At 34.6% G+C, this 115,343-nt stretch carries 92 protein-coding genes and 4 tRNA genes (2 of these 96 cut by a window edge); 56 read left to right on the plus strand and 40 right to left on the minus strand.

Going from position 1 to position 115,343, the window contains the following annotated elements; all coding sequences use genetic code 11:
• On the minus strand, window positions 1–106 hold the 5' end (the start) of the coding sequence (locus LXH21_RS12765; protein ID WP_239866463.1) for an SDR family oxidoreductase. The gene continues 701 nt to the left of window position 1, outside the view; the window shows 106 of its 807 coding nt (coding positions 1–106); it begins with the start codon at window positions 104–106; its stop codon lies beyond the left edge, outside the window.
• Between the two features lie 269 nt (window positions 107–375).
• Here LXH21_RS12765 and LXH21_RS12770 point away from each other — a divergent pair, with 269 nt between their 5' ends.
• From LXH21_RS12770 to LXH21_RS12780, 3 genes are all read left to right on the plus strand, one after another.
• Window positions 376–2,592 carry a B12-binding domain-containing radical SAM protein gene (locus LXH21_RS12770; protein WP_239866465.1) on the plus strand — a complete coding sequence of 739 codons (2,217 nt, stop codon included), beginning with the start codon at window positions 376–378 and terminating at the stop codon, window positions 2,590–2,592.
• A gap of 9 nt (window positions 2,593–2,601) precedes the next feature.
• Window positions 2,602–3,567, plus strand: coding sequence for an aldo/keto reductase (locus LXH21_RS12775; protein WP_239866467.1), 966 nt, complete (start codon window positions 2,602–2,604; stop codon window positions 3,565–3,567).
• A 520-nt stretch (window positions 3,568–4,087) separates the two neighbouring features.
• Complete coding sequence (locus tag LXH21_RS12780; protein ID WP_239866468.1) at window positions 4,088–5,122, plus strand: outer membrane beta-barrel protein; 1,035 nt, start codon at window positions 4,088–4,090, stop codon at window positions 5,120–5,122.
• A gap of 554 nt (window positions 5,123–5,676) precedes the next feature.
• Here LXH21_RS12780 and LXH21_RS12785 read toward each other — a convergent pair.
• The 5 genes from LXH21_RS12785 to LXH21_RS12805 form a co-directional block, all read right to left on the minus strand.
• The gene (locus tag LXH21_RS12785) at window positions 5,677–6,582 is read right to left on the minus strand and encodes an N-acetylmuramoyl-L-alanine amidase (protein ID WP_239866471.1); all 906 of its coding nucleotides are present in this window, start codon (window positions 6,580–6,582) and stop codon (window positions 5,677–5,679) included.
• Between the two features lie 33 nt (window positions 6,583–6,615).
• Window positions 6,616–7,083: a hypothetical protein gene (locus tag LXH21_RS12790; RefSeq protein WP_239866472.1), complete on the minus strand. Its 468-nt coding sequence runs from the start codon at window positions 7,081–7,083 to the stop codon at window positions 6,616–6,618.
• 38 nt (window positions 7,084–7,121) lie between these two features.
• On the minus strand, window positions 7,122–8,435 hold the full coding sequence (gene rimO, locus LXH21_RS12795) for a 30S ribosomal protein S12 methylthiotransferase RimO (RefSeq protein ID WP_239866474.1): 1,314 nt from the start codon (window positions 8,433–8,435) through the stop codon (window positions 7,122–7,124).
• Window positions 8,436–8,668: 233 nt separating this feature from the next.
• Window positions 8,669–10,180 (minus strand): OmpP1/FadL family transporter, encoded by a 1,512-nt coding sequence (locus LXH21_RS12800; protein WP_239866476.1) that lies wholly within the window; start codon window positions 10,178–10,180, stop codon window positions 8,669–8,671.
• A 42-nt stretch (window positions 10,181–10,222) separates the two neighbouring features.
• The gene (locus LXH21_RS12805; protein ID WP_239866478.1) at window positions 10,223–11,185 is read right to left on the minus strand and encodes a hypothetical protein; all 963 of its coding nucleotides are present in this window, start codon (window positions 11,183–11,185) and stop codon (window positions 10,223–10,225) included.
• A gap of 100 nt (window positions 11,186–11,285) precedes the next feature.
• On the opposite strand from LXH21_RS12805, the gene proS reads away from it, so the two are divergent.
• From proS to rpsT, 5 genes are all read left to right on the plus strand, one after another.
• A complete protein-coding gene (gene proS / locus LXH21_RS12810) occupies window positions 11,286–12,764 on the plus strand; it encodes a proline--tRNA ligase (protein WP_239866480.1) in 1,479 nt (492 codons plus the stop codon).
• 77 nt (window positions 12,765–12,841) lie between these two features.
• A tRNA-Glu gene (locus LXH21_RS12815) sits at window positions 12,842–12,913 on the plus strand.
• Between the two features lie 46 nt (window positions 12,914–12,959).
• A tRNA-Glu gene (locus LXH21_RS12820) sits at window positions 12,960–13,031 on the plus strand.
• A 45-nt stretch (window positions 13,032–13,076) separates the two neighbouring features.
• Window positions 13,077–13,148 (plus strand) — tRNA-Glu (locus LXH21_RS12825).
• Between the two features lie 35 nt (window positions 13,149–13,183).
• Window positions 13,184–13,435: a 30S ribosomal protein S20 gene (gene rpsT / locus LXH21_RS12830; RefSeq protein ID WP_239866482.1), complete on the plus strand. Its 252-nt coding sequence runs from the start codon at window positions 13,184–13,186 to the stop codon at window positions 13,433–13,435.
• 115 nt (window positions 13,436–13,550) lie between these two features.
• On the opposite strand, the gene LXH21_RS12835 is transcribed toward rpsT, so the two are convergent.
• The 8 genes from LXH21_RS12835 to rsfS form a co-directional block, all read right to left on the minus strand.
• Window positions 13,551–15,341, minus strand: coding sequence for a cytochrome-c peroxidase (locus LXH21_RS12835; protein WP_239866484.1), 1,791 nt, complete (start codon window positions 15,339–15,341; stop codon window positions 13,551–13,553).
• 73 nt (window positions 15,342–15,414) lie between these two features.
• Window positions 15,415–16,896 (minus strand): PhoX family protein, encoded by a 1,482-nt coding sequence (locus LXH21_RS12840; protein ID WP_239866486.1) that lies wholly within the window; start codon window positions 16,894–16,896, stop codon window positions 15,415–15,417.
• Window positions 16,897–17,092: 196 nt separating this feature from the next.
• On the minus strand, window positions 17,093–17,866 hold the full coding sequence (locus LXH21_RS12845) for a TerC family protein (protein WP_239866488.1): 774 nt from the start codon (window positions 17,864–17,866) through the stop codon (window positions 17,093–17,095).
• 33 nt (window positions 17,867–17,899) lie between these two features.
• Window positions 17,900–18,268, minus strand: coding sequence for a DNA topoisomerase IV (locus tag LXH21_RS12850; protein ID WP_239866490.1), 369 nt, complete (start codon window positions 18,266–18,268; stop codon window positions 17,900–17,902).
• Window positions 18,269–18,695: 427 nt separating this feature from the next.
• Window positions 18,696–19,541: a phosphatidate cytidylyltransferase gene (locus tag LXH21_RS12855; RefSeq protein ID WP_239866492.1), complete on the minus strand. Its 846-nt coding sequence runs from the start codon at window positions 19,539–19,541 to the stop codon at window positions 18,696–18,698.
• Between the two features lies 1 nt (window position 19,542).
• Complete coding sequence (locus tag LXH21_RS12860; RefSeq protein ID WP_239866494.1) at window positions 19,543–20,145, minus strand: lactate utilization protein B/C; 603 nt, start codon at window positions 20,143–20,145, stop codon at window positions 19,543–19,545.
• 303 nt (window positions 20,146–20,448) lie between these two features.
• Window positions 20,449–22,377, minus strand: coding sequence for an ATP-dependent zinc metalloprotease FtsH (ftsH, locus tag LXH21_RS12865; protein WP_239866496.1), 1,929 nt, complete (start codon window positions 22,375–22,377; stop codon window positions 20,449–20,451).
• A gap of 16 nt (window positions 22,378–22,393) precedes the next feature.
• Complete coding sequence (gene rsfS, locus LXH21_RS12870; RefSeq protein ID WP_239866498.1) at window positions 22,394–22,765, minus strand: ribosome silencing factor; 372 nt, start codon at window positions 22,763–22,765, stop codon at window positions 22,394–22,396.
• 100 nt (window positions 22,766–22,865) lie between these two features.
• Here rsfS and LXH21_RS12875 point away from each other — a divergent pair, with 100 nt between their 5' ends.
• Window positions 22,866–23,597 (plus strand): biotin--[acetyl-CoA-carboxylase] ligase, encoded by a 732-nt coding sequence (locus LXH21_RS12875; protein WP_239866500.1) that lies wholly within the window; start codon window positions 22,866–22,868, stop codon window positions 23,595–23,597.
• Between the two features lie 137 nt (window positions 23,598–23,734).
• Here LXH21_RS12875 and LXH21_RS12880 read toward each other — a convergent pair whose 3' ends face one another.
• On the minus strand, window positions 23,735–24,127 hold the full coding sequence (locus LXH21_RS12880) for an SRPBCC family protein (protein ID WP_239866502.1): 393 nt from the start codon (window positions 24,125–24,127) through the stop codon (window positions 23,735–23,737).
• 6 nt (window positions 24,128–24,133) lie between these two features.
• Complete coding sequence (gene pyrE / locus LXH21_RS12885; protein ID WP_239866503.1) at window positions 24,134–24,787, minus strand: orotate phosphoribosyltransferase; 654 nt, start codon at window positions 24,785–24,787, stop codon at window positions 24,134–24,136.
• A gap of 7 nt (window positions 24,788–24,794) precedes the next feature.
• Between pyrE and LXH21_RS12890 the strand changes: the two genes are divergently transcribed.
• Window positions 24,795–25,391: an NUDIX hydrolase gene (locus LXH21_RS12890; RefSeq protein WP_239866504.1), complete on the plus strand. Its 597-nt coding sequence runs from the start codon at window positions 24,795–24,797 to the stop codon at window positions 25,389–25,391.
• 344 nt (window positions 25,392–25,735) lie between these two features.
• A complete protein-coding gene (gene pafA / locus LXH21_RS12895; RefSeq protein ID WP_239866505.1) occupies window positions 25,736–27,346 on the plus strand; it encodes an alkaline phosphatase PafA in 1,611 nt (536 codons plus the stop codon).
• Window positions 27,347–27,410: 64 nt separating this feature from the next.
• Here pafA and lysA read toward each other — a convergent pair whose 3' ends face one another.
• The 5 genes from lysA to LXH21_RS12920 all read right to left on the minus strand — a co-directional run bounded on the left by lysA (window position 27,411) and on the right by LXH21_RS12920 (window position 31,228).
• Window positions 27,411–28,628 carry a diaminopimelate decarboxylase gene (lysA, locus tag LXH21_RS12900; protein WP_239866506.1) on the minus strand — a complete coding sequence of 406 codons (1,218 nt, stop codon included), beginning with the start codon at window positions 28,626–28,628 and terminating at the stop codon, window positions 27,411–27,413.
• Between the two features lie 221 nt (window positions 28,629–28,849).
• The gene (locus LXH21_RS12905; protein WP_239866507.1) at window positions 28,850–29,422 is read right to left on the minus strand and encodes a pentapeptide repeat-containing protein; all 573 of its coding nucleotides are present in this window, start codon (window positions 29,420–29,422) and stop codon (window positions 28,850–28,852) included.
• Window positions 29,422–29,643: a DUF6095 family protein gene (locus tag LXH21_RS12910; protein WP_239866509.1), complete on the minus strand. Its 222-nt coding sequence runs from the start codon at window positions 29,641–29,643 to the stop codon at window positions 29,422–29,424. The genes LXH21_RS12905 and LXH21_RS12910 overlap by 1 nt, the downstream gene beginning before the upstream one ends.
• A gap of 22 nt (window positions 29,644–29,665) precedes the next feature.
• The gene (gene murQ / locus LXH21_RS12915) at window positions 29,666–30,478 is read right to left on the minus strand and encodes an N-acetylmuramic acid 6-phosphate etherase (protein ID WP_239866511.1); all 813 of its coding nucleotides are present in this window, start codon (window positions 30,476–30,478) and stop codon (window positions 29,666–29,668) included.
• Window positions 30,479–30,640: 162 nt separating this feature from the next.
• Window positions 30,641–31,228 carry a hypothetical protein gene (locus LXH21_RS12920; RefSeq protein WP_239866515.1) on the minus strand — a complete coding sequence of 196 codons (588 nt, stop codon included), beginning with the start codon at window positions 31,226–31,228 and terminating at the stop codon, window positions 30,641–30,643.
• 295 nt (window positions 31,229–31,523) lie between these two features.
• On the opposite strand from LXH21_RS12920, the gene LXH21_RS12925 reads away from it, so the two are divergent.
• The 3 genes from LXH21_RS12925 to LXH21_RS12935 all read left to right on the plus strand — a co-directional run bounded on the left by LXH21_RS12925 (window position 31,524) and on the right by LXH21_RS12935 (window position 36,979).
• Complete coding sequence (locus LXH21_RS12925; RefSeq protein ID WP_239866517.1) at window positions 31,524–32,345, plus strand: SDR family oxidoreductase; 822 nt, start codon at window positions 31,524–31,526, stop codon at window positions 32,343–32,345.
• A 360-nt stretch (window positions 32,346–32,705) separates the two neighbouring features.
• On the plus strand, window positions 32,706–33,929 hold the full coding sequence (locus LXH21_RS12930) for a metallophosphoesterase family protein (RefSeq protein WP_239866519.1): 1,224 nt from the start codon (window positions 32,706–32,708) through the stop codon (window positions 33,927–33,929).
• Window positions 33,930–33,940: 11 nt separating this feature from the next.
• The gene (locus tag LXH21_RS12935; protein ID WP_239866521.1) at window positions 33,941–36,979 is read left to right on the plus strand and encodes an AAA family ATPase; all 3,039 of its coding nucleotides are present in this window, start codon (window positions 33,941–33,943) and stop codon (window positions 36,977–36,979) included.
• A gap of 7 nt (window positions 36,980–36,986) precedes the next feature.
• On the opposite strand, the gene LXH21_RS12940 is transcribed toward LXH21_RS12935, so the two are convergent.
• Together LXH21_RS12940 and LXH21_RS12945 are read right to left on the minus strand one after the other, a co-directional pair.
• A complete protein-coding gene (locus tag LXH21_RS12940; RefSeq protein ID WP_239866523.1) occupies window positions 36,987–37,967 on the minus strand; it encodes an alpha/beta hydrolase in 981 nt (326 codons plus the stop codon).
• Window positions 37,968–38,003: 36 nt separating this feature from the next.
• Window positions 38,004–38,516, minus strand: coding sequence for a DUF421 domain-containing protein (locus LXH21_RS12945; protein ID WP_239866525.1), 513 nt, complete (start codon window positions 38,514–38,516; stop codon window positions 38,004–38,006).
• A gap of 342 nt (window positions 38,517–38,858) precedes the next feature.
• Here LXH21_RS12945 and LXH21_RS12950 point away from each other — a divergent pair, with 342 nt between their 5' ends.
• The 4 genes from LXH21_RS12950 to LXH21_RS12965 all read left to right on the plus strand — a co-directional run bounded on the left by LXH21_RS12950 (window position 38,859) and on the right by LXH21_RS12965 (window position 40,927).
• Window positions 38,859–39,707 carry an SDR family oxidoreductase gene (locus LXH21_RS12950; RefSeq protein ID WP_239866527.1) on the plus strand — a complete coding sequence of 283 codons (849 nt, stop codon included), beginning with the start codon at window positions 38,859–38,861 and terminating at the stop codon, window positions 39,705–39,707.
• Between the two features lie 13 nt (window positions 39,708–39,720).
• Window positions 39,721–39,906, plus strand: a complete 186-nt coding sequence (locus LXH21_RS12955; protein WP_239866529.1) for a SemiSWEET family sugar transporter — start codon at window positions 39,721–39,723, stop codon at window positions 39,904–39,906.
• A gap of 223 nt (window positions 39,907–40,129) precedes the next feature.
• Window positions 40,130–40,336, plus strand: a complete 207-nt coding sequence (locus tag LXH21_RS12960) for a hypothetical protein (RefSeq protein WP_239866531.1) — start codon at window positions 40,130–40,132, stop codon at window positions 40,334–40,336.
• Between the two features lie 72 nt (window positions 40,337–40,408).
• Window positions 40,409–40,927, plus strand: coding sequence for a peroxiredoxin-like family protein (locus LXH21_RS12965; protein WP_239866534.1), 519 nt, complete (start codon window positions 40,409–40,411; stop codon window positions 40,925–40,927).
• An 82-nt stretch (window positions 40,928–41,009) separates the two neighbouring features.
• Here the strand turns inward: LXH21_RS12965 and LXH21_RS12970 are convergent, their stop codons facing one another.
• From LXH21_RS12970 to LXH21_RS12985, 4 genes are all read right to left on the minus strand, one after another.
• Window positions 41,010–42,221 (minus strand): hypothetical protein, encoded by a 1,212-nt coding sequence (locus tag LXH21_RS12970; protein ID WP_239866537.1) that lies wholly within the window; start codon window positions 42,219–42,221, stop codon window positions 41,010–41,012.
• Window positions 42,222–42,245: 24 nt separating this feature from the next.
• Window positions 42,246–42,848, minus strand: coding sequence for a type 1 periplasmic binding fold superfamily protein (locus tag LXH21_RS12975; RefSeq protein ID WP_239866539.1), 603 nt, complete (start codon window positions 42,846–42,848; stop codon window positions 42,246–42,248).
• A gap of 37 nt (window positions 42,849–42,885) precedes the next feature.
• Window positions 42,886–45,270: a TonB-dependent receptor gene (locus LXH21_RS12980; RefSeq protein ID WP_239866541.1), complete on the minus strand. Its 2,385-nt coding sequence runs from the start codon at window positions 45,268–45,270 to the stop codon at window positions 42,886–42,888.
• Window positions 45,271–45,335: 65 nt separating this feature from the next.
• Window positions 45,336–45,683, minus strand: a complete 348-nt coding sequence (locus LXH21_RS12985; RefSeq protein WP_239866543.1) for a hypothetical protein — start codon at window positions 45,681–45,683, stop codon at window positions 45,336–45,338.
• A 107-nt stretch (window positions 45,684–45,790) separates the two neighbouring features.
• On the opposite strand from LXH21_RS12985, the gene LXH21_RS12990 reads away from it, so the two are divergent.
• Window positions 45,791–46,174 carry a Fur family transcriptional regulator gene (locus LXH21_RS12990; RefSeq protein WP_239866545.1) on the plus strand — a complete coding sequence of 128 codons (384 nt, stop codon included), beginning with the start codon at window positions 45,791–45,793 and terminating at the stop codon, window positions 46,172–46,174.
• A 178-nt stretch (window positions 46,175–46,352) separates the two neighbouring features.
• Here LXH21_RS12990 and LXH21_RS12995 read toward each other — a convergent pair whose 3' ends face one another.
• The 6 genes from LXH21_RS12995 to LXH21_RS13020 all read right to left on the minus strand — a co-directional run bounded on the left by LXH21_RS12995 (window position 46,353) and on the right by LXH21_RS13020 (window position 57,089).
• Window positions 46,353–46,922: a hypothetical protein gene (locus LXH21_RS12995; RefSeq protein WP_239866547.1), complete on the minus strand. Its 570-nt coding sequence runs from the start codon at window positions 46,920–46,922 to the stop codon at window positions 46,353–46,355.
• Between the two features lie 145 nt (window positions 46,923–47,067).
• The gene (locus LXH21_RS13000) at window positions 47,068–47,271 is read right to left on the minus strand and encodes a hypothetical protein (RefSeq protein WP_239866549.1); all 204 of its coding nucleotides are present in this window, start codon (window positions 47,269–47,271) and stop codon (window positions 47,068–47,070) included.
• Window positions 47,272–47,436: 165 nt separating this feature from the next.
• The gene (locus LXH21_RS13005) at window positions 47,437–47,922 is read right to left on the minus strand and encodes an FtsZ/tubulin family protein (RefSeq protein WP_239866552.1); all 486 of its coding nucleotides are present in this window, start codon (window positions 47,920–47,922) and stop codon (window positions 47,437–47,439) included.
• 56 nt (window positions 47,923–47,978) lie between these two features.
• Window positions 47,979–48,782, minus strand: coding sequence for a helix-turn-helix transcriptional regulator (locus LXH21_RS13010; RefSeq protein WP_239866554.1), 804 nt, complete (start codon window positions 48,780–48,782; stop codon window positions 47,979–47,981).
• 290 nt (window positions 48,783–49,072) lie between these two features.
• The gene (locus tag LXH21_RS13015) at window positions 49,073–50,098 is read right to left on the minus strand and encodes a PorP/SprF family type IX secretion system membrane protein (protein WP_239866555.1); all 1,026 of its coding nucleotides are present in this window, start codon (window positions 50,096–50,098) and stop codon (window positions 49,073–49,075) included.
• A 10-nt stretch (window positions 50,099–50,108) separates the two neighbouring features.
• Window positions 50,109–57,089: a PKD domain-containing protein gene (locus LXH21_RS13020; protein WP_239866557.1), complete on the minus strand. Its 6,981-nt coding sequence runs from the start codon at window positions 57,087–57,089 to the stop codon at window positions 50,109–50,111.
• Between the two features lie 556 nt (window positions 57,090–57,645).
• On the opposite strand from LXH21_RS13020, the gene LXH21_RS13025 reads away from it, so the two are divergent.
• The 9 genes from LXH21_RS13025 to LXH21_RS13065 all read left to right on the plus strand — a co-directional run bounded on the left by LXH21_RS13025 (window position 57,646) and on the right by LXH21_RS13065 (window position 68,250).
• Complete coding sequence (locus LXH21_RS13025; RefSeq protein ID WP_239866559.1) at window positions 57,646–58,707, plus strand: DUF2652 domain-containing protein; 1,062 nt, start codon at window positions 57,646–57,648, stop codon at window positions 58,705–58,707.
• A 14-nt stretch (window positions 58,708–58,721) separates the two neighbouring features.
• A complete protein-coding gene (locus LXH21_RS13030) occupies window positions 58,722–59,912 on the plus strand; it encodes a Pycsar system effector family protein (protein WP_239866561.1) in 1,191 nt (396 codons plus the stop codon).
• Window positions 59,909–60,667, plus strand: coding sequence for an alpha/beta hydrolase family protein (locus LXH21_RS13035; RefSeq protein WP_239866563.1), 759 nt, complete (start codon window positions 59,909–59,911; stop codon window positions 60,665–60,667). Before LXH21_RS13030 ends, LXH21_RS13035 begins: the two co-directional genes overlap by 4 nt.
• A 505-nt stretch (window positions 60,668–61,172) precedes the next feature.
• The gene (locus tag LXH21_RS13040; protein WP_239866565.1) at window positions 61,173–62,381 is read left to right on the plus strand and encodes an aspartyl protease family protein; all 1,209 of its coding nucleotides are present in this window, start codon (window positions 61,173–61,175) and stop codon (window positions 62,379–62,381) included.
• A 351-nt stretch (window positions 62,382–62,732) separates the two neighbouring features.
• On the plus strand, window positions 62,733–63,422 hold the full coding sequence (locus tag LXH21_RS13045) for an NAD(P)H-binding protein (protein ID WP_239866567.1): 690 nt from the start codon (window positions 62,733–62,735) through the stop codon (window positions 63,420–63,422).
• A 544-nt stretch (window positions 63,423–63,966) separates the two neighbouring features.
• Complete coding sequence (locus tag LXH21_RS13050; protein ID WP_317208812.1) at window positions 63,967–64,251, plus strand: rhodanese-like domain-containing protein; 285 nt, start codon at window positions 63,967–63,969, stop codon at window positions 64,249–64,251.
• The gene (locus LXH21_RS13055) at window positions 64,251–64,568 is read left to right on the plus strand and encodes a rhodanese-like domain-containing protein (RefSeq protein ID WP_239866571.1); all 318 of its coding nucleotides are present in this window, start codon (window positions 64,251–64,253) and stop codon (window positions 64,566–64,568) included. The genes LXH21_RS13050 and LXH21_RS13055 overlap by 1 nt, the downstream gene beginning before the upstream one ends.
• 327 nt (window positions 64,569–64,895) lie before the next feature.
• A complete protein-coding gene (locus LXH21_RS13060) occupies window positions 64,896–66,830 on the plus strand; it encodes a heavy metal translocating P-type ATPase (protein WP_239866574.1) in 1,935 nt (644 codons plus the stop codon).
• 52 nt (window positions 66,831–66,882) lie between these two features.
• Window positions 66,883–68,250, plus strand: a complete 1,368-nt coding sequence (locus tag LXH21_RS13065) for an NAD-dependent succinate-semialdehyde dehydrogenase (protein ID WP_239866575.1) — start codon at window positions 66,883–66,885, stop codon at window positions 68,248–68,250.
• A gap of 68 nt (window positions 68,251–68,318) precedes the next feature.
• On the opposite strand, the gene LXH21_RS13070 is transcribed toward LXH21_RS13065, so the two are convergent.
• The gene (locus tag LXH21_RS13070) at window positions 68,319–69,341 is read right to left on the minus strand and encodes a LacI family DNA-binding transcriptional regulator (protein WP_239866577.1); all 1,023 of its coding nucleotides are present in this window, start codon (window positions 69,339–69,341) and stop codon (window positions 68,319–68,321) included.
• Window positions 69,342–69,953: 612 nt separating this feature from the next.
• Here LXH21_RS13070 and LXH21_RS13075 point away from each other — a divergent pair.
• From LXH21_RS13075 to LXH21_RS13180, 22 genes are all read left to right on the plus strand, one after another.
• Window positions 69,954–71,435 (plus strand): xylulokinase, encoded by a 1,482-nt coding sequence (locus tag LXH21_RS13075; RefSeq protein ID WP_239866579.1) that lies wholly within the window; start codon window positions 69,954–69,956, stop codon window positions 71,433–71,435.
• Window positions 71,436–71,446: 11 nt separating this feature from the next.
• Complete coding sequence (gene xylA / locus LXH21_RS13080; protein ID WP_239866581.1) at window positions 71,447–72,772, plus strand: xylose isomerase; 1,326 nt, start codon at window positions 71,447–71,449, stop codon at window positions 72,770–72,772.
• A gap of 125 nt (window positions 72,773–72,897) precedes the next feature.
• Complete coding sequence (fsa, locus tag LXH21_RS13085) at window positions 72,898–73,551, plus strand: fructose-6-phosphate aldolase (protein ID WP_239866583.1); 654 nt, start codon at window positions 72,898–72,900, stop codon at window positions 73,549–73,551.
• A 2-nt stretch (window positions 73,552–73,553) separates the two neighbouring features.
• Window positions 73,554–74,396, plus strand: coding sequence for a transketolase (locus LXH21_RS13090; protein WP_239866585.1), 843 nt, complete (start codon window positions 73,554–73,556; stop codon window positions 74,394–74,396).
• 99 nt (window positions 74,397–74,495) lie between these two features.
• On the plus strand, window positions 74,496–75,449 hold the full coding sequence (locus LXH21_RS13095) for a transketolase family protein (RefSeq protein ID WP_239866586.1): 954 nt from the start codon (window positions 74,496–74,498) through the stop codon (window positions 75,447–75,449).
• A gap of 175 nt (window positions 75,450–75,624) precedes the next feature.
• Complete coding sequence (locus tag LXH21_RS13100) at window positions 75,625–76,608, plus strand: Gfo/Idh/MocA family protein (protein ID WP_239866588.1); 984 nt, start codon at window positions 75,625–75,627, stop codon at window positions 76,606–76,608.
• A 379-nt stretch (window positions 76,609–76,987) separates the two neighbouring features.
• The gene (locus LXH21_RS13105; protein WP_239866598.1) at window positions 76,988–81,142 is read left to right on the plus strand and encodes a hybrid sensor histidine kinase/response regulator transcription factor; all 4,155 of its coding nucleotides are present in this window, start codon (window positions 76,988–76,990) and stop codon (window positions 81,140–81,142) included.
• 631 nt (window positions 81,143–81,773) lie between these two features.
• The gene (locus tag LXH21_RS13110) at window positions 81,774–84,899 is read left to right on the plus strand and encodes a SusC/RagA family TonB-linked outer membrane protein (RefSeq protein ID WP_239866607.1); all 3,126 of its coding nucleotides are present in this window, start codon (window positions 81,774–81,776) and stop codon (window positions 84,897–84,899) included.
• Window positions 84,900–84,910: 11 nt separating this feature from the next.
• The gene (locus tag LXH21_RS13115) at window positions 84,911–86,443 is read left to right on the plus strand and encodes a RagB/SusD family nutrient uptake outer membrane protein (RefSeq protein ID WP_239866609.1); all 1,533 of its coding nucleotides are present in this window, start codon (window positions 84,911–84,913) and stop codon (window positions 86,441–86,443) included.
• 17 nt (window positions 86,444–86,460) lie between these two features.
• Window positions 86,461–87,627: an IPT/TIG domain-containing protein gene (locus LXH21_RS13120; protein WP_239866611.1), complete on the plus strand. Its 1,167-nt coding sequence runs from the start codon at window positions 86,461–86,463 to the stop codon at window positions 87,625–87,627.
• An 80-nt stretch (window positions 87,628–87,707) separates the two neighbouring features.
• Window positions 87,708–89,057 carry an endo-1,4-beta-xylanase gene (locus tag LXH21_RS13125; RefSeq protein WP_239866613.1) on the plus strand — a complete coding sequence of 450 codons (1,350 nt, stop codon included), beginning with the start codon at window positions 87,708–87,710 and terminating at the stop codon, window positions 89,055–89,057.
• Between the two features lie 561 nt (window positions 89,058–89,618).
• A complete protein-coding gene (locus tag LXH21_RS13130) occupies window positions 89,619–92,252 on the plus strand; it encodes a glycoside hydrolase family 3 C-terminal domain-containing protein (protein WP_239866616.1) in 2,634 nt (877 codons plus the stop codon).
• 6 nt (window positions 92,253–92,258) lie between these two features.
• Window positions 92,259–93,374 (plus strand): hypothetical protein, encoded by a 1,116-nt coding sequence (locus LXH21_RS13135; protein ID WP_239866618.1) that lies wholly within the window; start codon window positions 92,259–92,261, stop codon window positions 93,372–93,374.
• 40 nt (window positions 93,375–93,414) lie between these two features.
• Window positions 93,415–94,548, plus strand: a complete 1,134-nt coding sequence (locus LXH21_RS13140) for an endo-1,4-beta-xylanase (RefSeq protein ID WP_239866620.1) — start codon at window positions 93,415–93,417, stop codon at window positions 94,546–94,548.
• Between the two features lie 12 nt (window positions 94,549–94,560).
• A complete protein-coding gene (locus tag LXH21_RS13145; protein WP_239866622.1) occupies window positions 94,561–96,036 on the plus strand; it encodes an MFS transporter in 1,476 nt (491 codons plus the stop codon).
• 6 nt (window positions 96,037–96,042) lie between these two features.
• Window positions 96,043–97,062: a glycoside hydrolase family 43 protein gene (locus tag LXH21_RS13150; RefSeq protein WP_239866623.1), complete on the plus strand. Its 1,020-nt coding sequence runs from the start codon at window positions 96,043–96,045 to the stop codon at window positions 97,060–97,062.
• A gap of 219 nt (window positions 97,063–97,281) precedes the next feature.
• Entirely contained in the window at window positions 97,282–98,562 is a 1,281-nt protein-coding gene (locus tag LXH21_RS13155) for a sugar phosphate isomerase/epimerase family protein (RefSeq protein ID WP_239866625.1), read from the plus strand.
• A 234-nt stretch (window positions 98,563–98,796) separates the two neighbouring features.
• Window positions 98,797–99,534 carry a ThuA domain-containing protein gene (locus LXH21_RS13160; RefSeq protein WP_239866628.1) on the plus strand — a complete coding sequence of 246 codons (738 nt, stop codon included), beginning with the start codon at window positions 98,797–98,799 and terminating at the stop codon, window positions 99,532–99,534.
• Window positions 99,535–99,563: 29 nt separating this feature from the next.
• A complete protein-coding gene (locus LXH21_RS13165) occupies window positions 99,564–100,502 on the plus strand; it encodes an SMP-30/gluconolactonase/LRE family protein (protein ID WP_239866630.1) in 939 nt (312 codons plus the stop codon).
• Between the two features lie 127 nt (window positions 100,503–100,629).
• The gene (locus LXH21_RS13170; protein WP_239866632.1) at window positions 100,630–101,826 is read left to right on the plus strand and encodes an endo-1,4-beta-xylanase; all 1,197 of its coding nucleotides are present in this window, start codon (window positions 100,630–100,632) and stop codon (window positions 101,824–101,826) included.
• Window positions 101,827–102,501: 675 nt separating this feature from the next.
• The gene (locus LXH21_RS13175) at window positions 102,502–103,722 is read left to right on the plus strand and encodes an SIR2 family protein (protein WP_239866634.1); all 1,221 of its coding nucleotides are present in this window, start codon (window positions 102,502–102,504) and stop codon (window positions 103,720–103,722) included.
• Window positions 103,719–105,632, plus strand: coding sequence for an ATP-binding protein (locus LXH21_RS13180; RefSeq protein WP_239866636.1), 1,914 nt, complete (start codon window positions 103,719–103,721; stop codon window positions 105,630–105,632). Before LXH21_RS13175 ends, LXH21_RS13180 begins: the two co-directional genes overlap by 4 nt.
• 1,317 nt (window positions 105,633–106,949) lie before the next feature.
• On the opposite strand, the gene LXH21_RS13185 is transcribed toward LXH21_RS13180, so the two are convergent.
• The 3 genes from LXH21_RS13185 to LXH21_RS13195 all read right to left on the minus strand — a co-directional run bounded on the left by LXH21_RS13185 (window position 106,950) and on the right by LXH21_RS13195 (window position 108,160).
• Complete coding sequence (locus LXH21_RS13185) at window positions 106,950–107,354, minus strand: hypothetical protein (protein ID WP_239866639.1); 405 nt, start codon at window positions 107,352–107,354, stop codon at window positions 106,950–106,952.
• Window positions 107,355–107,629: 275 nt separating this feature from the next.
• Window positions 107,630–107,703: transfer RNA gene (locus LXH21_RS13190), tRNA-Arg, on the minus strand.
• Between the two features lie 313 nt (window positions 107,704–108,016).
• Window positions 108,017–108,160: an SsrA-binding protein gene (locus LXH21_RS13195; protein WP_239866641.1), complete on the minus strand. Its 144-nt coding sequence runs from the start codon at window positions 108,158–108,160 to the stop codon at window positions 108,017–108,019.
• 115 nt (window positions 108,161–108,275) lie between these two features.
• Between LXH21_RS13195 and LXH21_RS13200 the strand changes: the two genes are divergently transcribed.
• The 6 genes from LXH21_RS13200 (at window position 108,276) to cobA (ending at window position 113,002) form a co-directional block, all read left to right on the plus strand.
• Window positions 108,276–108,878, plus strand: a complete 603-nt coding sequence (locus tag LXH21_RS13200) for a DUF1684 domain-containing protein (protein ID WP_239866644.1) — start codon at window positions 108,276–108,278, stop codon at window positions 108,876–108,878.
• Complete coding sequence (locus tag LXH21_RS13205) at window positions 108,878–109,540, plus strand: TatD family hydrolase (protein ID WP_239866646.1); 663 nt, start codon at window positions 108,878–108,880, stop codon at window positions 109,538–109,540. Before LXH21_RS13200 ends, LXH21_RS13205 begins: the two co-directional genes overlap by 1 nt.
• Before the next feature lie 57 nt (window positions 109,541–109,597).
• Window positions 109,598–110,311 (plus strand): tRNA threonylcarbamoyladenosine dehydratase, encoded by a 714-nt coding sequence (locus tag LXH21_RS13210; protein WP_239866648.1) that lies wholly within the window; start codon window positions 109,598–109,600, stop codon window positions 110,309–110,311.
• Window positions 110,312–110,446: 135 nt separating this feature from the next.
• Entirely contained in the window at window positions 110,447–111,103 is a 657-nt protein-coding gene (locus LXH21_RS13215) for an HAD family hydrolase (protein ID WP_239866650.1), read from the plus strand.
• Between the two features lie 72 nt (window positions 111,104–111,175).
• Window positions 111,176–112,018 (plus strand): DUF2911 domain-containing protein, encoded by an 843-nt coding sequence (locus LXH21_RS13220; protein WP_239866652.1) that lies wholly within the window; start codon window positions 111,176–111,178, stop codon window positions 112,016–112,018.
• A gap of 192 nt (window positions 112,019–112,210) precedes the next feature.
• Window positions 112,211–113,002 carry a uroporphyrinogen-III C-methyltransferase gene (cobA, locus tag LXH21_RS13225; RefSeq protein WP_239866654.1) on the plus strand — a complete coding sequence of 264 codons (792 nt, stop codon included), beginning with the start codon at window positions 112,211–112,213 and terminating at the stop codon, window positions 113,000–113,002.
• Between the two features lie 110 nt (window positions 113,003–113,112).
• On the opposite strand, the gene LXH21_RS13230 is transcribed toward cobA, so the two are convergent.
• From LXH21_RS13230 to LXH21_RS13240, 3 genes are all read right to left on the minus strand, one after another.
• Window positions 113,113–113,661, minus strand: a complete 549-nt coding sequence (locus tag LXH21_RS13230; RefSeq protein WP_239866655.1) for an acyl-CoA thioesterase — start codon at window positions 113,659–113,661, stop codon at window positions 113,113–113,115.
• 18 nt (window positions 113,662–113,679) lie between these two features.
• Window positions 113,680–115,122, minus strand: coding sequence for a rubredoxin (locus LXH21_RS13235; protein ID WP_239866658.1), 1,443 nt, complete (start codon window positions 115,120–115,122; stop codon window positions 113,680–113,682).
• A 112-nt stretch (window positions 115,123–115,234) separates the two neighbouring features.
• Window positions 115,235–115,343, minus strand: the end of a protein-coding gene (locus LXH21_RS13240) for a nitrate reductase (protein ID WP_239866660.1). It continues 3,407 nt past the right edge of the window; only the last 109 of its 3,516 coding nucleotides appear in the window; the start codon falls outside the window, past its right edge; the stop codon is at window positions 115,235–115,237.

Consider the following 115,343-nt stretch of genomic DNA (forward strand, 5'->3'; position numbering starts at 1 on the left):
TTACATTTGCTCCCGCTTTACCCAAAGCAAGGGCAACTCCCATACCAATTCCAGAGCTTCCTCCTGTTACCAAGGCTGTTTGTCCTTCTAGTTTTTTATCTGCCATAATTTATCTTTTTAATTTTATTCCTAAATTAATTTATTTATCAAGGAAAAATAAGAAGATTAACATTACTTTAATTGACTCAAAAAGAATTGAATTCAATAATATATGCATTCGATATAGATATATGAAGGAGTTAGCTGCCGTAAAAGTAATTAATTATTCACAAAATAAAATAAATAATTATGTGTCTGCTATGCTTTTTAAGTCTTTGGTATCTTTTGCCGGAAACAAAGTAATTATCCCTTATTTTTGCATAAAAATAAATTACTTTGAAACAGAAACTCCTCATTATAACCCCACCTTTTACACAATTGAATACGCCGTATCCAGCCACGGCTTATATTAAAGGTTTCTTGAATACTATAAATGTGGAGTCTGTGCAAGCCGATTTTGGTATCGAAGTCATCTTGAAATTATTTTCGAAAAAAGGGTTACAAGATATCTTTCAAGCAGGAGCTTTAAAGTATAAGGTGCATGAGTTATCAGATAATTCGAAAAGGATAACAGCCTTACAAAACGAGTATATAAAAACTATTGACTCGGTGATTGCCTTTTTGCAAGGAAAAAATCCAACATTGGCACTTCAAATTTGCCAAGAAGATTATTTGCCGGAAGCTTCTCGTTTTGCGCAGCTAGAAGAATTGGACTGGGCATTTGGTACGATGGGGACGCAAGACAAGGCAAAACACCTAGCAACTTTATACCTCGAAGACATATCCGACTATATCGTAGAATGTGTGGACGCTAATTTTGGTTTCAGCAGGTATGCCGAGCGTTTGGGACGTTCTGCTAATTCATTTGATGAATTGTATGATGCGTTGCACCAACCCTATACATACATTGATAAAGTTTTATTTTCGATTCTAAAAGAAAGAATTGAGACTGTTCAACCTACTTTTTTTTTAATTTCTGTGCCTTTTCCGGGTAATCTATACAGTGCTTTTCGATCGGCTCAATGGGTAAAGGCAAATTATCCCGAAATTAAGATCTCAATGGGAGGTGGTTTCCCAAATACCGAATTACGTTCGCTTTCAGACGCGCGCGTTTTTGAATTTATTGACTTTATTACTTTAGATGACGGAGAAGCACCAATTGAAGAATTGATTAGTGCTGTCACTTCGAGCGCAGTCGAGAAGCTTTACAAGCGAACTTTTTTATTAGAAAACGGTCAGGTCGTTTATAAAAATAATTCTACCAAACCTGATTATAAGCAAGCGCAAGTAGGAACTCCTGATTACTCAGATTTGCTATTGGAAAGTTATATTTCGGTTATCGAAATCGTAAATCCAATGCACCGTATGTGGAGTGACGGACGCTGGAACAAACTAACCATGGCGCACGGATGTTATTGGGGAAAATGTACCTTCTGCGATATTTCTTTAGATTATATAAAAATTTACGAACCTGTGGCTGCCAATTTACTCTGTGATCGAATGGAGGAAATGATGGAGAAAACAGGTCAAAATGGTTTTCATTATGTTGATGAGGCTGCACCGCCTGCTTTGATGCGCTCATTGGCTCTTGAAATTTTACGACGCAACTTATCAGTAACGTGGTGGACGAACATTCGTTTCGAAAAAAGTTTTACGGCCGATTTGTGTTTATTACTAAAAGCTTCGGGCTGTATTGCGGTTTCGGGAGGTTTGGAAGTTGCTTCAGATCGATTATTAAAATTGATAGACAAAGGCGTTACAGTCGAGCAAGTGGCTAATGTTACGAAAAATTTTACCGAAGCAGGGATTATGGTACATTCCTACTTAATGTATGGTTATCCTACACAAACTATTCAAGAAACGGTAGATAGTCTAGAAATGGTTCGTCAATTGTTTGAGGTAGGGGTGTTGCAATCTGGTTTTTGGCACCAATTTGCTATGACAGCACATAGCCCTGTCGGGTTAGATCCTGACGCTTTTGGTGTTATTCCAGTTGCACCAGCGCTAAAAGGGTTAGAGAATGGACTTTTTGCAAATAATGATGTGGACTTTAAAGATAGTACGGGAATTGATCATGAGAAATTTAGTTTTGGTCTTAAAAAATCATTATTTAATTTTATGCACGGCATCTGTTTTGATTACGAATTACAAGACTGGTTTGATTTCAAAATTCCTAAAACTAAGATTCCTCGCAATTTTATCGAAAATGCATTAGCCAAAGAGGCTGTCCTTACTATTAAGCCAACTGCAAAAATTGTATGGCTCGGAGGTAAACCGCAGGTAGAAAATTTTACCAAATCTAAAAAAGGTACTACTTGGGAAATGATGCGTTTGACATTTCACGACAAAAAGGAAAGTTTTGATGTGCAAACTAGTAAAAAGGAAGGAGAGTGGTTACTGGAGGTTTTTGATAAAATAGCAGTTAGCAATAATAAGGTATATACTTTTCTAGAATTAAAAAATGATTTTGAAAGTCAGCTTGAAGACTTTGAGTTATTTTGGTACTCAAAACCAATACATGTTTTAAGGAGCTATGGATTATTAACATTATAAAGGACAAAAATGAAATATAATAGATCAGGAAAAAGCGGGTTGTTATTACCGCAAATCTCGTTAGGTTTATGGCACAACTTTGGTTCTGTCGATAATTTTGAGAATGGAGAAAATATCGTCAAGGAAGCATTTGACAAAGGAATTACTCATTTTGACCTCGCTAATAATTATGGGCCAGAACCAGGATCAGCAGAAACTAATTTCGGAAGAATTCTAAAAAACAATTTTCAAGGAAACCTTCGCGATCAAATGGTGATTTCGACCAAAGCGGGTTATACCATGTGGGACGGGCCTTATGGTGACTGGGGCTCTAGAAAATATTTACTCTCTAGTCTGGACCAAAGTTTAAAAAGGATGAATTTGGATTATGTAGATATATTCTATTCGCATCGTCCAGATCCCGAAACGCCTATCGAAGAAACAATGATGGCCTTAGATTATGCAGTACGCAGTGGGAAAGCCCTATATGCTGGTATTAGTAATTATTCTGCTTCCGAAACAAAAGTTGCTGTAGAAGTGTTGAAAGAGTTAGGAACGCCTTGTCTAATTCATCAAGCCAAGTATTCTATGTTAGAAAGATGGGTTGAGGAAGGTTTACTAGATGTTCTTGAAGATAAAGGGGTGGGCTGTATTGCATTTTCACCTTTAGCACAAGGTCTGCTTACTAATAAATATTTAAAAGGAATACCAGAAAACTCCAGAGCTTCAAATCCCAATGGACATTTAAAGGAGAATGAAATAACGAGCGAAAAGATTCAAAAATTAGTTCAACTAAATGAGATTGCTACGAATAGAGATCAATCGTTGGCGCAAATGGCTTTAGCGTGGTTAATGAAGGATAGCAGAATAACGTCTGTACTAATTGGAGCGAGTTCGGTTGTACAGTTAAATGATAACCTTGACAGTTTAAAAAAGTCAAAATTTAGCGATGATGAAATCAGTGCCATAGAGCTTGTATTAAAAAGTATAAGTTAACATTGCATTAGCAAAGGTCAAAAAGTCTCAAATATATTTTGAGACTTTTTTTTGTGCCTAATTCAAAATTAAAAGGTTTTTTTAATTTTACATGATAAAATATTGAATTGTAAATTTCAAGTTTTACCCCCATTTTTACAGGGGATACATTTTAATAAAGCGAATTTATCTATTAAAAAGTAAAATTTTATAAGTTTTAAATTTTTTAGCGCTAAAAAAAATAGGGTTACGGTCAAATTTCTTATTATGAATAATGTATTATAATTTCCTTTTAATGCGGATTGTCTAATTTATATTATTTGAATAATCGATATTAATAAAACGACTTCGATAACGGCAAAAAGTAAACGTAAATTTATTTTAGTTAATATTTACTTAATATATTCGCCATAGAAAAATAGAAAAAATATGTATTTCAGTTTCTCAGAAGAAAAATAAAGATCAGAAATGTACTAACATCTGAAGTTTTATAGAATAGAAAAACTAAAATCATTAATTATCAACCAAAACAAGATTAAACATGAAGAAAGTAATTATTATTTTAGCTTTAGCGCTAACGGGAAACATGGCATTGGCTCAAGATACACCATTACAAATCTCTGGTTCTGCAGATGTTTATTATAAATATGATTTTGCAAAAGGAGAAAATATTGGAACTAGTTTTGCAACTGATCAAAATTCCGTTTCATTAGGGATGATTGATATCGCTTTGACAAAAACAAAAGGTAAAGCAACTTTTGTAGGGGAATTATCTTTTGGACCAAGAGGGCAATACCAATCTATTTTAAATGGTGATGGTGCAGATGCTGACGGTAACACATTCAATATTCAAAATTTATACATATCCTATGCAGCTACAGAGAAATTAACTTTAACCGCCGGTTATATGGGAACGTTTATAGGTTATGAAGTTATTTCTCCATTAGCTAACTTTCACTACTCAACTTCTTATTTATTTACAAACGGTCCATTCCAAAATGCTGGATTCAAAGCAAACTATGCTTTTTCAGACAAAGTAGGGTTAATGGTTGGAGCATTTAACAATACTTGGAACTCTTACAAAGCTGATCCTATAAATGGTGTGAACGCAATTGGTGCTCAATTGTCTATCACTCCTGCAGAAGGCGTAAGTGCATACATTAATTTTATGGATGGATCTGATTCAGGAACAATCGTTGATTTGACTGCATCCTTTCAATTATCTGATAAATTTACACTTGGTTTAAACGCTGCTGACTGGACTGCTCCAGGAAGTGGAGACGTTGGATATACTGGTGTAGCTTTATATCCATCGGTTGCTGTATCTGAAAATTTTGGTTTAGGGTTACGTGCTGAGTATTTTAAAGCAAAACAAGATGATGCTATGATCGGTTTGTCTGCAGATAACTCTGTAACAGCATTCACTTTGTCTGCTAACTTAAAAGCAGGTGATTTGACAATCATTCCAGAATTTAGATTAGACAATGCTAAAGAAGATAACTTCCTGAAATCGGATATGTTGTCTCCAACTAAATCAGCTTCTCAGTTCTCTATAGCTTGTGTTTACGGATTCTAATTTTAAGAAGAACGAATAGCAATTATTGCTAGAAATTATATAAAAACATTTTTTTTTACTGTCAAGACATTCTTTAAAAGATGTTTTGGCAGTTTTTTTTTTATCTAATAATTAATTTTATCTTTTATAAAAATAGTAAAAACCATATCTATACAGTTGCTACTGATCAAAAATGAGTTACAATTTTGATTGAGAGTTAGATAAATGTTTGTTAGTAGTACTAGTACTTGATTATTTAAGGGATAATTATAACAGCTACGAAATGGCCAAGGCAAATAGGGGTAAGTATGATTGATTATATACTATTATCGAGAGAGCTAGTCTATCATATGCAAAGCATTTTAGTTGACTAAGAAATGACCGATCAGCAAAATGTAAATTATACTCATGCAGCAACTACTTCTTGTAACGTACAATGAAGCTTAGCTTATGAAATATAAGCAAAATAAGAAGTGAACAAACGTAAAAAGAATGGTAAATAGAAGACTGAAAATCAATGACGGAATAGCTGATTGTCGAAGCGCAACTATTCCCAATTTGATTTATAAAATTATTTAGCTCTTTAAATAAATATTGTAAATAGCGTTTATCGTTTTTTGGTCAAGTGTGCTATCTGTTTCAGTCTGAATAAAATGACGTTTAAATGCCATAATCGCAGCATTTAGGTTAGTAGTGTCGTAGCCAATTATTCGTAGCCCTTGCTCAATATTAAAATCAAACGGTGCTACTGGTGCGATTTCGTCAAGCCATAATCCAAATCCATTTTCAGCCAAAGTTTTCCACGGAAAAAGTGGGCTAGGATCTACTTTTCTTGAAGGAGCAATGTCAGAGTGGCCGATAATATTTTCTCTTGGAATTCCAAATTCACTTTTTAATCGTGTAAGGAGCGCCATCAAGCTCGAAATTTGAGCTTCAGAGAATGGCTCAAATCCATTATTATCTAGTTCAATACCAATAGAGCTACTGTTTATGTCTTTAATTTTACCCCATGAACCATTACCAGCATGCCAAGCACGTAGGTAATCATTTAGCATTTGCACAACCTTTCCATCATCTCCTATCACATAATGTGCACTTACTTGAGTTCTAGTCAGGGTAAATGTTTTAATAGTCTGCTCAATAGAATCTTGTGCAGTATGGTGAAGGATAATTAAGTTTGGCTTTCTTAAATTAAAATTAACTGTACCTATCCATTTTGTCTCTTGACCATTATTTAGTGTTTTAGTTCCAACATCTGTTATGGTCTCACTAAATTTATACAAAACTTTTGTATAAGACGTATCAATAGAAATTACTGTTTTAGTAACCACGGGTAGTGGTTTAGGTTCTCTAGAGTCAATTTGCTCTTTCAAAACTTTTACTTTTTCCTTATAAACTTTATCAGTTTCCTTATATGGATTTTTAGTTCCACAAGACACGATAATTAATGCTAACACTACAGAAAATAATGACTTTTTCATTGGATAAAATAGGGGATAAGTGTACTAAAGAAATTATTTTTTACGTTTTGATTTTTTTGAGCTAGGCTTTTGTTCAATCCATTTTTTATATAGATCTTTCTGCTCTTGATTAAGGTATTCGTTAATCTTTCGAGTAGATGTTTCACTTAGCGCAGTAATCTCTTTAAATTTTTGTTCCTGACCAACTTGTTCGTCTTTCAATATAATAGATTGCTCACGAATACTTTCTTTTAAAACGTTCCCGATAGCTATTTCTTGTAAAGCATCAAGTTTTAATTCGGGTGTCATTTTTTTCATAATTTCACCAACAGTAACTTCAACAGGAATTTCCTTTGGTTTCTCCGGAGCATCTTGAACTTGATTAGATCGGTCCATTCTACCACTTCCGTAACCATTATTATTTCCGTAGCCATTATTGTAACTATTTCCATATTGCGCATTTGCAGCACTAACAGTAAATAAGAAAACTATTAAAAGTAAAAAGGGATTCAATTTAATCATGATAATTTAGTATTAAATGTGTCCAATAAAAATATTAATTATGCAGGTTCTCCGTAAAGATCAAATTCGGTAGCATCCGTAATTTTAATCATAGCAAAATCTCCTGTTTTTAAATAATGTAGCGAAGCATCAATCAGAACTTCATTATCAACATCCGGACTGTCAAATTCTGTTCTACCTACAAAATGTTGTCCTTCTTTACGATCAATGATACATTTAAATACTTGACCGATCTTTTCTTGATTCAAATCCCATGAAATCTGTGATTGCAATTCCATTATTTCATTGGCACGATCTTGTTTCACATTATCAGGAACATCATCTTCTAGTAAATAAGCATGCGTATTTTCTTCATGAGAATAGGCAAAACATCCCATACGATCAAATTTCATTTCTTGTACCCAGTCCTTTAGAATATTGAAGTCTTCTTGAGTTTCCCCAGGATAACCAACAATCAAAGTAGTACGAATTGCCATTCCAGGAACTGCAGCTCTAAAGTCTTTTAATAATTGAGTTGTTTTTGCTTGAGTTGTTCCACGACGCATTGATTTTAAAACAGAGTCCGAAATGTGCTGTAAAGGAATATCAATATAGTTGCAAATTTTAGGTTCGCGCTTCATTAAATCCAATACATCCATAGGGAAACCAGTAGGGAAAGCATAATGCAAACGTATCCATTCAATACCCTCTACTGCTGCCAGACCTTCAAGTAATTCGGCAAGATTACGTTTTTTATAAATATCAAGACCGTAGTAAGTTAAGTCTTGAGCGATCAAAATTAATTCTTTCACACCATCTCTAGCTAAACCTTGTGCTTCTTTGACCAATTTTTCAATCGGTTGTGATACATGTTTACCTCTCATAAGTGGTATTGCACAAAAACTGCAAGGTCTATCGCAACCTTCAGCAATTTTTAAGTATGCATAATTCTTAGGAGTTGTAGTCAAACGTTCTCCTAATAATTCATGTTTGTAATCTGCACCCAACGCTTTTAATAGTTGAGGTAATTCTGTAGTTCCAAAAAATTGATCTACGTTTGGGATTTCTTTTTCCAAATCAGGTCTATAACGCTCCGATAAGCACCCTGTTACAAAAACTTTGTCAACTAAGCCTCTTTCTTTTTTATCTGCATATTCCAAAATCATATTAACGGATTCAGCTTTTGCATTATCGATAAATCCACAAGTGTTAATCACGATAATATTCCCCTCTTTCTCAGCAGGAGCTTCATGTTCCACTTCTTTACCATTGGCACGAAGTTGACCCATTAAGACTTCACTGTCATATATGTTTTTAGAACACCCAAGGGTGATTACGTTGATTTTGTTCTTTTTTAAAGACTTGGTTCTCATAGTTTTGTAAATTGGAGTGCAAAATTACACTTTTTTATCCAAACAGCGTCAAGATTACTCTGTTTTAGGAGGTTTTTGGGAGCTATTTCCTGCTCCCGGAGTTTTGGGAAGATATAACTCTTCTTCCGCTATCGTTTCATGAGAGAATGTCTCCCGAAACGTCAAGACAGTAGTGGCTAAAAAAAATCCGTCTCAAATCATGAAACGGATTCAGAATGTCTTACATTCTTAAGTTATAATTCGAATACTAAACTAAGTAAAACAGTATCGGTTTTGACATTTATATTGGCACCGTCTGTAAATCCCTGAGAAAAGTAACCTTGCTGATTGTCTCTTTTAGTATTAGCATACGCTAAATCTAATTTGGTAGATCCAAAGTTGTAACCAATACCCGCAGAATACCCTTTTAAGTCACCAATAGATGAATTGTCTTGATAAGGACTTTGTTCATAACGATATCCAGCACGAAGGCTTAAAGCTTTAATTTTATATTCTCCACCAACTCTTATCTCATTGCTTGCTTGTAATGTTTGTTGAATATCGGTATTTATATAAGGATCTCTTGTGTCTCTTTCAATTGAATATTCCGCTTTACTGTAATCTTTGCGGCTGTAGTCTACACTAATTAAACCATTTTTCCCAAATACATATGCCAAACTACCTGTAAACTTACTTGGAGTTTTTAGTTTGTAAGTATCATAAACTACAAAATTATTAGAGTCAGGTGCCTTAAACCCATCAGATGTTTCAGATGATAAGTCTTGTCTTAATTCATCATTTAATGTGTACCAAGTAGGGGATTCATAAGCAAGCCCTACTCTCAATTCTTTTGTTGCTTTTATAATCGTTCCTAGTTGAAAGGAAAATCCAGAGCCATAGGTGTAAATTTCATTTTCGAATAGCGTATTTTGCAATAGAACAGGATTAGCAGTATTATTGCCATTTTCTTCGTAGAAAGTCGTAGTTTGTCTAAAGTCTGTAAAATGGGAATTTAAATTTAAACCAAAATGGATTCTATCGTTATAATCTGCAGATGCATTAAATGCTAGTTTTCCATTATAACCAGTTGCAATTATAGCATTTTCTTGATAGTAATTCCCTCCCGACGGTACATTAGAATTGTAAACATTATTATTGTCAGTGTCCTCTAAAGGATTGATCAGAAAACCTTCATAACCTAGAAATGCTTGTTGGTCAGCATAATTTAACTGATAATAAGTACTTTCTTTTATTAAACCTAAAGGAATACCATCTTGTTGTTTAAGAGGATTAGCATTTGCGAAGCTTAAAAAATAATCTCCCACAGAATTGGTAGGATTCACACCTGCTGAGAAAGATGTGTTATCAAAATTATTTGTATTTTCATAATTTATGGCAATAGCAAATTTTTTCCATTTCGATTCTCTATTACCATTCTTAAATACAAATACAGCTCCAGCTTGATTCATAGTAAAATTGTCGCTCTTCTCATTGAAGTTCGTACCAAAGTAATTTGAAGCATTATTAGTAGTTGTATTTCCAAAAGTCAAAGCCATCTGATTATTTGAGAACACTGATGATCCTGCTGGATTCACGTTAAGAGAAGATAGATCTCCTCCCAAAGCACCAAAGGCTCCACTCATTGCTTGGTATCGGGCTGTACCCATGATATTGTTTTGTGAGTAACGAACTGCGTCTCGCACTTCTTGTGCCTGCACAGATGCAAACGAAAGTCCTGCTATAAAAACGTATATGATTTTTTTCATTGTAATTTAATTTTAATATTATCAGACTATACCTAACTATATTTATCTACTTCTTCTGCTTCCAGATGAGCTAGATCCTGAACTTCTTGAACTTGATCCAGAACTACTAGGACTACTGTAAGAACGTGATGGGCTAGTGGTGCTTCCTCTTCTCGAGCTATCATAACTTTCAGAATTGTAAGAACGTGTTGGTGTAGTGCTTTGTCTAGTACTAGTGTTAGGGGTGTAAGTTCTACTTGTTGATGAACTACCACTTCTAGAAAATACTGGTGTCGTACTTGTACCGTAAGAACTTCTACGACTTGTACTGCTATTTGATGAGCTTCTACTATAAGTGCCTCTACTATTAGTACTAGAGTTGACAGCATTGTAAGTACCTCTTCCGTTATTGCTACTTGATCTTACTCTATTATAGGAGTTGTAATTATTGTAGTAGTAAGGGTTGTTGAAACCATTGCCATAACCACCGTATCCATATCCATAACCGTAAAATGGAGAATTCCAGCCAAAGTTGTTATAACCGCCGTATCCCCAATTGTAATAAGGGGAATTCCAGCCAAAATTATTGTAACCATAATAAGGAGAATTCCAACCAAAATTAGAATAACCCATTCCGTAATACGGGTTGTTGTATCCCCAGCCGTAACCAATACCCCAATTATTTGAGTAGATGTTTATGTCTGTAGTGGGATGGTTGTCACCCCAACCAGCATACTGCTGTGTTGTGTTTTGAGTATCATCATAGTTATTGTAGCTATCTACGTCGGTAAATATCTCGTCTGATTCCGATTCAGACTGCAGTGAGTTAAAATATTGTCCGTAAGCATTGTCCCGACTGTAGTTTTGCGCTACTTCGTTACGATATGAATTTGAGTCTCCGTAGATTCCATCACTTTCATAATAGGAGCTGTTTTGGTATGACCCACAAGAAGTTAATAATAGAATACTCAAACCAAATAGTAGATAAAGAGAAGTTTTTTTTGAGGTAAAAATATAAGTTTTCATATCTGTATGGTTTTTTATTGTTGCACATTACAAAAATAGTTAGTTTTGCGGAACTATTTAGTTAAAATAATAAAACAATATTTGTGCCAAACTATTCAATATGAGCAAGAACCTTACTACACGATCCGAAGATTACTCAAAATGGTATAACGAACTGGTTGTTAAAGCCGACTTAGCTGAAAATTCGGGAGTTAGAGGCTGTATGGTTATCAAGCCCTATGGTTATGCAATTTGGGAAAAGATGCAAGCGGAGTTAGATCGAATGTTTAAAGAGACAGGTCATCAAAATGCTTACTTTCCTTTATTTGTTCCAAAAAGTATGTTTGAGGCAGAAGAGAAAAATGCAGAAGGATTTGCTAAAGAATGTGCTGTCGTAACTCATTATAGATTAAAAAATGATCCAGATCGACCTGGGAAATTAATGGTAGATCCAAATGCAAAGTTGGAGGAAGAGTTAATTGTTCGTCCGACATCTGAAGCAATTATATGGTCTACTTATAAAGGTTGGGTTCAATCCTATAGAGATTTGCCTTTATTGATTAATCAATGGGCAAATGTTGTCCGTTGGGAAATGCGTACTCGTCTATTTTTAAGAACAGCAGAGTTTTTATGGCAGGAAGGTCATACTGCTCATGCAACACGTCAAGAAGCAATTGAGGAGTCAGAAAGAATGATGAACGTTTATGCTGATTTTGCACAAAATTTTATGGCAATTCCTGTTGTGAAAGGATTGAAAACAGAAACAGAACGTTTTGCAGGTGCTGTCGAAACATATTGTATTGAAGCATTGATGCAAGATGGTAAAGCATTACAAGCTGGAACATCTCATTTCTTAGGTCAGAATTTTGCAGAAGCTTTTGATGTGAAATTCGCGACTGCAGAAGGTAAACAAGAATACGTATGGGGTACTTCTTGGGGAGTTTCTACGCGTTTAATGGGTGCATTGGTAATGACGCACTCAGATGATCAAGGTTTAGTTTTACCTCCAAACTTAGCGCCAATACAAGTTGTGATTGTTCCTATTTATAAAACTGATGAACAGTTAGATGCTATTTCTGAAGCGGTAGCTACTTTATCAACTGATTTGAAAAAGCTGGAAGTAACGGTGAAATTTGACAACAGAACGACTCAGAAGCCAGGATTTAAATTTGCAGAATGGGAATTAAAAGGTGTGCCGGTACGAATTGCTGTTGGACCAAAAGATTTAGAGAACGGCACTTTTGAAGTAGCTAGACGTGATACTTTGACCAAGGAAACAAAATCTAAAGATGGAATAGCTGTTTATGTTAAAGAGTTGCTAGAACAGATTCAGATTGATTTGTTTGATAAAGCTTTTGAATATAGAAATTCTCATATTACAGAAGTGAATGATTTTGAAGAATTTAAAGAAGTTTTAGAAGGAAAAGGAGGTTTTGTATCTGCACACTGGGACGGAACTGCAGAAACAGAAGATAAGATCAAAGATTTAACAAAAGCAACTATTAGATGTATCCCTTTGGATGCGAAAGAAGAGCAGGGAACCTGCGTGCTTACTGGGAATCCATCTTCTAAAAGAGTGCTATTTGCAAAAGCTTATTAATTTTTTTAATTTTTTTTGCATCTGCTATTGTACTTCTCAAAAATAGTTGTATTTTTGCATCCGCAATAGAGAAGCAAGGCCCGTTCGTCTATCGGTTAGGACGCATGGTTTTCATCCATGTAAGAGCGGTTCGATTCCGCTACGGGCTACTATTTTTATTGCATGTTAAGTTTCCTGAACTAAAGAGGGAAAAATGGCCCGTTCGTCTATCGGTTAGGACGCATGGTTTTCATCCATGTAAGAGCGGTTCGATTCCGCTACGGGCTACAAAATTAATCTTCGTTTTAGATTAATAACTAACTAGGGGATAATGGTCCGTTCGTCTAGGGGTTAGGACGCCAAGATTTCGTCTTGGTAACAGGGGTTCGATTCCCTTACGGACTACAAAAAAAAATAATAAAAGATAAAAATATAATACAATGGCAAATCACAAGTCAGCATTAAAAAGAATTAGAAGCAACGAAAAGAAAAGAGTGTTAAACAGATACCAACACAAAACTACTCGTAATGCTATCAAAGCATTAAGAATAGCTACTGATAAATCTGATGCTACTGCAAAATTGTCAAACGTAATATCTATGATTGACAAATTAGCAAAAAAGAATATTATCCATGATAATAAAGCTTCAAACTTAAAATCTAAGTTGACTAAATTTGTTGCAAAATTGTAATAATTGCTCCTTATATTTTAAAATATAAAAAAAGCTCCTTTTTAAGGGGCTTTTTTAGTTTGAGTAAATTCGACCCAAAAATTAACTTTGTAATTTTCAGGTCGAATAGTTATAATTACTGAATGTCACTTAGGGTTTTCATAAAGGCAACTAAAGCTTTTTTCTCAGATTCAGTCAAGTTCAAAGATTCTGAAGGAAGCGTTTGATTAGGTACTGGTAAACCTAAGCCTACACCGCCACCTTCATTGTAGAAATCAACTACTTCTTCTAATGTTGTAAAGACACCATTATGCATATATGGTCCCGTTATTTCTACATTACGTAATGTTGGAGTTTTAAAAGAGTTTCTCAATTGATCCATTTTGTATTGTGTATATCGTCCCATATCAGGACTAAGTTTTTTTCCGGCTTTGTCTTCTGGAGTTCCAATTATTTCATGTTCTGTTTTTTTGAATTGCGGCGGCACGGTTCCGTTAAAGATTGGAATAAAATGACAAGTCGCACATTTTGCTTTTCCTGCAAAAAGATTAAATCCTTTACTTTCTTCTTCAGAAAATGTTGTCTTATTTCTCATGAATAAATCAAATTTAGAATTGAATAAATTTAAGGAACGAGTGTAACTCGCTAACGCATTTTGTATTTGCCATTCTTCTACTTTTTTCGCTCTCGGAAATGCCTTTTTAAATAATACTTTGTATTTCTCGTCATTTTCTACGATAGGTATGATATCCTTGATAGAACTATGCATTTCATCAATATTTCCAACCACGTCAGCACTTTGTTTTTCCAGGTCTAACTGCCGCATGTCCCAAAATTGTGCATTTTGAAGTCCTGCATATGTGAGAGTAGGAGTGTTTCGTAAAAGAAATCCTCCGCTTAAAGCAAGATTTGATTTTAATCCATCAGTAAATGCCTTGTCGGGATTGTGGCAAGAGGCACAACTTCTATTATTGTTTTTTGAAAGATTAACATCGTAAAATAATTTATCTCCGAGTTCTTTTTTATCTTTCGAATAAGCAAATTCTGATGACGGAATAAAAGAATTTACACTGAATGTATTTTCTGCAAAATAACTGTTGGCTTCAGGATTGACAACGCTGTTACGACTAATGGTTTCAATATTATTTTCTGTCTTAAATGAATTGAGTAACGGAATTAGCGGATTTAGGATTGTCTTGATGTAGTATGCTCTATCAAAGTCATTAAAGTCGGGATGTTTTAGGCAATATTTTTTACCTGCTGCAATTATTCTATAGATATTAGTACTGCTAGTTTTGGTTTGACCTTTATCAATTGTTGGTAAAATTTGTTCAATAGCGTTCAAACTAGCTGCAGATTCGGGTATGGATAGAAATGCAATAGGAGAATCAAATCCAGTTATTCCCAACGAAATATTTCGAAAAACATCTAATTTAATAGCATCTATAATATGTGAAGGCGAAATAGTAATTACATCCAAAGCTTGTTTTACTTGTCTGATGTTGCCAGATAGAATAGTTATTTCTCGTAGCAGTTCTTCTTTGTTCTTAGCATCATACTCAGGATAAATAATTTCTTCAACTACTTGAAAACCATTTGGAGGTACAAATTGATTTTCTGCAACTTCTAATTCATCTAAAGCAGGACCATTAATAAATCGTGCAGTCTCTGGTATAAAATAGGACACAACCCATTCGGTCTGTTTGTATAGTAATCTGCATTGCGAGAATTTCTTTTGAAGTTTTAAACTATTATCAGTAGTATTAGCCAAATTTTTAAATTCGATCAAGGCTTCGCTCAATTTTTCAATATCAATTAGAACCAATTGTTTAGGTGAGATTTCAGTTTGCTTTTTTTGGCATCCTACCACTGTAAAGAGACAAATTATTAATAGGTAAAAGGTAGTATGTAAAGAGCTATTGTTCATTGCAGTTTGTTATAATAGAAAAAACAACCCATAGAAAATAAATGGGTTGTTGATTTGTAAATTAAAGGTATCTTTATCTTTGTACGTTACGGATAATAACTGTTTGACCTCCTTCGATATTAGTATTTGTACCACTACCATCAGCATTTTTAAACTTAGCATCTTGCCAAGTATGAGGATGAATATTTAAAGTAAAAGTATTAGGAACACCTATTATGTCTGAGATGTCTTCCATTGCTCCATATTCCCAGCTTCCAAAACGAGTTTCATTAACAGGATTGTAAATTGCATTCCATACTGTATTGGTACGGTCATGTTTCATTGTCATCCAAGCTTTGTTTGCTTTGGTTGCAATATTGTACTGCCAAATGTATGAGTCATGTTTAGCTGCAGCATAATAACTATCTCCATCTTCTTGAATGTATACATAATTTTCTGTTACACAAATATTATCAGGATTGATGATACCTGTACCTGGAGTAGAGTCTCCTTCGACTACCAATTCTAATTTACCTTTTAAAGGACTGTTTGCGTCTAATACTAATTTATATACTCTTCCCCACATAGTATAACCTGCTACTGGATTGTTTGCTGTTGATTGACCTGTTGCTGTAAAATAGATTTCTCTGTTATTTGAAGCTGAACCTTTACGGTAATCGACATCTTCAACTCTTGAAAAGCGAATTGCTTTTAATGCATTTACTTTAGTATTTATCTCAGCTCCTGTGCTATTTTTTGCATTTGGAATTTCTACAAATGATACATCAAAAGATTTACTGACAGTCATGTCAGTTTCTACTTGATTATCATCGTTTCTCTTTAAGGCATATAACTTACCATTATTTAAATCGCCAACAGTTTCACTCATATACATGACGACTTGACCTGCACTTGCATGTGAGGATGCGTATGATTGATCTTCTCCAATTATAATTACAGTTTTTCCAGGGTAGGCAAGTTTAGGAAGAGGAACCGCGTTTTCCATACTTGCTTTACCTAATGCAGGTAGAACGCGATCTGTTCTAGATTTTTCTGAGCTAGAAGAAAAAGGATTAATTCCGTGTACCATGCTTTCTTCACCGCTTTCTCCAGCAGTCAAAAAGATAGGTCCAAATCCATGAATTTCTGGTGTTACCAAGGTTGCAGAGCATAATCTGGTTAATCCACCTATTCCATCTACAATGTAGTCTCCCTTAATAGGAGTGAATGTTTTGTCTAAATATACTCTAGAAACAGATTTAAGAATTTCATGGTTGCTTATTAAAATATAACCATCACTGTCAGGGTCTTTCATCAATCCAGCTCCGTCTGGTTGTGCTCCATATATAAAACTTGGGGAATCTTTTAATACGTCACCACTACTTATCAGAGAAGAAATTAATAAATCTTCAAATCCAGTTTGTGGTGTTACTAAAGCAGGAGTTTTTGAAGCAGAGGCAAAATTAATGTTAGAATTTACAGCGTTTTCATTATCCTTATCATCATTTTGACAACTTGTAAGTGCCATTGTAAGAGCTGTAAATAAAGTTACAGGTTTAATCCAATTTGTTTTCATAAGTCGGTTTTATTTTTTTTCAAAACTAACTTTATGCTTTGGATTCTAGATTACGGCTTCTTTTTATAAAAGTTATTTGTTGGTAAAGAGAATGTTGCTTGAATGTAAATAGGTTATTAAAATGTAAAGAGTTTCTGTCCGAAAAAAAATGCCCGTCTATTTTAAAGACGGGCAAAATTATATCAATATGTAGTGTTTACATTTTTTTCTTATTACTTTTCATATTCAGCATCTCGACGAAAAGTGAAAACGAAATTGCAAAGTATAAGTACCCTTTTGGGATAGGAGTTACGTGGCTTCCGAATATTGAAGCATTTGATAAATGTGCACTTTCTGTTAACAACATCATTCCGATTAATATCAAAAAGGCAAGTCCAAGAATTTGAATAGATGGATTTTTATTTACGAACGTTCCTACTGGAACAGCAAATTGCATCATAATAATGACTGAGATTACTACCGCAATTACCATAATATAGATGGCTCCAGCCACACCATTAGTCATTCCTACCGCAGTAAGGATACTGTCAAAAGAAAAAACCAAGTCAATCATTATAATTTGAAGAATAACGCTTTGAAAAGATTTCTTTGCAGCATTACCCATGTCCATTTCTTCTTCGCCTTTGTGATCGACCTTTTCTCGAATTTCGTTAGTACTCTTGTAAATTAGAAATAATCCACCCACAAGTAATATTAAACTTTGCCCCGTAATACCGGCCGAAAACCAGCTCAAATCTATATTAAACCAAGGTTCCTTCATCTGGATCAAAAGATTGATACCAAATAGAAGCGCAATTCGCATAAACATTGCTAGGAACATACCAATTTTAGTAGCTTTTTTTCTTTGTTCTTCTGGTAGTTTTCCAGTGGCAATAGATATAAAGATAATATTATCAATCCCTAGAACAATTTCGAGAAAAGTTAAGGTTAAAAGTGCTATCCAAGCATCTGGATTTAAGAATACTTCCATTTTTATCTTGAGTTATTTAGTGACTAATACCGTTTATAATTTTATTGCTGTACCTTTTTGTTTGTCAGGCATGCCAACTATACCAAACTCAAAAGTATAACTATTCTCTGTAGTTGATAAGATGCGCATACTGATCGATTTTTCTTCGGCCATATTTTTTGGGTTTAATTTTTTTAAAATATATTCGCAATCGTTTACCCATCTTATAGATGCAGTATCAGTTTTACCATCATAAGTTTCTATTTCTATACTGTCGTTACGCTCAAAGTAAGTAGTCTTTAAGACGCCGTCTATTTCTGCCTCAAATTTGAATTTTCCTGTTTTAAAATCTGCACATTTTCTATCTGGCTCTTTGCAAGATACAAACAGAATAATGCTGGTTATAAGTATTAATTTTTTCATATGTAGTATATTGATCTAATCGCAATAGGTATTAAAGGTCATTTATTCTTTTTTAAAGTTCTTAGGTGCTAATTAGTTTGTTTCTTTTTGTAAATTATTCATTCAATAGTCACAGAAATTAGTGTAAGCACTTTTAATTGTAGGTAATTAAGCAATTGTAAAGTTCTTAAATTCTTTTGCTTTTGCCAACTAAAGTATATTATAATTTTATAATAATTTTCGCAGGTTTAAGTAATGTATAATCGAAAGTGGATAGGTGCCGTTAAAGGTTAGCAAGTTGCTTGTGCTTCATGGAGGAAAAGTAGAGACCTTGTGATCGAATGACTAAATTAAAAGCTAGACTATTGTTTGGCAGAAATTTCTCGGGATGAAAGAGTTATGTAGATATACTTTATTTTTACTCAAACTAACGGAAAATCGTTAAATTCTATGAGATGTAATTCAGTATTTGGTAAAATAAAAAGATTATTGGAGCTACAAATATTACACTGTCTAAACGATCAAGTACACCTCCATGTCCGGGCATTATTTTACCGCTGTCTTTTACTTCAGCAATTCTTTTGAACTTGGACTCTATTAAATCTCCTATAGTGCCAAATACACCTACAATAATGGCAATTACGAGCCATATAAAAATTTTACTTTCAGCAATTTGTATGTAGTATACAGCAATGATATAGCTGGCTATTATTGCAAAAAAGACACCACCTAGAAAACCTTCAATGGTCTTCTTCGGAGAGATACGTTCAAATAGTTTGTGTTTACCAATCGATTTACCAACGATGTATGCAAAGGAGTCGTTAGTCCAGATTAGTATAAAAATACTAATCAAAATCTTAGGGTTGTAGCCTGCAATTCCAAACGGAATTTTGGTAAGAATGATAAAGGGTAAAATTACATAACCTATTAAATAAACATATTTTGAGAAGGAATCTATTTTTACAACTTTGCTATCAAATAACAGAGCAATACACTTAACTGAAACGAAAAGAGTTGAAAATAAAACTGATAAATCAAATGTTTTATTAAACTTCAATAGAAACAATGGACCGTCTACAGCAAATGTAATCGAATAAAAAAGTGCGTAGGTAAGAGATGCAATTATTAGCGGTAAAATTTTATTAATCTTCACCAATGAGCAATACTCGTATGTAGCGATAATAAGAAATGCACCAAAAAGTATAAAAAAACTTTCGGTAGAATACAAGATACAAGTTATTAGTAAAATAACATAAACAGCACCTGATATCGATCTCTTAAGGGTTTCATTCATATTAAAGATCTTCTAGAAGCAGTAAATACAGATTCTTTGCAGAGCTTCCGTATTGCGTAAAATCTTCTTCTTTTGCTTTTTCGAAATATTTAATAGCGGTAATATTGGTTGGATAATCTCCTTTATATTTATTTTTAATAGCGCTTAGTCCGTCGGTTTTATGACCTAAAACTTGACTAGTTCTGGCTAATATAACGATATTGGTAGGTAATTCGTAAGGTTTGTGCTGTTTAATCTGCTTGGATGAAAATAGTATAGAACCTTCTTCTGCAATAAGATTTTCGCAAGTTGAAAAAAGAAATGTAGGATTGGAAACTTTATCAAATACTAGTCGATTTTCTTCAAGTAACTTAAACAGGGTAGGGTCATAGCATAAAACTTGACTCTCATACCAATCATTCTCTTGAAGGATATTTTCGAATTGCTCTGTTACTTCCGCTTGGTTTTCACAGTATAAAAATTTACCTCCATTTCTTTTAAAATTTGAGATAAATTGTTCGTCGATCGATACGTTGCTTTCAGGTGATGTACCCTTGCTTTCTTTATTGTTTTCTTCTTGTGAAGAGGCACTACTAGAACCAAAAAGTTTACTGAAAATGCTCATATGTTAAAATGGGACTTTATTTATTATCTGAAAACGTTCAAAGATAAAAAAATCTTAATTCAAAAGTGATATTTTGAATTAAGATTTTTAAATAAATATGTTAGTAAGTTTTATTAGCTTTGAATGAAAGCCTTGTAAAAATGGACTATAAAGTCAATTATAAAAATAAGCAAGACGAATAATATTATATATTGCGTGGTGCTAAGACCTTTAAGGTGCTTTTTCTTTCGACTATCTATAATGTTGAAAAACCATGTTCCAAAAATACAGAATATTAAAGCATCAAAACCCATGTGAATTTTTTTATGAAACTACTGGATCAAGATTTTTATCAAAGGTTCTTTGTCCGAAAATTGCTTCTAAATCATCTTTGAAAATAACTTCTTTCTCAATTAAGATGTCTGCTAGTTGATTCAATTTATCTTTGTTTTCTTCTAAGATAGCGATAGCTCTTTGATATTGGCTTTCAATTAAAGTTGATATTTCAAGATCAATTACTTTAGCAGTATCTTCTGAATATGGTTTTGAAAAATTATATTCTCCTTGACCTGTCGAATCATAATAAGTTACATTACCTATTTTATCATTCAAACCATAGATAGTCACCATAGCGCGAGCTTGTTTGGTCACTTTCTCTAAGTCACTTAAAGCTCCTGTAGAGATTCTATTAAAGATTACTTTCTCGGCAGCTCTACCACCCATAGTAGCACACATTTCGTCAAGCATTTGATCTGGACGTACAATTTGGCGCTCTTCTGGTAAGTACCATGCTGCTCCTAGACTTTGACCTCTAGGTACAATAGTTACTTTGATAAGTGGCGCTGCATGTTCCAACATCCAACTCACTGTCGCGTGTCCAGCTTCATGAATAGCAATGGCCTTCTTTTCTTCTGGAGTAACAATTTTATTTTTCTTCTCTAATCCACCAACGATACGGTCAACAGCATCTAAGAAATCTTGCTTGTCTACTGCAGTTTTGTTGTAACGTGCAGCAATTAAGGCTGCCTCATTACACACGTTAGCAATGTCTGCTCCAGAAAATCCTGGTGTTTGTTTTGCTAAAAAGTCTAAATCAAGACCTTCTACTTTTTTCAATGGCGCCAAATGAACTTTAAAGATTTCAGCACGCTCACGAATATCTGGTAAGTCTACAAAAATTTGTCTGTCAAAACGTCCGGCACGCATTAAAGCTTTATCCAAGACATCTGCTCTATTTGTTGCAGCTAATACAATTACGTTAGTATTTGTACCAAAACCATCCATCTCTGTCAATAATTGATTCAATGTGTTTTCACGTTCATCGTTTCCACCTGACATATTGTTTTTTCCTCTCGCTCTACCTACAGCATCTATTTCATCAATAAAAATGATTGAAGGAGATTTTTCTTTAGCTTGTTTAAAAAGGTCACGTACACGTGATGCACCTACACCAACAAACATTTCAACAAAATCAGAACCTGATAAAGAGAAAAACGGTACTTGAGCTTCACCGGCTACGGCTTTTGCTAGTAATGTTTTACCCGTACCTGGAGAACCTACTAGTAGCGCTCCTTTTGGTATTTTACCACCTAAGTCTGTATATTTACTTGGATTCTTAAGAAATTCTACAATTTCTTGTATTTCCTCTTTAGCACCTTCAAGTCCAGCAACATCTTTAAATGTAGTTTTTACATCTGTTTTCTCATCAAAAAGTTTTGCTTTCGATTTTCCGATATTGAAGATTTGACCTCCGCCACCGCCACCGCCACCAGACATTTTGCGCATGATGAATAACCATACTCCAATGATAATGATGATAGGTAATAAACTGATGATAATATCAGACCAATTGCTTTTTGCAAGGAAATTGAAATCTTTCAATTTTCCGTCTGCAACTGCTTTTTCTAGTTTAGTTTGAAAAATTTGATCATTACCAATTTCAAAAGTGTATTGAGGTCCTTTTGTATTTGGTCTATCAAATAAATCTTTTGAAACTTTTTTATGTTCAGGAAGTTTTAAAGCATCTGCTTTTAAGAAAACTTCGGCTTCTGATTTATTATAAACAATTACTTTTTCAATTTGTCCTTTTTCTAGAAATACATTAAATTTAGAAGAAGTCAATTGTGCAGGCTCTTGCATGTTAGAGCCTCCAGTTACGAAACTAATAAATAAAAATATAAGTAATATGGCTGTATAAACTAACCAAGGACTTATTTTGAATTTATTTGGAGTTGGATTATTATTTTTTGCCATTCTGTTTTTCTAGTCTTTAGTATTTGTTTTCTATAGTGGTAATTTTTGCATCACCCCATAAGCTTTCAATATTGTAATATTCTCTGATGTGTTTTTGGAAAACGTGCACCACGATGTTAACGTAATCCATCAATACCCATTCGGCATTATCAGTCCCTTCGATATGCCAAGGCTTATCTTTTAATTCTTTAGAAACTGTTTTTTGGATGGAGTTTACAATGGCGTTAACCTGTGTGTTTGAATTTCCGTTGCAAATGATGAAGTAGTCACAAACTGAAGTATCTATATCTCTCAGATCAAGAATGTCTATATCATTACCTTTAACTTCTTCTATTCCTTTAATGATGTTTGCTAAAAGGTCATCATTATTTACTGTTTTTTTAGCCATGAACTATTTTATATGTATAAGTTTGTAAAGTTATCATTTTTTGTCATTATTTTTGAATCTTAACAAATTATTAAGTTCGCATTTTCAAAAAAACAATCGAATGAAACTAATCAAACTCAATGCCATAGATTCAACCAATGTCTTTTTAAAAGAATTAGCAAATACGGAAGAATTGGAGAGTTATACTATTGTAACTGCAGAAGCACAAACGAAAGGTAAAGGGCAAATGGGGTCTGTATGGGAGACAGAAGTTGGTAAGAACCTTATAATGAGTGTTTTTGTAAAAGAAATTGTTAAAGATATCAATAGTATTTTTGATCTAAATGTCGTAGTTGCTGTTTCTGTAATAGAAGCATTGCATCATTTTTGTATTCCAAAATTAAGTATAAAGTGGCCGAACGACATTATGTCATACAATTTTAAGATAGGTGGCATTTTAATCGAAAATAATATAAAGTCGAATGGTCAAATTACCTCTGTAATTGGAATAGGACTGAACGTGAATCAAACAAACTTTGCACACTTACCAAAAGGGTCATCTTTAAAAGTTCTTTGCGATACTGACTTTGATCGAACTGAAATACTTTATAAAATAATAGCACATTTAAAAGACAACATTTCGTTATTACAAAATGATGCTGCTGCTGTTTGGCAAAAATATTTTGATTCTCTATTTAAAAAAGATAATCCTATCGCTTTTAAAAATTCGATAACAAATCAGAATTTTATGGGGATTATTAAAACGGTTACCAAAGAAGGAATGTTGCAAGTAATTAAGGAAGATGATTCGATACATCACTTTCGAATCAAAGAAATTCAAATGTTATACTAAAATAATTACTGCAATGCTATAACAGCAAATTGATGGAAAAAGAAAATAAGAAGAAGTTTTCATGAATTAATTTCGAATAAAAAAAAAGTCCCTTTTGTCAAATAAGACAAAAGGGACTTTTCTATTTTGTAAAAAACTTAAAGCTTGTTAGTGTTGATTGCTAAAGTTTCAATTAGTTTGCTTATTGGGCCTTTTACCATCATTGCCATCATGGCATTAAATTCGCCTTCAAAATTGAATTTAATACTACTTGAAGAATCAGAAACACTTTCGATGTTTGCAATTAAAGTAAAGGGAACTTTATCACTTGCAGATCCTAAAATCACTTTATTAGGGGCGATTTTTTCTTTTACTTTCAATTTAATTTCGGGCATACCCTTTAAACCAAAAATAAATGAATCGTCACCTGTAACTTCAAATTTCGCAATATTGTCAGGCATTAACTGCTCAAAGTTTTTAACATCAGACAATGAATTAAATAATTCTTGAGCTGATTTTTCAACGGTGACTTTTTGGCTTTCTAAGTTCATTAGTATTTATTTATCGTTTCCAATATTCCATGTAGAGGGAGTAACGCTCCATTCTCTTAATGTTTGTTCTTCTTTTTCGGTAACATATTTTTTGGCTACTGCAAGATTTAATAAATTTTGGTAGTTACTTAATGTGTATAAATCAATTTTAGCTGATTTAAAATTTGTATCAGCAACTTCAAAACCATAAGTGAAGATAGCTGCCATTCCTTTGATATTAGCACCAGCTGCTCTTAGAGCTTCTACTGCCATCAAACTACTATTTCCAGTACTGATTAAATCTTCTACAACTACAACGTTTTGTCCTTTTTGTAAAAAACCTTCTACTTGGTTTTGACGACCATGCTTTTTAGGTTCTGGACGAACGTATACAAATGGTAAACCCATGCTTTCTGCAACAAGAATTCCGATACCTATGGCACCAGTAGCGACTCCTGCAATAACATCTGGTCTCCCAAATTGCTTTTCAATGTTCTTAGAAAATTCATCTCTTACATAATTTCTTATGGCTGGAAATGAGAGAATTAATCGGTTATCGCAATAAATTGGCGATTTCCATCCCGAAGCCCATGTAAAAGGATTTCCTGGATTCAATTTAATTGCATTTATTTGTAAAAGCAATTCGGCTGTTTTTTCGGCTGTTTCTTTATTAAAAATCATAGTACAAATGTATAAAGTTTTTGTGAACGACAAACCACTTTTTTTGACAAATAAAATATCAAAAGAAACCGATTTTCAATTATTTCTACTTGAAAGTATTGATATCAAGCAACTTATTGTAAAAATCTTTCAAAATAAAATTCAGAAAGCATATCTATATCATCCTGATGAAGGTGAGATTCTGAAAACTTTGAAGACCAAAATCCCTGTAAACAAGGCTGGAGGAGGCCTGGTATATAATAAAAAGGGTGAAGTGCTCTTTATTTTCCGAAATGGAAAGTGGGATTTACCTAAGGGAGGAACTGAAAAGGGAGAGGAAATAGAGGAAACAGCTATGCGTGAAGTCGAGGAGGAGACTGGGGTAGGACTACTTCGAGTAACCAAAAAGCTTCAAAAGACGTATCATGTTTTTAAACGCAATGGAGTTTATAAATTAAAAATTACGCATTGGTTCGAAATGCAGTCAGATTTTGATGGTATTCCGGTGGGGCAATTGGATGAAGGTATCGAAAAAGTGGCATGGTTTAGCCCAAAAGAGATTCCGGAAGTGTTGCTAAATTCTTACGAGAATATAAAATTACTGTTTGAAGAAGAAAAATTTTAAAAAATGTGGTCCAAAATTGGACCACATTTTTTTTTGATCAAAAAGATTATTTTTTGATTTGTAAATAGTGAATCGGTATTATGAAAATTACTTTCATTGAACCACATAGTTAAAAGGATACGACTACATTGTTAGTATCATTTAAAAAGGCTAAAACAATCATTTATTTTCTATAGAAACTTGCCTTTGTTATTTTCGAAAAAGAATAAAATAAACTTCTGAAACAATTCATTTTTTTTGAATTCTACCATATGAATTTTTAGATGTTAAGGTATTACTATAATTCACCAAGTCGAAACATTTTCCATCTATAATGTGTATTTTTGTTATAAAAATTTATTTAAATGAAAAAAATTATTTTGATTTTGACAGTCGTTTTTATGTCAAATTCGCAAGCACAAGAAAGGCCTAAATTAGTTGTCGGTATCGTTGTCGATCAAATGAAAATGGAATATCTGTATCGATTTTCAAGTGATTTTTCAAATGATGGTTTTAAAAGATTAATGGGTAATGGATATACGTTTCAAAATATGCATTACAATTACATGCCAACTTACACAGCCCCTGGACATGCGTCTATTTACACAGGCACGACTCCAGCAACGCATGGAATTGTAAGTAATGAATGGTTTAGTCGAAAATTGGGTACCGAAATGTACTGTACTGATGACGCTAGTGTAAGCACTGTAGGTGACGGAACCAAGGAAGAAGGCGAAATGTCTCCAAAGAATTTATTAAGTACTACCATAACCGATGAGCTTCGATTGGGCACTAATTTTCAAGGTAAGGTGATTGGAATGAGTCTCAAAGATCGTGGTGCTATCTTACCAGCAGGTCACTTTGCAAATTGGGCTTTTTGGTATAGTAAAACAGGTTCTTTTATTTCAAGTTCTTTCTATGGCGAAAAATTACCATCATGGGTACAACAATTTAATGATGAAAAACATTACATGCCCTATATTAATAAAGGTTGGGATCTACTGAAGCCAAAGTCTACTTATAACGAAAGTTTGGAAGATAATAATCCATATGAGGGTAAAATGTACAACAGTGCACCTGTATTCCCTTACGATTTAAAAGATATGTATGCTAAGAATGATGCTGGGGTAATACGTTCTACTCCTTACGGAAATAATTTGCTTGCAGAATTTGCCATGAAAGCTATCGAGAAAGAAGAGCTAGGTAAAGATAATATTACTGATTTTTTGACAGTAAGTTTTTCTTCTACTGATTATGTTGGTCACATTCTAGGGCCAAGATCGATGGAGTTGCAAGATACATACTTACGTTTGGATGAAACCATAGCTGAATTCTTAAAGTATCTGGATAAAAATGTAGGTAAGGATAATTACTTATTGTTTTTGACTGCAGATCACGCTGGAGCAGAAAATGTGAATTATCTAAAAGATCATAAATACAATGTGAATAACATTAGTCCAAAGGACATTAGAACAAATCTTAAAGACTTTTCTATAAAAACTTTTGGTGTAGATGTCATTTTAAATTATACAAGTTTTAACCTTTATTTTGATAAAGAAGTGTTGAAAGCTAAGAAGCTTGATCTAACTGCTGTTAAAAGTGTTTTTAAAGAGTATTTAATGACTCTAGATTATGTAAAGAGAGTTTATACAGAAGAGGAAATTTTGAGCTCTACTGGAAATGATTATTATTTGAATTTCATATCAAAGGGATATGATGCAACTCAAAATGGAGATTTAGTCATACTAGATAAGCCTGGTTATATTGAGTATCAAGGAACAGGAACTTCTCACGGTACCACTTATACGTATGATACACATGTACCTGCAATTTTTTACGGTTGGCATATCAAAAAAGGAGAATCCTATAATAAGAAGGAGATTACTCAAATTGCACCTACAATTGCACAGAAAATTAAAGTAGCTTTTCCTAATGGAACTGAAGCGCATGTTTTGGAAGAGGTTTTACAAGATTAATTCATATTAAAGCAAAAAAAAAAGGTGTATTTTTAAATACACCTTTTTTTGTTTTATTTTACAACTATACTTTTTCTTGGACAGGTAACGGAAATTGATTTTTTAATAAATCTTCAAATGTTTCGTGTGCACGTATTAGGTGACCTTTACCGCCCATCCACAAAACTTCTGCAGGTCTGTATCGTGAATTGTAGTTTGAAGCCATAGAGTAGCAATATGCTCCTGCGTTTTTAAAGCTTAAAATATCACCTTCTTTAAGTTCAGATATGCGTCTATTATTTGCAAAGGTATCAGTCTCACAGATGTAACCAACAACAGAGTAAAAACGCTCTTTTCCTTTAGGATTTGACACGTTTTCGATATGGTGTTGAGAACCGTAGAACATTGGGCGTATCAAATGATTAAATCCGCTATCGATTCCTGCAAATACAGTTGATGTTGTCTGCTTGATTACATTTACTTTTGCTAAAAATTGTCCTGCCTCACTAACCAAGAATTTTCCTGGTTCGAAAATTAAAGTCAAATTTCTTCCATATTCAGTACAGAATTCATTGAATCTCTTAGATAATTTTTTACCTAATTCTTCAATATCTGTCTCGATATCATCTTTTTTGTAAGGTACTTTGAATCCGCTTCCAAAATCCAAAAATTCAAGATCTTTGAAATGTCTTGCAGCATCAAATAATATCTCTGCAGCATATAAAAACACTTCGATATCCAAAATATCAGATCCTGTGTGCATATGAATACCAACGATATTCATTTTAGTATTTTCAACAATACGTACTAAGTGGGGTAACTGGTGAACAGATATTCCAAATTTACTATCGATATGACCTACAGAAATATTCGCATTTCCACCAGCCATAACGTGAGGATTAATACGGATACATACAGGAACATTAGGATGTTTAGCTCCGAACTGCTCCAATATAGAAAGGTTATCGATATTTATTTGAACACCTAGTGCATTTACCTCTTCAATTTCTTCAAGAGAAACTCCATTAGGAGTATAAAAAATACGCTCTGGAGCATATCCAGCGTGAAGTCCTAATTGTACTTCCTGAATAGAAACCGTGTCAAGCCCAGATCCCATTCCTTCAAGTAGTTGAAGAATTGCAACGTTTGAAAGTGCTTTCATTGCATAATTAATACGCAATTTTTCTACTTTAGAGAACGCTTTGGTTAGACGGTTGTATTGTGATTTAATTTTATCTGCATCATAAACATATAGTGGTGAGCCAAATTGTTCAGATAATTGAAGTAAGTCTTTCGGTTGCATTTTAATATTTTTTAGCAAATTTATTACTCTTTATTGGTTTTACAATGAAAATAAGTATTTCTAACAAATTATAACAAAATGTTTGTTTTGTAAAAGAAATGCAATTTATATTTATTTTTTATTAAAAAATGAAGTATGTATAATTTCTACTTAAGCTAAATTTAATGACGTAGTGGGTAATTAAATTTCATGAGAATAGAAAGAACGATTGGCATTGCAACCTACACTATTTTAATATCGTATTTTTCGAGTAAACCAGTAATGCCCTGCGTAGAAAAACGTGCTTTCTTCATGGTGTTGTGTTCTGGATCAATATTATAGTTGTAAGCAGTAAGAAAATTGGCTCCTTTGAGTTGTGTTTCATTAAACAGGGCTCCAGTCATGTTGCAATTGTCAAATGTAGATTGTGTTAAATCACTGTTCATAAATGCAACCTCTTTTAGTGAGGTATTAACAAACTTAGTTTTGATTAACTTTTTATTTGTAAAGGAGGAATAATCCAAAACGCAATCCTGAAAAGAAACGCTGAATAAAAAGTCATTACATGTATGAAACAAAATACCGATCATTTTGCAGTTTGCAAAATGCACTGTTTTAAGATCTGAAGATACGAGCTGAATTGTAGATAGATTGCAATCTATAAATTCACAGTCCATAAATGTATTGCTTGAAAAATCGCTATTTGAAAAGTCACAATTTTTAAAAATGCAATCTTCAAATTCTCGGTTTCTAACTGTTCGACCTTTAAAAACTACTTTATCGAAGGTTTTTTGAATGTGAATTAATTCTTCCATTAGTCGTTAAATAAGCTTTTCATTATAAACTGCAAACCTTTGAACATTAAAAATACTGCTGTGATGCATAATGCAATTCCCACCGCTAAAACAAGGTAATGCCAGTTGTTTTGGGAGTTCATAAAAGCATTGTAGATTACGCTAGGACCTATGAATAATAATGGCAAAGCACCTGAGAGGTATTTAATGCCACGTGATAATACGTCTTTATTAGTTGCCATGATTTAGATTAATTTTGACTTATTAATTGTTCCAGTTTTCTACTGCTTTTCGAACACTTCCATATTTACTTAATAAATCACTAGCTATTTCATAAGTTACCGGAATTTCACTCATAATCATCTTTACACCTCTATCAACCAATTTACTGTTGCTAAGCTGCATATCAACCATTTTGTTCCCTTTTACTTTTCCTAACTGAATCATTGTAGCAGTTGAAAGCATATTAAGTACTAATTTTTGAGCAGTCCCAGCTTTCATTCGAGAGCTACCAGTAACAAATTCAGGTCCGACTACTACATCAATTGGAAATTGTGCTGTTTGCGAAAGTGGACTTTCTGCGTTACAGGAAATGCTTCCAGTAATGATATTGTTATCGTTGCAAGTCTTTAAACCACCAATCACATAAGGAGTTGTTCCTGAAGCTGCAATTCCGATTACAACATCTTTATCGGTAATATTATATTGTTGAAGGTCAACCCATGCTTGCGTTGCATTGTCTTCAGCATTTTCTACAGCATTTCGAATAGCGCTATCTCCACCAGCTATAATCCCTACAACCATATCAAATGGAACTCCAAAAGTAGGAGGGCATTCTGAAGCATCAACAACACCTAATCGACCGGAAGTACCTGCGCCGATATAAAATAAGCGACCACCTAACTTCATTTTTGCCACAATTTGAGTGACCAACGTTTCGATTTGTGGTAAAGCTTGTTGTACTGCCAAAGGAACAGTTTGGTCTTCTTTATTAATATTTGTCAATAGGTCTTTAACAGACATTGTGTCAAGAGAGTCGTATTTAGAGGATTGTTCAGTTGTTTTAATAAAAGTCATTGGATCTATTTTTCAGGCCACGAGGGCGATAATTTTTATAATTTGTTGGTACAAATTTAAGAATTTAAAAAAGGAAACGAATCTGTATTCAAAAATAAATGAACTTCTTCTTGACTACTTTTCATATACGAGCTTAACTAAACATAAATTGGGTCGAAAGAACTACTTTACCTTGATTTTGGGGATAGTGACCTTGTTAATTAATTCTGTTATTTTAGGATTATTTGTCTTTACATATTCCAGAAATTTTACAATTTCGTTCTTGTTAGTAAAGTAACTGCGGTAAGAGTAAGCATATAGTACTAGATAGGGTTCATTATCAACAACCTGCTTTTGGTAACGGTATATGTTCCATTCCAAAATATTATGGCCGCCACTTAACATGAATGAAATAACCTTTTCATTTTCGAAATTATTTTTTTCGAAATTATATTGCACTAAGGGATTACTCTTCTTTAAATTGGATAATTCTGTAATTTTCATTTCAGTAGCTTGCTCTACAGAGAGGTCAGATTTAATGGCTTCTACAATAAGCATTTTTTGATAGGTTTCAAACTTATTATCCGATGCTCTTAAATATTCCTGTTTGTAGTAGACTTCATTTGGGTGCGAACTCCACGCTAGAATGAAATTTTGATCTTCAAATTTAAGGGTTGAACCTATTGATAAAAAGTCAGTTACTGGATTGGTTTGAAATGAGACCAGCGTTAGAGCACAAATAGTTAAGAGTAGAATTGCTGTTTTTTTCATTGATTAGAGAATCGATTGCGTTGATTGTTAAAGGCCAAATATAATCATATCAGTATTATAACTGTAATTGTATTTGGTGAATTTTAACGCTTGTACTATTTAGATTAAGCATTGATTACATCTTATTTTGCACTTTTTGAAGTAGCATTACCTACATAATCATAGTAAATTTAAATTGCTAATAGTTCAATCATAATGTTATAACGATTCTACAAAGTCATGTAAGTAGGTTTTGGACGGATAAAACTAGTTTTGTAGTATTATTTAAGAAGAAATAACTTTTAATAAAATTACAATGAAAAAGCAAACAATATTAATAACGGGTGCTGGTTCTGGTTTAGGAAAAGGATCAGCAATAGGCTTAGCAAAACAAGGACATAAAATTATAGCAGCAGTACATACATGGGAACAAATTTCTAGATTTAAAGAAGATTTAAAGGAAGCAGATTATAAAGAGAATATTGAATTAATTAAATTGGATATTCTTGATGTTGTTGACTGCGAAAAAGCTTGGGAATATGATATCGATATTTTGGTAAATAATGCAGGAATTGGACAAACAGGTCCATTGGCAGAAATTCCAGTAGATTATTTAAGAGAAGTGATGGAAACCAATGCCTTTTCTACTCTTGAATTTTCGCAACCATTTATTAAGAAGATGGTAGAGAAGGGAAAAGGTAAAGTAATTTTCTTATCCTCGATTGCTGGGCTTGTAACCAACCCATTCTTAGGTCCGTACAATGCATCAAAGCATGCGCTCGAAGCCATCGCTCAATGTTTGCGTGATGAGCTACAACCATTTGGAGTCACTGTCGCAACAATTAATCCAGGTCCATATGAGACAGGATTTAATGACAGAGTTTATGATAGTTACAAGCAGTGGTTTGATGAGAACTTGCATTTTACGGACAAGAAAGAACTTGAAAAAGCAGCAGAAGGAATGGCCAAAAATCAATTTGATCCACAGATGATGATTGACAAAATGGTAGAAGTGATTCCGCAAGAAAAACATGATTTCCGAACAGTATATCCTGAGAAATTTGATGAATTTTGTCAAGAATATCAGAAACGTCAATACGCTATTAAAACGGGCGAAGTGGACAAGTCCAAAAAATAAATCATCTCGAAAGAAAGCAATTAAAAATGCAGTGGGTCAATATACCTACTGCATTTTTTTTGTGACAAATTTAAATTTTAGATTTAATGCTTATAAACAATTTTAGATTTTTAATAAATGATATAAGACTATGTACTTCGCAACCAGTAAAATAGCATAGGTTTTTTATAGCTTGTTGCTGTACTAATAATTTGTATCGAATAGTACTGTATTCGGTAAAACAGATTGTTTTAATTTTACTATTTTTACGAATAAACAATAGCATTAAACGCTATTTTTAACCTCTTGTAATGCAATGTGAAATTTCATTACATTGTATCAACTTCAATTATCGCAACATATTCATTAGAAGCTCAAAGCATGAAAATTTTACATACTGCCGACTGGCATTTAGGAAAAAAACTAGACCATTTCTCTCGTATAGATGAGCAAAAATTAGTCATGAATGAAATTTGCGAAATTGCAGACAGCCAAAATGCAGATGTAATTGTGGTAGCAGGTGATTTGTATGATACCTTCAACCCTCCGGTCGATGCAGTAGATCTACTATACAAAACACTGAAAAAGTTAACAAATAATGGCAAGCGTCCTGTGATTGCTATTGCCGGTAATCATGATAGTCCAGATCGCATCGATGCTCCAAACCCTTTGGCACGCGAATGCGGAATATTATTTGTGGGTAATCCTGATGTTACCATTCCGGCTGTAGAAATTGAAAATGGTTTTGAAATTACTAGATCAGAAAATGGATTTATCGAAATTAAATTGCCACAGTACGATTATCCAATTCGTATTATAACCACACCTTATGCAAATGAATCACGATTAAAAACGTATTTGGGTGCCGAAAATAAAGAAGATCAACTAAATCAATTATTAAAAGATTCATGGACATCATTAGCCAGTAAATACTGTGATGGTTCGGGAGTTAATATCCTCACAACACATCTCTATATGCTTAAGCGAGGTGGCGAAATATTGGAAGAACCCGATGGAGAAAAACCGCTACGTATTGGTAATGCCGATATCATATACACCGACTGCATACCAGAGCAAATACAGTATACAGCTTTGGGACATTTACATCGTTTTCAAAATGTAGGAGGTCACCTAAGTCCTGTAGTGTATTCTAGTAGTCCGTTGTCTTATAGTTTTTCAGAGGCAGGGCAAGAAAAAAAGGTGGTTATTATCGATGCATCACCTAGTAAGCCGGTTCATTTTACTGCTATACCGTTGCAAGCGGGCCGAGTATTACATAGAAAACGATTTGATAGTATAGATAAAGCCGTAACCTGGTTACTTAATAATCCATATAGCCTAGTTGAGCTTACATTGGTCAGCGATACATTTTTTACCACACAAGATCTCAAAAAGATTCATGAAAGTCACGACGGTATCATCTTTATCATTCCGATTGTCAATAAAATGGCTGGTGACGATCAGCAAATTCCCAGAGTTAACTTAGATCAAAATATACAGGGATTATTTACAGATTATTTTGTATCAAAATACAAACAAGAACCTAATGACGAGATAACAGCATTGTTTAATGAAATTATCGGAAGCCAGTCTAAAAACGAATAAATAAAACCATTATGTTACCATTAAAATTAAGTATTAGCGGTTTGTACTCTTATCAAAAAAAACAAACTATTGATTTTGAAGAATTAACAAATGCAGGTCTATTTGGGATTTTTGGCGCTGTTGGTTCTGGTAAATCCTCTATTTTAGAAGCTATAGGATTTGTACTTTATGGAGAAACAGAACGCTTGAACAGTCGGGACAAGCGATCGTATAATATGCTGAACTTAAAATCGGATCGTGCTACAATTGAATTTGAGTTTTTGAATTTTGAAGATCGAAAATTTAAATTTGTAGCAGATTGGAAAAGAAATAAAAAGCGTTTTGAAGAAACAACCACAATAGAGCGACTTGCTTACGAATGGAAAGAGAATGTTTGGGTACCGATGACATCTGCTGATGCTACACCAGTTATTGGCTTGACTTATGAAAACTTTCGTCGTACGATTATCATACCACAAGGGAAGTTTAAAGAATTTTTGGACTTAAAAGGCAAAGAACGCTCAGACATGATGAAAGAAATTTTTCATCTACAACGATTTGACCTTGCCTCAAAAGTTGCCGTAGCTCAGAGTGCTAATAAAACACAATTAGATCAGTTAAAAGGAGCGCTGTCTGGATTTGAATCAATTTCGAAAGAAGCAGTTTCGGCTTTAGAATTAGAGGTGACAGGAGCAGCGGCTGAGCTGATGACAAATAAAACACTATTGGATCAGTTAGAGAGCGAACTTCAGAAAATGACTGTTTTAAAAAGCAATTTTGAAGATTTAGAAAAAAAGAAGAAGGCACTTTCTATTTTTATCGAACAAAAGCCGAGAATGGATGCACTACAAGTTGAGATAGATTTGTTTGAGGCGACAGAAAAAGCATTCAAGACAGTTCTTAATGAATTAGAGGTTTCGATTAAAAATTTAGATAAAACAAAGCAACAGTTTCTTTTAGTCGAACAAAACAAAAAAGTCATAAAGCAAAACTTAGATGGAAATCAAAAGATAATTAACCAATTACAACCACAGTTTGATCAATTAGAAAATTCTAAAAATAAAGTTTTCGACTTAGAATCAATTGAGAAAGTGATAGGATTGGAATCAGACGTGGCATCCATAGACAAGAAAAGTAAAGCAGCCGAACTACTATTTTTAGATTGCGAAAAAAAAGAAGTTGAATTAAAACAAGAGTTGACAACGATTAATAAAGAGTTGGAATTGTTAAAATCGAAGAAGCAAGATGGTTCGATTTTAATTGAAGTTGGCAATTGGTATAGTAGGAAAGAACTGCTTAGCGATGAGTTGATAAAAAAAACGGATAAGATAAAAGTTATAGAGCAATTTCTGCTGGATCAGAAAGAGTTATTTGTAGCATTAAAATTACCTATTGACAGCTGGAGAATTAATATCGAATCAAAGCGAGAAAAACTTTCGAAAGAAAAAAAGAAATTATTTGAATCGAAAACTAAGCTTCTAGTTTCAAAAGAATTGGCTCAATTTGCTGCAGAGTTGCATGCAGGCTCAAATTGCCCTTTGTGTGGATCGCTAGAACATCCTCACGTGATGCAAGCAGACGATGTTTCAGAGCAGTTGAATCTACTTACGAGTGAAATTTTGAAAATTGAGGAAAGCGAAGAAGCGGTTGTTTTAATCGAAAAAAAAGCTTCAAAAATTGAAAATCATATTGAATACGGGGTTGAACAATTAGCAGTAACAATCAAAGAAAAAGAGACAGTAGAAGCTGATGTAAATAAGCATCTTACCAACTTTGTATGGACAGCATTTAGTGCTACTGATGCGACAGTATTTTTGGCTACGAAACAAGAACAACAAACAGTTGATAAAGCGATTTTCGAGACCGAAAGAAGAGAAAAGGAAATACGTTTACAGCAGGAGTCATTAAGTGAACAATTAAAAGTACAGTCGGCAAATAAAGCTAGCATAGCCAATGAGCGATCATCAATAACAGGTGCAATTGCCAATGAATTATCGCAGTTAAAAGTTTTACATTTCAAGGATTATTTACAGTTAGATCTTTTGGTTATACGTGATCAAAAGAATGATTTAAACCAACAAAATCAAAAGATTGCATCAGAATATAAATTACGTTCGGATGCAATTGTTCTTCAAAATCAAGAACTAGCAGGATTAGATGCTAGTAGTAAATTGATAAATGAACAAATGCTTTCCTACGAAGAAAGTGTAATGAACCTTCAAAATAAAATTGCTATTTTACTTCAACTTCACAAATTCGAGTCAGTTGAGGAGGTGAAAATTATACTATCTAATTCATGGAATATAGAAGTTGAAAAAGAGCGTACCAAGCAATTTATCTTATCATTTAAAGTAGCAGAAAGTGCTGCTGCAGAATCGGAGAAATTATTAGAAAATCAAAAGTTTGATAATACAGTTTTTGAAGGAAAAAAGATTGTTGTATTAGAACAAAAAACGAAAGTTGAAATGCAGTTAGGTAAGCTATCTGCTCTACAAGATAATTTAAAACGCATAAATGCATCTTTACTAGAAAAAGCCACCTTATTGGCTCAGTTCGAAGTTTTGAATGCTCGTGCAACAAATCTCGGTATGTTGGCAAATATGTTTAATGCTAGCGGATTTGTCAATTATGTGTCTAGTATTTACTTGCAAAATCTAGCAGATGTTGCTAACGTGCGCTTCCACCGCATGACCAAGAATCAATTGAGTTTGACAATTAACAATTCTAACGAGTTTGAAGTGATTGATTATCTTAACGATGGCGCTTCTCGAAGTGTGAAAACACTTTCTGGCGGACAGGGTTTTCAAGCGTCCTTGTGTTTGGCATTGGCATTGGCCGAGAGTGTACAATCATTAAATAAGAATGACAAAAACTTCTTTTTTATTGATGAAGGTTTCGGAACTCAAGATCCCGACAGTGTTGCTCTCGTTTTTGAAACCCTACAATCTCTTTACAAAGAAAATCGAATAGTTGGAATAATATCGCATGTTGCCGAATTGCAAGAACGTATGCCGCGTTCTGTCAATGTGGTGAAAGATGAGGAAAAAGGTAGCATAGTAAGTGTTTTTTAACTAATTTCTATTTAAAGTGAGAACCTATCCAGTTGAATATTTTTGTGTAAACCTCTTCTCGTACTGGCTTTGTAGATAAAACCAAATCATGCATTCCGTTTTCTATTTGGCTGACTGTAATGTCACCAGTAAGGCCGTGAGCATATTTTTTGATGTGTGTTACATTTAGTACGGTGTCTCCTGTTTTCAATTTGTCAGAATACTTTTTCTCATAGATTGATTTGTCGCTGTGCATTATTAAAGCAGGAACTGTCACTATTGCATTGTGTTGAATGTTTTTTTGAGCATTAAAAATAGCTGTCAAAAAGCCTAAATTAATTTTAGTAATATCGAGTGGCTTCCATAGTAGGGAATAGTCCCATTCCCCATGTTTTTGTTGGTGCAGGCTATAACCGTATAATTTTGTAAAACCTGCTGGTACTACAATATCAGGTAAGTAACGACCAGCAAATGCCAAAATAGGGATTCCGATTTCTCTTTCGAAATAATTTAAATTGAATTCGTAAAAAGGGCTGTTGCAGATTAAGCCATGAAACAATTTGCTATTTGGGAACTGAATGGCGTAGTTGGTAATTATGAGTCCGCCTGTAGAATGTCCTTCTAGAATTACATGTTGGTTGCCCTCCATTTTAATGGTTTGCAGCGCGAGATTAATTTCGGCATTGTATTCAGAAATAGAACGAACATTATTTAATTTTTGATTTGGTAAATGTGAACGACCATATTTCCTTAAATCGAGAGCATAGAAATGATAACCATTGTCATTAAATCGCTTGGCCATTTCAGACTGGAAAAAATAATCATTAAATCCGTGAATGTACAATATGGCTTTTACTGAGTTAATTGCGCTTTTTCTCCTAATTAAGGTAGCTGTTACCGCACCTTCGTAATCGTCTGGTAAATTATATGTTAAACTTTCAAAGCCGTCACCAAGAATGTCTGGAGTATAGATGGTATTGATCTCTATTTGTAAATTATCTGTTTGCATTTAGTAATTCTATATTAAAAGTTGCAATATAATTATTTAAAACAACTTTTTAATAGGTGGTGCTGTAGGATCGGTTATCTGCTTAATTACAGAAAGACTACCGTCTGTTTCCAAAATAATGGCATCAACTTCTGTTAATGATCCGTAACCATTCTTTCTGAGGACAGCCCAAATTTCGTCCTCATTAATTCTTTCGTCTAGCATATTGTTATTTAGTAATGCTCCTTGGTATGCTACTAACCGCGGTGATGCTTTTGCAAGATTACTAAATTTTGTACTTCGAGATGAAAAATAGGTTATAATATATTGTAGCAAAATGAGTAAACCAAAGGTCAAAATTCCTTGTGATAGTGTGATACTTTTGTTCAGTATAACCGATGCAAAAGTTGATCCTAATGCAATTGTAATGATTAAATCAAAGGCATTCATTTTTGACAGCGTTCTTTTACCGGATACTCGTAAAAGAATAATCAAAGTAGGATAGACAATGACAGTAATGATCGTAATTCTGACTAAACTTTGCCAGTTACTAAAGAAGATATTTTCCATGCTGATAGATTTTGTGATTAAAAGAAGTATATAGAACTATTAGCTGCACTACAAAACTGCAGACTGCAATTTCGAACAGATTAACATTATATGATATGAAAATTGTCCTGATAAAATTACAATTCAAAGCTCTGATTTTATTATATGTTTTATGTAGTAATTTACAATATTTTCATAAAATATACGTGAGGTAGTAAGTATTTATCTTTTATAACTTTTTGTTTTACAAGGTGTTGTGTTGAATTAAAAAAGTAGTTTTAAAAATTATTTGCGATACTAATTATTTTTTTTGAGTCAAATTAGCTTCACATATGACAGTACTTTAGTAACAAAAATAAAGCTATGAAAGATGAAGCACAATTTTTAGATCCACAGCAAGATTTGCCCGGAAAGCAAAATCTAATGCATCCACAGCCAGAAATTATTCGTGCCAACTACAAAGGCATCAGTAAGCTGGAAGGTAAAGTTGCTTTTATTACGGGTGGTGATAGTGGTATTGGTAGGAGTGTTGCGGTGCATTTTGCAAGGGAAGGCGCAAATATTGCAATAGTATACTTGTCTGAAGATGAAGATGCAAATTTCACTAAAGAACTTATAGAAAAAGAGGGACGTAAATGTTTGCTAATTTGCGGAGATTTAAAAAATGAAGAATTTTGTAAGAGTGCAGTTCAACAGTGTCAAAAAGAGTTTGGTACGATAAATATTGTAGTAAACAATGCAGCTGTTAAGTTTCCAGAAGAAGAATTTACAGATATCACTTCTGAGCATTTGATAAAAACGTTTGAAACCAATATATACCCTTATTTTTATATTGTCAAGGCTGCATTGTCTTATTTAAGTGAAGGAGATTGTATTATTAATACGAGTTCTGTGACAGCATACAAAGGGAATGAACGCTTAGTGGATTATTCAAGTACCAAAGGAGCTATAGTTAGTTATACAAGATCATTATCAAGAATGTTAGTTGATAAAAAAATTAGGGTTAATGGAGTAGCGCCAGGTCCTATCTGGACACCGTTGATTGTTGCCTCTTATGATGATGTTTCCGATTTTGGAAAAGATACTCCCATGGGAAGACCAGGTCAACCCTCCGAACTTGCTCCCGCATATGTATTTTTAGCATGCGAAGACAGTAGTTATATTACTGGGCAAATGATACATGTAAATGGTGGAGAAGTGGTTGGAGGCTAAAAAATAAGAGGTTATGGATTTAATTTTAATTTTAAAATTTATCGCAGGTATTTGTATTGTCATTTCGATTATACCGCATCTTTACAAGGTTTGGCAGTCAAAAAAAGTTAGAGATATTTCTCTGCTTACATTTGGAATTTTAACCTTTGGTGTTGCTTTGTGGGTCGTTTATGGAATGTTAGAAAATGATCTACCGTAACTGCATTGAAATATAGTTTATTTCGAAATGCTGAAATTTCATCAGCTCGTAGTTCTCAATATAATCAATTAACTCATGTGTCTTTATCTTATTCCTATTTGTTTTTTATATGCAATAGATTAATAATTAAGATGTTAATGTAATTTAAAAACCAAATTATGTAAATGTTGAAGGTAGGTCTAGTTGTACTTTTGAATAACTTTAAATTAAAAACGGATACATTATGAAAATTTTAAAAATAAATTTGGTGCTTATTGCCCTTGTAATGGTAGGACTTTTTAGTTCTTGTAAAAATAATGAAACGCCACCATCTGAAATTCCAGAATCTCAAATGATGCCTCTAGACGCTACTGTCGATAGCACAGATGTCGCAATTGATAGCTTAGAACATGATTCAATAACAAATCCAGCTGTTCGCTCTGGTATATAGTTACCACTAGCGTATAGATTAAAAGCAATATTGTACTAGATTAAAGTACATTAACTAATAAATAAAAAAATTATGATGAGACCCACACCGAAACATAAAGCACCTGAATTGAATTTCCCATTACTTGATGGTTCACAATGGAATCTTTTTGAACATAAACCAGAAAATTTTACTCTAATTGTATTTTACAGAGGGATCCACTGTCCCGTATGTAAAAAGTACCTGCAAGAGTTACAAAATTTACTACCAGATTTTGAAAAAAAGGGTGTAAATGTGATAGCTGTTAGCATGGATAACGAGCAAAGAGCAAGATTGGCACGAAAAGACTGGGAGATAAAAGACCTAAAATTAGGTTATAATTTAGATGCAGAAACCGCAAAAGATTGGGGATTGTACATGAGCAAGGGAATTAAAGACGGAGAGCCAGATGTTTTTAGTGAACCAGGACTTTTCTTAATTGATAATAAGTCAGAAGTTTATTATTCTGCGATAAATAGCAACCCATGGGGAAGACCCTACTTGCCATCATTCTTAGATGCTATTGATTTTATATTAGAAAAAAAATATCCAGCTAGGGGTGAGCTTGTATAGTTTCAGTTAAAATTTTAAAAAAAAAAATTGTCTCGGCCTAAAAAAGAATTAGTCTTATTTGAGTCGAGACAATTTTGTTTAATTAGTGTGCTACGCTATTCTCATGACCAAAAATGGTAATTCTATAGGGTGTGCTTGATACTTTTACCTTTGTAACATTTAAGTTCGAAAGATTAATTTGCAATAGCTCTGCAGTCGTTGGCGAAGTGATGTAAGCAAATCTCTCGCTCAACTCTAATTGTGGTTTCTGAGTGGAATCTGCAGAAGTTGCGGCGATTACACTAGCAGACTTGTCTTGCTGTAAGCTATTTAAATCATAGATTTTAATTTCGCCTGAGTGCAGTAGAATTCCTAATTTCTTGTGATTATAGCTTACCTTACATTGCATAATATTGGTGCTTTCGAAAATTGGAGTAACAGTATTTGTCACCACATCTATCATGTACGCTCCCTTTGCAGCTGCATAACCAATAAATTTACCATCGTATGCAGTCTCCAAAATAGTACCAAACCAAGTGGTACCAAAATCAGTGGGATGATCAATTAGTTTTTGGTTGCCATTACTTTCGACTACTAGAATTCCACTTGCCGATCCAAATAATGCATAGGTACCATCAGAGGCATTACCATGAATTCCTTTAGTACCAATTTTTGCATCGTAAACTGTTTTTCCAGTATTATCAATGATTTTAACTTTTTCAGGTAACGTTCCAGCAATAGAATTATCTTTTTCAGTAATGGCATAGGTACCATTTTGAAACGTAGCCATAGCTCCGTGATGGGCTAGTAGTCCAGCATTGATAGTCTTAAATGTTGCGCCAACAGTATGAATTTCTGACTCATTGGCAATAGAGAGTGTACCATCACCATCATTAAAGGTTAGTATTTCGCCTAATTTACTTTTAAAGTGCGTTGGCAAAAGTGATAAACCTACCAAACCTCCAAATTTTGGAGTTCCTTTTGTATCTACATGATCGCCATGGTATTCAAATCCGCTATCAAAAGTTTCTACAGTGTTGTCAGCTCGATGTATAATACCTGCATATCGGCCTGATTCGGTGGTGTACAATGCCGATTTTGGAAATTTAGCATCAAAGGATTGTACGGTGGCCTCCAAAGGATTAACGAGTGAAAGTTCGGTGGAGTTTTCATCAGAAACTAAGACTCTTAGATACTTGTATTCTTGTGATGATTCCTGCGAGTCGTCTACCAGGTTATCGTCATCATAGCTACATGATAAAACGAATAGTGAAAGCACGGGAAGTAAAAGCAGTTTTTTAAAGTTATTTTTCATTGGTAATTGGGTTATCTTTATTAATTATTCGACTATTATTGGGAAAGAAACTTCGGCATCTGTGGAACCTGCTGCATTGGTTATATCACCATTGGCAACATTCACACCCGTTTTGATAGGTTGATGTCTTAATGTAATAGTTAAAGTTCCAGCGGCGGCATCAGAAGTAGTAAATACTGTTTGCAAACCAACTGGATTTCCATTTGAATCAAAATTGCTCGCTGCAGACCCATACATAAAAGCGTTTAAACTTCCTGTTATTTGGTAAAATAATTGATGATCAACTCCTTCTTCTACAATTTCTGGTGTGATGTCTTCAGTAGGGCTAGCCAATTCATTTTTAAATGTTACTGTTCCATTGTAAGTTTTATTTTTTGCAAAAGCGCTAGAAACTGTAATTACTGGAGCATTTGCACCTTCGCCATCTAAATCTTTGTAAAGTAAAGTAATAGCCGTACTACCATCTGTAGGGGTGTAAATTGCTGTGACCGTTGTGATCAACTCCTCTTCATTTACTGGCGTAGATACATCATCATCGTTGCTACAAGATGAGAAAGTTAATGTTGCAAAAAGTGCAACTGCACAAAATTTTAGAGGATTTTGAAATTTTAGAATTGTTGTTTTCATTTTTATTGAATTTAAATTAATTAGTATTGATAAATGTTTAATAATTGAATTTGAGCTGAATTTGAAAGCTTCGACCTATTTCATCAGCAAAGAAACGCTGGCGATTGAGGTAGTCTCGATAAGAAGTATTAAGAATATTCTGAACCGAAAAAGCAACCGTAGTAGCTGTATTTTTGAAAGTGTTGAATTTCATCTCTGAATAAAAATGTAGCAACTGATAGGCTGGGGGAGGAGTGCTGATGTCGACTAAAACCGATTCAAATTCGTTATCGACAATAATATTGGTGTAAAAATTATTGTCAGGATATTGATTCTGCTTTAAGACCAATTCACTTTTTAGTTCAAGTAAAAGGTCGTGCCATGCACTCTTATGAAACTTAATTTTATTGTTGATATTAAGAGGTGGCATGTCAATTAGGGGTGCATCTTGATTTTTATCTTTTCCGTTGACGTATGCAAGTGCAAGTGAATGTTGCCAATTAGTGCTTATATTCCACTGTGTCTGCACATCTACTCCAAACAATCTTGCATCAGTTTGCTGGTATTCCCAAACTGGAAAAGCACCACGGATTGTAGTTTCAAAACCTACCGGCTTTAAAAAGATGTAATCTTTAATGCTATGGTAATACGGATTGAATTCAAATGAAAATTCGTCAAAAACTTTCTTGATGGTTACAGCCATTTTAGTCGATTGTTCTTTGTCTAAATTTAAATCACCAAGTTCGATCACACCTGTTGCATGATGTAGTCCGTCGCTAAAGAATTCAGATGGATTTGGATTTCGAGATGCAAAACTAATATTCGAATAAAAATGCCAACCATTGTCTAAACGCTTGTGAAAACCGGTGCTTGCGGACACATTGTGGAAACTAAAAGTAGGCTTTGTGAGCCATTGTGTTCCGAAATCTTCAACTGCAAATTGGGGAAATGTTGCGTCATAACCTCTTTCATCCCATCTTGATTTTTGGTAATATTTGGTTGCATCAATTTTTGAATAATCATAACGTACACCACCGTCTATAGAAAAACTATTAGAGAAATTGTAATTAGCAATTCCATACATACCAAAATCAATTCTATTATAATTCGGAATTAAAGGGCGAATTCCTGTGGCAGGATCTGCATAATTATTTTGGGCAGATGTTGTAATTCCTGATTTAATTTTCCAGTCGTGTTCCTCTTTTCGAAAATCAATATTCAGTGTATTGGTCTTTAAGTCTAGGTCTAAAGCAGCCATGTCATTGTAATCACTTCTTCTTACATCAAATTCTAAACGCTTATTGTACTGATACGAATATTGAAACGAAAGATGCGCTGTTTCATCTAATTCATAATTAAAATTAAATTTAGCAATATGGTGCGTTACATCTTGTTTGGGGTTATTTATCGAATAAGTAAAGTCAGTAATTATCGAGGGCACTTTATTATTGATCGATTGGCAAAGATCATTTACATTCCCTGTATGCGAAGCGCTTAAGATTCCAATGACCGATTTGTAATAACTATAAAAAGCCGTTGCTTCATATTTTTTTCCGCTGTAAGTAAGATCACCAGAAAAATTAATTTCCCGATTTCCAGTGTTTGATAAAACATAATTTGGAGCCTGTTTATCACCCATGTATTTATAAGTGGCCAGTGCATTCCAACGCAATCCGTTATCATTTCCTTTGTGCATACTTGTGCTTAGTGATCCGCCTTTGCCATTCGAATCTAAGTTCAAAATAGTTTTACCAAATAGAGTATCTTTCAGTGAATTCGTAGGTTCGATTATAACCAAGCCACCAATAGCATCACCACTATACTGTAGGCCCGAAGCGCCTTTGATTACGGTAATTTTTTGAGCTGCATTAATATCGAAGTTAGGAGCATGTTCAGTTCCCCATTGTTGATCCTCGAGTCGTACATTATTATTTATTATGGGAACACGACTGCCATACAACCCATTTATAATAGGTTTAACGACTGCATTTCCAGATTTCAAAGTCGAAACTCCAGCTAGATTTTTAAGTGCATCACCTAACGATTGGTTACTAAATTGTTCAATAGTATGCAACTGAATCTGTTGATCTATAGTAGATTTTGCAGGGCTATTTGCGGTGTGATGTATGACCACTTCAGCTAATTTATTTGCTAATCGTTTTAATTCAAAATTGATTACCAAATCACTTTTTAGGTTTATTATAGTGTCAATAGATTGAAAACCGAGCTGCGAAATAAAAATATTTGTTTTTCTAGATGGTAAATTTTTTGCAGTAAATGAGTCGTCAACAGTAATGTTTATTACCTTATTACCAATGTGAATGTGGGTATCTGAAGCAGAAATCGGCTCCTTTGATATGATTTTTCCACTAATAGTATGCTGCGAATAAAGCGCATTGGTACACACAACAAAGCAGAAAAAAACGAGAATTTTTTTCGACATTATTTAAATTTTAAAACAAAGAAGATTGTCACTTTTGAATCAAAGTGATTTAGTTGTTCAATATTTTAAAATAAAGGAGGTGCCCTGAGTGAGAAAATAGCACCTTTAAAAAAAGAGGAATATTTATATAAAAGTGTTGGAGTAGCGGTTTTTACAAACTTGTCTGCATTTAAAGAAAAAGCGAAAAAATCATCCGCAGTAAAAGAACTAAAATGGAAGTCGCAGGTCGCGCATTTTTCGTATTTACTTTGCTGATTGTTGAGGTCTGTTTTATTTTTAGTAGCATTTTCAAAGATATACGTCACTACTTCATGTTCAGAAAAATGCTCATAAGAATGGACAGCCTGAAACAGTATTGGGAACAATACAGCCATGGACAGCAGGACATTGATTATGATATATTTTATTTTCATTCTAAGATGCAGTAAAAAAGTATTACATTTGCTTAATGCAATTATGTTGCAAATATAGGAAGCTTATCTTAAAATGCAACAATGTTGCGTTTTTATTTTATATAAAAATGAAAAATACTCGAAATACCGTGGCCAAGTCGGCTATTTTAGAAATAATTCAAAGTTCGAAAGTAGCATTATCGCATGTAGAAATCCAGAAACTAAGTGAGGGTTTATGTGATCGTGTAACGATATATAGAATTTTGGATCGTTTGATGATTGAAGATGTTATTCATAAAATTGCCACTCCAGACGGAACGGTGAAATATGCTGCTTGTCATCACAAACATGAAGAGCATCATATACACAATCATGTCCACTTTAGCTGCGAAAAATGCCATTCGGTAACCTGTTTGGATACTGTTAAACCATCATATTCAATACCAAAAGATTATTTGGTCAAAGAAATTAATTTTACATTATCGGGAATTTGTAAAGACTGTAATGAGTAATGATATAACGGATCTATTCAGTAATATTAAGCAAACTGTATAGCATTGTAATTCTGATTTGCTCATTTAAAGATTCATCTCAAATGCTGTAGAGGCAAAGAGATGCTACACGCTTATTTAGTTCAGTCAATAATTTCATTAGCTTAGCCTATTGAATATAAATCATGTTTTTTTGTAGTTACTTAACTTCGAAACAATTTTGAAACGTGATTAAAGTATCTTTCCTTTTGCAAATTAATGCCTGATCATTATATAGCAAATTGTCTAAAAATAAATGCTCATTTCTTTTAATTAATTGAAATTTCAGATTATCATAAGAAAACGTATCGGTTGCAATTTCGAAACTCCCCATCAGACCTATTTCTCTTTGGTCAATATAAATTCCACTCTCTAAAGGAATAGTATCATGCTGAATTATAGAGTTGTACAGAGGGAATAGTAATAGCTCTTTATTTAAGTCATCGATTCTAAATACTGTCATCTTTTTATTTTTATACCAAATTTCGATTTGATTCTTTGGCGAATTAACAAGTCTTTCACTCGCGACACCTTTTAAATCTTCTACGGAGGCGATTGATTTACTTTTGAGATGGTGATAAAAAAAAGGATCTACAACTACTTCTGTCAAAGGCTGCTTTATTCTTATGGCTGTTTCCTCCATTTTGATTAGAAGTTCTAGAGGAAGCAGAAGTTTTTTCTGTTTCCAAACTTCTCCAAAGAGATTGATTTTAAGTTTATTGGTTGCCACTTTGATTTATTTATTAAAATTCCATTCCATTGTAGTGTATACTAACATAATTAAAAAGACACTTTTTATAGTCGGACTTTGAATTTGTTTAATTCTACGGTAATATTTTGCTATAAAGGTTCCTATTAATCAAAACGTTGTAGTACTATTCTATTTTCCAATTTACTTCGCCTAAATCCAAAATACCATTGTTGTCTATTTCTAGCCAATCGCTAACAGGACAACAACATAAGTTGATGCTAAAACCTGAAATAGAATCGGACGTAGCATTTAATTCTGCTTTCTTTTTTTGGTGTGCTACCATTTTGTCGTATTGATCATCAGAAAGTTCAATTATTATTTTTTTCATAGTTTCAGGTTTAGTTTAATTATCGTTGTTCATGTATGTTCGATTTATTTCCTCTTGATATTTTTATAACTTTCATAATTGAGCAAAACTCATACAAATTGCGAACTCTTAAAAATAGTAGCTTAATAAAAAAGAGATGAAAAATCATGTTGCTATCTATAATATCTACTGTTTAAACGTATCTGAATAGCATAAAACGATAGTCACCGCTATTGCTTCTCCAAGATTTTCATCTTCACCTACCGACATGATAATGTCTGCGGAAAATCCTCCCTTAATTTGGATATAATCATTGATTTCTCCTATTTCGTCCAAGGTAACCTCTGTTGAGGTTGTAGCAATATGTAACAATATATTAGTTGCCTCTTGAATATTTTTTTCGCTTAGCAAAGAGTGAGAAAGCGCAAGTTCGATCGCCTTTATAGCTCTATTATCATCAGATGAAATTCCGATTGATCCAAGTAATAAAGCTTCGTGATAAAAATCAATGGTTGGCGAAATATCAATTGCGAATTTTTTATTCTTAATCGATTCCGTAATAAAATAAGACTTAACATTATTTAATGTTTCATCATAATTCAAATTGGAGTTCAATTCAAATATTCTTGATGTTGTAAACGCTTGGTCTTTTGATGTGCAATTTGTTTTCATATTGTTTTTTTAGCGAAGGAAGGAGTGAAGGCAGACAAAAGAAGTCGTAGTAAAAATTATTTATAGATTTCGACCATTTTTTTAATTCTTTTCTTCATCTCGTTGCGAAGTGAAACAGGTGCTATAACTTTTACATTTGAATCATATTTCAATAGTTCCATAACGATTTCATTTGTGGGATGAATGAATAATTCAACTACAAGTTCTTCATCGGTATCTTTTGTGATCTTTTGCGAAGAATGTAGCGGGAATGATTTGATGTAATTCCCCTGTTGCCATGTGAACGAAAGGACCACTTTTTCTGGAGCTTCATAAGTTTCAATCCCGAAGGCGTGTTGGTAATTGTTATCGACATCAAAAGTGATGGGTCTAAATTTAGTATCTAAAATTTTCAAATTGCTGATTCTGTCGAAACCAAAGTTTTTTATACTTCCATCTTTTTCATCCTGAGCAATAAGATACCAGCGATGTTCGGATTCCTTGATTGCGATTGGTTTTACGGTACGTTCGCTTATCTCCATGTCCCAAAATTTAGTATGGGTAAATGAAATCATCAATCGGTTTTGAATTGCATGCAGTATTCCGTTGATTAAGTGAGTTCCTGTAACTTTCCTTTTTTCGAGATAAATACTCGGCGATATTTTATTACCGTCTTTCAATGCCTGATGTATGGAAAACGCTTCGATCATTCGCGACACTGCAGGAGCCTCCACTTCATCATTGATGCAATACACTTTATCTTTACGATTGTATACAATTTCGATACCAAATAAGTCCAAAATATCTGCTTTATCCCTAATGAATGTTCGTGAGGAAAATTCAAATTTATCTCCCAAGTCATCATTTTCGAGCTTTGTCATTACATGTTTTTGCAAATCGTTGAAATTACAGGGAACTGTTGTTAGACGTTCAATGATGTACAAATACCTCTTATAGAAACCTACTTTCGCCATGTTTTGTTATATTTATTAGTGCTAAAGTAATTTTTTAAGCAGACAAAAGGTGTCGGTTTAAAATCAATTAATTACTCTGCATTTGGTGTTGTTCGAAATAATAATACTAAATTTTATAAGCAGAAGCGCTGATTAATTTTAGGAAATGTTGTCAATATATTTTGGACAGATCAAATTTCATTTTCTAAGATCAGTACTTAATAATTTCTACCCCAAGGTTTTTTTACTAAATAATTTTCACAGCTAGAGCATCCACGTCCTATTTGCCAAGTTAACGATAGCTCGTGAACACCCTGCGTATTTCCAATTTTTGATGCGTTGATATCGTATGAGTACGCAAATATTAATCGATCTAACTGAATAGAACCAATTACGTTTACTGAGGTTAGAAAATGACTATTACTACTCTTACCTTCAGGATTTGTAGATGCCATGACTCCTAAAATTACCGGTTTAAAATCGATCGCTGTTCCAAAATCGAATCTATTAAATTGCCCTTGGCGAATGTAATTTGCAGTTATTAGTAAATTGGTCTCATCAGGAAAGAAATTTAAATGCGTATCTTCAAGACCTATTGAGTACCCTGCATGAACATTTAAAAATAGATCTAGAGGTACATCACCGCTAGGAAGAAAGGAAATACTTGGCTTATTCAAATGTTTTAAAGAAGCGCCAAACCAGGCTTCATCACTATATAGTAAAAGGCCTGAGTTAATGTCTAGAAAATTAATCTTATCATTTGCATTTCTAATAGTGGGATCAATAGTTCCGCCAGAAATGGAACCATCATTGGAATTAATTTGATCCTCTAGAAGAAGATTGCTAAAATTGTAATTTTTAGTTCCATATCCTGCTTCGATACCCAATCTAAGGCGCCAGTTACTATTAAGATTTACATTATAGGAATACACTCCGTTGACTTGAACATAATTGTAGTCTGTGAATACTTCGCGTTGGTTTAAAATCGTAAGACCTATTCCCATATTTCTTTCTGGACCAATAGGACCATTAATAAAAGCATAATCCGTATCAATTCTTCGGCTTTCATTGGGCCATTGTGACCGATGGATGAGCCCAGTATATCCTGTTACTAAAGTTCCTGTAAAAGCTGGATTTAAAGATTCGGGGATTAAAAAATATTGCGTAAATATAGGATCCTGAGCATGAGCTGTGGTACTAAAGAACGAACAGATTAGTAAGGATATAATAAATTTTATTTTCATTTTTAAGTTTCTATTTTATTAATACGAAAGGGTGGTTTTCATTTACGATGGTTCCATAAAATGTTTGACCACTTACCTTACAGAAATAATTCCCATTTTCAGCTTTATATCCTTTTATTAATGCATCCCAACCTTTGATTACATCTGCTGTTTCTGAATAAATCAAAGAGCCCCAAGTGTCATAAATATCTAATCGAATATTTTTCAACCCTTTCGTGACTGGTCTAAAAGTATCATTAAGGCTATCTTCATTAGGAGTGAAAGCAGTGGGTACTATTAGCATATATCCTTTGCCAATTGTTAAGGTCGCTTTATTTACATAAACGCAGCCAAAAGGATAGGTCACCGTTTGTGTAACCACATAGTCTTTTGCAATAGTAAACGTGTGTATTGGATTTATTTCGTTCGAAAAAGTACCATCACCAAAATCCCAAATCATACTTACAAAATCTCCATCTGAGGTATTCGTGAATTCTATTGGATCATTTATAGAATAATTACCGTAAGTACTCGACGCGTATGAACTCGTGCTATAGGTTGGTGTTCCAAGATTTTGCAGCTCAACATTAAAGGAGTAATCTGATTTACAACCTACAGCGTCTGTTACATTTAGAATTACGCTTCCGTTTTGAGATGTATTCATAATCTCATTATTAGGACCGCTCACCGTACCGCTAGACCAAACAAGTTGATAAGGTGGTACACCACCAGTGACTTGAGCAACAAAATTTTGTTTGATGTATTTACTATCACAATCAAAATCGGTTTTTGTAACTACTTTCGTTACAATTGCTGGGGGTCTATTAATACTAAAAAATGCATCAGTCGAGCAGCCATTACTATCGACCACGGTAACTAAATAATTGCCGGCGGGTGTATTTACTAGATCTTTTGTGATAGCACCGTTGGACCAATTATAGGTATATGGTGCAGTACCACCTGTCACAATTAGTTCAATAGCGCCGCTATTAACATTTGTACAATCTAAGGCATTCATGACATTACCCGATGCAGCCAATGCTTGTGGTTCGATGATATAAAAAGTTCGCGTAATGGTGCAAGGTTTGCTGTCAACAATTGTTACAGTATACCTCCCTGCACGTAAATTATTTCTAATTGTTCCAGCGGTGGCATTATCATCCCAAGTTATTTTTATTGGAGCAATTCCCCCCACTAAGTTCAAATTAATACTTCCATTTTGTTCGCCAAAACAGCGTATATTTTTAACAACGGGTTCTATTTTGTAAACCGGAGCATCAGCGATGTTTATTGTCAAATTCTTTGTGCAATTTGAGGCGTCTGTAATAGTAACTGTGTAATCTCCAGGTGAAAGGTTATCTTGATAATTACCAGTTGCCAGTGTATTCCATACAATATTATAGGGTGCAATACCACCGCTTACTGCAATGCTAATTGAGGCATCATTATTTTCATAACAAATAATAGGGGTAGTTGTAACACTAATAGTGATGGCTGTGGGTTGCGTGAGTGTGACCGACAGTGTTTGTTGACAACCTAGATCATCTTTTAAAGATAAATTGTAAGTACCGGCCGCAATTGCCGTTAAATTTGGCAGACTACTACTAAAACCATTGGGGCCGGTCCAAATATATTGGTAAGGCGCTGTACCTCCTGTAACACTTGTAGCAATTGCACCTGTTGCGTCTCCAAAACATAATACATCCGTTTTAGCTGCTATACTTACAACTAAAAGTTGTGGCTGAGATATTGTAAAGGAAGCTGTTTTTGGCCCACAATTTTTAGCATCTACAACTGAAACAGTATAGTTTCCATACGCTAGATTAGATAGATCTTCATTGGTTGAAAACGTAAGTCCGTCTTTGGTCCAATTGTAACTGTAATTTAACGTTCCGCCTGAAACGGTTATGGCAATTTGACCGTCATTGGCGTTAAAACAACTACTGTTTTTACTAATATCAGTCGTTATGATAATGTCATTAGGTTCTGTGACTGTATAGTCTTTAGTAATAGGACAACCACCGTTATCTGTAATGGAAAGCGCATAATTACCGGGTGCCAAATTTGAAATAGCATTTAAAGAGGAGGTAAAACCATTAGGTCCTGACCAACTATAAAGATAGTTAGCCCCTGATATAAAAGGAATTCCGCCGGTAGCATTCACTTGAATGGCACCATTATTGGCTCCATAACAGCTACTATTTATTTGCGTATTTGTTGTTGTAATAGAAGGATTTACAGTAACTAATATCGAAAAAGGAGTACCAGAACAAATTCCTGATATTGGAGTAATCGTATAAGTGACCATTGCTGGTGATAAAGATGAATTAATTAAAGTTTGTTGGATTGTAGATGTGGGTGTATTTTGGGCCAGTGCACCTATAACTATTCCTGCAGGGGAACTTATTGGCGTGGTCCATGTATACATAGTGCCTAATGGTACAGTATCTCGTGATAAATTGTCTGGAATTATAGCAAAGTTGCTACCGCTGCATATTGTTACAGATTTATTTGTAATTACGGGGTAAGGAAGAATCGCAATTGCCGCAGCATTGGAAATTAAGAAAGAACAACCTGCTGTTGCAAAAGTAATTTCGCAGTAATAATATAATGTTCCTAATGCAGTACTCAAAGGAGTATAAGTAGTATTTGTTGCCCCAGATAAGGCTATTCCGCCAGTAGTACTATTGCTGGTATTTGAAAACCATTGGTAAGTAGGTGTCCCAGCTCCATTTTGATAAGTAACACTTAAGGCAGGAAGCGTTTGACCTAAACAAGCTGTCCTTGATTGTGGTTGAGCAAGTAAGCTTGGCGCTAAATTTACGATTACCTGCGCCACGTTGCTTTTGGTTGCACAAGCAATTCCAGGTTGGATAATGGTAGCATAGTAATAGCTTGTCGTAACTGTGGAAGTTGGCGGTGCAAATGTGGGATTGGTTTCACTTGTGATAGCTACTCCACCTGAATTTGAATTACTACTATTGGAGTACCATTGGTAACTTACCGTTCCTAAACCACCTGTAGTAGCTACAGATAAAACAGTAGGAATAGATCCCTGACATAATGATTGGGTAGTTAACGGCTGTGTACTTACGATAGGGTCGTTAACTACAATAATCTCAGCTGTCGAGCTTAGTATTGGGTCGCAGCCACTTCCATTAGGGCTCACCATCACATAATAGTAATAATTTCCTGCAGTTGTAAAAACGGCTGGAGTATAACTGGCGTTCGTAGCACTAGAAATGGCTGATCCACCTGCATTAGAATTCGTTGTATTGGAGTACCATTGATAGCTAAAAGTTCCTGTTCCTCCTATTGTCGTAATGCTCAATGGGGTTGGGATCGTACCTCCTACACATAAATTTTGCGTAGGTGCAGGTTGATTGCTTATTGTGATTCCATTAGTAACTGTAACAGCAGCTATATTGGATGTTAAACTAGAGCAGCCTCCTGACGGCAATGTAATCAAACAATAATAATAAGTGATTCCTACCGACGAAGCAGTTGGTGTGAAACTGGCGTTTGTTGCTCCTAAAATTGGTGTTGCATTAGTAGTAGTATTGCTAGTATTCATAAACCACTGGTAAGTAGGAGTTCCAACTCCGTTGGCATAGGAAACTGATAAGGCAGTTGGTGATCCTCCTTGACAAACGGTACTTGAACTAGGTTGGCTTGTAATGGTTGGAGCTGTTATAATTGTAACAGATGCAACCGCGCTATTAACTTGGCATCCCAACGTAGTTTGTTTGATTATAGCATAATAATATTTGGTTCCAACAGTAGTAGTTAGTGGTGTGTAAGTGGCACTAGTTGCACCGGAAATTATAGTTCCTCCAGAGTTGAAATTTGTGGTATGTGAATACCATTGGTAGCTATACAAACCATTTCCTCCTGTCGCAACAACTTCTAAGTTAGCAGGTACAGCTCCTTGACATAATGATTGTAAAACGATTGGTTGGGTACTTAGAGTGGGATCTGCATAAACATTGATTTCTGCCACATTACTAGTTATTGGTGTACAACCATTTCCATTACTGCTAACCATTACATAAAAATAGTAAATGCCTTCGGTATTAAAAGCCGGGGGTGTATAAATAGCAGTAGTGGCACTAGGAATAACCGTTCCTCCTGTATTTGAATTATTTGTACTAGAGTACCATTGATAGCTAAAAGTTCCTGTTCCTCCCGTAATTGAAACGGTAAGAGCGGTAGGTATTGTGACGCCTACACATAGGTTTTGCGTAGGTGTAGGTTGAGTAGTTACTGTGATATTGGGTCGTATAGTTACTGCAGTTGGGTTTGTCTTTATCAAAGAACATCCTCCAGAAGTAAAAGTAATTTCACAATAGTAATATACAGTTCCAAGAGCTGTAGTTGGTGGGCTAAAAGTAGGGTTTGTTTCACCACTTAATGCCGTTCCTGATGTATTATTATTGGCATTGTTTGAAAACCATTGATAGGTTGGTGTACCAGTGCTACCACTTATTGTAAAGGATAATGCAGTGAGAGTTCCGCCTAAACAAATTGTACTAGCTGTGGGCTGTACAATAATTGTAGGTGCTGGATTTACCGTAATTACGTAGTCAGTAGGCGTCCCAATACAACCATTTAGGCTAGGGGCAATTTTATAAGTTAGAGTACCTGGATTGGTATTTGTGGTCGTAATGGTTTGCGCAGGAATAGTGCCTGTTCCAGAAGTGGTAAACCCAGTAATTCCAGATGTAGCTGTTGCAGTCCAAGTATAAGTAGCACCAATAGGAGTGGAGGTAAGCTGTACTTGTGTAGTAGCACTACCTGAGCAGATGGTTTGTGTTAATGGCGAATTAGCTACAGTTGGTATTGGTTTTAAGATAATATTCTGGTCGGTTGTAACGGTACCACATTCGTTGGTAACAGACAAGGATACAGTATAATTTCCAGTAGTTGAATAGGTAATTGTTCCTGGGTTTGCGGTGGTAGCGCTTGCTGGTGATCCTCCTGGAAAACTCCAGGCATATTGTAAGGTACTTGAAGCAGGTGCACAACTATTAACCATTGCTGTTGGTGTGATTGTTGTTGCACCGCAAGCGGGAGCAATTGTATTTATCGAAATTGTTGGTGGTTTTTTGATTGTTATCGTTTGCGCGGGAGAAGTTACTGTGCCACAAGAATTAGTTGCCGCAAGAGTAATCGAATACGTTCCGGCTGTAACAAAATTAAATGAAGGACTAACAGATGTTGCTGATGTTCCTCCAGTATAAGTCCAAGTTGCTGGAGTAGTTCCGCAATTTGCCGCAGTATAAGTGACATTCCATTTGTAGGTTGGTGTCGTGCAAGCGCCCACTGTGCTTGTTGTATTCGTTGCTGTTATACTTTGTGGACTACAAGCTGCAGAAGGAGGTATTGTAAATGCGGGAACAAGAGCTGGTTCAATACAAATTTGCTCGGTTTTGACTGAAGTTCCACAACTATTTTGAGCAGTTAATGTAACACTATATGTACCTGGACTTGAAAAAGTATGATTCCCATCGGGAATAGTATTTGTAAAGCTAGTAGTAACTACGTTTGAAGAACCACTCGCCGGATCACCAAAATTCCAAATATATTTTGTAGAACCTAGACATCCAGAATCAGATCCAGGAATTGTTGTATTCGTAAATTTTACATTTGTAATAATACAAGCAGTTGAAGGACCACTAAAATTCACTTGAGGTTTGGTTAATATTGTTATATTTCCAAGTGTGAAAGGTGTAGATCCACAAGCATTAGTGACAACCAGTTTTACCTCAAAACTATTGGATGGACAGTTACTTTTTGTATAAGCATGAGGTATTGGAAAATTAGCGGAATTTGAAGGGGATGTTGCATTATAATAAATTGAGCTATTCAATTGACTTTGATTTAAAATAAGTATTGGTGTGCCATCTCCATAATCGATGCTATATTTTGTATCTACAGAATTAACTCCCCAATTTGAAATTGAAAATTGTAATTCTGCTGTAGGAGCACATAAATCTTGTGTAGAACCAGGACTATTAAGTCCTCCCAAAGGATTTGAAACATTCTTTACCACATAAGTCATTGAGTTATTACAACCGTTATTTCCATTTGCTGTAATAATCATAGAATACACACCAATTGTAGAATAAGTATGAGAAGTTGGAAATAATACATTAGTCTGGGAAGTACCATCTCCCCAGTTTATAGAGTAATTAGTTATACAAGTAGATTTTGATACATTCCCCACATTAATAGTATAGACAGCATTTGAACTAGCATTGGCGCAATTATTAAATTGTTTGGCTAGACTGGTAGCATTGATGTCTTCGAAGTCAATATCTGGTCTTTGTTTTATAGTAATTGTTTTTGTTTTGGTAATAACGCATCCATCGCCCGTCACCGTTAAAGTCACATCGAATGTGGCAGTACCACAGCCCAAGGAATTGAAAGAATGCGTCGGGTCTGGTTGAGAAGAAGTAGTTCCGTCTCCAAAATTCCAAGAATAGATATAGGTGCCTGCTCCGGTGATAGAAGAAGAAAATTGTATCGCAGTTCCTGAACATGTATTATCATTATTAAATGTAAAGTCAATGGCAGGAGGAGAACTTACCGTAATCGTCGCTACATCAGGTGTGTTTTGTTCCAAAGTAGGACTTGTCGAATCGTGAACACTAATCAAATTATAGGTAAAAACACCCGCTGCAGTAGTAGGGACTGGAATGGTTTTACTACTTCCTGAAGTTGTTGTTATGGTTTGATTTCCAGTGATACCAGTAACAGTATAAGTAAAAGTATAAGGTGCGGTTCCTCCTGAACCTGTGAAAGTAATTTGAGGTCGGCTATCATTTTGGCAAACTGTTGTTGTACCAGAGATGGTTGCAGTAGGCGGTAATAGCATATTTACTGCTCTATTTTCTATCACCTCATTTTCAATACTAGAAATTTTAAGGTTGTATTTTTCAGGATTGGCATACAAAACAGAAACAAAGTGTATTAAAAATAGGAGTAGTAGGTTCTTGTAATTTTTTCTCATTTGCTACAGATATGGATATGGGAGTTTGGTTTAAAATCAAATAATATAAATGAACTTTCAATTATGCATTATTTAGAATCTTTTATCTTGGTTTACAGAATTATGCAATTTTAATTTCAGCTAAATTATATATTATTTAGTTACTAAAAATGAGGGAAACCGTAAAGCAGCTAAATTTATTTAAATAATCCTTAATAAGACTTTTCATATCAAACCTAATCCCATATTACAGTCAGTTGAAATTTCGCTAGAACCATCTTGTCAACTTATAAGAGAGGACTAGAAGTTTATTTCAAATAAATATTCTTGAATTTTTTTCTATATTTAAAATAAGGATTAGAACTATCTATGTTCATAAAGCTTTTATTCACAGAAAACTTTTTGAACCAACACATTGTAGAACATTTGTCAGGATAACAAACCTCCCTCGTCCATACCTGCACATCAATAGAAGTCGCTTGTCTAATTTATTTTGCAGTTACATTTATTTGGGGTAAATTATAGACCAATAGAATAAATGCTTTAAAATTTAGATTTTTAAAATTAATGCTGTAGTATGGAAAAAGCACTTTATTTTATGCCAGATATTAGTGGGTTTACCAATTTTGTAAACAGCACTGAGGTAGCGCATAGCATTCATATAATTGCCGAATTGCTCGAGATTTTACTCGATTCCACTACTTTGGAGTTGCAACTGGTAGAAATAGAGGGTGATGCTTTGTTTATGTTCACGACAAAGATCCCGAGTTACGAAGAAGTAGCGACGCAGACTAGCAGCATGTTGGAAGCTTTTCATACACATACCACCAACTATGACAAAATGCGCATTTGCAATTGTGGCTCTTGCAAAACCACCACCAATCTAGAACTTAAATTCTTAGTTCATTACGGGGACTTGACCTATATCAAAGTCAAACACATCACTAAGCCTTACGGAAGCGATGTCATTGAAATTCACCGATTATTAAAAAATAAAATTGCCACAAACGAATATGTTTTGTTTACCCAATCGGTTTTCGAATTATACAAAGATAAAATGGATAGTAGTTGGCGACAGGAGTCCGGAATTTACGATACCAAAGTATTGCACTATTTTTATAAAAATCTCGAAGGAATCAAAAATGCGATTGTGCTTGAAGCAGAAAGTTCTACAGCGACAAATGAGGACATAAGTAGTCCTGCTTTAATTATCGAAAAAACATTTGATGCCAACATACAAACAATTAACACTTATTTGAGCGAACTCAAATACCGTCATCTCTGGGATAAAAATGTCAAGAGAGTGGAATTTGACAAAAATAAAATTAATCGCATAGGCACCGAGCACAATTGTGTACTGAGCCTTGGTAACCTAAAATTTGAGACCATAACGGCTCCTTCTGCGGATCATTTGGTCTATGGTGAAAAAACCAAGGACATGTTATTTACAAAAAGTTTTTCATACCTAATAGAACTCCACAAAAAAGGCAATAATACCACTCATATTATTCTAAATATTTATTTGGACTATACTACAGTCGGTATTTTCATTCAACCTAGAATATTAAAAATGGTGTCAAAAATTTGGAACGATAAATTAGAAAAACTACATCAATTATCAAAAAATAAAATTCAATAATAAATAGTAGAGTTATGGAGTCAATTCTTCAAAAAGCCGAAAGCTTCGTATTAAATTACCTCAATGAAAATCTAAAGCCAGCTTTCATTTACCATAATTTCAGCCATACACAAATGGTAGTATCAAAAGTCAATGAAATTATAGCATCAGAGAATTTGACCGATGACGAGAAAGAAATAGTTGTCCTTGCAGCATGGTTTCACGATATAGGATACACGGTAGACAAAGTCAAACACGAGAATCATAGCATTGTCATAGCTAGTGATTTTTTAAGCAATGAGAATTATCCGCCACAAAAATTGAATTTTGTCCTGGGTTGCATACATGCTACAAAACTAACAGAAACACCCGCTTCGTTGTTAGAAAAGATACTTCGTGATGCCGATTTTGCCCATTTAGCATCTGCAAATTATGTGAAAATTGCAGAACAGCTACGATTAGAGTTTGAAAACAGTGGAGGCGAAATATATACCGATAGAAAATGGATAGAAGAAAATATTGCAATTTTCAACAGCCATAAGTATTACACGAAGTACGCAAACATACATTGGACTTTTACCAAAAATGAAAATTTAATCGAACTCAAAAAGGAGTTTAAAAAAAGCAGTAAAAAGGAAGATAGAAAAGACGATAAAAAAGAGCTTGAGGTTTTAAAAGACAACAAATTTGATAAAAGTGCAGAAATACTTTTCAAGTCAACATCGTCCAATCATTTAAAGTTGAGTTATATAGCCGACCGTAAAGCGAATATTCTTCTTTCTGTAAATGCGATTATACTATCGATCTCGTTATCCAAATTGATTCCGCAGTTTGACAATGCACAGCATATTTATCTCTTATATCCCACCGTAATCTTTGTCTCGTTCAGCGTTGTCTCGATTATATTGTCGGTCATTGTCACGCGACCAACTGTCAATTCTGGAAAGTTTACCAAAGAAGATATTGCCAATAGAAAAGTAAATCTGTTATTTTTTGGTAATTTTCACAAAATGGAATTAGACGATTTTGAAGACAGTCTGAAAGATATCGCAGATGATAAAGAATATTTATTTTCTGCAATGACCAAAGATTTGTACCTTTTAGGTAAAGTTTTAGATCGAAAGTACCGAATATTGCGCCTAAATTACAACGTATTCATCATCGGTATAATCATTTCGGTCCTCGCTTTTTTCATCTCCTATAAATTTTTAAGCAACGTAATATGAGCTCACAAAAAATAACATTCAAGAATTCAAAAGGACAAGATCTAGCTGCTAGATTAGAACTACCAGACCATGGCGAGCCCAAGGCGTTTGCCATTTTTGCACATTGTTTTACTTGCAACAAAAACCTAACGGCGGTAAGAACAATTGGAAAAACATTGATCGAAAAAAATATAGCAGTCTTACGATTTGATTTTACAGGCTTGGGCGAAAGCGAAGGGGACTTTCAGCATACCAATTTCTCATCCAACGTAGAAGATCTGTACAGCGCTGCAGCGTTTTTAGAAGAAAATTACCAAGCCCCAAAACTATTAATAGGTCATTCATTGGGTGGTGCAGCAGTGCTTGCTGCATCGGTAAAAATTCCAACAGCAAAAGCCATAGTAACCATCGGTGCTTCCTCCAATCCTGAGCATGTTTCACATTTATTCAAAAGTAGTTTTGAAGAAATAAATAGTTCAGGGAAAGCATTGGTTTCCATCGGAGGACGCGATTTTACCATTCAGAAACAATTTCTAGACGATATTCAGGATCAAAACATTAAGCATATTTTGGATGAGTTTCGCAACTCAATTCTCATCATGCACTCACCACAAGACACGACGGTAAGTATTGATAATGCTGCCGATATATACAAAGCAGCGAGACATCCCAAAAGTTTCATTTCCTTAAACGGAGCTGACCATTTACTTTCAGATAAAAAAGATTCTGAATATGTGGGGCATATAATTGCTACTTGGGCAGATCGTTATTTGTAATTTAATAAATCATAATTCGGCTGATTTTAGTAAATCTGTTTGACAATTATTAAAAACTGCTAGTTCACTAATTTTACTTTGTGAGTTAGCAGTTTCTATTTTTGAACCAAATTATTAGGCTTGGGAACCTGCTGACTTGACTAGGATTCTAATTCATAAGGATATTAGAAAAAAAATAAAATTAACATTAAATCGATTCGGAATTAATTCTGGAATGATATATCCAGATATAAACGGTATATCTGAGCACATAAAATGATTGCGTTCAAACGAACATTAAATATCGTATTATTGCTAACATATGTTTGTCGTTATTGCGAGATTTATTGAGATTGGCGTTTAGGTCATATTTTAACTTGACTAAAACTTATTTAAACAACTCACAAATTTGTCTAAGTGAGTATTAATTGGGTTGAAAAATAACTCATTACTCAACTACTTCCAATTAGCCAAAACGTTTTACAATTGTCTTACAAATTAAAAAATTTTTAATAAACTTTAAACAATGAAAATATCAATTTGCATAGTAGTAGTTACAATGATAGTAGGTTGTGCTACTAGAAAAAGCCCTCCAATATTAAAAACAAATGCTAAAGTGATAAGCATACAAGACGGTAATACATTTCATGAAAACGGTTGGACCGTATCACCCGAAGTAGCAGTAGATGAATTTGTCACAAGTAAGTCTCTAGTAGAAAAGAAAGTTAGTTTCATTTCCGACATAGACACACTTACGTTTAATGTAATACCAAACAGAGCTTACGATTTTATAATTCAGTACAATCAGCAAAAAGCATTTACAAGAATAAATACAGATACGCTTAAAGAAGCATCAATTGCGGAAAAAAAAATATTGATATATTATTACGACGATGAGAATAGAGAATCGTTAACTGACACAATTCCATTTATTTTAGGTGATGACCAAAGAATTCATTTAAAAGGAAGTATTAATAACTCATCTGCCCTTGATTTACTTTTCGACACAGGTGCAAACGCTGTAGCAATAAAATCCAATTTAATTGGTAATAAAGTTACAGTAGATTTAGATGGAAAATCTGAAAATGAAGGTTCTGACGGAATTGATACAATACAGACAAGTTCATCAAACAAATTAAAAATCAAAAATTTAAATTGGGAGGACGTAGAACTTCTTTCTATCGATTATCAAGACCCTAATTTTGATGCTGTTTTGGGATGGATTGCATTTGAAAATAAAATAGTAGAAATTGATTATGACCATAAAATTTTGATCTTACATAAATCAATGCAAACAACTCCAAAAGATTATTCGAAAGTGGAAACAAAAATGATTGGGGGAGTACCATTCATAAAAGGATTAATTACAACTGAAAATAAAACAAGTTCAGGCTGGTTTGAATATGACTCAGGCTACACTGGAAGTTTTTCGGTAAGTCAAAAATTTGCGTCAGAAAATGATTTAACTAGAGCACTGAAAATAGTTGGAACTTCAATTTCATCCGGAAGTAGTGGCGCTAAAATGACAGCACATGATTACATTTTACCAAAATTAAAATTTGGAGAGTTGGAGCTTATTGATATTCCAATTTCTATTGAAGAAAAAGATCCTGATGGAGTAGAAAATAATGATCTTTTAGGTAATAGTTTGCTTAAAAGATTCAATACAATTATTGATTTTCAAAACTTTCAAATTTATTTACAACCCAATAATCTTTTTAACTCCAAGTACTAAATAAATATGAAGGCTAAAAGCAGTGAGTAAGTACAGTGCGAAACTACTTTGTAGAGTTACTTATGCAGAGATTCTTCCTTCGTCAGAAAGACAAGATTGGGGTTACTGTGACTTCAAATTTTGTGAATCTTTGTTTTTTTTTTCTTTGAGTTTCTTTGTGAAATTGTCGCTTGAGACTTCCTAGGTCAGAAAGACAAGATTAGGTATAATTGTTAGCATCAAAAGAGTGTTTTTCTTTTATCGCTCGTATCAAAAATTAGGATAATGTAGTTTAAGGCATTTTAAGTGTTTAACTTTGGAGAACAAGAAGTTTCAAACAAACAGTAACTTTCACATCAAAAAAACATTAATATGACATTGGAATCAAATAAATATTCGATAGTAATGCTAGGTGCTAGTGGCGCAGTTGGTACTGAGGCGCTAAACACACTTCTTGAACTCAAAAATATTGAAAAGCTAACATTATTAGGTAGAAAACCGATTCCGAACATTAATGTCGATTTTGTATCACAACACCAAATTAGCATAAGTGATCCTGACGCTTACCAAGAATATGTAAATGGGCACACTGTGGCAATTTGTACTTTGGGTGTGGGTGAATCTTCAAAAGTGAGTAAAGAAGAATTAATAAAAGTAGATAAAACGGCAGTTTTAGATTTTGCAGCAGCATGTAAAAAAGCGGGAGTAAAACATTTTGAACTGCTCGCTTCGGTAAGCTTAAATGCCGATTCAAGTTCTTTTTATCTTCGCGTAAAGGGCGAATTGGTTGAAGAATTAAAAAAAATGAATTTTGAACGACTAAGTATTTTTCAACCTTCGATGATTCTGACAGCAACCAACAGATATGGTATTTCTCAAGCAATTATCCTAAAAGTTTGGCCACTTTTGAAACCATTATTGTTTGGTAGTCTAAGGAAATTTCGTGGCGTTCCTGTACACACGTTAGGTCAAGCGATGGCCAAAAATGTTTTTAAAGAAACCAAAGGTTATGAAATTTTACAATGGGACGAATTTTATTCAGTTAGTTCCCTAAAGTTATAATTGATAAATTAATTTAACTAGCGCTACCTTGTAGTAATCACCAAATTAAATTAAAAAAAATATAATGCGAGGCTCCACTAAATAGTTGTTCTTGTTTTTTGACTGATTTATGCAAAAGCTATTTTTTCAAATAAGAGCATGCCATGTCAATGGATACTTTTGATTATTACCCGTGAAGTGGCTTTTTCAAAAGTCAGAACAACAAAGTGGACTTAGAATCCCATACCACTTCACAAAGTATTACCATATCGTAATTATGGAAATGATTCCTACTTGCTAGCCATGATGGGAACGGCATCCTCTTGTAGTGCGATAGCACATATAAGAGATATAGTGTACAGCAGGACAACTGTTTGTTTTGGAATGCATAATTTGATGCTCCTAAAATTAAAGATGATGTAATAAAGCGATTATGTATCGCTATCAAGTATGTTTTCGTAAGATATTTTGATGAAAGTGAATACTATTTCCTTGTGTAACCAAAGTTACAGTACAAGTGGTACGAAGAGTCTAACTTTGCTAACACTAAAGATAAGTAACGGAAATCGAAAAATTAATTTTAGAAAATAAAGGTACAATTGTAGACGTCCGCACGTACAGTGAGTTTATGGGTGGTAATGTAGTAGACTCAATCAATATTCCGTTGAATGAGTTTCCGCAACGGTTAAGTGAGATAAAGGACTTACAATTACCACTTATCTTATGTTGCGCCTCTGGAAACAGAAGCGGGCAGGCGGATGACTATCTTTCGCAACATGGAATTGCATGTTATAATGGAGGCTCTTGGCTTGAAGTAAATTATATTAAATCTAAAACAATCAACGAATAATGATCAATTTTATAAAGAACCTATTTAAAATAGGACCTGCAGTAAATTATTTGGACCTGGTTCAAAATGGAGCAGTGCTACTAGACGTGCGTTTTGCCAATGAATTTAAGAGCGGACACATTAAGGGAGCGAAAAACACACCTCTGGACCAGTTATTACAACATGTTGCAAAGATAGACAAGAACAGCGTTATCATTACGTGCTGCGCCTCTGGAATGCGAAGTTCGGTGGCCAAGAATAGCTTGAAATCAAATGGTTTTAAAAATGTGCATAACGGCGGCGGATGGAACAGTTTACAGTCAAAATTGAAGGGGTAACTCATACTATGCTCTAAGTGTTACCTATTAAAATATAAGAAAGACATTGCCATGGGTAGTGTCTTTTTTGATTTAAATTCGAATGAGTTTTAAATAATTTTTATGATCTGCTTTCGAATTAAGATTGTTATAGTCCCTTATCTTTGTAGTAGAGGCTGTGCGTTATAGCGTTACTAAAATGTGGAATAGGATCAACACTCTTTAAAAAATTAGATTACTATTGTATTTTACAAGCCTTTAAAATTTACTTACGATCTATAAGAGACCAGCAACACAGGCTGTTAGTCCACTTTATTTAATCGATAATCTATAGAAATACTTTCAACTATGGAACACAATCATTCGTCAGACCAACATACACATGCCCATTCGCATGAGCACGATCATTCCAGTAATGATCAAACTACAGTGCAGTTGTTTATGGCACCACTATTTTCGTTTATACTATTACTAGCAGCGATTGGATTCGATTATTATTTTCCGCAACCCTGGTTTACAGGATGGGTGAGAATAGCTTGGTACGCTGTGGCCTATTTACCCGTTGGCTTACCTGTTTTAAAAGAAGCATTTGAAAGTGTGATAAAGGGCGCTGTTTTTTCAGAATTTTTACTAATGTCCATTGCAACTGTGGGCGCTTTTGCTATTAACGAATATCCAGAAGGTGTGGCAGTGATGTTGTTTTATGCCGTTGGAGAAGTTTTTCAGACATTGGCAGTACAAAGAGCAAAGCTAAATATCAAAACCTTACTTGATCAACGACCTGATGAAGTTACCATTATAGAAGATAATGTGCCTAAAATAGTCAAAGCAGAAACCGTTAAAATTGGTGCAATTATTCAGCTCAAAGCAGGTGAAAAGCTGGGGCTTGATGGAATTTTACTTTCGGATAATGCTTCTTTTAATACTGCAGCTTTAACCGGAGAAAGCAAACCCGCTACTAAAGTCAAAGGTGATGTCGCGCTAGCGGGTATGATCAATGGGAACAAAGTGGTCCAAGTAAAAGTAACTACTGCTTATGCAGACAGTAAGCTGAGCAAAATATTAGAAATGGTGCAGCATGCAACCGCACAAAAAGCACCTACGGAATTATTCATAAGAAAGTTTGCCAAGATTTACACCCCGATAGTGGTACTACTGGCGGTACTGATTACTGTGATTCCGTACTTTTTTGTCGAAAATTATATTTTTAGTCAGTGGTTGTACAGAGCATTGGTTTTTCTAGTTATTTCTTGTCCTTGTGCGTTGGTAATCAGTATTCCGCTAGGTTATTTTGGTGGAATTGGAGCCGCCAGCAAAAACGGAATTTTGTTTAAAGGCAGTACTTTTTTGGATGCTATTGCAAACATTCAGAATGTCGTGATGGACAAAACAGGAACCATGACCGAGGGGGTATTTAAAGTTCAGGAAGTAGTATTTCAGCCAGGATTTAATAAAGACGAAATCTTGCAAATGGTGAATGCTCTAGAAGCGCAAAGCACGCATCCTGTAGCAACTGCTATACAAGAGTATGTTGGTGCGATAAATCACGAGATACCACTTGTAGAAGTTGAGGAGATAGCAGGGAAAGGTGTAAAGGCAATTGTGAATAATAAAGAATTGCTTGTGGGGAATTTTAAATTACTAGATCAATTCTCAGTACCGTATGATTTGGATGCTACGACAATAGTTTATACGGTAATTGCCATAAGTTACGACAAGCAATTTGCAGGTTATCTAACCATTGCTGACACTATCAAGGAAGATGCAAAGGCCACGATTGATGCACTCAAATCTTATGGAATCAAAACAACAATGCTTAGTGGAGATAAAAGCACAGTTGTGGAATATGTTGCCGATCAACTGAATATAACAACGGCTTATGGAAACTTGTTACCGGAAGATAAAGTTGCCAAGGTCGAAGAAATTATGAATCGAAACGAAACAGTTGCTTTTGTTGGCGATGGCGTGAATGATGCACCCGTGATTGCTCTGAGCACAGTAGGAATAGCAATGGGCGGACTAGGTAGTGACGCTACAATAGAGACGGCAGATATTGTAATTCAAGATGACAAGCCTAGCAAAATTGTAATGGCAGTAAAAATAGGAAAAGAAACCAAAAAGATAGTATGGCAAAACATCACAATGGCTTTTGTGGTGAAAGGAGCTGTCTTGATACTTGGTGCCGGAGGTTTGGCTACCATGTGGGAAGCCGTTTTTGCAGACGTAGGTGTAGCATTATTAGCGATTTTGAACGCTGTCCGAATTCAGAAAATGAAATTTTAAAATAATACTTGTTTAAAAGAGGGTAAGAACCTCACGATAAAAATTAAAAGATATGAAAAATACCATAAGCATAAATCCAGCAACAGGAGTAGAAATAGAAACTTATCCACGTATTGCTGTTGCAGAAGCAAAAGAAGAACTTATCATGGTCAAAAAGGCTTTTGATTCATGGAAGAAAACAACATTTGAAGAACGATCGGCTTTAATGCACAAGTTCGCTGATATCTTGGAGCAAGACAAAGAGAAATTGGCACAGCTTGCTACAGCCGAGATGGGGAAAACAATAGGACAATCTCGCAAAGAAGTTGAGAAATGTATTTTGGTTTCTCGTTACTATGCTGATCATGCTCAGGATTTGTTAAAGAATGAAATAGTAAAAACAGAGGCTAGTAAAAGTTATGTAACTTTTCAACCCATGGGTGCTGTCTTGGCGGTAATGCCGTGGAATTTTCCTTTTTATCAAGTTATTCGATTTGCAGCTCCAGCAATTATGGCCGGAAATGTGGGGGTCTTGAAACATGCCTCAAACGTACAAGGTTGTGCTTTTGCGATTGAAGAGGCCTTTGTAAAAGCTGGATTTCCAGAGAAAGTCTTTGTGAATCTGAATATCGATTCGGAAAATGTCAAAGATATTATCGAAGACAAAGCAATTGTAGCGGTAACACTCACAGGTAGTGAGCCAGCTGGTCGTTCTGTAGCAGCGATTGCCGGACAAAATCTGAAGAAAACCGTTCTCGAGTTAGGAGGTAGTGATGCTTATATTATTTTGGATGATGCAGACCTAGAGGCAGCTACAGAATTGGCTACTTTTGGTAGGTTGCAAAACAACGGGCAAACTTGTATCGCTGCCAAACGATTTGTGGTATTAGAATCGATTTATGATGCCTTTTTAGAATTGTACACCACCAAGATGGAAGCAGCCAAAATGGGCGCACCAACAGACGAGGAAACATACTATGGTCCCTTGGCTAGAGTGAATTTGAGGGATGAATTGCACAAACAGGTCGAAAAATCGATGGCACAAGGCGCACGCTTGGTAACAGGAGGCACAATTCCAGAAGGAAAAGGGGCCTATTATCCTGCAACTATATTAGCAGAAGTAACGCCAGGAATGGAAGCTTTTGATAACGAACTTTTTGGACCTGTAGCTTCGGTAATCAAGGCCACAGACGAAGATCATGCGATTGAATTGGCTAATAATTCGGCTTTTGGTTTGGGATCAGGTGTGATTACTTCAAATAAAGAAAGAGGAGAGAAAATCGCATTGCAACTAGAAGCAGGTAGTAGTTTTGTCAATAAACTAGTTGTTTCAGACCCACGATTGCCTTTTGGTGGAATTAAAAATAGTGGTTTCGGGAGAGAACTTTCAGATTACGGAATACGTGAATTTGTCAATATAAAATCGATTTGGATAGAGTAGTGCGACACCGCAAAGATTAATAGTTTAAAGAGACTGCATAACTGCAGTCTCTTTTTATTTCGTGAAAGTTATTTTAAGGGAAATGTAGTCCCTCTTTCGATCAAACTGGTTTTAATTATTTTGGTTTCAAAATCTAATTCAGTCTTATTTTCTAGACGATCGACGAGCATTTTTGTAGCAACTTCTCCAATATACTTTCCATGCTGACTTATCGTGGTTATCGTCGGCGTAACATGCTGTGGTAATTTTCCGTTGGTGAAACAAATCATCGCCATTTCCTCAGGAATCTTGTACTTCATCGCTTTGATTAAATCTAGAGATAAAATAGCAGAACTTTCTTCGAGACAAAGCAGGCCATCAATCGATTTGTCTGCAAGAACTATTTTCATAGCAGTTTCTAAATCTTCATTTTTTGAAAGACGCACAATAATTTTCTCATTTACCGCAATATTGTGATCTACTAATGCCTGTTTATATCCTTCGACTCTTAATTTTCCCACACTCAAATTATCAATAACCGAGACAACTGCAATTTTTTTACAGCCTGTTTTAATGAGATGATCTGTGGCGTGGCGGGCTCCTTCAAAATCGTTTACAATTACTTTATCACAAATAATTTCATCGGTAACTCTATCAAAAAGTACAATAGGAACACCTTCATTAATCGCATCGACAAGATGAACAAAATTCTTATTTATTTGAGTTTCTTCGGCTAGAGATATAATAAAACCATCGATTGTACCGCTTTTAAGGAGTTCAACCGTATTGACTTCTTTATCAAAAGATTCATTCGAAATACAGGAAATTAAATTGTAACCCAACTCAGTTGCTTTTTCTTCAATGCCTACAAAAACTTCAGTAAAAAAACTGTTCATAATATTAGGGATAATGACACCCAAAGTTTTGGTTTTTTTATTGAGTAAACTCAGCGCAATCTTATTGGGTTTGTAATGATGTAGCTTAGCGAACGCTTGTATTTTTTCTTTCGTTTTGGCACTTATTTCATGGCTGTCATTAAGCGCTTTTGATACAGTAGCAATAGACACATTAAATTCGCTAGCTATTTTTTTTAATGTTATTCTATTACTCATCTTTATAGTTTGAAAGGGTAGCTAATTTAATCAAAATTTTCGGGACATATCCAATTTGTAATCCACCTATACGCAAGCGATTGGCAGCTCGTTATTTGTATCCCAATGAAAACTTGGAGATCATGATAGTATAACTGATGAGGTAATGGAATCCTTCTGTAGTTAGTTAGCAAAAGTAATTATTTTATTGCTGCAAAAATAACCTCTTTTTTGGTAGAATCAAAAAAGTTACGTAAACCTTTAAGTAGTAAAAAACAGGTTTTTTTTTCGAATAAAAAAATACGTAAATCACTGATAATAAGGGATGTTAAACGTCTTTCTATCGATCAATCATCTTTTAATGATTTTAGTTTTCGAAATCGCTATTTCTTCTTTTTTTTATCAATATAATAATGAATACTATAATTTTATCCTCGTAGAAATAAATAATTATCAATTACACCTCGCTCTTGTAAGAATAAATCTAAATTATTTAATTTAATGTATTTGGTTTTACTTATTCAAGATAATGTGGCAAAAAGAGGAAAGTAATGCAGTTCGAAAAGTGGACTATAAAATTGAAATTAGAATAGGATTTAAAAGTAGTTTAATCAGCAATAATCAATATAAACAATGTATTACATAGGATTTGACATAGGAAGCTCGTCAGTAAAAGCAGCTATAGTTGAAATTGCGACTGGAAAAAGTATTGGAGTAGTCCAAGAACCAGAGACAGAAATGGAGATGTTAGCGCTAAAAAATGGCTGGGCTGAACAGAAGCCAGAAGAATGGTGGATGCACTGTTGTAATGCAGTGACCAAATTAAAAAAGAAATACGCTATATCAAGAACACAAATTAAAGGTATTGGTATTTCGTACCAAATGCACGGTTTGGTCTTGGTAGACAAAAGTGGAAATCCGCTACGTAAATCGATTATATGGTGTGACAGTAGAGCGGTTGAAATTGGTAAAGAAGCTTTTACAGCCATTGGTGAAGACAAATGTGCTTCGCATTTACTAAACTCTCCTGCCAACTTTACAGCTTCAAAATTGAAGTGGGTAAAAGAAAATGAACCCGAAATCTACAAGCAAGTGTACAAATTCATGCTTCCGGGTGATTATATCGCTTACAAGTTTTCGAATACCATAAATACGACTATTTCTGGATTATCTGAAGGGATTTTTTGGGATTTCAAAAAAGATACCGTAGCCGATTTTCTATTAGAATATTACGGTATTGATGCGGCTTTGGTACCCGATATTGTGGATACTTTTGGATTACAATCCACTGTGGATGCCAAAGGAGAAGAAGAAAGTGGCTTGGCTGCTGGAACCCCAATTTTTTACCGTGCGGGTGATCAACCAAACAACGCATTGGCGCTGAATGTTTTCAATCCAGGTGAAGTAGCAGCTACAGGCGGAACATCAGGTGTAGTCTACGCTGTTACCGAAAGTTTATCAGGAAAAGAAAGTACACGTGTCAATAATTTTGCTCACGTAAACTATACCAAAAACAATCCTAGAATCGGGAAGTTGTTGAATATCAATGGTGCCGGAATTCAGTACCGCTGGTTGTTGAACAATTTGGCTGTGAGTTCGTATGAAGAAATGAACCGATTGGCGTCTGAAGTGCCGGTAGGAGCAGATGGTGTGTGCATGCTTCCTTTTGGAAATGGCGCCGAAAGAATGCTTAACAATAAAGATATCGGAACGCGATTGGTGAACATCAACCTGAACAACCACAACAAGGTACATGTATGTAGAGCTGCGTTGGAAGGTATTGCGTTCTCGTTTGTATACGGAATGGATATTTTGAAAGGTGATGGTGTGGCGGTAAACGTGATGCGTGCAGGAAACGATAATTTGTTTCGTTCAGAGATTTTTTCGAATACTGTAGCGACCTTAATCGGCCACGAAATCGAAATTTACAATACTACTGGAGCGATAGGTGCTGCAAGAGCTTCGGGATTACACGAAGGAAATTTTGAACAATACGGCAAACTCATCATGGAAAATGACCATGTGATGACGTACATGCCCTTTAAGGACAAAGCACCTTATTTGGCTGCATACCAACTTTGGAAAAACGAACTTGAATTAATAATAAATAAATAAATAACATAGATATGGCAATTATAGGGAACAAAGAATACTTCAAAGGAATTGGAGATATTAAATTTGAAGGAAAAGAATCAGACAATCCGTTAGCATTCAAATACTACAACCCAGACCAAGTAGTAGCGGGTAAAACAATGCGTGATCATTTTAAATTTTCTATCGCATACTGGCATACCTTCTGTGGTCAAGGATCTGACCCGTTTGGACCAGGAACGCAAAGTTTTCCTTGGGATCAACCTACAGATGCGCTTGCTGCTGCAAAAGAAAAAGCAGATGCAGCTTTTGAATTTACTACCAAAATGGGATTTGGTTACTACTGTTTCCATGATTATGATTTGATTCAAGAGGGAGCTACTTTTGGAGAATCAGAAAGTAGATTGGCAGCAATCACCGAATATTTGAAAGAAAAACAAGCCGCTTCAGGAGTTAAATTACTTTGGGGAACTGCAAATGCTTTTTCTAACCCACGCTACATGAATGGTGCAGCAACGAATCCAGACTTTAACGTACTAGCTAGAGCGGGTGGACAAGTAAAATTGGCTTTGGACGCAACGATTGCTCTAGGTGGTGAAAACTACGTATTCTGGGGTGGACGTGAAGGATATATGTCTTTATTGAACACGGATATGGGTAGAGAATTGGACCACATGGGACAATTTTTAAGAACGGCTCGTGATTATGCACGTGCACAAGGTTTTAAAGGGAATTTCTTGATTGAACCAAAACCAATGGAGCCAATGAAACACCAATATGATTTTGATAGCGCAACTGCCATCGGATTTTTACGTGCTCAAGGGTTGGACAAAGATTTCAAAATCAACATCGAAGTAAACCACGCAACTTTGGCGCAACATACTTTTCAACACGAAATTGATGTTGCTGCTCAAGCAGGAATGTTAGGTAGCTTAGATGCAAACCGTGGGGATTACCAAAACGGATGGGATACAGACCAATTCCCAAACAATATTCAAGAAACTACTGAGGCTATGTTGGTTTTCTTGAAAGCAGGCGGATTGCAAGGTGGTGGAGTGAATTTTGATGCAAAAATCAGAAGAAACTCAACAGATATGGAAGATGCTTTCCATGCACATATTGGTGGAGCAGATACATTTGCTAGAGCATTATTGACTGCGGATAAAATTATCACTTCATCGGCTTATGACAAATTAAGATCAGACCGTTACAGTTCATTCGATACTGGAAACGGAAAAGCATTTGAAGACGGAAAATTATCTATGCAAGATTTATACAAAATTGCACATGAAAATGGTGAGCTTAATTTACAAAGCGGTAAACAAGAATTGTTTGAGAATATCATCAACCAATACATTTAGTCCTTACACTATTTTTTGATTTAAGGAGTAGTAGGAAGAGCATGTTTTCTTGATGCTTTTGCTACTACTTTTTTTTTAGCACAACTTAGAACAAACAACACAAATAAAACCAAACAAATACGATTATGAAATTTTTTATTGATACAGCAAATTTAGCTGAAATAGCAGAAGCACAAGCCTTAGGAGTTTTAGATGGAGTAACTACAAACCCATCATTAATGGCAAAAGAAGGCATCACAGGAGCAGAGAATATCTTGAAGCACTACGTAAAAATTTGCGAAATAGTAGACGGAGATGTTTCTGCTGAGGTGATCGCTACAGATTACGAAGGAATGGTAAAACAAGGGGAAGAATTGGCTGCTTTACACCCACAAATCGTGGTGAAATTACCTATGATTGCTGCAGGAATTAAAGCCTGTAAATATTTTTCTGATAAAGGAATTAGAACCAATGTAACTCTTGTCTTTTCAGTAGGTCAAGCCTTACTAGCGGCCAAAGCAGGTGCTACTTATGTTTCACCTTTCTTAGGAAGACTAGACGACATTTGTACAGATGGTATGGGTTTAATTGCGGAAATCAGACAAGTATATGACAATTACGACTTTGGAACGCAAATTCTTTCTGCTTCTGTTCGTAACACTATGCACGTGATCAATTGTGCCAAAGTAGGTTCAGATGTAATGACAGGTCCGTTATCTTCAATCACTGGATTGTTGAAACACCCATTGACAGATAGCGGATTAGCACAATTTTTAGCCGATTACCAAAAAGGAAACTAAGTATGGAAATTTCACAATTACAAGATAACGTATCTCAAACTAGAAGAGATATTTTAAGAATGGTTCACAAAGTAAATTCAGGTCATCCTGGAGGATCTTTGGGTTGTACAGAGTTCATGGTGGCCTTGTACAATGAAGTAATGGAACTGAAAGAAGGGTTTGATATGAACGGTTTGAACGAAGATGTTTTCTTTTTATCGAATGGTCATATATCGCCTGTTTTCTATAGTGTTTTAGCTCGAAAAGGCTATTTCCCTGTTGAAGAGTTGAATACCTTTAGATTACTAAATTCAAGACTACAAGGACATCCGACTACGCATGAAGGTTTAGAAGGAATTAGAATTGCCTCTGGCTCTTTAGGTCAAGGAATGTCTGTGGCTATAGGTACAGCTTTGACTAAAAAGTTGAACAAGGATACTAATTTAGTGTACAGTTTACACGGTGATGGTGAGTTGCAAGAAGGTCAAAACTGGGAAGCAATCATGTTTGCCTCTGCTAAGAAAATTGACAACTACATTGCTACCATTGACTTCAACGGACAACAAATTGACGGTTCGACTGATACTGTTTTAAATATGGGTAGCCTAAAAGCGAAATTTGAAGCTTTTGATTGGGATGTTATCGAAATCAAAGAAGGAAATAATCTGGAAGCTGTTATTGCAGGTTTAAAAGAAGCTAAAGGAAGAACAGGAAAGGGAAAACCAGTTTGTGTGTTGCTACATACCATTATGGGACATGGAGTGGACTTCATGATGTACACGCACGCTTGGCATGGTAAAGCTCCAAACAACGATCAACTAGCGAATGCTTTGGGTCAAAATCCAGAAACTTTAGGAGATTATTAAACTGCTTTACATTGTCTTCTCGAGCGCAGTCGATTGTCATCTCGAGCGCAGTCGAGAGACAGTAAATACTATTCAGCTGAACATTACTTAAAAATTAAAATGAAAAAATATACATATACCGAAGAAAAAGATACTCGTTCCGGTTTTGGAGCAGGTCTTGCCGAATTAGGGCGAACGAATCCTAATGTTGTGGCACTTTGTGCGGATCTTATTGGTTCGCTTAAAATGGAGAAATTTATCGAAGAAAACCCAGAGCGTTTTGTTCAAGTGGGAATTGCCGAAGCAAACATGATGTGTATCGCTGCCGGAATGACCATTGGAGGAAAGATTCCGTTTACAGGTACTTTTGCTAACTTTTCTACAGGAAGAGTGTACGACCAAATTCGTCAATCAATCGCTTACTCTGACAAAAATGTAAAAATTTGTGCTTCGCATGCAGGTCTAACCTTAGGTGAAGACGGTGCAACACACCAAATATTAGAAGACATTGGTTTGATGAAAATGTTGCCAGGAATGACAGTAATCAATACCTGTGATTACAATCAAACAAAGGCGGCTACCATTGCCATTGCTGACTATGAAGGTCCGGTTTATTTGCGTTTTGGACGTCCAGTACTTCCCGTATTTACACCAGCCGATCAAAAATTTGAAATAGGTAAAGCAGTCATGATCAATAAAGGTACGGATGTTACGATCGTAGCAACAGGACATTTGGTTTGGGAAGCAATCCTTGCGGGTGAAGAATTAGAAAAATTAGGTATCAACGCCGAAATCATCAACATTCACACGATAAAACCACTAGACGATGAAGCGATTTTAAAATCGGTAGCCAAAACGGGTTGCGTTGTGACTTGTGAAGAGCACAATTATCTAGGTGGATTAGGTGAAAGTATTGCAGGATTATTATCTTTAAATACGCCAACACCACAAGAATACATTGCGACTAAGGACACCTTTGGCGAAAGCGGAACTCCAGCACAGTTAATGGAAAAGTATGGTTTAAATAGTGCAGCCATTATCAAAGCTGTTCAAAACGTGATGAGCCGAAAATAAATTGCCGGTTATGGAATGAAGTGGTATCAATTGCCGTTGACTTTAGTCAACGGTTCCAATTGAATTGCTATTGGGCTTTATCCAAAATAAATGTTTCAATTTGGCTAAAGGCAACAACCATCAAAAATTATCATTTGGCTTAGCCAAAGGAAATTCAACACTAAAAATTATCAAGATGAGCGAAAATAAAATCAAATGGGGAATTATAGGATTGGGGAATATTGCGGAACAATTTGCACGTGATTTGGCTTTGATTCCAGAGGCAAAGTTGTACGCTGTAGCTTCTCGATCGCAAGAAAAAGCGACTGAATTTGGGGCTACTTTTAATGCTGCAAAAAGCTACGGAGATTACGATTCGCTCATTAATGATGATCAAGTTGATATAATTTACATTGCAACCCCGCACGATTCACATGCTAGTTTGAGTGTACAAGCTCTGAATGCCAAAAAGCATGTGCTATGCGAAAAACCAGTAGCGATCAATTTTGCACAAGCTTCGCAAATGACTGCCGCTTCTAAAGCCAACAATCGTTTTTTTATGGAAGCATTTTGGACCCGATTCAATCCTTCTTTTACAGCTATTTTATCAAAAGTAAGAGCGGGCGAGTTAGGGAAGATACAATATATAAATGCCGACTTTGGCTTTATAATGAACAATGGTCAAAGCCGCCTTGAGGATTTGAATCTAGGCGGTGGATCATTATTAGACATGGGCGTATATCCGTTGTTTTTATCCTATATGATTTTGGGGAACCCCGAGAAGGTACAGGCCTCTTCATTATTTTACGAAGGTGGAGCCGACAAACAAACCACCATGCTTTTGAATTATCCTACTGCTCAAGCAGTACTGCACAGTAGTTTTATTGCTAGAACCAATATGCACGCAGCGATAAGCGGAGAAAAAGGACGCATAGTTATTGATCCGAACTGGCACGAAGCGCAAGGGTATTCGCTGTTTCAAGAGGAGGTAGAGACAAAATTTGAATTGCCTACAAAAGGAAAAGGATTTACATACGAAATTGAAGAATGTCATAAATGCATCACTTCCAATAAAATAGAAAGCGAAATGTGGTCGCACCAAAATAGTCTGGATTTAATTACAATTGCGGACCAAGTACGCAAAGAGGCAGGCATTATTTATCCTGTAGATCAATTATAAAGCCAATTTGTAAGCTAATTGCATTGACATTATTCTTTTCGAAAGAAAAAAAAAACAGTTATAAAAATGGTCGCCAAGGACTGAAATTTAGCGGAATAAAGATCAAAAAATGAGCTTAATGTTGCGCAATGAACCGCTATGAGATTCGTTAAATCTTGAAGTTGAATAATTTACTTTCAATTTAATTTTAAGTGAATGGTACAGATGTGCTTATTTTTATGAAGTTAAAATTTAGTTAAAAATAGTTGAAATATATATTGTAAATTAGGAGCTGCTATCTGATAATTGAGCAGATTTTGTTACAATCAATAGTTCATTTATAAAAGATAATATCGCTTTCGAATAAAAACAAATACCACCGACTTTGAAAATAATAAAAATGATAAAATTCTTTAAATTAATGCTTTCGGTGCTGCTGATAAGCTTAATTTCTACTGCTGCATTTTCTCAAAAAATGTACGAGGGCTATCAATTTATAAACATCAACGAAGGGATTTCAAAAAGGGGAGTGTCGTGCATTACACAAGACCAATACGGCTATATCTGGATTGGAACTTTTGGTGCTGGTTTGTACAAGTACGACGGAATAAGTTATACCGTTTTTGAGAACGACTGGCAAAAAGAAAGTTCGATTATAAGCAATATTGTCTACTGCACCTATGTAGATGCAAACAATAAATTATGGATAGGTACGGATCAAGGAATTTGTTTTTACAACAGAGACCTCAATAAATTTGAAAGTATTGACCTGAAAGTAACCCATATAAAAGGGTCGAAAGTTGACGCTCCTGTAAAAAGTATCATTCAAGATAATTTTGGTAATTTACTTATTGGTACGTATGGGCGAGGGGCTTTTAAATTCAATTTAAAGACCGCAAAAGTGACTTTTTTAAAGTCTGAAGTGGCTACTTATACCAATTACCAAGTCAATTGTTTGACAAAAAGTAAAGATGGAACCATTTATCTCGGAACTAGTTATGGCCTAAAGTCTTTGCAACCAGGAGCATCGGTTGTAAAAAATGTACGAGACGCTGCGGGTAAAAATCTTGTCAATCAATATATTGAATCGATTGTTCTTGATCGAAATCAAAATATATGGTTGGGTACATTTTATGATGGATTGGTAAAAGTATCCAAAAATGCGTCTGGTTTTTCTCAAAAAACATTCCCAATCACCAAGAAAAGAGTCATGGCACTGCTACAAGCAGAAGGCAATGCCATATTGTGCGCCACAGAAAATGACGGCTTATTTCTAGTCGATGCTCAAGGTGCTATACTTAAACAATACATCAACAACAAAGCAGAAAATAACAGTTTAAAATCAAATTCGGTTTGGTCATTATTTGCTGATAAAGAAAATAGAGTTTGGTTAGGGTATTACAATCAAGGAGTAGATGTTTTTGATAAATTATACAGCAAATTTAATGCTATAGGAAGCAATCTTTACAATAAAGAAAATGCGCTCCAAGCACGATCGGTAACCGGAATAGCAAAGGACAAAGCGGGTAAATTATGGATTAGTCTTGAGGGCGGTGGTGTAGATTATTACAATCAATTGACAAATACCAACAAACACATCAATAGTAAAAACGCTTCGTTTTTATCGGGTTTGAAAAGTGATGATATTCAGACTGTTTTTATTGATAGTAAAGAAAATGTTTGGTTAGGAAGTTGGGACGGGGGAATTTATTTCTTGAAAAAAGGAGCGAATAGTTTTGTCAATTTTAACACGGACAACACCCAAGGAATTGCATCGAATAGAATGTTAAGCTTTTCTGAAGATTCAAACGGAATCATCTGGATAGGTACGTACCTGAGGGGGTTACACTATTATGTGCCGGCTGAGAACAAATTTTATCATTGCGATTCACAAGCGTTTACGACAGCAGGTTTGACCAATGGTGATGTCAGGAAAGTATTGGTAGACTCGAATAACAGGATTTGGGTAGGTTCAACTTTGGGACTTTTTCTTGTAACACATGACAAGAATTTTAAGTTTACTGTCGTAGCCTTGAAAAACCAAATGATGAAGGACAAAAAGATGCAAAAAAACCAATCGGTTTTGTCTTTGTATGAGTCTCGTAGTAAACAAATTTGGATAGGAACAGATGGAGCAGGTCTGTTTAGTTATACGCCGAAAGGGAACAAATTTGATTACTACTATAATTTTGAAGGATTGGTCGAAAAATCAGTGGCTGCAATCATTGAAGATCAAGAAGGTGCTATTTGGATTAGCGGGAAAGCAGGAATTACCAAAGTAGATGTAAAGAAACAAACGGCTGTAAATTTCACCAAGGACGACGGACTTTTGGACAACGATTTTAATAACAATTCGGTTTTAAAGGATAAAAACGGTGACTTGTATTTTGGTAGTTACGAAGGAATCAATTATTTCAATCCTAAACAGATCTTAAAAAGTACCAAGCAACCTTTATTGTACTTCAGTGACCTTAAATTGTTTAATAAATCGGTTAGCCCTAATGATCCAGACTCCCCATTAACAAAGGTAATTTCAGAGACAGATCACTTAGTTCTAACAAACGATCAATCGGTCTTTACGATCGAATATGTAGGGTTGAATTATTCGCATCCTGGCAAAAATGAATACGCTTATTACTTAGAAGGATTTGAAAAAGAATGGAATTATGTAGGAGGTAAAAGGGCTGCTACCTATACGAACTTGCCTGCTGGAAAATATATTTTCAATGTAAAAGCAGCCAAAAGAGGCGGAGTATGGAGTGCCAAACCGCTGCAATTGCATATTGAAGTACTGCCACCATTTTGGCGTACAAACTTTGCTTACTTTCTATATGTCTTGGCATTTATCTTGGTGTCTATCTACATGAAGAAATACTTGCAAAGACGATTTGAAGAGAAGCAAGCCATTCAATTCGAAAGAGACAAAGCTGTTCAGATCGAAAAGCTAAATGCCAAAAAATTACAGTTCTTTACCAATATTTCGCATGAGTTTAGAACACCTTTGACGTTAATCATAAACCCTCTAGAAGACATTCTGAAAAATAAAAGCTTTGGTTTGCCAACTGAAGTTCTGAATAAATTGTTTGTCATTCATAAAAGTTCAGATCGATTGTCGCGATTGATTAACGAGTTAATGGATTTCAATAGGTTACAATTTAACAAAATGGCATTGCACGTGCAGCAGCTAGAGGTGGTGAGTTTTACCAAAAATATTGTGAGTTATTTTGAAGAAGAAGCCGCCAGCCGATCCATTGATTTAAAGTTTGAATCTACTGTTGATTCGCTTCAAGATTGGTTAGATCCTAAGATGTTTGAAAAAATTATTTTTAATATAATTTCGAATGCCTTCAAAGTAACTGCAGACCATGGAAAGATAAAAGTAAGCATCAACGCTTCGCAAAAAAAGATGTTTTTGCCCCTAGCAAGTGGGTTAGGCAAGGTTGAAACATTTGAAATCGCCATTGAAGACACAGGTGCGGGATTGAATAAGAAAGAAATCAAACGCATTTTTGATCGTTTTTACCAAGTGAACAATCTAAATAAAACGTATTACGGTAGCACAGGAATTGGACTCGAAGTGGTACGTGGTTTTGTAGAATTGCACAAAGGGAAGATTGAAGTCGACAGTACGTTGGGGGTAGGAACGACATTTACAGTAGTGTTCCCGTTGGGGAATGAGTATTTTACCGAAGCCGAAATTTTGGACGAAGAGCATCAAGTGGTTTTAAGAGATTCCATTAAGAAAGTATTGGTTGATGAGAAGACGCCAACTGATTCTGAAGAGATTGCAAACGAAATTACGCATACGATTTTGATCGTAGAGGACAATACCGAATTACGAAATTACCTGAAAGATGAATTGAAAAAAAGTTACAAGGTACTTATTGCCGAAAATGGTCAAAAAGGATTTGAGTTGGCCAAACAACGATTGCCCGATTTAATTTTGACGGATGTCATTATGCCGGTTATGAACGGCCTTGAATTGTGTAAAAGTGTAAAAGCTGATTTAAAAACGAGTCATATTCCATTGCTGATGCTTTCTGCCAAAGCCTTAGTGCAAGACAAATTAGAAGGAATCGATTCGGGTGCAGATATGTATATGAGCAAACCCTTTGACATGGATGTTTTAAAATCTAGTTTGGGACAATTGATTCACAGTAGGCAAATCATGTTTGACAAATTCTACAAAGGAATTACAAAAAATGCAAAAGAAAAAACGACAACTCTAGATAACGAATTCATACAAAAAGCTTTGAGTTATATTCACGACAATATCAGTGAGTCCGATTTGAGTGTGGAGGTTTTGGCTTCGAATGTGTTTTTGAGTCGCAGTCAATTGTATCGAAAAATAAAAACGCTAACGGGTGTTTCTGTAAATGAATTTATTCGTAATGTTCGATTAGAAAAAGCCAAAGAACTAATACAATTGGGTGACAGTAATATAAACGAAGTCAGTTATAAAGTAGGATTTGCATCGCCATCCTATTTTACAAAATGTTACAAAGCCAAGTTCGGACACTTACCTACACAACTGGATAAAGAAGCAAACGACTAATTACACTTGACTAGTTTTTTTTGTACAAATAAGAGTTCCTATTGGGCTCTTTTTTTGGCTCTGGTTTTAAATAAAAGACTTGCAAAACAGAATAATTAATTACCAAGAATTACTAGTTCTATCCAACGGTATTTTAATAGAAAAAATGACGAAGCTGCCATTAATTTACAATTGTAGCTATTGTGTACTGTATAAATAATAGTTTGATTTTTTTTATTTAATGTAAAAAATAATCGTTTGATTGATAATAGTTTGTAAAAGTGATTTTTTTTGATATAAATTCTTAATGTCCCGAAATCATTGGGATAAAAGGGGGTAGATGCAACAAATGAACTAGATGTTGCATCATTTTTACTAGTAAAGAGGTGGACTCTTATGCTACTTTTGACTCTATAAACTACAATCTTTCAAACCAATCTTAATCAAACCAAAAAACAAACTATGCAGGGGAAATCAAAATTTATCTTTTCAAAAAACTAGCTTTTCAGTAGGCTCTACACAGCGCGATTCTTCGCACAATAAAACAGTTCAGAGAGACTAATTATTAAAACTATAAAATTGAAAAAAACAAACATCTTAATTGACACTAAAAACAAATTAACGAACTACTAAAAACCAAATTAATATGATAATGAAGTTAAAATTCGCATTAATAGCGTTGGCAATGATTTGCACTCAAACGGTGCTGTCACAAACCAATACCATCAAAGGGGTGGTAACAGATCAGGCGCGATTGCCGTTGCCTGGCGTAAATGTTTCAGTCAAAGGAACACCAACTGGAGTAGTAACAAATTCTGATGGTTCTTTTGTATTGGATAAAGTACCTTCAAATTCTAAAATTGTATTCAGTTTTATAGGTTTCACATCCAAAGAAATTACAGCAGATACTAAAAAATCTATGAATATTAGTCTCGTGGAAGACACCAATAATTTAGATGAGGTTGTAGTTGTAGGTTATGGATCTGTCAAGAAAAGAGATGTAACGGGAGCTGTATCTACAGTTTCAGCAAAATCTATAAAAGATCAACCGGTTACAGGTCTGGATCAAGCCTTGCAAGGAAAAGTTTCGGGGGTAACGATTACTCAAAATTCAGGTACTCCGGGAGGAGGTGTTTCTATAAGAATACGTGGTATAGCTTCGTTATCAGGAAATGAGCCATTATATGTAGTAGATGGTGTGCCTATAAATGGAGGTGATAATAATGACTCTTTTAACTATAATTCTTTGGGAGGAGCAAACGGGCAAACAAAGTCGAGTGCATTAACAGCAATAAACCCATCAGATATTGAATCAATGGATATTCTTAAAGATGCTTCTGCAACTGCCATTTATGGTTCAAGAGGTTCTAATGGTGTTGTACTGATTACAACTAAGAAAGGAAAAAAAGGAAAATCTGTGATTTCATATGAAACATATACAGGAGTTCAACAGGTAACCAAATTTTTGGATGTTCTTAATCTACAGGATTTTGCCAAATACAGAGCAAGTGTTAGTACAGAATTAGGCCAACTAATTGAGTATGAGTTTCAAAATCCAGAATTACTAGGAGAAGGAACAAACTGGCAAAAAGAAATTTTTAGAAATGCTCAAATTCAAAATCATCAAATTTCTATTTCGGGCGGAAAAGACAATACTAGATATTATACCTCATTAAATTATTTTGAACAAGATGGTATTGTTATCAATACAGGTTTCAGAAGATATTCTATGCGATTGAATATTGATACAAAAGTAAATGATTGGTTTAAAATAGGTAATAACGTTACGCTATCTAATACGCAACAAAAAATTGCATTTAATGATACTGAAGATGGTGTAATTAGTACAGCTGTTTCTCAGTCTCCAAATATACCTGTACGATATTCTGATGGGACTTTTGGTGGACCGATAGAAGGTTTTGGTAATACTTCTGCTAATAATCCAGTAGCTACAGCTTTAAACAAAGGAAACGATCTTGCAAAATATAAAATTGTAGGTAGTCTATTTGGAGAAATATCTTTTACAAAAGATTTGACATTCAAATCAGTTCTTGGATATGATTTCAATACTACAAATGGTTCCGTTTTTTACCCAGACATTACGATTGGTACTACAAGCACTAGTAGTGTATCTGTAAAACAGCAAAATCAAAGTATTTTCTGGACACTACAAAATTACTTCACCTACACTAAAACTTTTGGTAAGCACAACATTGTAGCGTTACTAGGTCAAGAAGCACAAGAATCAAAATACGAAGGAATATCTGGTACAAGAACTGGTTATTTGTCAAATGACATTACTACACTTGGACTAGGAGATTCTAAAACGGCTACCAACGACAATTACAAAGGAACAAGCAGTTTAAACTCTTATTTTACACGTCTTAATTACTCTTTTGATGGTAAATACATGCTGACGGCGACGTTACGTTCAGATTCTTCTTCAAATTTCGGAGATGGTTATAAAACAGGTTACTTTCCTTCTTTTGCTGCAGGTTGGGTAATTAGTAACGAACCTTTTTTCGAAGGAATTAAAAATGTGGTAAATCATACGAAGTTTAGAGCAGGTTATGGAGAAGTTGGAAATCAAAACATAGGAGGTTACAAATACGGTTCTTCAATCGTAAGTTTCCCTACAACTTTTGGAACTGGTTTTGCACAACAAAATATTCAGAACCCAACGGTGCAATGGGAAACAACAAAAGCGTCTAATTTTGGTGTAGAAATAGGATTCTTTAAAGACGCATTGCGTTTAGAAGTTGATTACTACAAGAAAGTTTCTAGTGACTTCTTATTTAGTGAGCCAGTACCTGCCTATTTAGGTACAAATCCGCAACAAGGAAATTTAGGCTTAGGTGCGAAAGTAGTTAACCTTGGTGATATCGAAAATAAAGGATGGGACCTTACTTTAAATACAAGAAATATTTCAAACGATAATTTCAACTGGAACTCCACATTTATATTCTCAACCTTCAAAAACAAACTAACTTCTTTTGGAGATAATAACTCGGCGATTTACAGAAATTTTCAATTTAACAATACAATTACAAAAACGGGAGTTGGATCGCCTGTAGGACAGTTTTTTGGATATCAAGTTGAGGGAATTTACAAATCTGCAGAGGATATTGCAAATAGTCCAACACCAGATAATGAAGTGGGAGCTAATGGACAAGTGTGGATTGGTGATATTAAATTTAAGGACATCAATGGAAACGGAAAAATTGATTCTGGAGACAGAACAAATATAGGGAATCCAATTCCTGATTTTACTTATAGTGTCATCAACAATATCTCATACAAAAATGTAGACCTTTCTATTGTGTTTTTAGGAACACAGGGAAATAAGATTTACAACTGGACTAGAAAACTTACTGAAAGTTTGGGTGGTACAGGTGGACCATACTCAAATCAAAGTGCCGATGTTAACAATCGTTTTATAGCTGGTGTAAATGAGAATACAAATATACCAAGATATGTAAATGGAGATCCTAATGGAAACAGTAGAGTTTCTAACCGTTTTGTTGAAGATGGATCTTATTTAAGGTTACAAAATGTGACGTTTGGTTATACACTACCTGAGGAGATCATAAGTAAAACTAAATTCTTCAGTAAATTAAGAGTATACATGACAGGACAAAATTTGTTCACAATCACAAAATATTCTGGATTAGATCCTGCTGTAGGTTCATTTAGTCAAGATGCCTTATTAACAGGTGTTGACAATGGTCGTTACCCGGTTGCTAGAGTATTTACATTAGGTTTAAATTTAGATTTTTAAAAAATAACAACATGAAAAATTCAACTAAATATTTCGTGCTTTTGATAGCTGTATTTTTTACGGTATCGTGCTCAACAGAATTTTTAGATAATCCGCCAGAGGATAAATTAGTTTTAGATAATTTTTATACCTCAGATGGTCAAATCTTGGGATCGGGGAGCGGGCTTTACGGTCGACCTTGGTTCTACTTTAACGAGAAATTCGTTTACGGACTGGATACCTATGCCGGTAATTCTGTAGGTGCTTATTCCGATTTGGCGCAGTTTGAAAATTTTGCTGTTAATTCAACAAATCAGTTTGTTTTCGAAGGATGGCAATCATTATTTAATGTTGTAGCCCAATCGAATACATTAATAAATAACCTGGAAAAAAATGTTGGTCCAGCAACTACACCAGAAGTGGTAGAGAGAGTAAAAGGTGAAGCTTATTTTATGAGAGCGACTGCCTACTTCTATTTGGTTCGTATTTTCGGTGCCGTGCCTATTTTAAATAAAATAGAGCAGTATACAGAAAAAATTCCAACCTACAGAAACAATGTAGACGATGTTTATAAATTTATCATCAACGATTATAAAGAAGCATACAAGCGTTTACCATTAGCTACAGGTAGTAGTTCCCTAGAAAAAGGTAGAGTGATAAAAAGTGCTTGTGACGGAATGTTGTCTAAAGTGTACATCACGCTTAAAGATTATCCGAATGCAAAATTACATGCTGAAAATGTGATCAAAAGTGGTGATTATTCTCTAATTGATGATTACGGCTTGATGTTTAATAGTCCAACAAATAACAACAGTAGAGAATCCATATTTTCTTTACAATGGGTAGGATGTGTAGGTTATGGTTACGGTAATGCATCTCAGTCTTATATCACTCCAACTTCAGAAATTACAGGTGATTACACAGGATGGAAAACTTTTGTACCTAGTATTGATTTGCGTAACGCTTATGAAGCTAATGATAAAAGAAGAAAATCTACGATCATGTTACCTGGTGATTTTTATCCTGAACTGGTTACCAAAAAAGGAGGTTACACAGTAAGTCCTGGTGGATTTGGAGGATCAATGGGCTTTAGAAAATATGTTATAGGTTCTGTTGCTGAGTTTGTTGGTGCATGTCCGCAGCAAACAAATCAAAATACAACAATGCTCCGTTACGCTGAAGTATTATTAATTCATGCTGAAGCTATTCTTGCAGGTGCGGGATCTACTTCATCAAGTGAGGCTTTGGAATCATTTAACAAAGTTAGAACTAGAGCAGGATTGCCTGTTAAAACAAGTATTACGAGTAATGATATTTTTAAAGAAAGAAGAATAGAATTAGTTCTAGAAGGGGATTATTGGTTTGATTTAGTTAGAAGAGACAGAACGGAAGCGATCAGTATTATTTCTAATCAAGAAAGAGGAGCATACAGTAATATCGCTCTGCTTGAAGTTACTTCTAAAAAAGTGGTACCAACTGCAAATTCGTTCTTAATTCCGATTCCAGCCTCAGAATTAGATGCAAATCCACTTCTTAGAGAGACTCCAGTTCCTTTTCAATTTTAATCATAAAATACAAGACAATGAATATAATAGTAAAAATTAGTAGACATTTTCTAGCTTTCCTGATTGTGTGCTTAGTGCTCACATCATGTGATAATGACGATAATTCTGGCGCTGCAGCAATTGTAGAGGGCGTTTATAGTTTGGATAATACAACAACTCCACCGACTGAAAATAAAGATAAAGGATACCCTGGCGATTTAGTAAAAATAGAAGGATCAGGCTTAGCAGGAGTTAAAAGTGTCTTATTTGACGATTTAGTTAATGTTATTTTTAATCCACAATTAAGTGCTGATAAATCGCTGTTCTTTAATATTCCCTTTGATGATAAGAAAGGGAGCCGTTTTGGGGTTCAAGAATTGAAAATTACTAAAGGAAATGGTGAAGTTATTGTTTCTAGTTTCGAAATTTTACAACCTAAAGTGATAATCTCAGAAAAATTCGAACCATCTGTTCCAGAAGTAGGGACGATTGTTACTGTAAACGGTGTTTGGTTTTTTAACATATCCTCAGTTAAGTTTGCTGGCGAGGCAGTTAGCTTTACACGAATCAATTCTACTTCCCTAACTTTTATGGTTCCAGAAACAGCAACAGCTGGAGGTGATGTCGAAATAACAACTCCAGGGGGAACAACAAAAAGATTTTTAGACATAGATCAAGGATTTGATTTGTACAAAATAGCTGATTTTGATGGCGGTGGTTTGCGACCAAGCAACAACTGGGTTAAATATGGGGACGCAAATAGTCTGACCTACTCGGCCATAGGTGGTATCTCTGGAAATTACGCAGAATTCACATGGACAGGCGCGAGCGCAAACGGATACAATGGAAGCCAATCTGATGCAGGAAACGCTCTGTTGAAAGAAACAGTAACTGACGCCACAAAAGCATTCTATCTTATCGATGTAAATTGTGGCGGAGCAGTAGGGACCAAGATAGATTTATTACTTGTAGATAGTGATGGCGGAAACTGGGCTTATTCATACACAATAGCAACTACAGGGTGGCAAACAATAGAAGCTAAAACTTCAGATTTTGGAGCAAATTATGACTCATCACAGCAAGGGCAAGGAGATGTAAATCCCTCTAAAATAAACCAAGTCAAGATGACAATAGCTCAAAATGGAGGAACTGCAAATCCATCAAAAGTGCAATTTGATAACATTAGATTTAAAGTTTTACGATAGTTTAATCTAGTACAAATGATGTTAATAGTTAGAAAGGTTACTGTATTCAATCAGTAACCTTTTCTTAAAAAAAAATGAAGATGAAAAAAATAAAAATAAAACAAGCTTTAGTGTTAATCTGCATCAGCTTATTTGCATTAAGCTGTTCCAAAAGTGATGATGAAGTAGAAGTGATTGCAGGTGTACCCACGGCTTATTCTGCAGTGAACCTGACTGATTCTGGCTTTACAGCCAATTGGACAAGAGTGTATCGTGCCGATAAATATTTGGTAGATGTATCCACAACAGCTGATTTCTCTACTTTAATACCAAGTTATAACGAATTGGCAGTAAATGCGTTAACGTTAGATATTTCAGGATTGAACGCTGGTGCTACTTATTATTACAGAGTGAGAGCAGTAAGAGGTGCGCTAATCTCGGTCTACTCAAATGTGATTGCAACTGAAATAATTAGTACAGGTCCTGAACCTACGACTGCTTTAAAAGAGGCAGCTAATTTTAAAGTTGGTATGATAGTAAGATCAACCGCTCTAACCGGACAAACGTCAGATATTATTTTGAGAGAATTTGATAATATCACTTCTGAATACGAAATGAAAATGGATAAAATGTATCCAAGTAAAGGTACGTATGATTTTACAGCGGTTGATAAAATTGTAAAGTATGCTACAGATAATAAATTGAACCTTCATGGTCATGCGTTGATTTGGCACAATGCAACTCCCGACTGGGTTAAAAATTTCACTGGAACAGATGCCGAATTTGAGATTATGGTTAAAGAATATATTACGACAGTGGTAACTCGTTACAAAGGAAAAGTGAAATCTTGGGATGTTGTTAATGAAGCTGTTGATGATGGTAGTGGTAACCCTCTAAGAAATTCTGTCTTCAAACAAAAAATGGGTGATGACTACATTAAAAAGTGCTACCAATGGGCTAGAGCTGCTGATCCTGATTGTAAATTGTTTTATAATGATTACAACTTCGCTTCTTCAACAACCAAAAGAGCAGCAATTTTTAAAATAGCTGATGCTTTGAAAGTTGATAATTTAATTGATGGTTTGGGTGCACAAATGCACATTAGTTACAAAGGACCTGCTGCTTCAGAAATTCAAGCGGTGGTTGACGGAACTGTTTCTAGAAAATTATTAATGCATTTCTCTGAATTGGATATCCAAGCCAATCCAGATAATGATTTAAAAGTGCTGACTCCTGAAAGAGCAATTTTGCAAAAAAACAAATACAAAGAAGTAGTAAAGATTTTCAACTCTATTCCTACAGCAAATCAATATGCACTTACAGTTTGGGGAATGAGAGATAGTGAGTCTTGGTTGTTAGACTTCTGGGGACATATTGACTGGCCTTTGATGTACAATAATGATTACAGTGTTAAAAAAGCACATACTGGCTTCCTTGAAGGATTAAAATAGTCACAGTCATTTCTTAATTACGGATTGATACATCATCGTTATTTTTTTACCGAGTGGTTAGCAGTAAAATGATGACATGGTGGCATCAATCCGTTTTTTTATATCCTCTTATCAAATGGTGTAGAATTAGTTGCTGTGAGATCGAATGCAGTATGTAAAATAACCAGTGAGTACGTATTACAATTGGTGAATCCTAAGATTTTTTTAGTCATTTCTTGTGTGAGATTAAAGTTCTCTGTAATTAATTCCGGATAACTTTCCTATTCGATCAAAATTTACATTCCACTCTAAAAACCTTAATTAGAGCTCTTAATCATTGAATAATGCACGATTTGTTTTAGTTATAGCTTCAATAGTAGCAGTCGACAAAGATACATCCTACTACTTTTACCAGACAGTTTTTATGATTGCTAGTCCATTTTACAAAAGTTTTCGTTTTTAAAATTAGAAAATCAATATGGCTGTAAAAATCATTTTTAGTAGCTGTAAAAAAGGAATGTACTTGATTAAAAATCTCCTTAAAATACGAACACGATTTCCCCAATTTTAAATAAAAAGAATATGTCTCAATTAAAACAGATTTACTTTTTCTTTTTTCTTGCCATTACAGTTTGTGATGCACAAGTAGCAGTACATAAAGATGCCTCAAAAACTTTTGAAGAAAGAGCTGCTTTTTTGGTTTCTAAAATGACTTTGCAAGAAAAGGTTTCTCAAATGACCTACAACTCTGCTGCAATAGATAGATTAGAAATTCCCGAAATGAATTGGTGGAACGAATGTTTACACGGTGTAGCTCGCGCAGGAATTGCAACTGTTTTTCCACAAGGAATCGGAATGAGTGCCATGTTTGATAGAAAACAAATGTTCGAAATTGCCAATGCAATCTCAGATGAAGCGAGAGCCAAGCATCATGATTTTGTTTCTAAAAACAAAAGAGGCATTCATCAAGGATTGACTTTTTGGACACCCAACATTAATATTTTTAGAGACCCTAGATGGGGTCGCGGAATGGAAACGTATGGTGAAGATCCTTATTTAACGGGAGAGCTTGGCGTACAGTTTATAAAAGGCTTACAAGGAAACGATCCTAAATACTATAAACTGATTGCTACTGCCAAACATTTTGTGGTACACAGCGGACCAGAAGCGAGTCGTCATAGTTTTAATGTAGATCCTTCTGCTTTTGATATGTTGAATACGTACAGTCCACAATTCGAAAAGGTGGTGAAAGAATCGGGCGTATATTCTGTGATGTGTGCCTACAATAGTTACAAAGGCATGCCTTGTTGTGGTAATAAGGAATTGAGTAGTTTATTGAGAAAAGATTGGGGTTTTAAAGGATATATCGTTTCTGACTGTTGGGCAGTAAAAGATTTTTATGACAAAGGAGCTCATGAAGTAGTACAAACTAAGGAAGAAGCATCAGCTATGGCTGTACAAGCGGGAACCGACTTGAATTGTGGGGATTCCTATCCTTCGTTAGTGAAAGCGGTGGAGCAAGGTTTAATTTCTGAAGCCGAACTAAATGTTTCTGTCGAAAGATTAGTAGAAGCACGTTTAAAACTAGGATTGTTTGCACCAAAAGGAGATGTGAAATTTGAAGACATTCCGTATTCAGTTGTTGACTCAGAAGTACACCGTTTATTGGCCTTGCAATCCGCTAGAAAATCAATGGTTTTATTAAAAAACAACAACCTATTACCATTAAGCAAAAACGTAAAAAAAGTCGCTGTTATTGGTCCGAATGCGAATGATGCAGACGTGTTACTTGGGAATTACAACGGTTTTCCGTCACAACCTATTACTCCTTTACAAGGAATAATGAATAAACTGCCAAATGCTAAAGTGAGCTTTGCGCAAGGATGCAGATTAGCTGATGGCTTACCAATTTTAGAAGCGGTTCCTGCTGCTGTTTTATACACCGATAGCAAATTGAAAAATAAAGGTATGAAAGCGGAGTACTTTTCGAATACTACTTTAAAAGGCAACCCATCGCACAAACAAATCGATGCAAATGTTGACTTCGTATGGGCAACAACGCCTCCGTTTTCAGATATGACGTATGATAAATATTCGGTACGCTGGACGGGATATCTTTCGGTGCCAAAATCAGGTCGCTACGCGCTAGGCGGACAATCCTATTCTGGAATGAAATTGTTTGTCGATGAGAAGTTGATTGTTGAAAGTGAAAATGTTTATGAGCCTAAAACAGAATATGAGTATTTAGACTTAGAAGCTAATAAAGTGTACAAAATTAAATTAGAGTACAAGCAAGACAATTCAGAGCATGCTGTGATGCGTTTTTTATGGGAAGCACCTAATGAAAACCTTGAGAAAGAAGCCATGGCGTTGGCTGAAGCATCAGATGTTGTGGTGTTCTGTATGGGATTAAGTCCACTTTTGGAAGGGGAAGAAATGAAAGTGAAAGTAGAAGGTTTTGCAGGTGGTGACCGATTGGATATCAAACTACCAGCTTCTCAAACTAATTTAATGAAAAAGATCAGCACACTAGGCAAACCAATGGTTTTGGTTTTGTTGAACGGTAGTGCGCTTGCAATCAATTGGGAAAACGAAAATATTCCTGCGATTCTAGAAGCGTGGTATCCTGGACAAGCTGGGGGTACTGCCATTGCTGATATTTTATTTGGTGATTACAATCCGTCTGGACGCTTGCCACTTACTTTTTATAAAGATATTAAGGACATTCCAGCCTTTGATGATTACAATATGAAAGGCAAAACCTATCGCTACTTTCAAGGAAAACCTTTGTATGAATTTGGTTTTGGTTTGAGTTATACGAGTTTTATATACAGTAATCTGGTTTTAGAAAAAGAACAAGCAACGAACAAAGAGATTCTACTTTCGATAGATATTACCAATACCGGAAAAATAGACGGAGACGAAGTAACGCAATTGTATATGAAAAGTGCCAAAGAAGATTTTCAAAACACTGTTCGAACATTAGTAGGTTTTGAAAGAACTTTTCTAAAAGCTGGAGAAACGAAGACCATTCGTTTTACGGTACAACCAAAACAATTGGCACAAATTAATGCTGATTTAAAAATGGAAGTGAATCCTGGCAATTATACTTTTTCTGTGGGAGGTGCACAACCAAACGAGGAAAGAATCAAATCAGCAAATGTGGTTGTTAGTACAGTTACATTAAAAGGAAACCCATTCAAAATTCAAAACTAAAACGGTATGAAAATAATATATAGTCTATCAATTACAGTCTTATTACTTTTTAGTTCGCAGACCAATGCACAAGTAACTCCTAAAAAAAGTAAAGCACATACGGTTATTTCTATCGAAAAAGATAATTTTTTAATAAACGGTAAAATTATTAATCAAGGTAAAACGTGGAAAGGGAATAATATCGAAGGATTGTTGTTCAATTCTAGAATGGTACAAGCCACTTTTGATGATGAAAATCCAGAAACGGCTGTTTTATGGAAATATCCAGACACTCAAAAATGGAGTGCGGATCGCAATACAGAGGAGTTTGTTGCTGCTATGTCAGAATGGAAGTCCTACGGTTTGAATGCAGTTACCATAAATCTGCAAGGTGGTAGCCCAACCGGATACGGTAATAAAGACTGGATCAACTCGGCTTTTGAAAGTAATGGTGCTATAAAACCAGCCTATTGGAACCGATTAGAAAAAGTACTTAAAAAAGCCGATGAGTTAGAAATGGTAGTGATTCTAGGATTATTCTATTTTGGACAAGACCAACTTCTAGCAGATGAAAAAGCAGTGATCAATGCTGTTGATAATACTATAAACGGACTTCATAAAACAGGGTATAAAAATGTTCTTATTGAAGTGGTTAATGAATGCGATTTACCGTATTACGACCATAAAATATTGACCGAAAGCGGTATGGCGACTTTGATCAATAGAGTAAAAAATAATAAAAGAGGAGACTTCAGATTTTTAGTATCAACAAGTTTTCAAGGCGCTTCGATTCCAACTTCTAGTGTTATAGAAGCTTCAGATTATATTTTACTTCACGCCAACGCTGTTGAAGATCCAAAAGGAGTAGCAATGATGGTTGAAAAAACGAAACAAGTGCCGGGTTACAGTGTGAAACCGATAGTTTTCAATGAAGACGATCATTATGAATTTGACAAAGAGCAAAACAATTTCAAAATAGCAATCGAGAACAGAGCGTCATGGGGTTTCTTTGATTTTAGAAGAGAAGGAGAAACGGATATCAAAGAAGGATTTCAAAGCGTACCTGTTGACTGGAAAGTGAGTTCAGCACGAAAAAAAGCATTCTTTGAATACGTGAAAACAATAGTAAATAGCGAAAAATAAACGAAGAAATAAAAATAATTTATTGATTTAAAAATAGAATATGAAAATAGTAAACAACAAAACGGCTACAATTATATTGGCAGGGGTTTTAATGATGAGTTGCCAATCTAAAAAAGAAGTGATAGATCAAGAACCAACATTAAAAATTGCGTTCAAACAAGATTTTTTTATTGGTACAGCACTTAGCGAAGACCAAATCAACGAAAAAGATTCAGTTGTAAATAATTTGATTAAATCACAATTTAGTGCTATTTCTCCAGAAAACAACCTGAAATGCGAAATGATTCATCCAAAATGGGACGAATTCACTTTTGACGTAGCCGACAAATATGTGGCTTACGGTAAAAAAAATAATATGTTCGTTGTAGGTCATGCGCTAGTTTGGCACGAGCAATTGTCTCCCTTTGTTCATGCTATAAAAAGCAAGGATTCCTTGAGTCTATTTATGAAAAATCACATCAATACGGTTGCCGGAAGGTACAAAGGAAAAATTGATGGTTGGGATGTTGTGAACGAAGCTTTGAACGAAGATGGAACATATAGAAAATCAATATTTCTTGATAAACTAGGAGAAGATTATCTAGTAACTGCTTTTAAGTTAGCCGAAAAAGCAGCACCTGGAACAGAGCTTTATTATAATGATTTTAATATCGAACAACCTAAGAAAAGAGAGGGAGCCATTCGATTATTAAAGAAAATTATAGACAGTGGCGCCCGTATTGACGGTGTTGGAATTCAAGGACATTGGAGTCTTGATGGTCTGCCATTGAAAGATATTGAAGAAAGTATTGTTGCCTATTCAAAATTAGGATTGAAGGTGATGTTCACCGAGTTGGATATTTCTGTTTTACCTGTGCCTGAGAAATTAGTGGGTGCCAATGTAGATCAAAATTTCGAAGAAGATGCCAAAATGAATCCGTACACTCAAGGTATTCCAGACAGTATCCAAGTAAAACTTGCGCAACGTTATGAAGATTTGTTCAAAGTATTCCTGAAGCACCAAGACAAAATTAGTCGTGTTACTTTTTGGGGGGTAAATGATAGCCAATCATGGTTGAATAATTGGCCAATCAAAAACAGAACGAACTATCCGTTGTTTTTTGATCGAAATAATAAGACTAAAAAAGCATACGATCAGGTAATGGCATTAAAAAATAAAAAAACCAACAAATAATTATAGTTCAAAATGAATAACACATCCCAAAAACTTTCCGTTTTAGAGAAAGTAGGTTACAGTTTAGGTGACTTTGCAGCCAATTTAATTTTCCAAACTTTGATGACTTTTTTGGCATTTTTCTACACCGATGTGTATAAAATTCCAGCAGGGACAGCAAGTGCTATTATCTTTTTCGGAGGGTTTATAGGTGCCTTTTTCAATATTATAATGGGTGCGGTTGCCGACAGAACAAGAACCCGTTGGGGGAAATTCAGACCTTGGATTTTATGGACCTCTTTACCATTTGGAATCATCGCTATCTTGGCTTTTTCTACACCAGATTTTGGTCCAGACGGAAAAGTAATTTATGCCTTAGTGACTTATTTCTTGTTGATATTAGTTTACTCGGCCAATAATTTACCGTATTCAGCTTTAAGCGGCGTGTTGACAGGGGATATGGGACAACGTAACAGTTTGTCATCGTACCGTTTTGTGGCGGTAATGTTTGCACAATTTATCATTCAAGGGTTGTTATTGCCTTTGGTTTTAATATTGGGACATGGCGACAAAGCAGCTGGTTTTAAAACGACCATGATGATTTTTGCAATAGCAGGAGTTGTTTGTTTTTTAATCACATTTTTAACTACTAAAGAGCGTATTGTTCCTAAAAAAGAACAAGAATCATCAGTAAAACAAGATTTAATCGATTTGTCCAAAAACAAGCCGTGGGTGATCATGCTTTTTGTAACTATTTTGATTTTTGTTACGCTTTCGCTAAAAGGAGGAATGTACATTTATTACTTTAAATACTACTTAGATCCTGTTGCCCAAGCTACGTTCTTGCAAGACATCGGATTCAATAATATGATTGCAGGACTGAATGATACGCTAGTCGGAATGGGACTTACCGAGTTCCAGTGGCCAAAAGATGCACCAACTTCGGCCTTTAGTTTGTTCAATTCGGGTGGGATTTTGTTCATGATTTTCGGAATTATGTTTTCAAAAGGATTGGCAGATAAATTCGGAAAAAGAAACATTTTCATTGCCTTTATATTTTTATCTGCTTTAAGCTTGATTCAGTTCAATTTTTATGCGCCAACTTCAATAGGTCTGGTTTTCTTAACGCAAATGGCACATGGGTTTTTGTACGGAATTACGATTCCGTTATTGTGGGCGATGATTGCTGATGTAGCTGATTATAGCGAATGGAAAAACAATCGACGTGCTACGGCTATCATCTTTTCGGCTATGATTTTTGGTCTAAAAGTAGGTTTGAGCATTGGTGGTGCTTTGGGTGCTTTTCTATTATCAAGATACGGTTATGTGGCCGAAGCGGTAAACCAAGCACAGTCAGCAATTGATGGAATTAAATTATCAGTAAGTGTTTATCCAGGGTTATTTTTTATCGCAAGTGCCGGTTTGGTCTGTTTTTATATGATCGATAAAAAAATGGAAGTGCAGTTAGAAAGTGAATTAAAAGAAAGAAGAAATAAAACAATAAATTAAGTTATTATGCCAGAAGAAAGTATCAGTCATATCAATTTTGACGAAATAAACAAAAAAGCAATTTCACAACCGTTAATCAAACACATGTACACCGCAGATCCTTCGGCGCATGTTTTTAACGGAAAAATATACATTTATCCTTCTCACGACATCGAAGCAGGAATTCCGTTTAACGACAACGGAGATCATTTTGGGATGGAAGATTACCATGTTATTTCGATGGATAGCCCAACGGGAGAAGCTACAGATAATGGTTTGGCGCTTCACGTAAAAGATGTGCCTTGGGCCGAAAGACAAATGTGGGCTCCAGATGCAGCGACCAAAGACGGAAAGTATTATTTGTATTTTCCAGCCAAAAGAGCCAACGGAATTTTCCAAATTGGGGTTGCGATTAGTGATTCACCGGTTGGGCCATTTATAGCTGAACCAGAAGCGATTGAAGGTAGTTATTCTATCGATCCAGCGGTTTTCTGTGATGATGACGGCAGTTATTATATGTATTTTGGAGGTATTTGGGGCGGTCAATTACAAAACTATAGAAACAATGTTTACGAAGTAAACAACCAAGAACCATCGGCTAATGAGTTGGCTTTAAATCCAATTATGGCAAAGCTTTCTCCTGACATGAAGAGTTTTGACGAATCTGTAAATGAGATCGAAATTCTGGACGAAAACGGGAAACCGCTTTTAGCCGGAGATAACGATCGTCGCTTTTTTGAAGCTTCATGGATGCACAAGTATAATGGCAAATATTATTTCTCTTATTCAACTGGAGATACTCATTTTATCTGCTATGCTACAGGAGATAATCCTTACGGGCCGTTTACGTATCAAGGTCGAATTTTAAATCCAGTTATCGGTTGGACGTCGCACCACTCTATTTGTGAGTTCGAAAATAAATGGTATTTATTCTACCACGATTCGAGTTTGTCTGAAGGAGTTACGCACCTAAGATCGGTAAAAGTAGCTGAAATCACTTATGATGAAAACGGAAAAATACAGACTTTAGATCCGTATTTGGATTAATAATTCGATGCTGATTTTAGAAAAAAAATGAGTTTTAATCTGCTTGATACTTTTCAAGCAGATTATGTTTTTTATATAGCAAACAGATCCTAGCTTCAATGGGATTGTTTCCAGAAATCAACCGAGTAGTTATATTTCTGAAAAACGGAATGTAAAACTAGTAAAACCCAAGTATAGAAAAAACACCACTATTTATTCACCTTGGTAAAAACTAAGAAAATGAAAACACTTTTGTATACAATCCTATTTGTAAACTCCTTTGTCGGTTTTACTCAAGAAAAATATAGCATTTCTTCTCAAAAAGATAGACTTAGACAATATTCTGGTCAGTGGGTAAGTGCAGTGAATCCTAGCATAGACAGTGTTGCGAAATTTCCAGAAATAAAAATGAGCAGTAGGAATAATTTCAATAATCATTCGCTCACGGTTGATGTTTTACAAAAAAATAGTAGGAACCAATACAACCCAATACTGCATGAAATTATAGGCTATGATACCGTTACCGATACTATTTTTGCTGCAGGTCACAATGCACAAGGCGCATTTTTTACAGGAAAAGGAATCTTTTCTTCAGAAAATCATTGGACGATGCAAGACAAAGACCTCGATGGGAATAAAACAGTGAAGGTTGATTTTGACTTTCAAAATTATACAGATGTTATCTTAGAAGGATTTGATACTAATGAAAAAAGTCTATGGAAAACGAGATACATTAAAAACAATCCCAAAGACAAAAATATTGGTATTCAGCTTGTTTCTGTTCACAAAGAGATGCTCAAAAGTCCAGAACAAACGTTAATTCAGTTGGGTCGAATGGGGTACAGCTATGTAGAGACCTTTGTGTATAAAAATGGTGGTTTTTACGATCAAAGTCCAACGCAGTTTAAGGCTATGGTTGAAAAAGCAGGCATGAAATTTTTGGGTTCGATGACATTTTTCGATCCTGAAAACAAAAATGATGATGCCGCAATAAATGCTTGGTGGAACAAAACGATACAAGACCATAAAGTAGCTGGTGTCGAATATCTTTCTACTTCAAATAGTAAATTAAAAGGCATTAAGACGATCAAAGAACTGCAAGATTATTGCAATTACTACAATAAAGTTGGAAAACTCTGCAAGAAGAACGGACTTAAGTTTGTGTATCACAATCATGCCGATGAATTTTTGAAGGTAGAAGGCGTAACCATTTATGATTATTTTCTTCAAAACACCAATCCTGAGTATGTCTATTTTCAATCTGATTTGTATTGGATGCAGCGGGGAGGAGTGAATCCTGTCGATTATTTTAAAACCTATCCCAACCGATTTATTAGTTGGCATGTGAAAGATTATAAAGAATTAGGCGAAAGTGGAAAAATAGATTTCAAGGATATTTTTAATTATAAAGAAAAAGCAGGAGTGCAATACATCTTGTCTGAAGTAGAAGATTATAACTTTCCGCCTTTGTATAGTGTTGGTTTGGCATGGGAATATATTTATTATGAACTATTAAAATAGACTACTATGGATTGGAAGTCTGCTGTGTGAAAACTTTGATGGCAGCTTTGCTAACTGTTTTTTTTACCACAGACTTACACAGATTAAAAAGTTAGATAGAATTAAAAATAGCAGCACAGATTAATCTTTTTAATCTGTGGCTGATTTTTTTTAGAAGCTAAAGCGAAAAAAAAAAAGCAGGTCGTGTTATCGATACCTGTAACCAATAAACGTTTAATTATGAAATCTTTTAGAATGAAATATCTCTTATTAACTATATGTATCCTTACCATGATTAAAACAAATGCACAAGATCAGTTTCGTGTTTTATTGTTTACCCAACACGATACTTGGCATTACAACAGCATCCCAGTTGCTGTTGAAGCTTTTAAAGAAATGGCTGCAGAAAATCAGTTTCAATTTGATTGGACACAAAGGCCAGATGATCTAATAGCGAAATTACCAGACTACGATGTCGTGATTTTCATGAACGCCAATGCCAATTTTTTGACACCGAAACACATGGATGCTTTAAAAGCATTTATGAAACGAGGCGGAGGCTTTGTGGGCATACACGGAACAGCAGATGGCGAAAACGATAATGCTTGGTTTGATGGTCTCGTGGGAGCGAAGTTTGTGAATCATCCAAAATTGCAAGCAGCTATCGTAAAAGTAGCCAATAATGATTTTCCCGCAACCTGGCACCTATCCAATAAATGGCTTCGTTCTGATGAGTGGTATAATTTTAAAAACATGAATGTAGATAAATTACATATTCTATTGACTGTTGATGAAACCTCTTATGATTTTACTGCGGGTTATGATGCAATCCCGTTAAAAGGTATGGGCAAGGCACATCCTATTTCATGGTATCAAGAGTACGAAGGCGGAAGATCGTTTTACACGGCTTTGGGGCACAAACCAGAATCATTTAAAGATAAAAACTTCTTAAACCACATTTTTGGAGCCATTTATTGGGCTAAAGGCAATTAAAAATAAAAGATAAAACCAACGAATGCTATATGAAAAGGAAATCAAAAAAACAGACTTCGAACCATTGTTTGAATGTAATTAGCATCAGTTTGCTAATGATAGTAACTGTATCTTGCCAAGCTCAGAAACCCCATACCAAAGCGATAATTGCTGATGGCGCCCAACTTATTTTAGTTGCGGACGGTTTCGAATTTACCGAAGGTCCTGCCGCAGACAAAAAGGGCAATGTCTATTTTACAGACCAGCCCAATGATCGTATCCTAAAATGGAATGCTGTTGACAATACCGTTTCCGATTTTATGAAACCATCAGGTCGTTCCAACGGACTTTATTTTGACAACCAAGGAAATTTACTGGCTGCTGCCGATGAAAAAAATGAAATATGGAGCATTGATGTAGATAAAAAAGTCAGCGTACTTGTTACTGATTTCGATAGGAAAAAATTCAATGGTCCCAATGATCTTTGGGTAGATGCCAAAGGAGGGATTTATTTTACAGATCCTTATTACCAACGTCCTTGGTGGAAACATCAAGAGCCTCAGCAAAAATCAAAAAGAGTGTATTATCTAGCTCAAAACACAAAAAAACCAATAATTGTAGCTGATGATAACTTTGACCAACCGAATGGAATTATTGGTACACCTAATGGTGATACGTTGTATGTAGCCGATCAAGCAGGCAATAAAACCTACTCCTATACCATCCAAAAAGATGGAACGCTTTCAAATAAAAAATTATTTGCAAATCTAGGCTCGGATGGGATGACAATAGACCACGTAGGTAATGTGTACCTCACCGGAAAAGGTGTTACTGTTTTCAATAAAAAAGGGGAGCGAATAGAACATATTGCCGTGCCTGAAGACTGGACTGCCAATGTCACTTTTGGTGGATCAAATCAAAAAACACTTTTTATCACTGCTATGGATTCCGTGTATATCATTGAGATGGCGGTACATGGAGTGCGATAAGTATAAGTACTATTTAATGACGTTTTCTTTGTCAGGCTGAGCTTGTCGAAGCCCCGTTTTAATAATTATACCCTATTTGTCATTACAATGGGTTGGAATACATTTTTCTATTAATAAATAAAAAACTATGCAAAAACCAAATTTCACCCTAATTAAAACAGCCACAATCGTTTGTGTTGTATCACTATCATTTACAGCTTGTACTGCTCAAAAAGTGAAAACTAATGCTGTTGCGAAAACAGTAGCAACCTCTGAAAACACGACATTAAGAGACGCCTTTAAAAACTACTTTTTATTAGGTAGTGCCATAAATGACGACATCGTTTCGGGTAAGGATAGCGCTTCCAATACCATTATAAGAAAGGAATTCAATACCGTTACTCCCGAAAATTGTATGAAAGCGGAAGTAGTATGTCCGTCACCAGGAGTTTATGATTTTAAATTGGCTGATGCCTATGTTGCTTTTGCTCAAGCAAACAAGATGTTCGTTATGGGGCACACATTAATATGGCACAATCAAACGCCTGCATGGTTTTTTACGAACGATAAAGGCGCTCCTAATTCGCCAGAAGAACAAAAAGAGCGCTTGCGCACCCACATCAAAGCGGTTGCTGGTCGCTATGCCGGAAAAGTACAAGCATGGGACGTAGTCAATGAGGTTATAGATGATAATGGTACCTACAGGCCTACAGTATGGGTAAACAGCATTGGCGATGGCGATGAAATGGTTCGACTAGCTTTCAAATACGCTAGTGAATATGCACCTAACACCGAATTGTATTATAATGATTTCAATGCTTGGCGTCCTGAAAAAAGAGACGGAATAGTGCGTATGATCAAGATGCTTCAAGATGCTGGAATCAGAATAGACGGTGTAGGGATTCAAGCGCATTGGGGATTAAATTTCCCTAAAACGGAATACATTCAACAAGCGATCGATGCCTATGCAGCATTAGGAATTAAAGTGATGATTACCGAATTGGATGTTGATGTATTGCCAATTACTAAGGAAGGGCAAATAACAGGTAAAAGCATGATGGAACCTCTGTATCAATTGGAAGAGTTTGAAACCTTTTTAGATCCTTACAAAAATGGTTTGCCTCAAACTGTTGAACAAGAACTAGCGAATCGTTACAAAGAATTATTTGGAATTTTTGTAAAGAACAAAGATAAAATAAGCAGAGTCACTCTATGGGGATTGCACGATGGTATGTCTTGGAAAAATGACTACCCAATTCCAAATAGAACGAATTATCCTCTTTTGTATAATAGAAATTTCGAACCTAAATTGGCGAGACAAGCAATTTTGGAAACTGTGAAGTAAAATTTAATTTTTGGTGTGGACTTTTATGAAACTTTCTAGTCTCGTACTATTGGTTGAATTAATGATGAAATAGGTTGCAGTTTTGTAATTGTAACTAAAATAAATAACCTCAAAAACCTTTGTGTTTTTGAGGTTATTTGCGTTTGAATCAGTGGAGAAAAAAGTGTTCATACTAACGACGTTAAAAAGTACTGATTGCGGTTTTTGGACTATGAAATTGAATAAATTATGCCTTTTACGGTTTCCCGTAATCTGTATGAATTTATTTTCAATATCTTAGCGAGGAATATAATCTTACAGAAACCATAACATCAATAATGGTAAAAGTGGCTTTCATAAGATAAACCAACCTTAAAGGATTTAGAATTATGTATTATTACAAGATTTTGAATATAAATTTCAGCGTCTGAACGAAATTTGTTATTACAGATTGAAAATCTGAAAAAATGAAGGAGTTGCTGTTGGTAAAAATGACGAAAGTTTAATAAATGAGTTTTAGAATAATACAACTATAAAAGTGTGATACGAATATTATATTTAACAGAATTTCATATAAATAATAGAACTTTTAGAAGATTGGAATGGTTTTTTATTATCTGAAGCTAAAAATATAATCCTTTCCAAAATATCAAAAATAGAAAATAAAAAGCGTTAATTTAATTAATATTAGAAGTTATGTGTGAGCTGAAAATAAAGTTCTTTCAAGGGCAGTCAAATTTACTTTCTGAAGTTACAAACAACAATGAAGATGTTGAAAATAAATCTATTGACATTATAAAGAATAAAATAAGTGAATTGTTTAATATGAAAAATATTCACTTTCTATTTGGATCAGGAACAAGTGCAACAGCAATACCAACAATGGCTGAACTATATGATAAAGTGGAAACACATATTAATAGTTTAGCATTACCTCTTAACAAATTTATAAAGGAAGAATTCATTAAGATTACAAAGCGAGTGAATGATAAAAATCTCGAAGATGTTTTAGGAATTCTGTATTCTCATAGAGTATACTTAAATGATGGTGACATAAAAAACAGCGCTTTTATAGTTTGCGAATCATTAATAGATATTATTGAAACAATCATTTTTGATAATATTAATATTGACTTTGACGATGCTACAAACAAAGATAATATTGAAAATTACCAGCGTTTTTATAGAAAAACAGCATTAAGAAATAAAGATTTGTCTCGAATAAACGTATTTACAACTAACAATGATTTATTTAATGAAACAGCTTTAGATAGTTTAAATATTCATTATATAAATGGATTTAATGGAGGTCTAAATAGATATTTTAATCCGGCATTATTTAACTACACATTTTCAAAAAGAATGGATACAAGTATCGATAAGTTTGAACCCGTCGAGAATATGGTTCATCTGTATAAAATTCATGGCTCTATTAATTGGATTGAAGACAAAAAAAACGCAAATACTTTTTTTAAAATTAAGGAGATATTTAACCCGACAAAAACAAATAATAACGTATTGGTTTATCCTGCACCTACTAAACAAAACAAAAGTCTAGGCAGTCCATACGTAGAAATGTTTAGGGAGTTTCAACGTAAACTTTTAGAACCTTTAAGCGTTTTATTTGTGGTTGGTTATAGTTTTAGTGATGAACATGTTAATAATATAATATATCAAGCATTGGCCACTAACTCTACAATGAACCTTGTTATTATTAATGATGTTTCAGATAGAGATATTTCTAAAATTGAAGATGATCGAATTTTTAAAATTTGGGGTGAAAATTTGGCTGGTAATAAAATTCATTATTTCGATTATGTTGTTGAAAATCTTTTACCAAATGTAAATGCATTCAAGTCTGAAAATAGTAGTTTAAATGAATTTGTTAAGTTCTACAACGAAAACCTTGATAAATGAAAATAGGAAAAATAATATCCGTTGAATATGACAAGTTCAGAGTTAAACTTTTTCATACTACAAAAACGTCTACTGTGAGTTTAGAAGGGCAAGTGTATTATTTTGGTAATATTGGTAGTTATTTAAAAACTCACAACCCAACTGGAGAGGCAATTATATGTGAAGTAGTAGCAGTTTTAGATCATAGTACAGAGAGTGTACTATTTTCAACTTATAATTTAGATAGTTCAAGGGAATTAATAATTAAGCCTGTTGGAACCCTAGCGAAAAATAATCGTTTCAATATGGGAATTGGTATATTTCCTTCAATTTATAGCGATGTTAATATTGTAACAATAAATGATATTAAAGCAATACTTTCAAGTCATAAAGCCCTTAATGGAGATGCGGTACCTGGAATACATGAAGAAATTGAGCTAGGTTTAAGCAAGAATATGATTAATTATAAAATTAACCTAAATATCGATAAACTTTTCAATATACATACTGCCATATTAGGCAATAGTGGAAGTGGTAAATCCAATACAATTGCTCATATTTTACAAGAAGTATTTAGAAAAGCAGAAAATGAAGCTTTAGGTGCTAAAATTATTCTATTTGATGTTAATGGTGAATATGTAAAGGCGTTTGAGAAATCATTAACAGAAAAAATAAAAACTAAGTTTTATAAGCCTAATACATCTGTAGAACCATATTCAACTTTTTATTTACCATATTATTTAATGAACTTAGATGAATGGTTGGGTTTTCTTTTAGCATCTGATAGGACTCAAAAACCTTTTTGGGATAAAGTTTTACAAGAATGTTTTAAATTTTACAAAATATTTAATGCCGATCAAGTACGAGAAGCTAGGTCTGAATTTGTGAATTATTTCAAATGGAAGTTTAGATATATTCTAGCAAATATTATTTCACAAGTAGATAGCGACACCGCTAAAATTACCGCAGCGAAAGGGATAATAATTAAATGTAAAGAAATAAACTCCGAATATAATTATGAAGAGTTAAGAAATTTCCTAGAGCAGTTGGACTCTAAATGTACAATTAGTTTTGGAGATAATAGGAGTGCTTTATCTGAATATTTAACTACAATTGAAGTTGATGAAGCGCAGGCAATAAATACTGATAGTGAAAGATTAAGACCTGGTGAATTTTTTGATTATAAATTTTTAAAAACCGCAGTTGATATAGTTTTATTGGATGAAGAAGCTAAGGGTAATTCTAGAATAAGAGAATTTACATCTACTATGTTGAGTCGTTTGGATTACTTTCTTACAAATCCAGACTGTAATTTCATGAGATACACAGATGTTAAATATACAAATACAGTTGATTATCTTGAAAAGGTTTTAGGTGTCAGTGAAAATTTAGAAACCCAATTAATTATTATCGATTCAAGCGAAGTTGGTACTGACTCACTTGAATTGATGACAAGTGTAATTAGTCGAATGATCTTTGACAATCGAAAATTTAAAATAGGGGATGAAAGAAGAAAAAATCCCGTTCATTTAGTATTAGATGAGGCTCACAGATATATAAAAAAAGATACTGACTATATTTTAAAAGAGAATATATTTGAAAGGATCGCAAGAGAGGGGAGAAAGTATTCTTTATTTTTGTTACTTTCTTCTCAACGACCATCTGAACTTTCTCCGACAGTTTTATCACAATGTGGTAATTATATAATACACAGAATTCAGAATGAAATAGATATGAAATTTATATATTCGGTTTTACCATACTTCTCAGATGACTACACAATAAAAATAAAACAACAAATTCCAGGGGAAGCCCTTGTCTTTGGTAATTGTGTTCCTATGCCATTACATGTCAAGATCAATGAAGCTAAGCCTGCTCCAAATTCAGAAAATTGTAATATAAGCGAAGAATGGTTTAAAAATAGAGCTTAAACATAATATTATATAACGAGTTGTTAGACTGCATATTTAAAATACATTTATTTTCTCACAAATACTCACTAAATTTGTGACAAAATACAAAGTGAAGAACATTTTAATACCCTCGTAATCAGGTAGTTTAGATATTTTAAAATCTTCTAAGAGTAAAATATTTTTCGCAGATGATTTTGTGAAATTCGGCTCCGCGCTACAGCACGAATCCCCTGCTGGCTTCAGCGTATAAGTAATACACGTACATCCCAAAGTTTGTCTCGCTGAAAGCGTCTCACACAAACCAATCACTTCAAAAGAGATTCCTCCGGAATGACAAACTTTACGGATTAGAATAGTTTGAACTTCATAATCAAATTTAAGTTGATCTCAAATGTAAAAGTAAAATATTCTCCCAGATGGAGTAGCATAATTTCATTTGAACTGCGTTGCAAACAATGTAATTTGCTTTTAACAGAAAGTAAGTGAAAAATAGCATTCAAATTTTAAGAAATAAACGTACATCCCAAAGTTTGTCTCGCTGAAAGCGTCTCACACAAACCAATCACTTCAAAAGAGATTCCTCCGGAATGACAAACTTTACGGATTAGAATGGCTTGAACTTCATAATTAAATTTAAGTAGATCTCAAATGTAAACGTAAAATTTTCTCCCAGATGGAGTAGCATAATTTTATTTGAACTGCGTTGCAAACAATGTAATTTGCTTTTAACAGAAAGTAAGTGAAAAATAACATTCAAATTTTACGAAATAAACGTGCTACCCAAAGTTTGTCTCGCTGAAAGCGTCTCACACAAACCAATCACTTCAAAAGAGATTCCTCCGGAATGACAAGCTTTACGGATTAGAATAGCTTGAACTTCATAATTAAATTTAAGTAGATCTCAAATGTAAACGTAAAATATTCTCCCAGATGGAGTAGCAAAATTTTATTTGAACTGCGTTGCAAACAATGTAATTTGCTTTTAACAGAAAGTAAGTGAAAAATAGCATTCAAAATTTGCGAAATAAACGTGCTACCCAAAGTTTGTCTCGCTGAAAGCGTCTCACACCAACAAATCACTTCAAAAGAGATTCCTACGGAATGACAAACGTTGTGGACTAGAATGACTTGAATTGAATAATTATGATTGACTTGGGCTAAAATGAAATGTAAAATATCGCATCCTAATGCTATTTGAGCCATGTTGCAAACGAGTCATTTTACATGCAAAGGCAGGAAGGTATTTAACCCAAAAGATTAATAGACGGTTCTTTATAAAAAAAAAACTAAAATAATACCCACTCACAGTTGCACCATCTTAGTTTATTAACATTCTTAGTAACTTACTTTTGCTTTATTTTCTAACTTACCTTCTACAATTGGGTACAAGTTGTAGGTAGGATAAATTTCTGTTTTAAAAGCCTTCCATGCGGTTCTCTCAATGGCTAAATTTACTGCAGCTAATTTGGAGGCAGGAAGTTCTAACACTACCATTTGCCCAATTCCCATCACCACATACCAATTGACTACTGAAACTCCTTCTGGGGGGAAATTTTTATAAAAGCCTTGATCGGTTCTAATCTTTTCGATCTCATTTAAATTCATGCTTTGATCGTGTTTCAAGAAAATGGTTAACAACAACTTATCATCTGCTTTTTGAGAAGCTACTGTTTCTTTATTCGATTGTGAATAACCAAGGATTTGAACTAGGAAGAGTCCGATTACGAATGCGTATTTCATGTTTTAATTTTTTGATTTTTTGTCATCTAGCGAATGCTTCTGTGATCTAATTTTTATAGAGAAATGGTATAATCAAAGATAAACAAACTATAATTGATTTGAAGGCTATCTACTTTTAATGTTATAATTATTACTTGTCTAATTTAGTTATTGGAGTAAGTAATTTAAGGAAGTACTTAGATAGGAAAAGAAATTTTTAAAAAGCAGTTACTCAATCTACAGTGCAAAAAAAAAATCCCTAAAACTTGTTTATCAAGTAATAGGGATGTTTTTTGTGACCTTGACTGGATTCAAACCAGTAACCTCTTGAGCCGTAATCAAGTGCGCTATTCAGTTGCGCCACAAGGCCATTTTTGCAATCGTTGTAAACAACGTTGTTGCGGGTGCAAATATAGGAATAAATGTGAAATCTACAAGCCTAAAATTAAATTAAATTTCAAAAAAATAGTTAATCGAAATTATCTACTTGATTTATAGTATTTTCCATTTAAAAAAAAGATTTAAAATTTTAAAGTCGATACTGTAAGAGTTAAACAATTTGCAAAATGCAGTCAATCTATAATCATAACGTAATCTAAACATAAGACTTTGGATAGATAGAACAAATAAATAGTAGGTTCAGAAGCCGGATCATTATATTTTGAGCTTTTTAAGTTTTAAGATTATTGCTTTACGGCTCTAGTCGTTACAAAGTAGCGATAACCAATTAGTGCTAATTGCCATTTTTTGGCTTTAGATATGTCCAAGCCTTTTTTTGTTAGGCTAGGTAATAAAAGCTTGTTGAGGTAGGCTAAAACTTGAAACATATCATTTTTTTAGAGAAACAAAGATAGCCAAAAAAAGGAACTAATAAGCCGTTAAAATTGTGCTTCTTTAGGAGTTTTAATATCTTTTGACTTATTTTTGTATAAAAAATATAAAATGCCAAAAATCACGATATTATCCTTTCTGCTGTTTTCTGTAGTTGCTCTTGCACAAGGAAATTTCAACAAGCAAAAATCTTTAGATTTTCAAAAGTATTTGAATGAAGAGTACGCAGATGCAAGTACAAGTCCGTTGGAACCAAAAGATTTAGAGGATTTCAAGTCTCTCGATTTTTATCCTGTAAACGAATCATTTTTTGTCACTGCAAAATTCATTCGTACAAAAAAAGAAAAAGCATTCAAAATGAAAACGTCTACTAGTAGAACACCTCTGTACGTTAAATATGGTGAGGTTCATTTTGTACTTAATGGCAAGAACTTTATGCTGAATCTGTATCGCGACATTGAACTGTCTCGAAATCAAAAGTATAAAAACGATCTGTTTTTACCTTTTTCTGACTTGACCTCGGGTGATGAAACTTACATTGGTGGTCGTTATATCGACTTAAAAATTCCTGCGGGAGATACAATTGACATTGATTTTAATACTGCCTACAATCCATATTGTGCTTATAGCCATAAGTTTTCTTGTCCCAGAGTACCATTAGAAAATGACTTACAAGTAAAAATTGAAGCGGGTGTCAAAAACTTCCATGATTAATGCTTTTTTTCAATCTTCATACACATTCGTTTACCAATCAAAGTACAGTCATAGAACTGGTAAATCAGTATCCATGGGAATTTAATGAAATCCTACCAGTTTATTCGATTGGTATTCATCCATGGTATATCAATGAACAACGGCTTACAGCAGATTTAGCATTTATTAAAATCAAATTACAAGACACTAATTGTTTAGCATTGGGGGAGTGTGGTTTGGATAAAAAAATAGATATAGCAATGCCGATACAAGAGGATGTTTTTGAAAAACAACTGCTTTTGGCACAAGAATACAACAAACCAGTAGTACTACATTGTGTCGCTGCCTATGATGAATTGATTGCCATCAAGAACCGTCTAAAAATTACTGTTCCAATCATTATACACGGTTTTTCTAAAAGTGAACAATTAGCCAAGCAGTTGATCAATAATGATTTCTATTTGTCTTTTGGTAAGCATTTATTGCGTAATCCGGGATTGGAAAAAGTTTTTTTATCGGTACCCAATGATCGTATTTTTCTCGAAACGGATACAAGTACAGAAAACATTCAAGAGGTGTATGCAATGGCGGCAAAATACTACAGTTGCACTATAGAGGAGATGCAACAGCTAACAAGCAATAATTTTGAACTTGTTTTCAAAACGAGTCTAAGTCGAATATAAATTAAAAGGGAAATCGTATTAGGACGGGATCTCATAAAACATAAAAAAAAATATAAAATGGCAGAGTGGACAGAAAGAGCTGAACTTTTATTTGAGAAAGAAGGATTAGAAAAATTGCAGAATGCACATGTTTTAATAGTTGGTCTAGGTGGAGTAGGTTCTTTTGCAGCCGAATTCTTAGCAAGAGCGGGAGTAGGAAGCATGACAATTGTTGATGGTGACGTGGTTGATATTACCAACATCAACAGGCAATTGCCCGCCCTGCATTCTACTGTAGGACAACCAAAGATAAATATTGTAGGTGATCGATTGATGGATATCAATCCGAAATTAAATCTTATACGTGTACAGGAATTTCTTTCTCCTGAACGCGCATTCGAAATTATTTCTACCGATTATGATTACGTTTTGGATTGTATTGATAGTGTAACTCCAAAACTTAATTTGATAATTGGTGCTAAGAGAAAAAGAGTGAAAATTATCTCTTGTATGGGAGCAGGTGGAAAGATGGAAGCCTCTAAAGTTAAGGTTGCAGACATAAGTAAAACAATCAACTGTTATTTTGCTAAAACTATTCGAAAAAGACTTAAAAAGGAAAATATAGACAAAGTAAAGGTGGTTTTTTCTTCTGAAATTCAGAAAGAGTCCAGTTTAAAAATGACCGACGGTACCAATTTTAAAAGATCATTTTACGGTACAAATAGTTATATGCCTGGACTTTTTGGTCTTTACGCTGCCGAAACTGTTATTCGCTATTTAATAAAGAAATAGTCAATAGGAAGTAGTTTGTAGTTAATAAAATATCGCAACATAAGCTATAGAGATTGAAATAATAAGATTTAACTTCTTTCACTTACGTAAAGAAGAAGAAGATAAATTATAATATATAAAACAGATAACGACAATATGATACAGACAATAATTTTTGATATGGATGGTGTAATTGTAGACACAGAACCCGTACACCGTTATGCTTATTTTCAACATTATAAAGAATTAGGAATCGAAGTATCTGAAGATATTTATACGTCACTTACCGGACAATCAACTCGTAATACGTATCAAAAATTAAAAGATTTATTCCATCTTTCTGAAGATGTAGAGGAGATGATACAAAGAAAAAGAACCATCTTTAACGACGCTTTTGATACCAAAGAAGATTTACAACTTTTGGATGGAGTAGAGGCATTGATAAAAGATTGCTATCAAAATGGTATGCAATTAATTTTGGCTTCGTCGGCTTCAAAGGTAACTATTGATCGTGTGTTTAATCGTTTCAAATTAGATACCTACTTTTCACATAAGGTTAGCGGTGAAGATTTTCCACAGTCCAAACCAGATCCTGCCATTTTCTTGCATGCCGCAACACTTTCTATTGCGCCCAAAGAAAACTGTATTGTCATAGAAGATAGTACCAATGGTGTAAGGGCGGCAAAAGCTGCTGGAATCTTTTGCGTGGGTTACGACAGTACTCATTCAAACGATCAAGATTTAGCACTTGCTGATCGCGTGATAAGTCATTTTAACGAACTCAATTTTAGAGAAGTATCACAATTACAGTAGTGGTTTGGGGATTATTTAACAACCCATTACATTTGGATTTAGTACTTTTGCAAAAATAAAAAAGAGAGAAACATGAAGAATATTTTTATCGCTTTGTTAGTTGTATTTTCACAAGGTTTGGTTCAAGCACAAATTCAAACGCCACAACAGAGTCCTAGAGCTGTAATTAATCAGCAGGTGGGACTTACTGATATCGAAATTATATATTCTAGACCTTCAGCAAGAGATCGAATTGTATATGGTAATTTGGTGCCGTTTGGTAAATTATGGCGAACAGGTGCAAATGAAAATACTACAATATCTTTTAGTGATGATGTGACGATTGATGGAAAGAAATTACCGAAAGGGAAATATGCATTATATACTATTCCAAATATTCAAAGTTGGGATGTTATTTTTTATAAAACTACAGACAATTGGGGAACGCCAAAAACGTTTGAAGAAACGAATGTAGCTTTAAAAACAAATGTTAGAGAAAACGCTACACCAACAGCAGTTGAAACTTTTACCATTGGGATCAACGGAATTGATCCAAATGGTGCTTCCTTAGATATGGCTTGGGAACACTCTTATGTTTCTTTAAAATTTGCAGTACCAACACAGCAAAAAGCAATAGAAAGTATCGAAAAAGTACTTGGTGGAGCTACAGGAAATGATTATTATACTGCTGCACAATATTATTTTCAATCTACTTCAGACATAAGTAAAGCGAATAGTTATATGGAAAAAGCTCTAGCGCTTACACCAGAATCGCCATTTTACTACTTAAGGTTAAAGTCATTGATCTTGGCAAAAAAAGGAGATAGAAGTGGCGCCATCGAAGCAGCAAAAGCTTCACTAGTTGCCTCAGAAAAAGCAGGGAATCAAGATTATGTAAAAATGAACAAAGACAGCATTGCTGAGTGGAGTAAATAAACACTTGAGTTCGAAAAATACGTAAATTTGATTATTAATTTGTTTTAATTACGTATAAATACTTATATTTGTATTAAGTATTTATGCGTAGTAGAAGAATTAGTAATTAAATTTGAAAATAAATTGACAAAGTTTTTAAGCCAATGGTTGAATAAAGCGAGATTTATTTTCGAAATATTAAATGAAGATAAAATGAATAATTCAAAAACACCGAAGTTAACGATAGTAGGAGCAGGGCCAGGAGATGTAGAATTAATCACTGTAAAAGCGATTAAGGCTCTAGAGGTTGCAGATGTAATTTTGTACGACGCCTTGGTGAATGAAGATTTATTACAATATGCCAACGGCGCCGAAATTGTATTTGTAGGCAAGCGATTAGGTTGTCACGCTTACAGTCAAGATCAAATCAATGAATTGATTGTGGCACTGGCACATCAGCATGGTCACGTTGTACGATTAAAAGGTGGTGATCCATTTGTATTTGGTCGTGGAAGTGAAGAGATTGAATTTGCTTATAAAAACGGCTTAGAGACGGCAATCGTTCCTGGAATCTCCTCCTCTATGGGTGTACCTGCGTTAAACGGAATTAGCTTGACTCAGCGCCAAGTTGCAGAGAGTTTCTGGGTAATTACAGGAACAACCTCTGATCATAATTTGTCAAAAGATGTTACTCTTGCTTCACAGTCAGCAGCAACCGTCGTTATCTTGATGGGAATGCACAAACTGAGTGAAATTATAGCAGTTTACAAAGAAAATAGAACTGATGATTTACCAATCGGAATCATACAAAACGGAACTAGAGCAGACCAAAAGAAAGTGATTGGTACAATGAGTACGATCGCAGCTTTAGTAAAAGACCAACAAATTTCGTCACCGGCAATTATTGTGATCGGTGAAGTAGTTGGTAATATTTCGAAATTGACAGACTACTTAGAAGACGAAAATATTGAGGATGAATTTGTCTATCAAAATCTAAGTTTTTAATCTAAGTAATATCATAGTACAAAAAAAAACAGCTCTCGAGCTGTTTTTTTTTTGTGATTATAAATCTAGTCTAGATAAAAGTAAATTTATTGTTTGAGAATGAGCTGCTATTAATGCAACTCTACCTTGATATTGTATTTTTTTGAATTTAAAATTGAGTCAATAGAGCTGAAGGTTGCAACATTTTTTTGATCTTCTTTTGCTTTTTTCATTTCAATTTGGCGCAAGCAATTTTGAAAACGAGTTACTTCTTTTAAACTAGTTAATATCAATCCTGGTACAAGAGAAGTTTTGCCTTCGTTGTCTTTTGAAACCATCGTAAAATAGGACGAGTTACAGTGTTTGATTACTCCTGTCTGAATATTTTCTGCTTCTACACGAATACCAACAATCATTGATGTTCTCCCTACATAATTTACACTGGCCTTCATACTTACCAATTCACCCACTTCGATAGGCATCAAAAAATTGACAGTATCGACAGAAGCAGTTACACAGTAATTTCCGCAAAATTTTGAAGCACAAGCAAAGGCAATTTGGTCCATAAGAGATAGAATATAACCTCCATGAATTTTACCACTAAAGTTGGTATGAGACGGCAACATTAATTCGGATATCGTGATGTGCGATGAGCTTACTGTTTTAAAAGTTGTATTCATGTATGGGTTCTTAAATTTTTATATAACTTGAATTTCGGAGGTCAAAGCTATGAAATTATTTTTTGGCGCTTCACATAGTGAACAACAATAGTCTTCTGGGATGTTTTTGAACAAAGTACCTTTGGCAACGCCTTGTTCCATATCGCCATATTCTGAGTTGTATATGGTTAAACATTCTTGACATTGATACACATCTTGAATGGTGTTTTCTTTCTTTGTAGTGGTGGCTTCACTAGTACTCTCGGCAATTAAGTTTCCTAATTGGTCAAAATATTTTTTACTCAATTCGATCAGTATATTGGGCAATTCAAGTTTGTCTACATCTTGCGCATGTACAATGTACTCGCGACTGTTGGCATCAAAATTCTTGGCATAAAGGACATTAAAAGTATCTCTAATTTTGATAGATTCTAATTCCTTTGGCAATTGATTTTTTTCGACTACAATAGCAGTAAAATAGTGCCCATCTCGATTGTAATCAGCAATACCAAACGTAAGTCCATACGTACTGATGTCAAATTGATCAAGGGTGCGCACCAGGAATGTTTTCAAATTAAGTGCCCATTCTGTTGCTACGGGTAAATGCCAGTTTAACTCCAATAAGGAGTGACGTACATTAATTCCGTTTTTACCCAAAAATTTCTCCCACTCTAGTTTTTTATCTTTGGGAATTCCCTTAACGATAAATGATTTCCAAGGTGTGATACAAATTTTACCAATTTTACATTCGAAACATAAATCACATAAATCTTGTAAAAATTTTAAATCATAAAGATTATTTCTCCAATATAATCCCAGCCAGTATTGATCGATTCCCAATCTATTCATTCCTTCATAATAAGGAAAAGGATAAAAAGGAATGTTCAAGGGTTTGTCAATCGTTCTGTTATTGGTGTCTAATGCTTCGCTAACCAAGCTGAAAATCATATCGATTCCGCACGATTCTTGACGCACTATTTTTTCGATTTCGTAATAAATGGTGGCAATATCCCAGCTGTAAATAAGAACAGGGTATACTTCCATACGCTCCCAGTTGGGCAAGCGAATGTAGAGAAACCAATAGTCTTCGTGTTCTGCAGCAATAAAGTTAATATGGCCTGTAAACAAAGGAACAAGTTGTTGTTTAGGATCGGTGATATTCACTTTTAAATCGGGCTGCTCTTTGAATTGCTCTAAAACGTAAAGAAATTTATTCCCTGTAAGCCAAGGTGTATTTCTAAGTATATCTGTAGAAACATAAGAAGATACAATATTATTACCACTGGTTTCATGAGGTAATACAAGATGGTGTTTACCTGTTTTCTCTTTATCTAAATTTTGAAAACCTTTTGGGAATATGATGTCTTGTCTTGAGCCAAAAGAAATAGTTTCTAGACCTTGATCCAAAGCCATAGTTGCAATTTCTTTTAATTCACCCGGAGAAAATACGCCTCCTTTTACTATTAATCGTGTTAATTCCATTTTCTATTACTTTAGGATGTTCTCTTTATAGTATTCGGATTTAAAAAATGTAGATACTCTTACTTCTTTTCAATCTAAAAGAGTTGGGAGGTGTGTCTATGATTTTAAATTCTTATTTGCATTTTGATAATAATTCTTTGACTTCAGTTTTGCAGCTTCCGCAACCCAATCCAGCGCCGGTGGTTTTGCATAATTCCGTAAAATTGGTACAACCACTTTTA

The sequence above is a fragment of the Flavobacterium algicola genome, from assembly GCF_022399565.1.
GTDB classification, from domain to species: Bacteria; Bacteroidota; Bacteroidia; order Flavobacteriales; family Flavobacteriaceae; genus Flavobacterium; species Flavobacterium algicola.

Bases quoted from the DNA above. Each gene is read 5' to 3' on its own strand.
- LXH21_RS12775 (WP_239866467.1), top strand. From the start codon at position 2,602: ATGAAATATAATAGATCAGGAAAAAGCGGGTTGTTATTACCGCAAATC.
- LXH21_RS12780 (WP_239866468.1), top strand. From the start codon at position 4,088: ATGAAGAAAGTAATTATTATTTTAGCTTTAGCGCTAACGGGAAACATG.
- LXH21_RS12785 (WP_239866471.1), bottom strand. From the start codon at position 6,582: ATGAAAAAGTCATTATTTTCTGTAGTGTTAGCATTAATTATCGTGTCT.
- LXH21_RS12790 (WP_239866472.1), bottom strand. From the start codon at position 7,083: ATGATTAAATTGAATCCCTTTTTACTTTTAATAGTTTTCTTATTTACT.
- rimO (WP_239866474.1), bottom strand. From the start codon at position 8,435: ATGAGAACCAAGTCTTTAAAAAAGAACAAAATCAACGTAATCACCCTT.
- LXH21_RS12800 (WP_239866476.1), bottom strand. From the start codon at position 10,180: ATGAAAAAAATCATATACGTTTTTATAGCAGGACTTTCGTTTGCATCT.
- LXH21_RS12805 (WP_239866478.1), bottom strand. From the start codon at position 11,185: ATGAAAACTTATATTTTTACCTCAAAAAAAACTTCTCTTTATCTACTA.
- proS (WP_239866480.1), top strand. From the start codon at position 11,286: ATGAGCAAGAACCTTACTACACGATCCGAAGATTACTCAAAATGGTAT.
- rpsT (WP_239866482.1), top strand. From the start codon at position 13,184: ATGGCAAATCACAAGTCAGCATTAAAAAGAATTAGAAGCAACGAAAAG.
- LXH21_RS12835 (WP_239866484.1), bottom strand. From the start codon at position 15,341: ATGAACAATAGCTCTTTACATACTACCTTTTACCTATTAATAATTTGT.
- LXH21_RS12840 (WP_239866486.1), bottom strand. From the start codon at position 16,896: ATGAAAACAAATTGGATTAAACCTGTAACTTTATTTACAGCTCTTACA.
- LXH21_RS12845 (WP_239866488.1), bottom strand. From the start codon at position 17,866: ATGGAAGTATTCTTAAATCCAGATGCTTGGATAGCACTTTTAACCTTA.
- LXH21_RS12850 (WP_239866490.1), bottom strand. From the start codon at position 18,268: ATGAAAAAATTAATACTTATAACCAGCATTATTCTGTTTGTATCTTGC.
- LXH21_RS12855 (WP_239866492.1), bottom strand. From the start codon at position 19,541: ATGAATGAAACCCTTAAGAGATCGATATCAGGTGCTGTTTATGTTATT.
- LXH21_RS12860 (WP_239866494.1), bottom strand. From the start codon at position 20,145: ATGAGCATTTTCAGTAAACTTTTTGGTTCTAGTAGTGCCTCTTCACAA.
- ftsH (WP_239866496.1), bottom strand. From the start codon at position 22,377: ATGGCAAAAAATAATAATCCAACTCCAAATAAATTCAAAATAAGTCCT.
- rsfS (WP_239866498.1), bottom strand. From the start codon at position 22,765: ATGGCTAAAAAAACAGTAAATAATGATGACCTTTTAGCAAACATCATT.
- LXH21_RS12875 (WP_239866500.1), top strand. From the start codon at position 22,866: ATGAAACTAATCAAACTCAATGCCATAGATTCAACCAATGTCTTTTTA.
- LXH21_RS12880 (WP_239866502.1), bottom strand. From the start codon at position 24,127: ATGAACTTAGAAAGCCAAAAAGTCACCGTTGAAAAATCAGCTCAAGAA.
- pyrE (WP_239866503.1), bottom strand. From the start codon at position 24,787: ATGATTTTTAATAAAGAAACAGCCGAAAAAACAGCCGAATTGCTTTTA.
- LXH21_RS12890 (WP_239866504.1), top strand. From the start codon at position 24,795: ATGTATAAAGTTTTTGTGAACGACAAACCACTTTTTTTGACAAATAAA.
- pafA (WP_239866505.1), top strand. From the start codon at position 25,736: ATGAAAAAAATTATTTTGATTTTGACAGTCGTTTTTATGTCAAATTCG.
- lysA (WP_239866506.1), bottom strand. From the start codon at position 28,628: ATGCAACCGAAAGACTTACTTCAATTATCTGAACAATTTGGCTCACCA.
- LXH21_RS12905 (WP_239866507.1), bottom strand. From the start codon at position 29,422: ATGGAAGAATTAATTCACATTCAAAAAACCTTCGATAAAGTAGTTTTT.
- LXH21_RS12910 (WP_239866509.1), bottom strand. From the start codon at position 29,643: ATGGCAACTAATAAAGACGTATTATCACGTGGCATTAAATACCTCTCA.
- murQ (WP_239866511.1), bottom strand. From the start codon at position 30,478: ATGACTTTTATTAAAACAACTGAACAATCCTCTAAATACGACTCTCTT.
- LXH21_RS12920 (WP_239866515.1), bottom strand. From the start codon at position 31,228: ATGAAAAAAACAGCAATTCTACTCTTAACTATTTGTGCTCTAACGCTG.
- LXH21_RS12925 (WP_239866517.1), top strand. From the start codon at position 31,524: ATGAAAAAGCAAACAATATTAATAACGGGTGCTGGTTCTGGTTTAGGA.
- LXH21_RS12930 (WP_239866519.1), top strand. From the start codon at position 32,706: ATGAAAATTTTACATACTGCCGACTGGCATTTAGGAAAAAAACTAGAC.
- LXH21_RS12935 (WP_239866521.1), top strand. From the start codon at position 33,941: ATGTTACCATTAAAATTAAGTATTAGCGGTTTGTACTCTTATCAAAAA.
- LXH21_RS12940 (WP_239866523.1), bottom strand. From the start codon at position 37,967: ATGCAAACAGATAATTTACAAATAGAGATCAATACCATCTATACTCCA.
- LXH21_RS12945 (WP_239866525.1), bottom strand. From the start codon at position 38,516: ATGGAAAATATCTTCTTTAGTAACTGGCAAAGTTTAGTCAGAATTACG.
- LXH21_RS12950 (WP_239866527.1), top strand. From the start codon at position 38,859: ATGAAAGATGAAGCACAATTTTTAGATCCACAGCAAGATTTGCCCGGA.
- LXH21_RS12955 (WP_239866529.1), top strand. From the start codon at position 39,721: ATGGATTTAATTTTAATTTTAAAATTTATCGCAGGTATTTGTATTGTC.
- LXH21_RS12960 (WP_239866531.1), top strand. From the start codon at position 40,130: ATGAAAATTTTAAAAATAAATTTGGTGCTTATTGCCCTTGTAATGGTA.
- LXH21_RS12965 (WP_239866534.1), top strand. From the start codon at position 40,409: ATGATGAGACCCACACCGAAACATAAAGCACCTGAATTGAATTTCCCA.
- LXH21_RS12970 (WP_239866537.1), bottom strand. From the start codon at position 42,221: ATGAAAAATAACTTTAAAAAACTGCTTTTACTTCCCGTGCTTTCACTA.
- LXH21_RS12975 (WP_239866539.1), bottom strand. From the start codon at position 42,848: ATGAAAACAACAATTCTAAAATTTCAAAATCCTCTAAAATTTTGTGCA.
- LXH21_RS12980 (WP_239866541.1), bottom strand. From the start codon at position 45,270: ATGTCGAAAAAAATTCTCGTTTTTTTCTGCTTTGTTGTGTGTACCAAT.
- LXH21_RS12985 (WP_239866543.1), bottom strand. From the start codon at position 45,683: ATGAAAATAAAATATATCATAATCAATGTCCTGCTGTCCATGGCTGTA.
- LXH21_RS12990 (WP_239866545.1), top strand. From the start codon at position 45,791: ATGAAAAATACTCGAAATACCGTGGCCAAGTCGGCTATTTTAGAAATA.
- LXH21_RS13000 (WP_239866549.1), bottom strand. From the start codon at position 47,271: ATGAAAAAAATAATAATTGAACTTTCTGATGATCAATACGACAAAATG.
- LXH21_RS13005 (WP_239866552.1), bottom strand. From the start codon at position 47,922: ATGAAAACAAATTGCACATCAAAAGACCAAGCGTTTACAACATCAAGA.
- LXH21_RS13010 (WP_239866554.1), bottom strand. From the start codon at position 48,782: ATGACAAAGCTCGAAAATGATGACTTGGGAGATAAATTTGAATTTTCC.
- LXH21_RS13015 (WP_239866555.1), bottom strand. From the start codon at position 50,098: ATGAAAATAAAATTTATTATATCCTTACTAATCTGTTCGTTCTTTAGT.
- LXH21_RS13020 (WP_239866557.1), bottom strand. From the start codon at position 57,089: ATGAGAAAAAATTACAAGAACCTACTACTCCTATTTTTAATACACTTT.
- LXH21_RS13025 (WP_239866559.1), top strand. From the start codon at position 57,646: ATGGAAAAAGCACTTTATTTTATGCCAGATATTAGTGGGTTTACCAAT.
- LXH21_RS13030 (WP_239866561.1), top strand. From the start codon at position 58,722: ATGGAGTCAATTCTTCAAAAAGCCGAAAGCTTCGTATTAAATTACCTC.
- LXH21_RS13035 (WP_239866563.1), top strand. From the start codon at position 59,909: ATGAGCTCACAAAAAATAACATTCAAGAATTCAAAAGGACAAGATCTA.
- LXH21_RS13040 (WP_239866565.1), top strand. From the start codon at position 61,173: ATGAAAATATCAATTTGCATAGTAGTAGTTACAATGATAGTAGGTTGT.
- LXH21_RS13045 (WP_239866567.1), top strand. From the start codon at position 62,733: ATGACATTGGAATCAAATAAATATTCGATAGTAATGCTAGGTGCTAGT.
- LXH21_RS13055 (WP_239866571.1), top strand. From the start codon at position 64,251: ATGATCAATTTTATAAAGAACCTATTTAAAATAGGACCTGCAGTAAAT.
- LXH21_RS13060 (WP_239866574.1), top strand. From the start codon at position 64,896: ATGGAACACAATCATTCGTCAGACCAACATACACATGCCCATTCGCAT.
- LXH21_RS13065 (WP_239866575.1), top strand. From the start codon at position 66,883: ATGAAAAATACCATAAGCATAAATCCAGCAACAGGAGTAGAAATAGAA.
- LXH21_RS13070 (WP_239866577.1), bottom strand. From the start codon at position 69,341: ATGAGTAATAGAATAACATTAAAAAAAATAGCTAGCGAATTTAATGTG.
- LXH21_RS13075 (WP_239866579.1), top strand. From the start codon at position 69,954: ATGTATTACATAGGATTTGACATAGGAAGCTCGTCAGTAAAAGCAGCT.
- xylA (WP_239866581.1), top strand. From the start codon at position 71,447: ATGGCAATTATAGGGAACAAAGAATACTTCAAAGGAATTGGAGATATT.
- fsa (WP_239866583.1), top strand. From the start codon at position 72,898: ATGAAATTTTTTATTGATACAGCAAATTTAGCTGAAATAGCAGAAGCA.
- LXH21_RS13090 (WP_239866585.1), top strand. From the start codon at position 73,554: ATGGAAATTTCACAATTACAAGATAACGTATCTCAAACTAGAAGAGAT.
- LXH21_RS13095 (WP_239866586.1), top strand. From the start codon at position 74,496: ATGAAAAAATATACATATACCGAAGAAAAAGATACTCGTTCCGGTTTT.
- LXH21_RS13100 (WP_239866588.1), top strand. From the start codon at position 75,625: ATGAGCGAAAATAAAATCAAATGGGGAATTATAGGATTGGGGAATATT.
- LXH21_RS13105 (WP_239866598.1), top strand. From the start codon at position 76,988: ATGATAAAATTCTTTAAATTAATGCTTTCGGTGCTGCTGATAAGCTTA.
- LXH21_RS13110 (WP_239866607.1), top strand. From the start codon at position 81,774: ATGAAGTTAAAATTCGCATTAATAGCGTTGGCAATGATTTGCACTCAA.
- LXH21_RS13115 (WP_239866609.1), top strand. From the start codon at position 84,911: ATGAAAAATTCAACTAAATATTTCGTGCTTTTGATAGCTGTATTTTTT.
- LXH21_RS13120 (WP_239866611.1), top strand. From the start codon at position 86,461: ATGAATATAATAGTAAAAATTAGTAGACATTTTCTAGCTTTCCTGATT.
- LXH21_RS13125 (WP_239866613.1), top strand. From the start codon at position 87,708: ATGAAAAAAATAAAAATAAAACAAGCTTTAGTGTTAATCTGCATCAGC.
- LXH21_RS13130 (WP_239866616.1), top strand. From the start codon at position 89,619: ATGTCTCAATTAAAACAGATTTACTTTTTCTTTTTTCTTGCCATTACA.
- LXH21_RS13135 (WP_239866618.1), top strand. From the start codon at position 92,259: ATGAAAATAATATATAGTCTATCAATTACAGTCTTATTACTTTTTAGT.
- LXH21_RS13140 (WP_239866620.1), top strand. From the start codon at position 93,415: ATGAAAATAGTAAACAACAAAACGGCTACAATTATATTGGCAGGGGTT.
- LXH21_RS13145 (WP_239866622.1), top strand. From the start codon at position 94,561: ATGAATAACACATCCCAAAAACTTTCCGTTTTAGAGAAAGTAGGTTAC.
- LXH21_RS13150 (WP_239866623.1), top strand. From the start codon at position 96,043: ATGCCAGAAGAAAGTATCAGTCATATCAATTTTGACGAAATAAACAAA.
- LXH21_RS13155 (WP_239866625.1), top strand. From the start codon at position 97,282: ATGAAAACACTTTTGTATACAATCCTATTTGTAAACTCCTTTGTCGGT.
- LXH21_RS13160 (WP_239866628.1), top strand. From the start codon at position 98,797: ATGAAATATCTCTTATTAACTATATGTATCCTTACCATGATTAAAACA.
- LXH21_RS13165 (WP_239866630.1), top strand. From the start codon at position 99,564: ATGAAAAGGAAATCAAAAAAACAGACTTCGAACCATTGTTTGAATGTA.
- LXH21_RS13170 (WP_239866632.1), top strand. From the start codon at position 100,630: ATGCAAAAACCAAATTTCACCCTAATTAAAACAGCCACAATCGTTTGT.
- LXH21_RS13175 (WP_239866634.1), top strand. From the start codon at position 102,502: ATGTGTGAGCTGAAAATAAAGTTCTTTCAAGGGCAGTCAAATTTACTT.
- LXH21_RS13180 (WP_239866636.1), top strand. From the start codon at position 103,719: ATGAAAATAGGAAAAATAATATCCGTTGAATATGACAAGTTCAGAGTT.
- LXH21_RS13185 (WP_239866639.1), bottom strand. From the start codon at position 107,354: ATGAAATACGCATTCGTAATCGGACTCTTCCTAGTTCAAATCCTTGGT.
- LXH21_RS13195 (WP_239866641.1), bottom strand. From the start codon at position 108,160: ATGTTTCAAGTTTTAGCCTACCTCAACAAGCTTTTATTACCTAGCCTA.
- LXH21_RS13200 (WP_239866644.1), top strand. From the start codon at position 108,276: ATGCCAAAAATCACGATATTATCCTTTCTGCTGTTTTCTGTAGTTGCT.
- LXH21_RS13205 (WP_239866646.1), top strand. From the start codon at position 108,878: ATGCTTTTTTTCAATCTTCATACACATTCGTTTACCAATCAAAGTACA.
- LXH21_RS13210 (WP_239866648.1), top strand. From the start codon at position 109,598: ATGGCAGAGTGGACAGAAAGAGCTGAACTTTTATTTGAGAAAGAAGGA.
- LXH21_RS13215 (WP_239866650.1), top strand. From the start codon at position 110,447: ATGATACAGACAATAATTTTTGATATGGATGGTGTAATTGTAGACACA.
- LXH21_RS13220 (WP_239866652.1), top strand. From the start codon at position 111,176: ATGAAGAATATTTTTATCGCTTTGTTAGTTGTATTTTCACAAGGTTTG.
- cobA (WP_239866654.1), top strand. From the start codon at position 112,211: ATGAATAATTCAAAAACACCGAAGTTAACGATAGTAGGAGCAGGGCCA.
- LXH21_RS13230 (WP_239866655.1), bottom strand. From the start codon at position 113,661: ATGAATACAACTTTTAAAACAGTAAGCTCATCGCACATCACGATATCC.
- LXH21_RS13235 (WP_239866658.1), bottom strand. From the start codon at position 115,122: ATGGAATTAACACGATTAATAGTAAAAGGAGGCGTATTTTCTCCGGGT.